124 protein-coding genes, 1 pseudogene and 1 other annotated feature (1 of these 126 running past the window's edge) are annotated in these 113,593 nt (G+C 43.3%); of the genes and pseudogenes, 90 read left to right on the forward strand and 35 right to left on the reverse strand.

What is annotated here, in order from left to right; translation table 11 throughout:
- The first annotated feature begins 225 nt into the window (after nt 1-225).
- The 3 genes from H7968_RS09775 to H7968_RS09785 are packed head-to-tail and all read left to right on the forward strand — an operon-like array spanning nt 226 to nt 3,231.
- Nucleotides 226-990 (forward strand): hypothetical protein, encoded by a 765-nt coding sequence (locus H7968_RS09775; RefSeq protein WP_227395971.1) that lies wholly within the window; start codon nt 226-228, stop codon nt 988-990.
- Nucleotides 991-1,026: 36 nt separating this feature from the next.
- The gene (locus H7968_RS09780) at nt 1,027-2,553 is read left to right on the forward strand and encodes a hypothetical protein (protein WP_227395972.1); all 1,527 of its coding nucleotides are present in this window, start codon (nt 1,027-1,029) and stop codon (nt 2,551-2,553) included.
- Nucleotides 2,554-2,565: 12 nt separating this feature from the next.
- Nucleotides 2,566-3,231 carry an ABC transporter ATP-binding protein gene (locus H7968_RS09785; RefSeq protein ID WP_227395973.1) on the forward strand — a complete coding sequence of 222 codons (666 nt, stop codon included), beginning with the start codon at nt 2,566-2,568 and terminating at the stop codon, nt 3,229-3,231.
- A 79-nt stretch (nt 3,232-3,310) separates the two neighbouring features.
- Here the strand turns inward: H7968_RS09785 and abc-f are convergent, their stop codons facing one another.
- Complete coding sequence (abc-f, locus tag H7968_RS09790) at nt 3,311-4,762, reverse strand: ribosomal protection-like ABC-F family protein (RefSeq protein ID WP_227395974.1); 1,452 nt, start codon at nt 4,760-4,762, stop codon at nt 3,311-3,313.
- A gap of 374 nt (nt 4,763-5,136) precedes the next feature.
- Between abc-f and H7968_RS09795 the strand changes: the two genes are divergently transcribed.
- Nucleotides 5,137-5,793 (forward strand): pyridoxine/pyridoxamine 5'-phosphate oxidase, encoded by a 657-nt coding sequence (locus H7968_RS09795; RefSeq protein WP_227395975.1) that lies wholly within the window; start codon nt 5,137-5,139, stop codon nt 5,791-5,793.
- Nucleotides 5,794-5,860: 67 nt separating this feature from the next.
- Here H7968_RS09795 and H7968_RS09800 read toward each other — a convergent pair whose 3' ends face one another.
- The gene (locus tag H7968_RS09800) at nt 5,861-6,061 is read right to left on the reverse strand and encodes a hypothetical protein (protein ID WP_227395976.1); all 201 of its coding nucleotides are present in this window, start codon (nt 6,059-6,061) and stop codon (nt 5,861-5,863) included.
- An 87-nt stretch (nt 6,062-6,148) separates the two neighbouring features.
- Nucleotides 6,149-7,093 (reverse strand): Ltp family lipoprotein, encoded by a 945-nt coding sequence (locus H7968_RS09805; protein WP_227395977.1) that lies wholly within the window; start codon nt 7,091-7,093, stop codon nt 6,149-6,151.
- 374 nt (nt 7,094-7,467) lie between these two features.
- On the opposite strand from H7968_RS09805, the gene H7968_RS09810 reads away from it, so the two are divergent.
- The 8 genes from H7968_RS09810 (at nt 7,468) to H7968_RS09845 (ending at nt 13,625) form a co-directional block, all read left to right on the forward strand.
- On the forward strand, nt 7,468-7,974 hold the full coding sequence (locus H7968_RS09810; protein WP_319799500.1) for an RNA polymerase sigma factor: 507 nt from the start codon (nt 7,468-7,470) through the stop codon (nt 7,972-7,974).
- Complete coding sequence (locus tag H7968_RS09815; protein WP_227395978.1) at nt 7,967-8,704, forward strand: hypothetical protein; 738 nt, start codon at nt 7,967-7,969, stop codon at nt 8,702-8,704. Before H7968_RS09810 ends, H7968_RS09815 begins: the two co-directional genes overlap by 8 nt.
- Before the next feature lie 180 nt (nt 8,705-8,884).
- Entirely contained in the window at nt 8,885-9,418 is a 534-nt protein-coding gene (locus H7968_RS09820) for a sigma-70 family RNA polymerase sigma factor (RefSeq protein WP_227395979.1), read from the forward strand.
- Between the two features lie 4 nt (nt 9,419-9,422).
- A complete protein-coding gene (locus H7968_RS09825) occupies nt 9,423-9,830 on the forward strand; it encodes a PadR family transcriptional regulator (RefSeq protein ID WP_227395980.1) in 408 nt (135 codons plus the stop codon).
- A gap of 7 nt (nt 9,831-9,837) precedes the next feature.
- Nucleotides 9,838-11,166, forward strand: coding sequence for an FtsW/RodA/SpoVE family cell cycle protein (locus H7968_RS09830; protein WP_227395981.1), 1,329 nt, complete (start codon nt 9,838-9,840; stop codon nt 11,164-11,166).
- A gap of 428 nt (nt 11,167-11,594) precedes the next feature.
- Nucleotides 11,595-12,143 (forward strand): sigma-70 family RNA polymerase sigma factor, encoded by a 549-nt coding sequence (locus H7968_RS09835; RefSeq protein WP_227395982.1) that lies wholly within the window; start codon nt 11,595-11,597, stop codon nt 12,141-12,143.
- Nucleotides 12,118-12,837: a DUF5643 domain-containing protein gene (locus H7968_RS09840; protein WP_227395983.1), complete on the forward strand. Its 720-nt coding sequence runs from the start codon at nt 12,118-12,120 to the stop codon at nt 12,835-12,837. Before H7968_RS09835 ends, H7968_RS09840 begins: the two co-directional genes overlap by 26 nt.
- Nucleotides 12,838-13,169: 332 nt before the next feature.
- On the forward strand, nt 13,170-13,625 hold the full coding sequence (locus H7968_RS09845) for an NUDIX domain-containing protein (protein ID WP_227395984.1): 456 nt from the start codon (nt 13,170-13,172) through the stop codon (nt 13,623-13,625).
- 61 nt (nt 13,626-13,686) lie between these two features.
- Here H7968_RS09845 and H7968_RS09850 read toward each other — a convergent pair whose 3' ends face one another.
- Nucleotides 13,687-14,469, reverse strand: a complete 783-nt coding sequence (locus H7968_RS09850) for an SDR family NAD(P)-dependent oxidoreductase (protein WP_227395985.1) — start codon at nt 14,467-14,469, stop codon at nt 13,687-13,689.
- A gap of 130 nt (nt 14,470-14,599) precedes the next feature.
- Here H7968_RS09850 and H7968_RS09855 point away from each other — a divergent pair, with 130 nt between their 5' ends.
- Nucleotides 14,600-15,187, forward strand: a complete 588-nt coding sequence (locus H7968_RS09855; RefSeq protein ID WP_227395986.1) for a TetR/AcrR family transcriptional regulator — start codon at nt 14,600-14,602, stop codon at nt 15,185-15,187.
- A 290-nt stretch (nt 15,188-15,477) separates the two neighbouring features.
- Here the strand turns inward: H7968_RS09855 and H7968_RS09860 are convergent, their stop codons facing one another.
- Nucleotides 15,478-16,167, reverse strand: a complete 690-nt coding sequence (locus H7968_RS09860; RefSeq protein WP_227395987.1) for a FadR/GntR family transcriptional regulator — start codon at nt 16,165-16,167, stop codon at nt 15,478-15,480.
- Nucleotides 16,168-16,273: 106 nt separating this feature from the next.
- On the opposite strand from H7968_RS09860, the gene H7968_RS09865 reads away from it, so the two are divergent.
- From H7968_RS09865 to H7968_RS09885, 6 genes are all read left to right on the forward strand, one after another.
- Complete coding sequence (locus H7968_RS09865) at nt 16,274-17,686, forward strand: FAD-binding oxidoreductase (RefSeq protein ID WP_227395988.1); 1,413 nt, start codon at nt 16,274-16,276, stop codon at nt 17,684-17,686.
- A complete protein-coding gene (locus tag H7968_RS09870; protein ID WP_227395989.1) occupies nt 17,661-18,641 on the forward strand; it encodes a bile acid:sodium symporter family protein in 981 nt (326 codons plus the stop codon). Before H7968_RS09865 ends, H7968_RS09870 begins: the two co-directional genes overlap by 26 nt.
- 388 nt (nt 18,642-19,029) lie before the next feature.
- Nucleotides 19,030-19,575 (forward strand): sigma-70 family RNA polymerase sigma factor, encoded by a 546-nt coding sequence (locus H7968_RS09875; RefSeq protein ID WP_227395990.1) that lies wholly within the window; start codon nt 19,030-19,032, stop codon nt 19,573-19,575.
- Nucleotides 19,568-20,362, forward strand: coding sequence for a S26 family signal peptidase (locus H7968_RS09880; RefSeq protein ID WP_227395991.1), 795 nt, complete (start codon nt 19,568-19,570; stop codon nt 20,360-20,362). Before H7968_RS09875 ends, H7968_RS09880 begins: the two co-directional genes overlap by 8 nt.
- Nucleotides 20,363-20,503: 141 nt before the next feature.
- Nucleotides 20,504-20,635: a hypothetical protein gene (locus H7968_RS18015; RefSeq protein ID WP_264476693.1), complete on the forward strand. Its 132-nt coding sequence runs from the start codon at nt 20,504-20,506 to the stop codon at nt 20,633-20,635.
- A 161-nt stretch (nt 20,636-20,796) separates the two neighbouring features.
- Nucleotides 20,797-21,681, forward strand: coding sequence for a PhzF family phenazine biosynthesis protein (locus H7968_RS09885; RefSeq protein ID WP_227395992.1), 885 nt, complete (start codon nt 20,797-20,799; stop codon nt 21,679-21,681).
- A gap of 32 nt (nt 21,682-21,713) precedes the next feature.
- Here H7968_RS09885 and H7968_RS09890 read toward each other — a convergent pair whose 3' ends face one another.
- Nucleotides 21,714-22,289: a LysE/ArgO family amino acid transporter gene (locus H7968_RS09890; protein ID WP_264476694.1), complete on the reverse strand. Its 576-nt coding sequence runs from the start codon at nt 22,287-22,289 to the stop codon at nt 21,714-21,716.
- Between the two features lie 143 nt (nt 22,290-22,432).
- Between H7968_RS09890 and H7968_RS09895 the strand changes: the two genes are divergently transcribed.
- The 5 genes from H7968_RS09895 to H7968_RS09915 all read left to right on the forward strand — a co-directional run bounded on the left by H7968_RS09895 (nt 22,433) and on the right by H7968_RS09915 (nt 27,880).
- Nucleotides 22,433-23,833, forward strand: coding sequence for an aminotransferase-like domain-containing protein (locus H7968_RS09895; RefSeq protein ID WP_227395993.1), 1,401 nt, complete (start codon nt 22,433-22,435; stop codon nt 23,831-23,833).
- A gap of 215 nt (nt 23,834-24,048) precedes the next feature.
- Complete coding sequence (locus H7968_RS09900) at nt 24,049-26,082, forward strand: hypothetical protein (RefSeq protein WP_227395994.1); 2,034 nt, start codon at nt 24,049-24,051, stop codon at nt 26,080-26,082.
- Between the two features lie 2 nt (nt 26,083-26,084).
- Nucleotides 26,085-26,732 (forward strand): putative bacteriocin export ABC transporter, encoded by a 648-nt coding sequence (locus tag H7968_RS09905; RefSeq protein ID WP_227395995.1) that lies wholly within the window; start codon nt 26,085-26,087, stop codon nt 26,730-26,732.
- A gap of 133 nt (nt 26,733-26,865) precedes the next feature.
- Nucleotides 26,866-27,333 (forward strand): DinB family protein, encoded by a 468-nt coding sequence (locus H7968_RS09910; RefSeq protein ID WP_227395996.1) that lies wholly within the window; start codon nt 26,866-26,868, stop codon nt 27,331-27,333.
- Nucleotide 27,334: 1 nt separating this feature from the next.
- Nucleotides 27,335-27,880, forward strand: coding sequence for a DinB family protein (locus H7968_RS09915; RefSeq protein WP_227395997.1), 546 nt, complete (start codon nt 27,335-27,337; stop codon nt 27,878-27,880).
- A gap of 73 nt (nt 27,881-27,953) precedes the next feature.
- On the opposite strand, the gene H7968_RS09920 is transcribed toward H7968_RS09915, so the two are convergent.
- Entirely contained in the window at nt 27,954-28,169 is a 216-nt protein-coding gene (locus tag H7968_RS09920; RefSeq protein WP_227395998.1) for a hypothetical protein, read from the reverse strand.
- Nucleotides 28,170-28,258: 89 nt separating this feature from the next.
- Entirely contained in the window at nt 28,259-30,301 is a 2,043-nt protein-coding gene (locus H7968_RS09925) for a S9 family peptidase (RefSeq protein WP_227395999.1), read from the reverse strand.
- 149 nt (nt 30,302-30,450) lie between these two features.
- Between H7968_RS09925 and H7968_RS09930 the strand changes: the two genes are divergently transcribed.
- The 4 genes from H7968_RS09930 to H7968_RS09945 all read left to right on the forward strand — a co-directional run bounded on the left by H7968_RS09930 (nt 30,451) and on the right by H7968_RS09945 (nt 34,145).
- A complete protein-coding gene (locus H7968_RS09930) occupies nt 30,451-31,365 on the forward strand; it encodes a DoxX-like family protein (protein ID WP_227396000.1) in 915 nt (304 codons plus the stop codon).
- Nucleotides 31,362-31,973 (forward strand): DUF4166 domain-containing protein, encoded by a 612-nt coding sequence (locus H7968_RS09935; RefSeq protein WP_227396001.1) that lies wholly within the window; start codon nt 31,362-31,364, stop codon nt 31,971-31,973. Before H7968_RS09930 ends, H7968_RS09935 begins: the two co-directional genes overlap by 4 nt.
- Nucleotides 31,942-33,504 carry a YndJ family protein gene (locus H7968_RS09940; protein WP_227396002.1) on the forward strand — a complete coding sequence of 521 codons (1,563 nt, stop codon included), beginning with the start codon at nt 31,942-31,944 and terminating at the stop codon, nt 33,502-33,504. Before H7968_RS09935 ends, H7968_RS09940 begins: the two co-directional genes overlap by 32 nt.
- Before the next feature lie 236 nt (nt 33,505-33,740).
- Nucleotides 33,741-34,145 carry a GNAT family N-acetyltransferase gene (locus tag H7968_RS09945; protein WP_227396003.1) on the forward strand — a complete coding sequence of 135 codons (405 nt, stop codon included), beginning with the start codon at nt 33,741-33,743 and terminating at the stop codon, nt 34,143-34,145.
- Nucleotides 34,146-34,237: 92 nt separating this feature from the next.
- Here H7968_RS09945 and H7968_RS09950 read toward each other — a convergent pair whose 3' ends face one another.
- Nucleotides 34,238-35,119 carry a helix-turn-helix domain-containing protein gene (locus H7968_RS09950; RefSeq protein ID WP_227396004.1) on the reverse strand — a complete coding sequence of 294 codons (882 nt, stop codon included), beginning with the start codon at nt 35,117-35,119 and terminating at the stop codon, nt 34,238-34,240.
- A gap of 290 nt (nt 35,120-35,409) precedes the next feature.
- Here H7968_RS09950 and H7968_RS09955 point away from each other — a divergent pair, with 290 nt between their 5' ends.
- From H7968_RS09955 to H7968_RS09995, 9 genes are all read left to right on the forward strand, one after another.
- The gene (locus H7968_RS09955) at nt 35,410-35,775 is read left to right on the forward strand and encodes a DUF805 domain-containing protein (RefSeq protein WP_227396005.1); all 366 of its coding nucleotides are present in this window, start codon (nt 35,410-35,412) and stop codon (nt 35,773-35,775) included.
- Nucleotides 35,776-35,929: 154 nt separating this feature from the next.
- Nucleotides 35,930-36,970 (forward strand): NAD(P)-dependent alcohol dehydrogenase, encoded by a 1,041-nt coding sequence (locus tag H7968_RS09960; RefSeq protein WP_227396006.1) that lies wholly within the window; start codon nt 35,930-35,932, stop codon nt 36,968-36,970.
- 607 nt (nt 36,971-37,577) lie between these two features.
- Nucleotides 37,578-38,261 (forward strand): response regulator transcription factor, encoded by a 684-nt coding sequence (locus H7968_RS09965; protein WP_227396007.1) that lies wholly within the window; start codon nt 37,578-37,580, stop codon nt 38,259-38,261.
- Entirely contained in the window at nt 38,258-39,280 is a 1,023-nt protein-coding gene (locus H7968_RS09970; protein WP_227396008.1) for a sensor histidine kinase, read from the forward strand. The genes H7968_RS09965 and H7968_RS09970 overlap by 4 nt, the downstream gene beginning before the upstream one ends.
- A gap of 91 nt (nt 39,281-39,371) precedes the next feature.
- Nucleotides 39,372-40,148, forward strand: coding sequence for an ABC transporter ATP-binding protein (locus H7968_RS09975; protein WP_227396009.1), 777 nt, complete (start codon nt 39,372-39,374; stop codon nt 40,146-40,148).
- Nucleotides 40,135-42,033 (forward strand): ABC transporter permease, encoded by a 1,899-nt coding sequence (locus tag H7968_RS09980; RefSeq protein ID WP_227396010.1) that lies wholly within the window; start codon nt 40,135-40,137, stop codon nt 42,031-42,033. The genes H7968_RS09975 and H7968_RS09980 overlap by 14 nt, the downstream gene beginning before the upstream one ends.
- A gap of 328 nt (nt 42,034-42,361) precedes the next feature.
- The gene (locus H7968_RS09985; RefSeq protein ID WP_227396011.1) at nt 42,362-42,649 is read left to right on the forward strand and encodes a hypothetical protein; all 288 of its coding nucleotides are present in this window, start codon (nt 42,362-42,364) and stop codon (nt 42,647-42,649) included.
- Nucleotides 42,650-42,859: 210 nt separating this feature from the next.
- The gene (locus H7968_RS09990; protein WP_227396012.1) at nt 42,860-43,081 is read left to right on the forward strand and encodes a hypothetical protein; all 222 of its coding nucleotides are present in this window, start codon (nt 42,860-42,862) and stop codon (nt 43,079-43,081) included.
- Between the two features lie 58 nt (nt 43,082-43,139).
- On the forward strand, nt 43,140-43,892 hold the full coding sequence (locus H7968_RS09995) for a class I SAM-dependent methyltransferase (RefSeq protein ID WP_227396518.1): 753 nt from the start codon (nt 43,140-43,142) through the stop codon (nt 43,890-43,892).
- Nucleotides 43,893-43,941: 49 nt separating this feature from the next.
- On the opposite strand, the gene H7968_RS10000 is transcribed toward H7968_RS09995, so the two are convergent.
- Together H7968_RS10000 and H7968_RS10005 are read right to left on the reverse strand one after the other, a co-directional pair.
- On the reverse strand, nt 43,942-44,394 hold the full coding sequence (locus tag H7968_RS10000) for an ASCH domain-containing protein (protein WP_227396013.1): 453 nt from the start codon (nt 44,392-44,394) through the stop codon (nt 43,942-43,944).
- Between the two features lie 108 nt (nt 44,395-44,502).
- Nucleotides 44,503-45,009: a GNAT family N-acetyltransferase gene (locus H7968_RS10005; protein WP_227396014.1), complete on the reverse strand. Its 507-nt coding sequence runs from the start codon at nt 45,007-45,009 to the stop codon at nt 44,503-44,505.
- A gap of 129 nt (nt 45,010-45,138) precedes the next feature.
- Between H7968_RS10005 and H7968_RS10010 the strand changes: the two genes are divergently transcribed.
- From H7968_RS10010 to H7968_RS10030, 6 genes are all read left to right on the forward strand, one after another.
- Entirely contained in the window at nt 45,139-45,492 is a 354-nt protein-coding gene (locus tag H7968_RS10010) for a DUF2200 domain-containing protein (protein WP_227396015.1), read from the forward strand.
- 90 nt (nt 45,493-45,582) lie between these two features.
- Nucleotides 45,583-46,302 carry a hypothetical protein gene (locus H7968_RS10015; RefSeq protein ID WP_227396016.1) on the forward strand — a complete coding sequence of 240 codons (720 nt, stop codon included), beginning with the start codon at nt 45,583-45,585 and terminating at the stop codon, nt 46,300-46,302.
- 120 nt (nt 46,303-46,422) lie between these two features.
- Nucleotides 46,423-47,295: an AraC family transcriptional regulator gene (locus H7968_RS10020; protein WP_227396017.1), complete on the forward strand. Its 873-nt coding sequence runs from the start codon at nt 46,423-46,425 to the stop codon at nt 47,293-47,295.
- 176 nt (nt 47,296-47,471) lie between these two features.
- A complete protein-coding gene (locus H7968_RS10025; protein WP_227396018.1) occupies nt 47,472-48,122 on the forward strand; it encodes a PepSY domain-containing protein in 651 nt (216 codons plus the stop codon).
- Between the two features lie 135 nt (nt 48,123-48,257).
- The gene (locus tag H7968_RS18020) at nt 48,258-48,383 is read left to right on the forward strand and encodes a hypothetical protein (protein ID WP_264476697.1); all 126 of its coding nucleotides are present in this window, start codon (nt 48,258-48,260) and stop codon (nt 48,381-48,383) included.
- 103 nt (nt 48,384-48,486) lie between these two features.
- On the forward strand, nt 48,487-49,098 hold the full coding sequence (locus H7968_RS10030) for a hydrolase (RefSeq protein WP_227396019.1): 612 nt from the start codon (nt 48,487-48,489) through the stop codon (nt 49,096-49,098).
- Nucleotides 49,099-49,126: 28 nt separating this feature from the next.
- On the opposite strand, the gene H7968_RS10035 is transcribed toward H7968_RS10030, so the two are convergent.
- Both H7968_RS10035 and H7968_RS10040 read right to left on the reverse strand, forming a co-directional pair.
- Entirely contained in the window at nt 49,127-49,555 is a 429-nt protein-coding gene (locus tag H7968_RS10035) for a disulfide oxidoreductase (protein WP_227396020.1), read from the reverse strand.
- Nucleotides 49,555-50,223: a thioredoxin domain-containing protein gene (locus tag H7968_RS10040; RefSeq protein ID WP_227396021.1), complete on the reverse strand. Its 669-nt coding sequence runs from the start codon at nt 50,221-50,223 to the stop codon at nt 49,555-49,557. Before H7968_RS10040 ends, H7968_RS10035 begins: the two co-directional genes overlap by 1 nt.
- A 433-nt stretch (nt 50,224-50,656) precedes the next feature.
- On the opposite strand from H7968_RS10040, the gene H7968_RS10045 reads away from it, so the two are divergent.
- The 6 genes from H7968_RS10045 (at nt 50,657) to H7968_RS10065 (ending at nt 55,240) form a co-directional block, all read left to right on the forward strand.
- Nucleotides 50,657-51,439, forward strand: a complete 783-nt coding sequence (locus tag H7968_RS10045) for an aminoglycoside phosphotransferase family protein (RefSeq protein ID WP_227396022.1) — start codon at nt 50,657-50,659, stop codon at nt 51,437-51,439.
- Between the two features lie 77 nt (nt 51,440-51,516).
- Nucleotides 51,517-51,757, forward strand: a binding site (T-box leader).
- 45 nt (nt 51,758-51,802) lie between these two features.
- Nucleotides 51,803-53,425 carry a methionine--tRNA ligase gene (metG, locus tag H7968_RS10050; RefSeq protein ID WP_227396023.1) on the forward strand — a complete coding sequence of 541 codons (1,623 nt, stop codon included), beginning with the start codon at nt 51,803-51,805 and terminating at the stop codon, nt 53,423-53,425.
- A 115-nt stretch (nt 53,426-53,540) separates the two neighbouring features.
- Nucleotides 53,541-53,726 carry a DUF5412 domain-containing protein gene (locus tag H7968_RS18025; protein WP_264476698.1) on the forward strand — a complete coding sequence of 62 codons (186 nt, stop codon included), beginning with the start codon at nt 53,541-53,543 and terminating at the stop codon, nt 53,724-53,726.
- 25 nt (nt 53,727-53,751) lie between these two features.
- On the forward strand, nt 53,752-53,916 hold the full coding sequence (locus H7968_RS18030) for a DUF5412 family protein (protein WP_319799492.1): 165 nt from the start codon (nt 53,752-53,754) through the stop codon (nt 53,914-53,916).
- 46 nt (nt 53,917-53,962) lie between these two features.
- Nucleotides 53,963-54,658, forward strand: coding sequence for a hypothetical protein (locus H7968_RS10060; RefSeq protein WP_227396024.1), 696 nt, complete (start codon nt 53,963-53,965; stop codon nt 54,656-54,658).
- 15 nt (nt 54,659-54,673) lie between these two features.
- Nucleotides 54,674-55,240, forward strand: coding sequence for a DUF4256 domain-containing protein (locus H7968_RS10065; protein WP_227396025.1), 567 nt, complete (start codon nt 54,674-54,676; stop codon nt 55,238-55,240).
- A gap of 283 nt (nt 55,241-55,523) precedes the next feature.
- Here the strand turns inward: H7968_RS10065 and H7968_RS10070 are convergent, their stop codons facing one another.
- Genes H7968_RS10070 through H7968_RS10080 form a run of 3 tightly spaced genes read right to left on the reverse strand, consistent with a single transcriptional unit; the run spans nt 55,524 to nt 57,539 of the window.
- Nucleotides 55,524-56,018, reverse strand: a complete 495-nt coding sequence (locus tag H7968_RS10070) for a GNAT family N-acetyltransferase (RefSeq protein WP_227396026.1) — start codon at nt 56,016-56,018, stop codon at nt 55,524-55,526.
- Nucleotides 56,019-56,024: 6 nt separating this feature from the next.
- Nucleotides 56,025-56,342, reverse strand: coding sequence for a hypothetical protein (locus H7968_RS10075; protein ID WP_227396027.1), 318 nt, complete (start codon nt 56,340-56,342; stop codon nt 56,025-56,027).
- Between the two features lie 18 nt (nt 56,343-56,360).
- On the reverse strand, nt 56,361-57,539 hold the full coding sequence (locus H7968_RS10080) for an MFS transporter (protein WP_227396028.1): 1,179 nt from the start codon (nt 57,537-57,539) through the stop codon (nt 56,361-56,363).
- A 109-nt stretch (nt 57,540-57,648) separates the two neighbouring features.
- Here H7968_RS10080 and H7968_RS10085 point away from each other — a divergent pair, with 109 nt between their 5' ends.
- The gene (locus tag H7968_RS10085) at nt 57,649-58,158 is read left to right on the forward strand and encodes a CGNR zinc finger domain-containing protein (protein ID WP_227396029.1); all 510 of its coding nucleotides are present in this window, start codon (nt 57,649-57,651) and stop codon (nt 58,156-58,158) included.
- Between the two features lie 58 nt (nt 58,159-58,216).
- On the opposite strand, the gene H7968_RS10090 is transcribed toward H7968_RS10085, so the two are convergent.
- Nucleotides 58,217-59,449, reverse strand: a complete 1,233-nt coding sequence (locus tag H7968_RS10090) for an MFS transporter (protein WP_227396030.1) — start codon at nt 59,447-59,449, stop codon at nt 58,217-58,219.
- Nucleotides 59,450-59,626: 177 nt separating this feature from the next.
- Here H7968_RS10090 and H7968_RS10095 point away from each other — a divergent pair, with 177 nt between their 5' ends.
- Nucleotides 59,627-59,830 (forward strand): DUF6440 family protein, encoded by a 204-nt coding sequence (locus tag H7968_RS10095; RefSeq protein ID WP_227396031.1) that lies wholly within the window; start codon nt 59,627-59,629, stop codon nt 59,828-59,830.
- A gap of 21 nt (nt 59,831-59,851) precedes the next feature.
- On the opposite strand, the gene H7968_RS10100 is transcribed toward H7968_RS10095, so the two are convergent.
- Together H7968_RS10100 and H7968_RS10105 are read right to left on the reverse strand one after the other, a co-directional pair.
- Nucleotides 59,852-60,073, reverse strand: a complete 222-nt coding sequence (locus tag H7968_RS10100) for a hypothetical protein (RefSeq protein WP_227396032.1) — start codon at nt 60,071-60,073, stop codon at nt 59,852-59,854.
- Nucleotides 60,074-60,436: 363 nt separating this feature from the next.
- The gene (locus H7968_RS10105; RefSeq protein ID WP_227396033.1) at nt 60,437-60,736 is read right to left on the reverse strand and encodes a hypothetical protein; all 300 of its coding nucleotides are present in this window, start codon (nt 60,734-60,736) and stop codon (nt 60,437-60,439) included.
- A 341-nt stretch (nt 60,737-61,077) separates the two neighbouring features.
- On the opposite strand from H7968_RS10105, the gene H7968_RS10110 reads away from it, so the two are divergent.
- The 4 genes and pseudogenes from H7968_RS10110 to H7968_RS18170 all read left to right on the forward strand — a co-directional run bounded on the left by H7968_RS10110 (nt 61,078) and on the right by H7968_RS18170 (nt 64,194).
- Entirely contained in the window at nt 61,078-61,962 is an 885-nt protein-coding gene (locus H7968_RS10110) for a hypothetical protein (protein ID WP_227396034.1), read from the forward strand.
- A 331-nt stretch (nt 61,963-62,293) separates the two neighbouring features.
- Nucleotides 62,294-63,169, forward strand: a complete 876-nt coding sequence (locus H7968_RS10115) for a phosphotransferase family protein (RefSeq protein WP_227396035.1) — start codon at nt 62,294-62,296, stop codon at nt 63,167-63,169.
- A gap of 119 nt (nt 63,170-63,288) precedes the next feature.
- Nucleotides 63,289-63,669, forward strand: a pseudogene (locus tag H7968_RS18165) (PAS domain-containing protein); the annotation flags it as partial.
- 33 nt (nt 63,670-63,702) lie between these two features.
- The gene (locus tag H7968_RS18170; protein WP_406566410.1) at nt 63,703-64,194 is read left to right on the forward strand and encodes a methyl-accepting chemotaxis protein; all 492 of its coding nucleotides are present in this window, start codon (nt 63,703-63,705) and stop codon (nt 64,192-64,194) included.
- A 143-nt stretch (nt 64,195-64,337) separates the two neighbouring features.
- Here H7968_RS18170 and H7968_RS10125 read toward each other — a convergent pair whose 3' ends face one another.
- The 3 genes from H7968_RS10125 to katG form a co-directional block, all read right to left on the reverse strand.
- The gene (locus H7968_RS10125; RefSeq protein WP_227396037.1) at nt 64,338-67,127 is read right to left on the reverse strand and encodes a bifunctional diguanylate cyclase/phosphodiesterase; all 2,790 of its coding nucleotides are present in this window, start codon (nt 67,125-67,127) and stop codon (nt 64,338-64,340) included.
- 351 nt (nt 67,128-67,478) lie between these two features.
- Nucleotides 67,479-67,670 carry a hypothetical protein gene (locus tag H7968_RS10130; RefSeq protein ID WP_227396038.1) on the reverse strand — a complete coding sequence of 64 codons (192 nt, stop codon included), beginning with the start codon at nt 67,668-67,670 and terminating at the stop codon, nt 67,479-67,481.
- Nucleotides 67,671-67,715: 45 nt separating this feature from the next.
- Nucleotides 67,716-69,911, reverse strand: a complete 2,196-nt coding sequence (gene katG, locus H7968_RS10135; RefSeq protein ID WP_227396039.1) for a catalase/peroxidase HPI — start codon at nt 69,909-69,911, stop codon at nt 67,716-67,718.
- A 343-nt stretch (nt 69,912-70,254) separates the two neighbouring features.
- Between katG and H7968_RS10140 the strand changes: the two genes are divergently transcribed.
- The gene (locus H7968_RS10140) at nt 70,255-71,586 is read left to right on the forward strand and encodes an MATE family efflux transporter (RefSeq protein WP_227396040.1); all 1,332 of its coding nucleotides are present in this window, start codon (nt 70,255-70,257) and stop codon (nt 71,584-71,586) included.
- Between the two features lie 405 nt (nt 71,587-71,991).
- On the opposite strand, the gene trhO is transcribed toward H7968_RS10140, so the two are convergent.
- Both trhO and H7968_RS10150 read right to left on the reverse strand, forming a co-directional pair.
- Nucleotides 71,992-72,948, reverse strand: coding sequence for an oxygen-dependent tRNA uridine(34) hydroxylase TrhO (trhO, locus tag H7968_RS10145; protein ID WP_227396041.1), 957 nt, complete (start codon nt 72,946-72,948; stop codon nt 71,992-71,994).
- Between the two features lie 129 nt (nt 72,949-73,077).
- Nucleotides 73,078-73,956 (reverse strand): LysR family transcriptional regulator, encoded by an 879-nt coding sequence (locus H7968_RS10150; protein WP_227396042.1) that lies wholly within the window; start codon nt 73,954-73,956, stop codon nt 73,078-73,080.
- Between the two features lie 112 nt (nt 73,957-74,068).
- Between H7968_RS10150 and H7968_RS10155 the strand changes: the two genes are divergently transcribed.
- The 3 genes from H7968_RS10155 to H7968_RS10165 all read left to right on the forward strand — a co-directional run bounded on the left by H7968_RS10155 (nt 74,069) and on the right by H7968_RS10165 (nt 76,439).
- Nucleotides 74,069-75,154: a citrate synthase/methylcitrate synthase gene (locus H7968_RS10155; protein ID WP_227396043.1), complete on the forward strand. Its 1,086-nt coding sequence runs from the start codon at nt 74,069-74,071 to the stop codon at nt 75,152-75,154.
- Between the two features lie 276 nt (nt 75,155-75,430).
- Nucleotides 75,431-76,096: a type 1 glutamine amidotransferase domain-containing protein gene (locus H7968_RS10160; RefSeq protein WP_227396044.1), complete on the forward strand. Its 666-nt coding sequence runs from the start codon at nt 75,431-75,433 to the stop codon at nt 76,094-76,096.
- Between the two features lie 61 nt (nt 76,097-76,157).
- Nucleotides 76,158-76,439, forward strand: a complete 282-nt coding sequence (locus H7968_RS10165; protein WP_227396045.1) for a putative quinol monooxygenase — start codon at nt 76,158-76,160, stop codon at nt 76,437-76,439.
- Between the two features lie 283 nt (nt 76,440-76,722).
- On the opposite strand, the gene H7968_RS10170 is transcribed toward H7968_RS10165, so the two are convergent.
- Nucleotides 76,723-77,586, reverse strand: a complete 864-nt coding sequence (locus tag H7968_RS10170) for a LysR family transcriptional regulator (RefSeq protein WP_227396046.1) — start codon at nt 77,584-77,586, stop codon at nt 76,723-76,725.
- A gap of 168 nt (nt 77,587-77,754) precedes the next feature.
- On the opposite strand from H7968_RS10170, the gene H7968_RS10175 reads away from it, so the two are divergent.
- A complete protein-coding gene (locus H7968_RS10175; RefSeq protein WP_227396047.1) occupies nt 77,755-78,225 on the forward strand; it encodes a GNAT family N-acetyltransferase in 471 nt (156 codons plus the stop codon).
- A gap of 32 nt (nt 78,226-78,257) precedes the next feature.
- On the opposite strand, the gene H7968_RS10180 is transcribed toward H7968_RS10175, so the two are convergent.
- A complete protein-coding gene (locus H7968_RS10180) occupies nt 78,258-78,599 on the reverse strand; it encodes an NIPSNAP family protein (protein WP_227396048.1) in 342 nt (113 codons plus the stop codon).
- 145 nt (nt 78,600-78,744) lie between these two features.
- Between H7968_RS10180 and H7968_RS10185 the strand changes: the two genes are divergently transcribed.
- Entirely contained in the window at nt 78,745-79,233 is a 489-nt protein-coding gene (locus H7968_RS10185) for an STAS domain-containing protein (protein WP_227396049.1), read from the forward strand.
- A gap of 23 nt (nt 79,234-79,256) precedes the next feature.
- Here H7968_RS10185 and H7968_RS10190 read toward each other — a convergent pair whose 3' ends face one another.
- Complete coding sequence (locus H7968_RS10190) at nt 79,257-80,114, reverse strand: MBL fold metallo-hydrolase (RefSeq protein WP_227396050.1); 858 nt, start codon at nt 80,112-80,114, stop codon at nt 79,257-79,259.
- Nucleotides 80,115-80,261: 147 nt separating this feature from the next.
- Between H7968_RS10190 and H7968_RS10195 the strand changes: the two genes are divergently transcribed.
- Both H7968_RS10195 and H7968_RS10200 read left to right on the forward strand, forming a co-directional pair.
- Nucleotides 80,262-80,900, forward strand: coding sequence for a nitroreductase family protein (locus H7968_RS10195; protein WP_227396519.1), 639 nt, complete (start codon nt 80,262-80,264; stop codon nt 80,898-80,900).
- Nucleotides 80,901-80,921: 21 nt separating this feature from the next.
- Nucleotides 80,922-81,215, forward strand: a complete 294-nt coding sequence (locus H7968_RS10200) for a putative quinol monooxygenase (protein ID WP_227396051.1) — start codon at nt 80,922-80,924, stop codon at nt 81,213-81,215.
- A gap of 916 nt (nt 81,216-82,131) precedes the next feature.
- Here the strand turns inward: H7968_RS10200 and H7968_RS10205 are convergent.
- Nucleotides 82,132-82,743: a hypothetical protein gene (locus H7968_RS10205; RefSeq protein ID WP_227396052.1), complete on the reverse strand. Its 612-nt coding sequence runs from the start codon at nt 82,741-82,743 to the stop codon at nt 82,132-82,134.
- A gap of 214 nt (nt 82,744-82,957) precedes the next feature.
- Between H7968_RS10205 and H7968_RS10210 the strand changes: the two genes are divergently transcribed.
- The 3 genes from H7968_RS10210 to H7968_RS10220 all read left to right on the forward strand — a co-directional run bounded on the left by H7968_RS10210 (nt 82,958) and on the right by H7968_RS10220 (nt 85,262).
- Nucleotides 82,958-83,596 (forward strand): GNAT family N-acetyltransferase, encoded by a 639-nt coding sequence (locus tag H7968_RS10210; protein ID WP_227396053.1) that lies wholly within the window; start codon nt 82,958-82,960, stop codon nt 83,594-83,596.
- A 384-nt stretch (nt 83,597-83,980) separates the two neighbouring features.
- A complete protein-coding gene (locus H7968_RS10215; RefSeq protein ID WP_227396054.1) occupies nt 83,981-84,634 on the forward strand; it encodes an SDR family oxidoreductase in 654 nt (217 codons plus the stop codon).
- A 109-nt stretch (nt 84,635-84,743) separates the two neighbouring features.
- A complete protein-coding gene (locus H7968_RS10220; RefSeq protein ID WP_227396055.1) occupies nt 84,744-85,262 on the forward strand; it encodes a hypothetical protein in 519 nt (172 codons plus the stop codon).
- A 311-nt stretch (nt 85,263-85,573) separates the two neighbouring features.
- Here the strand turns inward: H7968_RS10220 and H7968_RS10225 are convergent, their stop codons facing one another.
- Complete coding sequence (locus H7968_RS10225; RefSeq protein WP_227396056.1) at nt 85,574-87,154, reverse strand: glutathione ABC transporter substrate-binding protein; 1,581 nt, start codon at nt 87,152-87,154, stop codon at nt 85,574-85,576.
- Between the two features lie 504 nt (nt 87,155-87,658).
- Entirely contained in the window at nt 87,659-88,978 is a 1,320-nt protein-coding gene (locus H7968_RS10230) for a hypothetical protein (protein WP_227396057.1), read from the reverse strand.
- A gap of 450 nt (nt 88,979-89,428) precedes the next feature.
- Here H7968_RS10230 and H7968_RS10235 point away from each other — a divergent pair, with 450 nt between their 5' ends.
- The 10 genes from H7968_RS10235 to H7968_RS10280 all read left to right on the forward strand — a co-directional run bounded on the left by H7968_RS10235 (nt 89,429) and on the right by H7968_RS10280 (nt 98,955).
- Nucleotides 89,429-90,277 (forward strand): hypothetical protein, encoded by an 849-nt coding sequence (locus H7968_RS10235; RefSeq protein ID WP_227396058.1) that lies wholly within the window; start codon nt 89,429-89,431, stop codon nt 90,275-90,277.
- A gap of 14 nt (nt 90,278-90,291) precedes the next feature.
- Nucleotides 90,292-91,074, forward strand: a complete 783-nt coding sequence (locus tag H7968_RS10240) for a putative hydro-lyase (protein ID WP_227396059.1) — start codon at nt 90,292-90,294, stop codon at nt 91,072-91,074.
- 322 nt (nt 91,075-91,396) lie between these two features.
- Entirely contained in the window at nt 91,397-91,843 is a 447-nt protein-coding gene (locus tag H7968_RS10245; protein ID WP_227396060.1) for an AC76 family protein, read from the forward strand.
- 139 nt (nt 91,844-91,982) lie between these two features.
- Nucleotides 91,983-92,987, forward strand: a complete 1,005-nt coding sequence (locus tag H7968_RS10250; protein ID WP_227396061.1) for a LacI family DNA-binding transcriptional regulator — start codon at nt 91,983-91,985, stop codon at nt 92,985-92,987.
- 78 nt (nt 92,988-93,065) lie between these two features.
- Nucleotides 93,066-95,174 (forward strand): amylo-alpha-1,6-glucosidase, encoded by a 2,109-nt coding sequence (locus H7968_RS10255; protein ID WP_227396062.1) that lies wholly within the window; start codon nt 93,066-93,068, stop codon nt 95,172-95,174.
- Nucleotides 95,175-95,197: 23 nt separating this feature from the next.
- Entirely contained in the window at nt 95,198-96,451 is a 1,254-nt protein-coding gene (locus H7968_RS10260) for an ABC transporter substrate-binding protein (RefSeq protein ID WP_227396063.1), read from the forward strand.
- A 75-nt stretch (nt 96,452-96,526) separates the two neighbouring features.
- Nucleotides 96,527-97,426: a carbohydrate ABC transporter permease gene (locus H7968_RS10265; protein ID WP_227396064.1), complete on the forward strand. Its 900-nt coding sequence runs from the start codon at nt 96,527-96,529 to the stop codon at nt 97,424-97,426.
- Nucleotides 97,427-97,441: 15 nt separating this feature from the next.
- Nucleotides 97,442-98,269, forward strand: a complete 828-nt coding sequence (locus H7968_RS10270; protein WP_134376162.1) for a carbohydrate ABC transporter permease — start codon at nt 97,442-97,444, stop codon at nt 98,267-98,269.
- Between the two features lie 79 nt (nt 98,270-98,348).
- Nucleotides 98,349-98,777 (forward strand): NUDIX domain-containing protein, encoded by a 429-nt coding sequence (locus tag H7968_RS10275; protein ID WP_227396065.1) that lies wholly within the window; start codon nt 98,349-98,351, stop codon nt 98,775-98,777.
- Between the two features lie 10 nt (nt 98,778-98,787).
- Nucleotides 98,788-98,955 carry a hypothetical protein gene (locus tag H7968_RS10280; protein ID WP_227396066.1) on the forward strand — a complete coding sequence of 56 codons (168 nt, stop codon included), beginning with the start codon at nt 98,788-98,790 and terminating at the stop codon, nt 98,953-98,955.
- A gap of 123 nt (nt 98,956-99,078) precedes the next feature.
- On the opposite strand, the gene H7968_RS10285 is transcribed toward H7968_RS10280, so the two are convergent.
- The gene (locus H7968_RS10285; RefSeq protein ID WP_227396067.1) at nt 99,079-99,396 is read right to left on the reverse strand and encodes a hypothetical protein; all 318 of its coding nucleotides are present in this window, start codon (nt 99,394-99,396) and stop codon (nt 99,079-99,081) included.
- Nucleotides 99,397-99,534: 138 nt separating this feature from the next.
- On the opposite strand from H7968_RS10285, the gene H7968_RS10290 reads away from it, so the two are divergent.
- From H7968_RS10290 to H7968_RS10330, 9 genes are all read left to right on the forward strand, one after another.
- Complete coding sequence (locus tag H7968_RS10290) at nt 99,535-100,128, forward strand: hypothetical protein (protein ID WP_227396068.1); 594 nt, start codon at nt 99,535-99,537, stop codon at nt 100,126-100,128.
- 128 nt (nt 100,129-100,256) lie between these two features.
- Nucleotides 100,257-101,498, forward strand: coding sequence for an MFS transporter (locus tag H7968_RS10295; protein WP_227396069.1), 1,242 nt, complete (start codon nt 100,257-100,259; stop codon nt 101,496-101,498).
- A 60-nt stretch (nt 101,499-101,558) separates the two neighbouring features.
- Nucleotides 101,559-102,308, forward strand: coding sequence for a class I SAM-dependent methyltransferase (locus H7968_RS10300; protein ID WP_227396070.1), 750 nt, complete (start codon nt 101,559-101,561; stop codon nt 102,306-102,308).
- A gap of 33 nt (nt 102,309-102,341) precedes the next feature.
- On the forward strand, nt 102,342-103,115 hold the full coding sequence (locus H7968_RS10305; RefSeq protein WP_227396071.1) for an alpha/beta hydrolase: 774 nt from the start codon (nt 102,342-102,344) through the stop codon (nt 103,113-103,115).
- Nucleotides 103,116-103,179: 64 nt separating this feature from the next.
- Nucleotides 103,180-103,515, forward strand: coding sequence for a winged helix-turn-helix transcriptional regulator (locus H7968_RS10310; protein ID WP_227396072.1), 336 nt, complete (start codon nt 103,180-103,182; stop codon nt 103,513-103,515).
- A gap of 96 nt (nt 103,516-103,611) precedes the next feature.
- On the forward strand, nt 103,612-104,331 hold the full coding sequence (locus H7968_RS10315; protein WP_227396073.1) for a type 1 glutamine amidotransferase domain-containing protein: 720 nt from the start codon (nt 103,612-103,614) through the stop codon (nt 104,329-104,331).
- The gene (locus tag H7968_RS10320) at nt 104,328-104,906 is read left to right on the forward strand and encodes an NADPH-dependent F420 reductase (RefSeq protein WP_227396074.1); all 579 of its coding nucleotides are present in this window, start codon (nt 104,328-104,330) and stop codon (nt 104,904-104,906) included. The genes H7968_RS10315 and H7968_RS10320 overlap by 4 nt, the downstream gene beginning before the upstream one ends.
- Nucleotides 104,903-106,039, forward strand: coding sequence for a low temperature requirement protein A (locus H7968_RS10325; protein WP_227396075.1), 1,137 nt, complete (start codon nt 104,903-104,905; stop codon nt 106,037-106,039). The genes H7968_RS10320 and H7968_RS10325 overlap by 4 nt, the downstream gene beginning before the upstream one ends.
- Nucleotides 106,040-106,154: 115 nt before the next feature.
- Nucleotides 106,155-106,499 (forward strand): carboxymuconolactone decarboxylase family protein, encoded by a 345-nt coding sequence (locus H7968_RS10330; RefSeq protein WP_166805891.1) that lies wholly within the window; start codon nt 106,155-106,157, stop codon nt 106,497-106,499.
- Here the strand turns inward: H7968_RS10330 and H7968_RS10335 are convergent.
- The 4 genes from H7968_RS10335 to H7968_RS10350 form a co-directional block, all read right to left on the reverse strand.
- A complete protein-coding gene (locus H7968_RS10335) occupies nt 106,444-106,830 on the reverse strand; it encodes a hypothetical protein (protein WP_227396076.1) in 387 nt (128 codons plus the stop codon). The two genes, H7968_RS10330 and H7968_RS10335, sit on opposite strands and share 56 nt — an antisense overlap.
- Nucleotides 106,831-106,968: 138 nt before the next feature.
- On the reverse strand, nt 106,969-108,471 hold the full coding sequence (locus H7968_RS10340) for a HAMP domain-containing sensor histidine kinase (protein WP_227396077.1): 1,503 nt from the start codon (nt 108,469-108,471) through the stop codon (nt 106,969-106,971).
- The gene (locus H7968_RS10345; protein ID WP_227396078.1) at nt 108,449-109,141 is read right to left on the reverse strand and encodes a response regulator transcription factor; all 693 of its coding nucleotides are present in this window, start codon (nt 109,139-109,141) and stop codon (nt 108,449-108,451) included. Before H7968_RS10345 ends, H7968_RS10340 begins: the two co-directional genes overlap by 23 nt.
- A 208-nt stretch (nt 109,142-109,349) precedes the next feature.
- Complete coding sequence (locus H7968_RS10350) at nt 109,350-109,610, reverse strand: DUF4190 domain-containing protein (RefSeq protein ID WP_227396079.1); 261 nt, start codon at nt 109,608-109,610, stop codon at nt 109,350-109,352.
- Between the two features lie 138 nt (nt 109,611-109,748).
- Between H7968_RS10350 and H7968_RS10355 the strand changes: the two genes are divergently transcribed.
- The 5 genes from H7968_RS10355 to H7968_RS10375 all read left to right on the forward strand — a co-directional run.
- A complete protein-coding gene (locus H7968_RS10355; RefSeq protein WP_227396080.1) occupies nt 109,749-111,203 on the forward strand; it encodes a protein adenylyltransferase SelO in 1,455 nt (484 codons plus the stop codon).
- Nucleotides 111,204-111,701: 498 nt separating this feature from the next.
- Entirely contained in the window at nt 111,702-112,226 is a 525-nt protein-coding gene (locus H7968_RS10360) for a DinB family protein (protein ID WP_227396081.1), read from the forward strand.
- 348 nt (nt 112,227-112,574) lie between these two features.
- The gene (locus H7968_RS10365) at nt 112,575-112,952 is read left to right on the forward strand and encodes an NUDIX hydrolase (protein WP_227396082.1); all 378 of its coding nucleotides are present in this window, start codon (nt 112,575-112,577) and stop codon (nt 112,950-112,952) included.
- Between the two features lie 118 nt (nt 112,953-113,070).
- Nucleotides 113,071-113,439: a YybH family protein gene (locus tag H7968_RS10370; RefSeq protein WP_227396083.1), complete on the forward strand. Its 369-nt coding sequence runs from the start codon at nt 113,071-113,073 to the stop codon at nt 113,437-113,439.
- Between the two features lie 18 nt (nt 113,440-113,457).
- Nucleotides 113,458-113,593 carry the 5' end (the start) of an HAD family hydrolase gene (locus tag H7968_RS10375; protein ID WP_227396084.1) on the forward strand. It continues 485 nt past the right edge of the window, so only the first 136 of its 621 coding nucleotides appear in the window; its start codon is at nt 113,458-113,460; the stop codon falls past the right edge of the window.

Genomic DNA, 113,593 nt, shown 5'->3' on the forward strand with positions numbered 1-113,593 from the left:
TCTACGTTCCCGTTTCGCTTAATTGAAAATAATGGTTTAGACTCTATCAATTAGTATTTTTATTTGGTATATTTTAGGTGTGTTATAAAAGGAGGGCACACTATTTAAATTTATAATAAGTCATTTTACCAGTGTAAAATGACGTTTTACTATTATAAAAACCACCTGAAAATACTTGTTTTAATAGTAACAAAAGGTACATTAAACATTTAAGGAGAAGATAAAATGTATAATGTTGTTTCTGCAGAAGTGAAAAAATTGAAATTGCCATACATCATCAGCATATTGATTGCGATTCTATATGCTGGTTTAATGATTATTCCTTACACATCTGGATATAGTTATAATCATAACATTGAAATTTGGGAAGAATCTACAGGGTTATTTGTTGTTATTTTTCCGTTGTTTGCAGTTCTGCCAACGATTTGGCTTATGTACTTTGAAAGAAAAGATGGGTTTATTCATTATACTCAAATTAGAATATCCAGAAGTAAATATATTTTGACCAAGTGGCTGGTTGCTTCGACGGGTGGCGCATTGATTGTCTTTTTGGCTTCTATCACCGGTTTAATGATCGCCTTGTTTTTTGTTCCTGCAGTTGAACCATTTGGTGATGATTACGCACTTCAGAATTTCGGTGGATCTTATTATGTCAATCACCCACTGTTGTACGGCTTAGTTTTAAGTTTGTGGCGTATGACACTTGGGTTCCTGGTGGCTACATTTGGTTTCGTTCTTGCTTTATTTGTGAATAACATATTCGTTATTTTAACAGGACCTTTTGTATATGCAGTACTTGAAAATTTTATTTTATCCATTTTGGGCGTTCCTTTTTATCGCTTATCCACTTCTTTTGGTCCACACACGTTATCGCAGGATGCTATTACTGTTCCTCGTCTACTGACGGGTCCCATCATACTCATTGTCATGATCATAGTCGTTTACCTTTATTTTAAATACATAAAGAAAGTATCGATTTATGAGAAATAAGGTCAAAAGGGGTAATAAGGTCTGATGATAATAAGCTTGATTAAAAGAAATCTTGATGAGTTTTTTTATAGTAAAATATGGATGTTGGTTATTGTTTGTATCGTCTACACTTTTTATTCTGTACAAATAAAAAGTGTAGCGATCAGCTTCAATATTGATTACTGGGAATACTTTCTTTTATCTATGTCAGACCAGTATTATACTATCTATTTTATGATGCTCAGCTTTTTATTAATGATTTTTTATGTGTTTAAAAAGAGCGAAGAAATAGTGTGGATTAGAGCGGGTACTTATTTCAGGTTTTTTGTATCGAATATTTTATCTGTGGCAAGTATATCAGCTGCTTTTGTAGCCGTTCATGTTTTGATTACATTAGTTATGGGCCTTGGCTTAAGTGTAAATAATACTTACACTGTTCTTCCTGATGACAGCAGATTTACATTCAGTTTATTTGCTTCCTATTTTGATACGCCTTTCCTGGCTGCGATGGGGACAGTTATTTACTTGATATTCGGTCTGACATTTCTAGGGGTGCTGTTTCTCTTTTTAAAACAGTACTTTAAAGATATTCAAGTTATATTAATATTGATAGTCGTTTTTATTAGTGTGTTATTAAGTCTGAGATCGGATTTGGATCAAACTTTTCCTTATTTATTCTTTAATAATTTTCTTATCCTGCACCATGCAACGAGTTTATTAGATCATCAATATTACAGATTTTTTATTGTTGGTTCTTTATCTTCGATGATTGGTATGTGGATCATAAAGAATTACTGGAATAAAACAATAGATGGACGTTTGAGCAAGTTTCGACTTAGATTCATGGATAAGTGGAATCTGAGTATGCTTCTTTCCAGAAAAAACGTGACGTTTATTATTCTTTTATTGGTTTTCACCCCAATTGCAACTCTTTTAAAAGGGAATGACATAACGACATTTTATGGGCTGCTGTATTCTCAGTTTGCTGGGCATGGAACTGGTTACTTTTTTTATTTGAATTTCCTCCAGATGATTATATTTAACGGTATACCTTTGTACATTCTATGCTATTTTATCGAAAGTGAAGGTATCAAAAGAAGCTATTTACTACTCATCAGAATGAAATATAAAAAGTCTTGGGTGGAATCTTTAGTAAGATCCGGTTCACTATTTATTGCACTATATGTAACTTTTACGATTGGGATTATTTTGATCACGTCTTTGATCTTTGGTTTATCATTTGCGGTTGATGATGGTGTCAGTATTTTAGGATCTTCTTTAATGATCGTGACTTTAAAAATAGCAGAACTGATTTTTTGCTTTCTCTGTATTTTTCTTCTGTACTGTTATACAAAAAGTGTCATATTTAGTTTTCTGTCGGTGATCTTTTCCTACCTGTTATGTGTTTTCACCGGAGCAATCATCCGGTATCTCCCGTTTGGCATGTCTTCTTTAGAGAGGATACGGGAATTCTCCGGCAGTGGTGATCTTTCTTTTTTTACTTCATTCATCATCCTCAGTTTGGGGTGTCTAATACTATATCAGGTCATCAAGAAAAATGCTTTATACAGAATCTATCAATAAAGGGTGTTTTAATTGGAAAATATAATTGAATTAGAAAATGTCAATAAATCGTTTAAGGGTAAACATTTACTGCAAAACGTCAATTTACATGTTAAAAAGGGTCAGACAATTGGTGTTGTAGGGTCGAATGGCAGCGGAAAGTCAGTTTTATTTAAGATTATTTCCGGCTTTGTGGATGCCGATAACGGTGAAGTGTTCGTTAGAGGGAAAAAGATTGGTGAAGAAATTGATTTCCCAAGCAATACTGGGGTTTTGATCAATGAACCAGGGTATATCGGGTTTTATAGTGCATTTAAAAACCTGAAGTTTTTAGCAGAAATCAACAAGTTTATTGATGACGCAAAAATAAAAGAGACGATGAAGCTGGTAGGGCTTGATCCGGATGACAAAACCAAAGTAAAGAATTTTTCAATGGGCATGAAAAAAAAGCTGGGGATTGCTCAGGCGATTATGGAGAACCAGGATATTATTATTTTGGATGAGCCATTTAATGCATTAGATATCAAAACTTATAAAGAAATTAAAAACATTATCGGGTCCTTAAAGCAAAGAGGGCATACGATCTTACTGACGAGTCATAATCAAAACGACATAGAAGAGCTTTGTGACGAAGTGTTCATTATTGTTGATCATGAGTTGAAAAAAATGACGAATGAGTTAAAAGCAGAGTATTTTTGACAACAAATACAGGAACGCAAAATATGAATCGATTCATTAGCTAATGATTGAACATTTGCGTTCCTGTATATTTGAACCTCTACTTCAACTCTACAACCTTACAAGCAACTCTCTCCACAAAAACATGATCATGCTCAACAAACAATAATGTTGGCTGATGTTCCTTGATCATTTTCTCGAGCTGCTGCTGGTTATAAACGTCTAAATAGTTGAGCGGTTCATCCCATAGATACCATTCTGCTTCAATACCGAGAGATTTGGAAAGCTCTACTTTTTTCTTTTGTCCCTCGCTCATTTCCTCAATGGGTACCTGAAAAACGTCTCTGGTAAACCCGAGGATGCGTAGATGGTTAAGAAAAAGAGAGTAATCGATTGCGTGTTTTTCGGCAAAGTCCTTTAATAGCCCGTGATGAGTAGCTGTTTGTGAGACGGTGCTTTTGGTGATGCCCTGAGGAATCAGGATTTCCCCGCTTGCTTTTACGCCGTCACGCTTCCCTTGAAGATAATGGAGCAACGTTGTTTTTCCGGAACCGTTTGGACCCGTGATGGCCACTTGTTCACCTTGAAACAGCTCAAACGAAATCGGTTCAAATAGCGGCTCATCACCATACCTTAAGGTGAAATTCTTTACGCGCAGGACGGGATTTCGGTGAGTTCGCACACAGTGAATGGTCAGGTCACTGATCTTTTCAATATTTTTAAGCAGCTTCTTCTTTTCTTCAATTTTAGCGGCAGCACGTTGTTCAATGGCTTTCCCTCGTTTCATCATCCTTTTTGCAATCGCATTTCCGAATGGATCATTACCGGACGGTTTCTCACGCTCGAGTCCCCAGTTTGATTTTTCTTTTGCAGATTGTTCAATACGTGCAATCTCGGATTTCAAAGACTTGTTTTGATCGAGCTCAAATTGATCCTGAAACTGCTTTTGTTCCTCATACGTTGAAAAATCCCCGTGATACAGAGCGATTTGGCTACGTTCAATCACAAGCGTGTGATCAATGACAGTATCTAAAAAATGGCGATCGTGACTGACCACAATATAGCCACGCTTCTTTTGTAAATAATCGGCCAACTGACGTCGACCCTGCAGATCCAGATGGTTGGTGGGTTCATCGAGCAGAGCGAACCGGTCATTGTCACAGAAAAGAGCGGCCAGCATAACGCGTGTCTGCTCACCACCTGAAAGCTTAGAAAACGGCTCCCAGATAATCGCCTTATTCATCCCGAGCAGCTGACACTCCCGTTCGAGCTTCCACAGTTCAAGAGGCATCACCTCATCAATCGCTGTATACACTGGAAGCTCTGGACTCATGATCGGTAGCGGGAAGTATACAAAGTCAAGATTCGTTACAATTTCCCCTTCATAGTCCAGCTGACCCATCAAAAGCTTAAGCAGCGTCGTCTTTCCGCGTCCATTCCGTCCAATCAGACCAAGCCTCCACGACTCATCCAATGTGAGCGAAACATCATCAAATAGTGGCTGATCAAGTAAATCATAGTTAAATCGTACATTTTTTAATTCAATCGGCATACATAAAACCTCCAGTTAAAGTGAATGGGAGGTACACGCATTTTCAAAAAAATCCTCCCGCGCGAAAGCGGAAGGATAAGTGTATACATAAATAAGCCTTTATCGTTCGTAAAGGAATACATATGGACAGACTGATCCTATTTTTTCTCGTAAAAATGCGTATACATTTTGACGTTTAAAATAGAATTAGTTGCTCATCTGCCATCCATCATCCCTTCTTGTGAGTTAGGTTTAGTATAAGGGAATCGGGTGGTGGAAGGCAACGGATTTATAGTCCCAGCTTGACTACGCGCTCTGCATAAATTTTAATGTGAATGTAAGGCTTTCTTTTTGTGAAATGGTTCATTTACATAGAGCAGGGAGCTGAATGTTGAGTGGGTAAAGATGTGAGGGAGCAGATTAGAAATAGCAAAACGCTTTTGGGGCCGTTTCCTGAATTTAAAGTGGAGCAAAGTCCGGCGTCACCAATGGATCTGTTTTTGGAATGGTTTCAGGTAGCGCTTGATTATCATGTTCATGAGCCTCATGCGATGACGCTTTCCACTGTGGATGCGGATGGAAGGCCGGATGCGAGAGTACTGAGCCTGAAGGACACGGATGAAGAAAGCTGGTATTTTGCCACCGGTACCGGAAGTGAAAAAGGGAGGCAGCTGGACGGGAATCCGGCAGTCTGCTTAAGTTTTTACTGGTCGGAGGTTGGCCGGCAAATCAGAATCCGCGGACAGGCCGTAAAGATGAATGAAGAATTCAATGCGCGGGACTTTTTAAAAAGAGGAAAAATGGCGCGTGCCATTGCTCTGACGGGGAATCAAAGTAAGTTGATTGATAGTCAAAGTGCCTTTGAGGGAGAATTGAATCGTCAATTATTAAACCTTGAAAAAGATCCTGCTATTATCGCTAAGGATTGGACCGTCTACCGGGTGCAAGTCAGTGAAGTGGAATTCTGGCAGGCAGACGAAGAAAGGCTGCACATCAGATTGAAATATTTTTTACAGAATGGCCAGTGGGTGAAGAAGCGGCTGGCACCTTGACTGAATCATGGGGACGTATATCCTGAATCATTTGATTAACGAATGATTCAGGATATACGTCCTTCTTTTACCTTCCAAAAAAATGCGCCAGCACTGGCAATACGAGTAAAACAATCAGACTTTGAAAAAAGGTCACAATGATATCCTTTTTCCAGCTGTTTTTACCCGGGTACCAATAAACAATTCGCTGAAATGCAAAAAATACTCCCCACCAAATAACCAATGTTAAAAGTGCTGAACCAATGCTTCCGTACATTTCGCTATACAATAAAAACCCTCCTGATCTACTGAACATACTTGTTAAAATATATTAAAAGAGGGGACACAGCATTACTGATCCAGTGTCCCCAGGTTGTTAAAACAACCCTACCGTATCCACAGCGTATGTGGCATCTTTCAGACTGAATCCTTCAAAGACCAGTTGATCAATTAATCCGGCTCTTGAGAAAGCGGTGTAGTCCAGATAGTTTTGCGCCATGGCGACTGCCTGTTCTCTCCAATCCACGCTAATGCTTTCTACACCATATGTGGCGTCAGCCTGATCGAATCCTTCAAAAATGAGCTGGTCAATTAGCCCGATTTTAGAGAAAGCAGTGTAATCGAGGTAACTTTGTGCCATTAAAATTGCCTGTCCAGGCCAGTCGACACTGATGTTTTCTACAGCGTATGTAGCATCAGCGTTATCTAAGCCTTCAAATTCCAACTGTTCAATTAATCCGGTTTTTGAAAAAGCGGTGTAAGCGAGATAGCTTTCCGCCATGCTTACAGCCTGTTGCTGAGAAGCTGTTGCAGCATTTTCAGCTGCCAGTTTTTCAGCTTCTTCAGCTGCCAGGCGTTCGGCTTCCTCAGCAGCTAGTCTCTCGGCTTCCTCTTCCGCCTCACGTTCCGCTTCTTCGGCGGCTAATCTCTCTGCTTCTTCCTGAGCCAGACGTTCAGCCTCTTCTTCAGCTAACCTCTCAGCCTCTTCCATTGATGCTTTTTCAGCTTCCTCTTCTGCTATACGTTCGGCTTCTTCAGCCTCAGCCTGTTTTTCCGCTTCCTGATCTTCTTCATCAGCTAATCGTTGTGCTTCTTCTTCAGCGGCAGCTTCTTCAATTCCAGCAACATCTTCTTCAGCAGGTTCAACGGTTACTCCAAACAAAACAAAAAATATGAGCATAGAAGATCCAAAATAAAAAAGGACTTTTTTTCTGCTCCTCTCACCACTTGGCACCCATTTCAAAACAAGTCCAGGCTTCACCAGACCAACTATTAACGCCAGCATAGACACAAGCAGCAACAATGCAAATAAATCATCCATGTCAGTTCCTCCTTTTGATGTATTTCATAGAAACCAGGAAAGGTTTCTATTATTCCTAACATCAAAAACTGAACGGTCGCAACGCTTCTATGTTTATTAATCATTCTCTGCAAGGTGTCTATTGGCTATTATGTAAAATTAAATACTGAATATTTTGACTTATTTATATTGTAAAGGTTACCTATTTTAAACACAAATGGTTTTAGGAATATTTTCAAAAAAATAAAGAGGTGCTACAGTAGATCAGTGTAGACTTGAGGTCTGTACCTGAGATCTTAAAATATTTCCAATAATTAAAGCTAAAATAAAGATTAAATTGTCTAATAAGCGTAAGGCAAATTAAAAAGGGGTGATTTCAGATTATAAAGCTGGTTATAAAGGCTAAAAAGGGTGACGATAAAGCCTTCTTAAAGTTATTTCAGGAATATGAGAAAGAGATTTACCGGATCGCTTATATTTATGTGAAAAATGAAAATGATGCGTTGGATGTTGTTCAGGAAGTAGCTTATCGTTCTTTTAAAAAGATTGATACTTTGAAGAATCCGGAGTTTTTTAAGACCTGGTTATTAAAGATTGCGATTACCTGTTCAATTGATCTCGTTAGAAAAAATAAAAGGGTAGTTCAACTTAATCCACAGTATGAAGAGACGTTACAAGATACTGGTGTAAACGACATTAGTCTTTCCATTACATTGCAGTACATGATTGATCAATTAAATGAAGATGAAAAAAGCATGGTGATTTTAAGATATTACGAAGGTTATTCGTTTAAAGAAATAGCTGACTTGCTGGATATACCCTTAGGAACGGCAAAAACGATCTTTTATCGTGCGATCAGAAAACTTCGACATGATTTCAAAGAGGGGGATTTGTGTGAATAACATAAAAGAAGAAATAGAAAAAATTAAGATTCCTGATCATCTGCATGAAAGATCAAAAATGGGTGTGAGAAAGGCCAGATCAGAGAAGCGGAAATTAAAATTTAGAAATCCATGGGTTGCCGCTATGACCCTATCTATATTGGGATTGGGGTTCATTTTCTCTCCTTCTGGGCAGGCAACGTTTCAAGGGTTATTTCAAGTTTCAACTTTTGAAGAGCGGGCGAATGTAAAGGAAATGTCATTCGGATACGAAGTTAGTAATGTTTCAATCTATGATGAAGCTGTGTTTACCTCGTTATCTGAAGTAGAAAAGGCATTCGATGTTTCAGTGCCATTTCCAGAAAAATTTATAGAAGTTGAAGCAATAAGCAATACTGAACTTTTTAAATATAATGCTTTTGTAGACCAAGCTAATCATTTTTCCGGGCTTTCATACAACCTGTCTACTCAAGATAGAAATTATGATTTGTTTGTTACTAATAACCCTGAATCACAGGTAAACTTCTCCGCAGAAACAGCTGATGGGACAGCAATTGATAGAGATGTTGATATCAATGGTATAAAAGGTAAAATCTTAGGTACTAGTGAACCAGATAGCTTTGCGTTATATATTGAAAAAGACAGCTGGACATTAGTCGTAATGAGTACAGGTCGAGGAGAAAGTGCAGAGAATGAACCTGATATAATTGAAGCCGAGATGATTCAAATAGCTGAGAGTATCAAATGGTAACTGACATAGAAAAATACGAATTATTTAAAAGGTAGAGTTTTGGGGTCTGTTCCTGAGATCTAACGTGGGCCAGTGTAGACTTGAGGTCTGTTCCTAAAGTCTACACTGGTCTACTTTTTTATAATCACAAAAACTTTCCAGCCCCTGGCGTCGTCTATTATGTGGAAGGGGGGTTCTGAGGTGGATGAGTTGATGGTTGAGGTGTTTGAGATAGAGGATAAGGAAATTTTGATGGATGAGCTGATGCAGCGGTATGGGCAGGATATTTTGCAGCTTGTGTATTCGTACGTTGGTAACACAGAGCTTGCGGAGGATTTAACTCAGGATATTTTTGTGAAATGCTATCAGTCACTTCATACATATAAAGGGAAAGCGCAGCTGAGAACGTGGCTGTGGCGCATTGCGATTAATCATTGTAAGGATTATCTAAAAAGCTGGTACAACAATAAGGTGATTGTATCAGAGAGCGAACCTGCATTTACGGGTGAGCGGCAAGAAGGTATCGAACAGGCTGTGATTCAACATGAAGAGGATCAACGGCTGGCATCCGCTGTCATGGAGCTGCCGGTTAAATATCGGGAAGTGATTTATCTCTTTTATTTTGAAGAGCGGCCCATAAAGGAGATCGCGACCGTCATTGATGTAAAGGAAAACACGGTTAAAACAAGACTCAGAAGAGCCAAGGAACTTCTGAAGGAAGAATTGGAGGAATGATCAAATGGAGGATCGGTTAAAAAAACTGCGCCACTCAATGAACCAAACGACCTTTAAGCATTTGAATTTTTCTGACCAGCACCGAAAACAGGTTCATCAAAAAATCAGTCAGTCCAGTGAAAGGGAGGAGGATCTTCTGCTGGCCGTCCTTCAGCTGCTCAGCTCAGAGAAAACAGGCTTTGAACTGTCACAGCTCCTGCGTGGAAGAGGGGTCCAGCGTTTTGATGGAAATGAAGGCTCGTTATACACGATGCTTCATCGTCTCGAACAAAAGCAGCTGATTCAATCAGGCTGGGATCAAGAAGGCGCGAAATATTATCAGCTAAATGATAGAGGAAGAAAAATCTTACGTAAGGCTGAAAAACCTTCTGCGAAGACATCTTTCGATTTAAAAGAACTCATACAGGAGTGAGACGAATTTGAAAAACAAAGGGGATCATTTTTTAAAAGAAGTGACGCATCATATAAAATCCAGGGAAGCCAGAGAATTCGTCACAGCGGAACTGACCTACCATTTAAAAAATGCAAAAAGCATGTGGGTGCAAAAGGGAATGAGTGAGGAAGCGGCAGAAGGTAAGGCGGTTGACGAAATGGGTAGTCCGGTCAAACTGGGACAGGAGCTGAACAGGCTGCATAAGCCGAAGGTGGATTGGGTTCTGATTGGTTTGTTGGTGGTTGCGATGGGAATTGGTTTTGTGCCGGTCGTTTCTTTAGGGTATACAGAAGCATTTTTGGTTGATAAGTTCATTATTGTTATGCTTGGGATTGCAGCAGCGGTTGGCATGATGCTGTTTGATTACCGGAAACTTGAGAAGTTTGGCTGGGTGTTTTATTTTTTTGGGATAGGGCTTTTGTTGATATTTCTGCTGCTGAGTTACATTCCAATGGAAGCGATCAATGGACAGGCGACTGTATTTTTGGGTGAGATGACAATTGAAGGTGCGATGGCTGTCCCGTTCTTTTATCTCAGCTGGGTCTTTTTTGAAGGTTTGCTGGCTCTGCCATTTTTCTTTATTGCATGGGCATCATTCCTGAATAACAAAAGAATGAAGGTTTGGCAAATCTGCGTATTATTTTTATTCTCATCGTGCTTGTTTTTTTTCATTTCCAGCCTATCAGTGTCATTTATTTATACCGCAATGGTGTTTGTCATGCTCTGGTGGAGTCAGTTTAGAAAGAAGACAGTGTTGGCAATGACTGTTGTACCTTTAGGTTTATTGTTTATTGGAGGAGTATTCTTCTGGTTTTCAGCTGAAGAATACCAGCGGACCAGACTCTCGGGCTTTCTGAACCCGGAGGCAAATGCAGAAGGATCGGGTTATTTATATTTGAAATTAGAAGAGTTATTGTTGTCAGCTAAATGGTTTGGCGGCGTGGAGAATTATCAATTTATCCCCGCAGCACATACAGATTATGTGTTTGTGAGCATGACGTATCATTTCGGCTATGTGTTTGCGTTCTTCATCGTACTCGTGCTGGCACTTTTTGCAGCTAGAATACTGATGGTTTCGCGCGGCATTAAACAATCATTCGGCACCCTGCTTCTCGCAGGCGGACTGGCGCTTTTTATCGTACCGTTCATCTATAACATCGCCATGATCCTGGGGCTGTTGCCGCTCACATCCATCTCCCTTCCATTCATTAGTTATGGTGTAATGCCAACCGTTCTAAATGCTTTTGTAATGGGGGTTGTGTTGAGTGTGTATCGGAGGAAGAGTTTGGTTGGAGCAGGGCTGAGAGCAACGTAGAGTTGATGTCTGTCCATGAAGTCTGCATTGAGTTTACAATCCAAAGATCCCGATGAGTAATTGCTACTCATCGGGATCTTATTCGTTTGTAGTGTCGGGGTCTGTTCTTAAAGTCTACGCTTCATTTTGTATTCACGTTTAATTGATTCGGTGCCATCACAGATATATAGTTGATAAATAGTTTGACTGTTTTTCTTCATTTACTAAAGCCTGCACAGGTCATTTCCTCTACAAATATATCTCCATATATATTGTAATTTTTGATATATAATTATTTTTATATCTGCATTTTACTATTTTTTGAAAATAATGACACGCAGAGTAGTAGACTTATTTTCAATGAGAAAACGAATAGATTTGTCCATATTTTAATTTTATGAAACGTTTTCCTGCTGACGTTACTCTAATAGTCAAAGGAGTTGAGCCTATTGGAGCATGATCTTGATAGAGTGAAACGCGCGATCGGTGGTGACCGGTATGCGCTGCAGGAGTTGTTGCATGCTGAGAAATCAAAGCTTTACCGGATGGCTTTTGCTTATGTGAGAAATGAAGATGAAGCGGTGGAGATTTTTCAGCAGACGGTTCTGAAATGCATTGAATCGATCCATCAGTTAAAGAAACCTGAATACTTTTCAACCTGGCTTACGAGGATTTGTATTAATGAATCCTTGTCGGTAAAAAGAAAGGGTAAGCGGTTGAATTTGATGATTGAACTTTTAAAGCAACCTGGACATCAGGACTTTTCAGGTACGCTTGCGCATGGAATGGACGTAAAGGGTGCGCTTGAAGCACTTCCTGATAAATATAAGACGGCACTAATGCTTCGTTTTTATCAGGATTTGTCGATCCAGGATATCGCAAATGTATTAGATTGCCCCATTGGAACGGTTAAAACCAATATTCACAGAGGGTTGTCGAGTTTGAAAAGTAAATTGAAGGGAGTGTATGAGGATGAATCTGGAAAGAGATTCAATTAAATGTGCCATTAATTCTACTCCATTGCCGGAGGATCGGCTAAATCAGATCATTAATCATTCTGTATTTAATCATAATGTAAGAAAAACGAAGAGAACAAGGTATGGAAAACATACATCAGCAGCGCTGCTATTTATTGGACTAAGCGGAACATTAATATATACGACACCAACAGGTCAGCAGATATTGTCTTACTTGCCATTTGTAAATGTGGAATATTTGAATGGTGCTGGATCAGGAGTCACTGAAGTACCTGAAGAAGCCGTTTATCCATTAGATGAAACGCTGACTGAACAATATGTTGATATTCATTTTACAGAAGTTTCGTTGTCGGGTGATCAGGTTGATATTGCCTATCAGCAGCTGGTGGATCCTGATGTTTATTCAGAGACCTTTTCTGTAGAAGCAGAATTATTTGCGATAGACGATAGAGGGAACCGATACGACGTTCCTTATAATGGAGGAAATTCTTACTATTATGATATAACAAGGGAAGATCTCAGGTGGACCGCAACTCTGAGTGATTTGAATCCTTTAGCTGAAAAAATAACCTTTATCCCTATGGCTACCATCAGCTACATCACAGATAAGCCTTTTGAAATATTCGAGTATGAAGGCCTTGAAGTGGATCTGAGGGATGGAAGTGTCAAAATCGTAAAAAGTCCGGGATTGCCTGGTAAGGTTTATGAGAGGTAGGTATAGTCAGACAAGGAAAGGATCTGTCTATGATTCTACACTCTGGCTGAAAATGGTCCGAAAAGAAATTGTCATGTTTGCCCGAGTTTTTGCATCGATTCAGCTTTTTATTGTACTGTTTGAAAAAATATATGTACTGATTCAACTTTTTATTGTATTGTTGCACCTTCAAAGCCGTTTTTTTGTTATGTTCCATCCCGGGAATGTACTGTTTCAACAAATAATTGTCCTGTTTGAAAACAGAATTGTAACGATATCCCGCATCTCTCTTAGAACTCAGGGAGACATAAAATCTACATTTTGAATCTTAAAATTGTTCCTGGAGGATCAACATGGCAACAGAGAAAGTACTGAGTTATATCTTGAGAAATAAAAACAACGACTGGCAATTACTCGTTTTTAGTCAGACGGGTGCTCCGGAAGCGGGTATACAAATCCCCGGCGGAACGGTTGAGTCTTCTGATGAAAACTTAACGTCTACCATGATGAGAGAAATTGAAGAAGAAACTGGTTTAAATCAAAACCTTCATCTTCTCGAAAAAATATTATTTGAATATTATGATCATCCGATCAAACATGAGTTTCAAAAGAGGCATTTCTTTTTAGTCCTTCTTGAAGATGAAGGACTGGATCGCTGGCGACATATCGTGAAATCAACCGGTCAGGATCAAGGGATGGAATTCAACTATTTTTGGCTGGACCTTGAAAGTGACATTGTGTTAGCTGGAGATCAGCACGTTGGTGTTGGACATGTGAGGGATTACGTGAAGTACCAGTTAAAGAAATGAGAAGAGTGTAGAGTCTGAGGTCTGTCTCCAAACTCTTTAGGGACAGACCTTTTTTCTACTCTCACATGGCTTTCTTCTGCATCCATTTCATCAGGTTGCTGGTGACGTTTCGTGGGAGAAATCTTTCACCGAATACGAGTGATTTGTTGGGTAGGCCGTAGATGGCGACGATTTTGCCTTTTTTCCATGCCTGATAACCGAATTCGGCAACTTTTGATGCAGGGACTGGTTGAAAGCGTTGGAACAGGACGGATTTTTCAAGTCCCGTTACCTCTGAAAAACCGGTTTCGGTCGGGCCGGGGCATAGGGCGGTTACTTTGACGCCGCTGTTCTTCAGTTCGGTTGCGAGCGCTTCTGTAAATGAAAGAACATATGCTTTTGAAGCGTAATAGACGGCCATTAATGGTCCAGGCTGAAATGAAACGATCGAGGCGAGGTTGATAATGCCGCCTTGTTTTCTCGCGACCATAGCCGGGCTGAAAAGGCGAGTTAAAGCAGTTAACGCCATAATGTTGACCTGAATCATATCGTGATTTTTTTGCGGGTCCGTTTCGATAAAATCCCCGTAATCTCCAAAGCCGGCGTTATTAACGAGAACATCAATATGTGTACCGCTTGAAGCAACCGTATCATAAAGCTTTTCAGCATTTTTGTGCACCGATAAATCCATCACAATAACTGTCGCTTTAATCGGGTGGGCTGCCTCGAGTTCACGCTTAAGGTTTTCCAGTAAATCCTGCCGTCTGGCTACCAGTACAAGATCGAATCCTTCTCTCGCCATGATCTTTGAAAATTCAAGTCCAATTCCGCTTGATGCGCCTGTAATAAGTGCCGTCCTGTTCATATTCAATCACTCCTTTTTAAAATGTTGACAGTGTAAACTTTTCTGTAAATTCAGTATACTGCCGAATGTTTACATCGTCAACATTTAACTTTATAATGAGTGAGAGATTCAGGGGAAAGAGGGATCCAATATGACGAGCAACACGTATCATCATGGAGATTTAAGAAAAGATCTTATTGAAAATGGACTGGTCCTGCTGAATAAAGAGGGAATTGACGGTTTTTCTCTCCGAAAAGTAGCCGCCTTGTGCGGGGTCAGTCATACTGCACCGTATCGACATTTTAAAAATAAGGAAGAACTGATACATGAAATTGCACAAGAGGTATGGAGGTCATTTTCTTCAGCGCTTGCTGACGCCGTAAATGCCTATCCGGAGAACCCGAAGCTTCAAATCATTGAAATGGGTAAGAGATACGTGCAATTTTTAGTGGAGAAGCCTGAATACCTTTCGTTTATCTTTATGTCTGACAGTGCCATCCCGATACAGGTGAGTAAAACAGGAATCCATAGCCAGGTCGATGCCTTTAACGTTTTTAGCGAAAGTGCCAAAAACTACTTCGATGAAGCTTCCATTGATCCTGCCGCTCATAAAGAAAAAACACTCCTCATGTGGAGCATGGTCCACGGCATGGCCCTGCTCGTTGCTAAGAAAAACCTCATCTATCAAGGGGACTATATGGAGCTCGTTGAAAATATGCTTGTGCAGTATCTTGACTGAAATAGAGCGTGGATTTGTCATAGAAGTTTGTGCTCTGGCTGAAAATGGCGTGGAAAGGAATTGTACGGTTTGCCCGAGTTATTGTATCGTTTCAGCTTTTTATTGTACTGTTTGAAAAAATATATGTATTGATTCAACTTATTATTGTATTGTTGCACCCGCGAAGGTGATTTTTTGTAATGTTCCATCTCGGAAATGTATCGTTTCAACAAATAATTGTCCTGTTCCAAAACAGAATTGTATCGATCACACCTCTCATCGACCGTAGACCTAAGGGACAGACCCAAAGTCTACGGTTCTTGAATTTCCTCATAAGCCCGGTTCAAATGCTCAAGCATCAGCTGTTTGGCATCATCTGCGCGTTTTTCCCGGATGGCTTTGAAGATGTCTTCGTGTTCTGCGTGGGTGGTTTGATAGCGGGAGGCGTCTGAGCTGAAGCGTTGGCGGCGTGTGTTTTCAATGTTGTTTTCCATCTGGGACACGATTTCATCTGCAGCCTTAAGCAATAAACGATTTTTTGCGCTGCGCAGGACGGTCAGGTGAAAGCCTGTGTCTGCTTTGGCTCCTTGTTCTTCTGTTTTTGCGTGCTTCATCTGCTCCAAGTATTCGTTAAGTTCTTCAAGGTCCTCGGGTGTGGCGCGCAGCGAAGCAAGGTATGCCGCTTCGCATTCAAGTGCTCTTCGAACCTCAAGCATTTCTGCTGTTAGAGTCGGATCTGCTTTCGCATTCAGCATCGCCTGATTCCCTGCAGCATCCTCAAGTCGTGCCACTCGCAAATAATGGCCTCCGCCCTGCCTCGAATGAATAACACCAATTTCCCTCAAATAATGCAAAGCTTCCCGGACACCTGTGCGGCTGACCCTAAGATGCCTGGCAAGCTCACGTTCCGGTGGCAGCTTATATCCGATGGCTTTTTCCCCGTTTAGATATTCATGTGACAGGCGTTCAACGACTTGTTTATATTTTGGTGTAGTTTCCATGGCGATGTCATAAGCTCCCTCTAAAAATGTTCTTGAAAAATTCAGATAATTACGTATAATGGGACTAAATTGGTTGGACCAATTCGAGTGAGGAGGTACTCATTGTATGTCAGTTTCGGCATTTGTAGAGAGTTTACATCAGTTTTTAGAAAAAGACCAGATCTCTGAAAATGAGACTGTGCGCGAGCAGCATTCTACCGGTGAGTCCTATCATAAAGGTCAGCTCACTCAGGTGGTCGTTTTTCCACGTTCGACGGATGACACATCACGCATTTTAGCATCGGCGTCCAAATATGACATTCCGGTTGTACCGTTTGGTCTCGGAACAAGCCTTGAAGGTCATGTGGTGCCGGTCCGGGAGTGTGTCACGATTGATTTTAGCGAAATGAATGCTGTGCTCGACGTGTCACCGGACGATCTTTTAGTGACAGTCCAGCCTGGAGTGACGCGCAGTCAGCTGAACCGGGAGCTGAAGAAGCACGGATTATTCTTCTCCGTAGATCCGGGAGCGGACGCCACGCTTGGCGGCATGGCTGCCACAAACGCCAGTGGAACGACTTCTGTGCGTTACGGCATTATGCGGGATCAGGTTCGCGACCTTGAAGTCGTACTGGCGAGTGGTGAGGTCATTCACACTGGTTCGAAGGCAGCTAAATCCTCAGCCGGTCTTCATTTAAACGGACTTTTTGTTGGATCAGAAGGGATACTTGGATGTATCACGGAGCTTACGCTAAAGGTGTACGGCATTCCTGAGTATGAAATGGCTGGACGGGCGACCTTCCCGTCCGTTGAAAATGCAGTACAGGCAGTGGTCAGCTTACTTCAGTCGGGTATTCCGATTGCCAGAGTGGAGCTGCTGGATGAAATCTCGCTCAAGCAGCTCAATCATCATCAGAAAACGAGCTATCCTGAGATCCCTATATTGTTTATGGAGTTTCACGGCAATGAAGCGGGACTTGCTCAGGATGTTGAGTTTATGAAGGAAATCGTTGATATGTACAACTGCGATGCCATTGAATTCGTATCAAGTCAGGCTGAGCGCAACCGTTTATGGGAAGAGCGTCATAACCTTGCGTACTCTTTTATCCACGGCTTTCCTGGCCGCAAAATGATGGTCACAGACGTATGCGTGCCGATTTCTGCACTCGCAGGAGCCGTGCGTTATGCGCAGGAAAAGCTTCAGGAATTTGACCTGATCGGGGGCGTCACGGGTCACGTGGGAGACGGGAACTTTCACGTTATCCTGATGATTGATATGGAAGATCAGGACGAAGTGTCACGCGCTAATACATTCAATGAAAGTCTTGTTACATATGGCCTTGCGCGAAATGGGACCTCAACTGGGGAGCATGGCGTCGGTTACGGCAAGCAAAAATATATGGAGCAGGAGTTCGGTGCAGCGCTTGGTGTGATGCAGCAAATCAAATCGGCGCTTGATCCGAAAGGCATTTTAAATCCGGGTAAGCTGTTGCCGTCAAAAGGAGAGGTTGTTCATGAATCTATTATCAAAAGTAAGTGAATTCGCAGCTAAGTACTTTGCTGTGCTGGTCGTATCCGTTGCGCTCATCGCCTTTTTTGTACCGGAGCTTTTCACTGGATTTGGCGGTTACATCACGATTCTTCTCGGGATCGTCATGTTTGGGATGGGGCTCACGTTAAAGCCGGTCGATTTTAAAATTGTGGCAAAGCGTCCGATTCCAGTTGTCATAGGCGTGCTGGCGCAGTTTGTTGTTATGCCACTTGTTGCCTTTGCGATTGCATTTGCGCTGAATTTGCCTCCTGAACTGGCAGCCGGACTCGTTCTTTTAGGATCCGTGCCAGGCGGAACAGCTTCCAATGTTATGGTGTATCTCGCGAAAGGAAACCTGGCACTATCCGTTGCGATGACGAGTTTATCAACACTGCTTGCACCTATCGCGACACCGCTACTGCTGCTTCTGCTAGTCGGACAGTGGATGCCGGTTGATGCAGCTGCAATGTTTATGTCCATTTTCCAAGTGATCATTATCCCAATTGTGCTCGGCTTCATCATCCAGCGGGTCGCGCCAAAAGCAGTGGATGCCAGTCTTTCTGTCATTCCGCTGATCTCTGTGGCGGCCATCCTGATCATCGTTGGTGCCGTGACAGGCGCTAACGGAGCAAATGTAGTGACAGCCGGCTGGATCGTCTTTGTCGCAGTCCTTCTCCATAACGGCTTTGGCCTGCTGCTCGGCTACCTCGTTGCACTGGGCCTTGGTCTAAAAGAGGACGACCGACGCGCCATCTCACTTGAAGTCGGCATGCAAAACTCCGGCCTCGGCGTCGCACTCGCCGCAGCCCACTTCAGCCCGCTAGCCGCACTTCCAAGCGCCTGGGCCGCCATCTGGCACAACATCACAGGCCCACTCCTTGCCAGCATCTGGTCTAAAAAGCCGGTGGTGGAAAAGGAAGAGGAGAAGGGGAAGGGAATGGAGAGCGCTGTTGTGAATCGGTAGTTGTTGAGTTGGTGGACGTGCGTATGTGCGAAAAGAAATTGTACTGATCGCCTGAGTTTTTGCATCGATTCAGTTTTTTATTGTACTGTTTGAAAAAATATATGTATTGATTCAACTTATAATTGTATCGTTGTACCTTCAAAGCCGTTTTTTTGTAATGTTCCATCCCGGAAATGTATCGTTTCAACAAATAATTGTCCTGTTCCAGAGGAGAATTGTATTGGTTCCGAAACCCGAATAAGGACTGGCCCCATCTCTACAAAAAAGACGATCGCTTCTCTCAAGCGATCGTCTTTTTTCGTGTATTGTAAAATATAGAAATAAGTTGAAACTATTTTACGAAAACTTGCGTCTGTAGGGTACGAAGGTTGGGATGGGGGTTGTGTTTATGAATTTGGCCGAAAAAGGGTGCGTGAGTGATTCGCATATGGAAGAGGTGATGGATGGCTACGGCGAGTATTTGATCCGCTTGGCTTTTCTGTATGTGAAGGATTGGTCTGCAGCTGAGGATATGGTGCAGGAAGTGTTTATTACTTATTATCAAAAATCCAGTCAGTTTGAAAACCGTTCTTCTCTGAAAACGTATCTGGCCAAAATCACCGTCAATAAATGTCACGACCATTTACGTAGCTGGAAAAATAAGCGCTCGATGCTGTCTGTTTCGATGAAGCATCTCTTGTCTGCTGAAAAGTCTCCGGAGAAATCATTTGAACATCGTGAGAAGGAAAATGAACTCGCGCTAAGTGTGCTGGCGCTTCCGGTTAAATACAGAGAAGTCATCATTCTTTATTATTATCAGGAGTTATCCGTTACCGAAATGAGTGGTGTGCTGAGTTGTTCTGACAATACGATTAAAACCAGGCTGAGGCGAGCGAAAAAGATCCTTAGAACGAAATTAGATGTGGAGACATGGGAGGGACTGCTGGATGAATAGACTGAAGCGCGAGATCGACCACCATATTGGCAAGCGTCCCCGGTTTACAAATGAATTGAAGCAACAGATCCTGATTGACATGAAGAAGTCTGATCCATCGCCTGCTTTCTTTAAAAGAAACCTTGCGACTTTTAAATATGCGGCTATTTTATCGATACTTTTAGTGTTCACCGCCACTTTCCTGTACACGGTTGTAACGGAAAATCATCAGGAGCTAACCTCTTCATCTGAGGAAGCTTCGGTCATAAAGGATGAGGACACTTCACCTGAAATTGAAACGTATTCAACGTACGAAGAGCCCCTGGAGTTACTGGATTATGGGAGTGATTCCATGGATAGAGGGAACCATGATTATACAGTCTATCCGCTCGTTATTGACCCTTCGGCTATTGAAGCAGGAGATATTTCAAGAGGTGACGTTGTGGCTTATGAATATGACTTTTTTGACGGCAAGCAGATAACCGTTTCAAGAGTGATCGGTCTACCAGGCGAAACAGTAGAAATAAAAGAAGGCCAAATCTACATCAATGACCAAAAACTCGACACCTTCTACGGGAAAGTTCATAGATTGGGATTCGGTTCGATTGAGGAATACAACGAGGCTTTAAAAGAAAGTGGAGCCGTTGTAAACCTGGACGCAATGAAGGATATCTATACTCAATCAATCGATAAAATCCAGCTCGGAGAAAACGAATTATTCCTCGCAGGAGACGACTGGTTCAGAGGCGTGCAGCACACGCAAGAAGTTTCTGAGCTGTATGGGAAAGTGTTGGGGTATTACAAATAGAAAAAAGCGTAGAGTAAGAGTCTGTGATCACTAAAGGAAATTTAATTCCATTTGTCGAAACATATGATAAGTTTAGGTTGTCCAAGTTCAAGAAATCATCGAATTTTCATTTCTAGCATAGACATTTGGAGGTGTTTTATATTGGATTGGCTATGGGCGTGGCTTGCATTTTCTCTTGCTGCCGGGGCTTTCTATGAAGCTCATCAGGTTAAAAAAGAAAATAAAATACTAAAAGACAGAATTGAGAATTTAGAGAACAAGGTATTTGAGTAGTTCTATTTCAAAATACTTTAATAAAATTATGATGAATGAGATTTTCATATTATTTGAATTCTTATTTATCAATACATCGACATTAAACCTTAACATAGCCCTGAAGTTCATAATCAAATATGAAAGGAACGTGTGAGGTCATGGGAGGGTGAGGGTTACGATTGATAAAAGTGAAAGTGGAACACATTGAGGCCTTCAGTTCGATTCCGGAAAAAGGGAATCCAGCGGGTGTTGTGCTGAATGGGGAGGATTATACATCAGAACAGATGCTTGAAATCGCGAAAAAAGCAGGGTTTAATGAAACTGCGTTTATACTTCCGTCACAAAGAGCTGATATCAGACTTCGTTATTTTACGCCTGGGGTTGAGATGAATTTATGCGGACATGCGACACTTGGTGCTGTTTACTGCTTACATATGAAGGGGCTGCTAGAGCAACCGACGATAACAATAGAAACCAATGCAGGGATTTTGCCCATAAGCCTTCGTGAAGAAAACGGTCAGATATTCATCACAATGCAACAGGCACAGTCGAAATTTCATCCCTTTGGTGGATCAAAAGCTGACGTAGCAAAGGCAATCGGCCTGAAGGAAGAAGAACTGGACGATGATCTGCCGATTATATACGGAAATACAGGAAACTGGACATTAATCGTTCCGATCAAAAGATTAGAAAGCTTTAAGCGAATGGAGCCCGATACAGAGCGCTTTCCGGATGTGTTGAATGAAATACCAAGTGCTTCAGTGCATCCCATTTGTCTTGAGGTGAGAGATGCTGACAATCACATGCACGCACGCCACTTTTCTGCACCGGCTTCAGGAACCATTGAAGACGCCGTAACAGGGACTGCATCTGCAGTCATGGGCGCATACTATCACCAATTTATTCATCCATCGTTACCTTTGCCGGCTACATTAAAAGTGGAACAAGGGCATGAAATCAACAAAGACGGACAAGTTTTTGTGCATTTGAAACAATTTAATGATGGTATTGAAGTATCAATATCCGGAACAGCTGTTTATGTTAAGACGATTGAAATAGCGTAGACTTGGGGTCTGACCCCAAGTCTACGCTTTTCTCATAGCATTCGAAAAACCTCAATCAATATAAACCCGGCAATGCCCCACATAGAGACAGCTGAAATTTTGTTGATGATTTTCAGCCCTTTTCCTTCTTTATCAATCGTTTTGACGATTCGGCCTATAATGGCGAGTAGTGTGAAGGCGATCCACGAAACGAGAATGCATGCGAGAGCGAATGCAATGAGTTCTGTTCGTTCTGTGTATTGAACGGCGTTAATGCCGATTACCCCGACCGTGTCTAAAATGGCGTGTGGATTGAGCAGGGAAATGGATAAAGCAAACAGGATTTGCTTTTGTACCGGAACGGCTTGTTTCTGATCGGAATCCCCTGCATCTGAATGCCAGATCGTCCATCCTATATACATAAGAAAAATGAAGCCAAGACTATACAAAATGATTTGAAGCTGGGGGATAGCGATTACAACGAGTGAAACCCCTGACACGGAAATAAGAATCAGCAACGTGTCACACAGTGCGGCCGTCACGACAACAGGAAGTGCCATCACAAATTTCCTGTGGGCTGCACCCTGATTGAAAATAAAAATGTTCTGTGGACCGAGCGGCAAAATCAAAGCCGCTGATAAAATAAACCCGTGAATAAATGCACTTAAAATGATTGATCACTCCTTACTTGTTTCATCTTAAACGGTCATGTAAAGTAAATGAACAACCAATTGGTTGATTTTAGAACCAACCAATTTAAAGGAGTATAGGTATGGGATGGACACCGGATCGTGCATCAGGCACACCGCTATTTAAGCAAATACAAGACTGGATCATAGGCCAGATCAGGCAGGGTGTTTGGCCTTCGGGAACCAGACTACCCACTCAGAGAAAGTTAGCTGAACAATTAAGGGTGAATAGGAGCACAATTGTACAGGTGCTGGATGAGCTGAAAGCAGAAGGGTTATTAACTTCAAAAGCTGGAAGTGGGGTGTATGTAAGTTCAACCGGGTGGGAGGATTTTTTGCAAAATACGTCACCAGACTGGCGTTCCCGAATCAGTCAAAGTGATTATCAATCGAACATTCAAACGATCCAGTTGATCAATGAACATGAAAAAAATCCTGACCTTATTCGGTTAGGAACAGGGGAGTTGTCTCCGGAACTTATACCGTCTGATCAAATACAGCATTTGATGAGTGAAATCAAACTCGTAAGCAGGGACCTTGGTTATTCCGAACCTAAGGGATCTTTAAAGTTGAGGCATGTTTTAGTAAAGCATTTGAAGAAGCTTGGCATTGTGTCCTCGGAGGAAAACATTCTCATCGTATCAGGTGGCTTGCAGGCTTTACAACTCGTTTCGATTGGTTTGATTGGTGCGCAGGCTAATATCTATGTTGGTGGTTCATCGTACTTACATTCACTGCCTTCGATCCCGACTGAGAATATCCATTGGCAATCAGAAAATAGTGCTCCGGATGCGAAAAACCATTCGTTTTTTTACACAATTCCAACGTTAAATAATCCAACTGGGACGATTTTGTCCGTTGAGGAACGACAGCGTATTTTAGATCAGTGTAAATCACTTCGACTTCCGATTATTGAAGATGGCGTCTATCAGGAACTGACCTTTGAAGAAGCGCCACAATCTCTGAAGTCGCTGGATCCCGACGGACAAGTGCTGCATATTGGCAGCCTATCTAAAATGTTAAGCCCTGGGCTGCGTGTTGGTTGGATCACGGGTCCTCAAGTTGTCATTGATCATTTAGCGGATCTGAAAATGCAGCTTGATTACGGTAGTAGTGCGATCTCTCAGGAAATCGCTGCTCAGTGGCTGGAATCTAATCAATATCATCAGCATCTCGTTCAGCTTCGCCGGTCTTTGAAAGAAAGAGCAGCATATGCAGAGGAAATTCTGACTCAGCACTTCATGGACATCGCTGAGTGGAACTCACCAAAGGGTGGATTCTACATCTGGTTGAAATTGAACAAACCTGTCGTCACAAAAACGCTCTTTCAAAGAATGATCAAACGCAACGTCCTGATCAATCCAGGGTATATTTACGATCCGGGCAATTACTACCACCTGAGAATTTCATATGCGTATAGTGGTTACGAACAAATTGAAAAGGGGCTGCTAGTGTTGGAGGAGGAGATTAGAAAATTAATGTAGAGTAGAGTCTACGCTACTTCCTATACAAGCCCTTCGTATAAGCCAGCTGCATAACCATGTTTGTTTGCTCCATGATACTCCCGCTTTCCTTATTGATTTCCTAAAATACCTTTATAAAACAAATTATACCACTTTCAATCCTTATATTGTAAAATTGTAGAGGTGGGATCTGTTCCTGCAGTCTACAGTGGCTAGCTTTGAAATAAGGAGGAATCATGAAAAAGTTATTGTTTTTGTTTTTAATAGGGCAATTGTTTTTGCTGTCATATATTTTTAACAAATCTGTTTATGACATATATGAGTTAAATAATCTGGGGGATCAGTCTCTTGATGCATATATCATTGAGGGGTTTTCTGGCAACGAGTTGAATGCTCTTTATAGTGATTTTGAAAGTCAGTGTCTGGCAGAGGATGGCTGTGCATTGCAGTTGATTAAAACGCCTGTGTCTTCAAATCAGACGTTTATTTATGAGGTGTATCACAGTCAGGTTCAAGATATACATAAACCTAAATCGATTTCAGCCGATACGACATTTACTTATCATCCATTAGAAAAAGAGGATTTTATTGATAGTAATGGCGTATTTTATACGGATCTTTCTTTTCAGGATGTGACTCGTTCTGCAGAAGCCGTTGGCGTGACAATCGAACCTTATGAAAATAATATTGCCTACAATCAGATCGTGAAGAACAATGCGCTAAACTTCGCTATTTTACTGATTCTGACTCAGTTGGTTCTATTTATTTATACATTTACACGGATCAAGATCAATGCGATCAAAAAGATGCTGGGTTTTTCAAAAAGCAGGATGGTCGCTGCCTCACTGACTGAGTTTATCAAAATGGAAATCATTATTTTCTTCGTTATTGTAACGCTTCACGCCATTTTTTATCTGGTCAGCTCTACTTTTGTTCTTAGATATTTTATCTTACTGAGCCTGTTTCTCCTTTTCATTATTTTTATCAATATCATTCTTTTGCTCATCACTCAAATAAGCCTGAGATATATAGATATACACTTAATGGTGAAAAATAAGGTGTATTCAAACAGATCAAATATCGCTTTATATACAACTAAAATTGTATTGATGATCTCGATTACATTATCTGTATCCGCTTTTATTGAGACCTATCAGGATTATCAACAGAAGTCCCAAGATCTTGAGCAATATAGACAATTGGAAGGTTTCTTTACTTCAAATGGATACAATTACGCTGAAGATACGAAGGCCCGGATGGATCTTCAGTTGATAGAGGAATATGGAGCGTCCATTAAAAACATGTATGATCAGTTTGATCAACAGGAAGAGCTTTATGTCAATGATGCTTATGTTTTAGAGTTATTATCACCAGGTTATTTAGAGATGCAGGGACTGAGAAAAGAAGATATCTTAGGGTCCATCACTGAAAATTTTATTGTGGCTAATGAGCGGTACGTTAACCGCTTTATGTCTCTCAAAGATGCGGACGGCAATCAAATAGAAAACCTTCAGTCAGAGAACCCAACAATTCTTGTTCCGGAAAAATATCAACCCCAGGAGTCCGAGGTGAAGGAATTTTACATAGAGCACTACAATCTTCTCCTGAACTATAATGAATTTTTCGGACTTGATCAAAATGAGCAACAGACGATTACAAATCTGGATATCATCTATCTGGCGAATGATCAAGAATATGAATTGTTAGGTCAGACGGTGCCGGGAAGCGAAGAGAGTCAAAGTATGTTAAAGGATACCATTATCCTGATTGATCATGGAAACTTTGACAGCCTTTATTATTATGATTTATTAAACCGGGGAGATCTTTATTTCCAGCTCGACAGCAGGGAAGTGTTCAATCAGTCTCTGGCTCAAAATGGTCTAAGCAGCCTTGTTAACGCTGGAACGTTACTGACACCTTATATGGATAGATTACACTTCACTGAATTCATTATGGATCACCTGCTCGTTTTTTCTGTCCTGTTTTTACTCACTTTATTATTCATTATTTATATTTCAAACTACGTGGATATTGTTTCAAACAGCAGAAAGTATGCAATGCAATACATTCATGGCTTCAGCTTTATTAAAATATTCAAGTCGCATTTTACGATTTGGATTATCTTAACACTTGCGGTCATGTTGAAGCTTTTTGTGGCGTTCAATGTCCTGTTTTATGTTGGTGTATTATTCCTCGATTTTGTCGTGTTACTTTATCTGTATAGAAAAATCATCAGCAAAAATGTTGATCAGGTGATTAAAGGAGGTTAACCATGTCAGCTGTAATAGAATTAAGTGGTGTCACGAAACGCTATGGTAAAGAAGAGGCTCTTTCGAATATCAGTCTTTCGATCAATCAGGGAGAAATGGTTGCCATTGTCGGAAAAAGCGGAAGGGGAAAGACCACTTTACTGAATATCATGGGTTTGATTACAAAACATTCAGCAGGTGATATTTTATTATGGAGCCAGAAGAATCCTTCTCTGCATTCTAAAACAACCATGCTGCTGAGAAGAGAAAAGATTGGTTATTTGTTTCAAAACTACGGGCTCGTTGAAGAGGAAAGTGTGCAATGGAACCTGAACCTGGCTTTGGAATATAAAAAACTTAATAAAAAGCAGCGCGGGGAAAAAATCAGTGCACTTTTGGAGGAGTTTAATCTTTCACATTTAAAAGATAAAAAAGTTTATCAGCTGAGTGGAGGAGAACAACAGCGTATCGCAATCATCCGCCTGATCTTACAGGAAAGCGACCTTATTTTGGCAGATGAACCGACGGCCAGTCTAGATGTTGAAAATGAAAAAGTCATTATGGACTACTTAAAACGCCTGAACGATCAGGGGAAAACCATTGTTGTCGTCACGCATAATCAGGATATTCTATCCTATTTTACGCGTGTTATTGATTTGAGTAAGACATAGAAATAAGGGACACATTTCTTGACTCGTTTAAGGAATGCGTCTCTTTTTGGTAGGTAGACTTTAGTGACACAGACCCAAGTTTACGAAACTAGCGTAAAATAGAACTAATCATATAGATGAAGGGGATATTAAGTTGATCGATTTGTTTTTGTACAATTGGCAGGTGCGTGAGGATTGGTTTGTGTGGTGTGAGTCTTTGGCGGAGGAAGAGTTGTTTGTGAAACGAACGGGTGGAATGGAAAGTTTGTTTCAGAATCTGGTGCATGTCGTGGATTGTGAGTTGCTCTGGATCAATCATTTGATTCAGGAGCCTGTGGTTTATGCAGGGCGCGAGGAGATTCGCACGCTGGAGGATATAAGGGCTTATTCAGAATTCACGAAGACGGTGACAAAGCCGGTGATTGATGGCTGGAACGGCGAGCTTGAAGATCAGATTGTTCACATCACGGGCAGAAATGGATATGTGCGTTCCTTTACATATGGAAAAATCATCAGACACCTGATTTCACATGAAATTCATCATATTGGACAGCTATCGATTTGGGCGCGGGAGATTGGCAGGAAGCCGGTTTCGTCGGATTTGATTATCAGAGACTACTAAAGTGAAAAAAATCTTTTCAAAGGGAGCGGTTGTTTTGAACAGACAACACGTAATTGAAAGATACAAGAGCGCTTTGGAAACATACTCAATGCTTCAGCTGCGATATCAACCAGCTGAGGATGTGTGGTCGATCAGCCAGGTGTATGATCATGTCATTGTTGTGGCGCATGAATATCTAGATGAAGTGGAAGCTTGTGCAACGTTAAAACAGGAGCAACAACAGGGGAAAACAGCTTTTGGCGCCCAGTTGTTTGAGGTAGGTGGTTTTCCTCCCATCAAGATCAAATTACCAAAAGAGTTGAATGCACCACCTAAAAATGACGAGAGTAAAGACTCGCTTATGAGAAGGTTAAATGAGGTTTTGATCAGGGTGAATCAGTTGGAAAACGAAGTAGATGAAATGAATCCTAAATTTAAAATTGAACATGGAGGCTTCGGTTGGCTCAATGCAAGAGAGTGGTTAGATCTGGTTGACATGCATTTCAGGCACCATGTTCGTCAAATTGATGAGATGGAGCAGGAAATGGGTAGAAGAAATCTTTTGTGAAATGTGAGTAACGCGGGATGTATATGTTGAATCTTTCTTAATCTGAAATATTCAACATGTACGTCCCCGTGCATCACACAAACTTATTGCACTTCGTACAATAAGGAGTTGTACTACCTCTTCTGATCACACTGCTGCAATGAGAACAGCGGATGTGAATAGACTCTTCCTGATTAACACCTTTCCATCCTTTTGCCATCAGATTGCTGAATAGGGACATTGTCTGAACTTGATACTTCATATACAGCCAAATGAAAATGCCGCAGATGATGAGTACGAGATAGATCATGTTTATGCCTCCTTATTGTCATGAGAGAAAAAGGACGCAATCCCAAATCCTTCATAAACCGAATGATTCAGAATATACGTCCCCACGCTTCACTCCACGCCTAATTTATCGAACACAAATGCGTAGTATTCGGCCAGTTCTTTGAGTTGGTCGAAGCGGCCGGATGCGCCGAAGTGGCCGGCGCCCATGTTGGTTTTCAGGACGAGGGTGTTGTTGTCTGTTTTCATGGTGCGCAGTCTGGCGACCCATTTGGCGGGTTCCCAGTAGGCGACGCGCGGGTCGTTCAGGCCTGTTGTGATGTACAGGTGTGGATAGTCTTTTTCTTCAACATTGTCGTATGGGCTGTAGGATTTCATATAGTTGTAATCCTCTTCATTTTTCGGATTGCCCCACTCATCCCACTCCAGCGTGGTTAATGGAATCGTTTCATCAAGCATCGTTGTTAGAACGTCAACGAAAGGCACTTCCGGCACGATTACTTTGAAAAGTGAGCCTTCCATATTCGACACGGCTCCAACAAGCAAGCCGCCTGCACTGCCACCGCGTGCAGCGATTTGATTAGTTGTGGTGTAGCCTTCTTCGATTAAAAAGCGCGCTACATCGATAAAGTCGTAGAACGAATTGAGTTTTTGATGTGTTTTTCCGTCTTCGTACCAGTGGCGGCCCATTTCACTTCCGCCGCGCACCTGTGCCGTAACGAAGATCACGCCTTTATCTAAAATCGGCAGACGGTAGGCGTTGAAGTAAGGGTTACTGCTGGCACCGTACGATCCGTAGCCTGTCAGAATCAGAGGAGCAGGTCCGTTATCAAGTGCAGCTTTTTTATAAACAGCCATCAATGGCACCTTCACGCCGTCACGTGCAGTAGCCCACAGCTGCTCCTGATGATAATCTTCAGGATGATACGCTCCATTTACCGTTGCGGTGTGAATCGTCTCTTTTTCACCTGTAGCGATCTGTAAACTGTAAATCGTATCCGGTGTCAGCAGGGATTCGTATTCGACTAAAAGCTCAGGCGAATCATAGCTTTGCCCGCCGGTAATTGAAAGGGTGTACAGTGATTCATCCCAGATAAGCTGCTGGAGACTGTTGTCCTCAATTGTCCAGATCTGTGTCAGCCCATTTGCCCGCCCGTAAATGAAGAGCTTACTTAGCGTTGGATACACAAACTGAAGGTAGCGGTTTTCATCGTATGGGATTACTTCCTCACGCTTTGAAAAATCCTTTACAGAACAGCGGACAAGCTTGAAATTAAGCGCGTCTTCATTTGTCAGAATGAGCAGATCCTCACCCCAATGCTCCACATCATACTTGATCCCTCTGCGTCGCTCATCGACAAGCTGAACTGGTGCCAGCGGATTTTCAGCATCAACCAGGCGCACCTCATCTGTCATCGTTGACCCTGAATTCACCGTGATATACTTGCCGTTTTGCGTTTTTGAAATGATTAATGCAAACGTTGAATCCTTTTCTTCATATAAAAGCGTATCAGGTTCCGTGCTGCCAACCTCGTGGCGCCACAAATAGCAAGGGCGCTGCACCTCATCAACCGTTACATAAAAAAGGTATGTACCGCACTGACTCCACTCCACACTGCTGTAAATATAAACGTCACTGATTTTATCAGACAGCAGCTTACCTGTTTGAAGATCTTTCACGTAAATCGTATAACGGTCTGAGCCGTCGCGGTTCTCGAGGTAAGCAAGCTTCGTCTGCTCCTCATTCAACCGCTGCAAAGATACGCTCAAATAATCGTCCTCTCCGGCAAGCTCATTTAAATCAAGAATGATCTCTTCAGACGCTTCAGCTAAAAGTGATCGGTTCGCCGCCTTTTTACGCGCATAAACCGGATACTGCTGCTCTTTATCATAACGGGAATAATAAAAATACGCCCCGTTTTGAACCGGCACCTTCACCTCAGCCTCAGGCACACGGGCCACCATACCCTCATAAATCTCATTCGTCTGCTTTTCAAGAGGCGTCATCACCTCACGATAATACGCATTCTCCTCCTCCAAATACTCAACCACATCCGGATTCGAACGATCCCTCATCCAATAATAATCATCCTCCCGCACATCACCATGAATCTCGTGCACAAAAGGCTCGCGTTTTGCTATAGGTACCTTCATCAAAAAACTCCCTTCTATATCTCTGTATAAATTCGGAATACATTGGGTGAAATCCTGCCTTACTCTACCAATCACCCATTTTTCTCCTGCTGTATGAATGTTAAGATTGATATAGATGATTGAAATACATAATAAGTGATGTGAGTTTGATGAAGAGTAGGCCGATTTATGTGGAGATTGAGATTGAGGATGAGGTTGAGAAGGTGTGGACGTATAGCCAGGATCCCGGGCTGCATGAGCAGTGGGATATGCGTTTTTCTTCCATTACGTATAATGAAAAGCCGCCTGGTGATGAGGTTCAGACATTTACTTATTCGACGAAGGTAATGCCGGGGCTTGAGGTTTCAGGCTGGGGTGAGAGTAAGGGGACGCATGAGAAGGAGAGTGGTGAAAAGACGTCTGCGCTGCATTTTGGGACGGAGCAGGTGATCTCACCGATTGCGGAAGGAAAGGGATATTGGAAGTACATTCCTCACGAAAAGGGAACGACTTTTCTGACGCAGTATGATTATGACGTCCGGTTTGGTTCGGCGGGAAGGCTGTTCGACCGACTATTTCGTCCCCTGATGGGATGGGGAACGGCGTTGAGTTTTGATGTGCTTAAAAGATGGATTGAGACAGGCGAACGTCCTGGCACGCAATATCGCCGTTTCTTTTCGTTTTATGCGATCTGCCTGCTGTTTTCATTTGTGTGGGTGTACCAGGGACTTGTGCCAAAGGTGCTCACGCAGCATCCATTAGAGGTGAGCATGCTGATGCAGCTTTCGCCATTTACACAAGCGCAGGCTGAGACTGCTGTGCTCTGGGTTGGCCTGGCGGAGATACTGTTTGCCTGCTTCTGGCTGGTGCCAGGTCTGCAGAAGTGGCTTTTGAGACTGCAGGTCGTCGTTTTTCCATTGTTGACGATAAGCGCCGTCTTATCAGCACCATCCGTTGCAACAGCGCCATTCAATGTTATTACGCTCAATGTGACGCTGTGGGTGCTCTCAATCATAGGGCTCCTGCTCACTCAACAGCTGCCGACTGCGAAAAGCTGTAAAAGAAAGCGGGGGAAGAAGGCGTGACCATTTATTCAACCTTGTTGGGCGATGATTTTCAAAAGCTGCACCCGAAGCTTCAGCATCGCTACGCACTTCCTTTAGATGACATGTTTTTTGCGGAAGGCGTGATGAGCCGGATTCAAAATGGAGGCTGGCTGCTTTCTCCGTTTTTTCGCGTGGCATCCAGGATCAATTTTTTATTTTCGGAAAGCGGAGAAAAGATCCCATTTTCAATCGCAAATTGCTGCACTATCAATCAAAACGGGGAAGCGGAGGTGGCATGGGAAAGAACCTTTCATTTTCCAAAAGCGGTCCGCAAATTTAACGCGAAAATGACGGTGGATTTAGAAAGAAAGCTCGTGAAGGATTATCTTGGTGACGTGCCGTTTTTCTATTCAGACCTGAACTTTAACGTGACAAAGGACGGCTTCTTACTGATCACATCAGGGGTGCAAAAAATTGTGCTTGGCAGGAAAGAGCTCATACTTCCTGGTCCGCTAAATGGTCGTGTGACGGTGCTTGAAGGTTACGATGATGAGAAAGACGTGTACACCATTCACGTATCTATTTACAACGATTTGCTGGGGAGGGTGATGATGTATGCCGGGAAATTTAAAGAAAGCACTTATTAATCCCCTGATTTTATGTGGGATTTTCTTACTGGGTATCAGTGTGCTCGTTCAAAATCATGAAGGCCATAGCTATTATCTCACGGCTGCTCAGCTGGTTTTTGTGCCGGCGCTGATTCATTTGATCGTGCCGTTACGTTCATTTGAAAAAGTGATCATCGCAATCGGCATGGTGAGTGTGACGCTCATCAGTCTTGGCATGCCTTTTAGTGTGGCAGTCGCATGTTCCGCGGTCTATCTTTTTTATACTTTTTGGGTAGCCTGGAAGGGACTCGAGCGGTTTTTAAAACGTGGTTTTACGAATGTGCCTGAAATCCTGATTGACCTTGGTTTTATGTATCTGGCCATCGGGGGAATGTGGTTTTTCGCCCATGTGAGCGGAATCGATACCGGATTTAGCGAAATGCTGACCTGGCTGACAGGCATTCACTTTCATTATTCTGCGTTTATGCTTTGTGTGTCTGTTGGTCTGCTTGGCCGTTTGAACATGAAGAGGGTGTACAAGATATGTGCACTGATTATCGGGACCGGGCCGATTACGGTGGCGCTTGGGATTACGTTTTCAACCACAATAGAAATTATTTCAGTATCACTTTATGTGCTTGCGATTTATATCCTGACATTTTACAGCTTCCGGATCACCTTTCCGCGTGGTCAGGCTTTACTCGTCCGGATTCCTTACGTGACGCTGTGTTTCACGATTGCCTGGTCCTTTTTGTATGCCTATGGAAATTTCGCCGGTCAGGCTGTGGTGACGATTCCAACGATGCTTGTCGTACACGGGCTTCTGAATTGCGTGCTGTTTGGCTCGTTTACTGTGATTGGCTGGGCGCTAAATGTGCCTGACTCAACACACCAATCACCTCATTTTCCGGTGAGCCGGATTCGCGGGAAGCTAAAAGAGACCGGTGATCCGCATCGCGGGCTTGTGGATGAGATGGGAAACTATGTTGATAAAGAGAAACTGCCTGCTGAAGTTGTTCGGTTTTATGAACAGACAGAGCAGTTCAAGCTCTCCGCCTCTGTGAAATGGGCACCGTGGTTTAAGCCGTTTGCGTTTATTTATAAAGGGATCAGCGGGAAAATCGGACAGATCAATCTGCCTTATTCATCTCAAAAAGTGGAGATGACTGGGGATATTTTGCTGGTTGATGAACAGCTTGATAGCAGAAGCAGACCACGCGTCTGGCATAGAAGGATTGGTGAAGAGACGGTATTTACCGCGATTTACTCAAGCCACCAAACTGCTGGACAAACCTACATGAACATCGCGCTGCCACTGCCGTTCTCAACCATGCACGGAATCCTGAAGCTAACGGCAAAAAACGGGAAACTCCATCTCACAAGCGCTGCAGAAGGCGACGCAGGCACCTACCTCGCCATCGGCCCATACCTGCCAAAGCTGCCCCTGCACGAACGCTTCGTCCTGCAAGAAACCTGCGGAAAACTCACCGCCACACACGACATGACCATCTTCGGCCTGCATTTTTTGCATATCGATTATGAGATTGAGCGCAGGGAAGAAGCAGTGTAGAGGAAGGGTCTGACCCCTGAACTCTATCCAGATCTAAACATATGGAGGTTCGCAGGATTTTGATCGTTGTTCGTAAAAAACCGGCGATGATTCGTAGAATGCTGGGGATGGTTCACAAAATAAGAGGATCGGTTCGCAAAATTTCAGGTTACGTTCCAAGAATTGTGTCATTTGACCTATGAGTTTAGAGGTGGGGTCTGTCCCAAAGTCTGCGCTCGACGAAAGGAGATATCTGAATGGAATGGTCAAAAAGCATGTACAGAGTTAGTGATGACGTAGCACTCTTGGATATTCATAGAGTCCATGAGCTTCTTTCAAGTACTTATTGGGCTAAAGACAGGTCATTAGAAATGATTGAAAAAACCGTTGCGCATTCTATGGCTTTTGGTGTCTATAAAAATGAGAAACTGATCGGTTTCGCAAGGGTGATTACAGATCAAGCCGTTTTCTCCTGGGTGATGGATGTAGTCATAGATGCCGACTACAGAGGTGATGGGCTCGGACAATGGTTAATGGAATGCATACTCGCCCACCCGTCCATCAAGCACACCGCCTTTGCCCTGGCCACTTCTGATGCACAAGGGTTTTACAATAAATTCAATTTCAAAAATAATGAATGTATGACGAGACCATTAGGGTAGAGAAAGAGTCTGACCCCAAGTCTACGGTAGATTTGGGGACAGACTCTGATACTACAGACATTTACACCAATCATTCATAGATCATTCGTGCATCAAGATTCTTCAAAAGCCAGATTCACCGGTTCATCAAGTATCACAATCTCAGTCTGCAAATTAGTAGTCGGGGTTTTTTCGTCCACTTCTTCAAATGTCACGCTGTCAGCCCAGATGCAGCCGGGCCCGGAGAGGATCATGCCAAAAGAGATAACCGCGCTGTTTTCCGGGATGTCCAGCACGATGGTGTAATGGTTCCAGTTTGAAGTGCTCTGGATCGGACGATCACTCATATTATCAAACTGCAGCACTTCCTCAGAGGCACTATCCACCCGCATCCACAATGAAGCCATATGCTTCACGTCTTCTGTCTTCAAGAAAGCAGACAGCTTCATTCTTTTCCCGCGGTAGCGATCAGCCTTGAATTGTTGCATCATCGTGGCGAATTCACCCTCTGCAGGCGTAACGGTCTTCGACTTCAGATATCCGGATTGCTTCCCCTGGTGAACCGTCTCTACATCAGCACCCATTTCATAATTAAATGGATGACTGCCACTCAAAAACCAGCCTTTTAACGTTTCTTCCATTTGCTCTTCCTCCTTCATCTTCATTAAACTCATCATTTGCCTGCGATATTGCCCGGGCGGAAACCCGTACACCTTCTTAAAAGCCCGCGTAAATACTTCCTGAGAATCAAAACAGAAGTGCATGGCGATATCAATGATCCGCTCATCCGTATGTATCAGCGCCATAGCAGCATTCGTCAGCCGCCTCAGTCGCAAATACTCCGTAAAAGACATCCCCACCGCACCCTGAAATAGTCGATGAAAATGAAACTTCGAAAATCCTGACTGTGCAGCAATATCCTCAGCCGTCACCTCCTCATGCAAATGTCCCTCAATCCACTCAATCGTCCTTCGAATCATCACATCATTCGTCATCTTGTCACCTGCCTTAATCAAATCATAGCAAAACGAATCCAAGGGTTTTTGACTTTTTTTGCTAAAGACGTTATTCCGATGAAAAAGAGAATTTAGGCGTTGTTTACACAAATGGTTTTAAATAGAAAATAAAAGGGTAAGTGTTTTAAATGTTAGCGGAATAGATAACATTTTTTCACAATAAAATTTTTCCGAGATAATATAAATGATGTCGAATATGTGCTAAACTAAGTCGACATTATTTTATTTATCTAATTATGTCTAAAAATTCAAAAGAGAGGAGTGTTTTTATGCAGTGGTATTTAAAAGTATTAAAAAACTATGTAACTTTTAGCGGGAGAGCGAGAAGAAAAGAGTTTTGGATGTTTAATTTAATTAATTTTCTTATTGTGTTAGCTCTTTCAGTTGTTGAACTAGTTCTGGAAATTCCGGCTTTCTTATCTGGTATCTACTCGTTGGCCATTATTTTACCATCTTTGGCTGTAACGGTTCGTCGTTTGCATGATATCGGAAAAAGCGGATGGTGGATTTTGATTTCTCTGGTACCTCTTGTAGGTGCAATTATTCTATTAGTTTTCGAATGTTTAGATAGTGTACCAGACAATCAATACGGACCAAATCCAAAATCCGGTGCTGCAAGTGATATCGCAATATAATAAAAGAGTGGTTGTTCCTGATTGCGGGAGCAGCCGTTTTTTTAATTTGGTAGAATTCCCAATGCGCTCTCTCATGATTAACCTCCTGCACAAAGGGAAAACACTTTTCGACGTGTTTTTTCACGTTACATAAAAGTGAGCAGGAGGTTTTATGATGGTAACAGCGAAAGCGAGAGCGGTGGATGGTCCGAAGGATTCTTTTCGTGCTGCTGAGATTGAACGCCGGGCGTTAGATGCAACGGATGTATTGATTGAGATTAAGTTTGCGGGCATTTGCCACTCGGACATTCATACAGCGCATGGTGAATGGGGCGAGGTTCAGTATCCGCTCGTTCCCGGACATGAAATCGCCGGGATTGTCACTGAGGTAGGTAAAGATGTGAAGAAGTACAAGGTTGGCGATCGTGTAGGGGTCGGCTGTATGGTCGATTCGTGCGGTAAATGTAAGAACTGCCAGGAAGGTGAGGAGCAGTATTGCTTAGAGGGCAATATCCCAACCTACGCCGGCGTTGATAAATACGGTGATTATACCCAGGGCGGTTACTCTACGCACATCGTTGTCACAGAGGATTTTGTTCTGAAGATTCCGGATAATATTCCGCTTGATAAAGCTGCGCCACTGCTATGCGCAGGTATTACAACGTACTCACCTTTAAACCACTGGAACGCCGGTCCTGATAAAAAAGTGGCTGTCATCGGAATGGGCGGACTTGGCCATATGGCGGTTAAAATTGCACACGCCATGGGATCTGAAGTGACCGTTCTGTCTCAGACGCTCAATAAACAGGAAGACGGCATGAAATTCGGTGCAAGTGAGTACTATGCAACGAGTGAAAAAGAAACATTCGAAAAGCTTGCCGGTAAATTTGATCTGATCATCAATACGGTCAGCGCAAAGATTGATATGAATCAGTATTTGTCACTGCTTGACCTGAACGGTACACTTGTAAACGTAGGTGCACCGGCAGAACCGCTTGATATCAACGTGTTCTCACTTATTCCGCACCGACGCTCATTCGCAGGCTCACTAATCGGAGGTATTCGTGAAACACAGGAAATGCTCGACTTCTGTGCCGAACACGACATCGCTCCGCAAATCGAAGTCATCTCAGCAGACGACATCGATAAAGCCTACGACCGCGTACTCAAATCAGACGTCAAATACCGTTTTGTGATTGATACAAGCACGATCTAATAAACACTGTCAGGGATGAAGCGCCATGGGTGCTTCATCTTTTTTAGTGTGGGGCAGGCGATTTTGGAACAATACAATTAAATGTTGAAATAGTACAATTCTATTTTGAAACATAACAATTCCGGGGTGAAGCGATACAAAAACGTTGGTTTGAAAGGCTAACGATACAATAAAAATCTGAAACGATACATATATTTTCCGGAACGCGATAAATAAAAATCGAAACGATTGAATAACCCGAGCGAACGTTACAATTCCACTCAGCACGCCCACACGGAAAGGCCTCTTGCTCTTCTGTGGTGGTAGGCTTTAGAACAATACAATTAAATGTTGAAACAGTACAATTCTATTTTGAAACATAACAATTCCACGGTGAATCAATACAAAAACGTTGGCCCAAAAGGCTAACGATACAATAAAAATCTGAAACGATACATATATTTCCTGGAACGCGACAAATAAAAATTGAAACGATTGAATAACCCGAGCGAACGTTACAATTCCACTCAGCACGCCCACACGGAACCGACCCCAACTCGCCGGACCCCACCCCTCAAAATATGGTATTCTATCCCTATAACATAACAAAATCAGGTGGTTTTAGAAGATGAATATTTTTCTGGTGGAGGATGACAGACAGATTGTAGAACAGATGGAGCGGCACCTTGCGCAGTGGGGATTCGAGGTGTCGGTGCCAACAGATTTTCAGAATGTGATGAGCACCTTTCGGGAAGAGGAACCTCATCTTGTGCTAATGGATATCCAGCTGCCGGCGTTTGACGGGTTTTACTGGTGCCGTGAGATCCGGAGTGAATCGAGGGTGCCGATTATTTTCCTCTCATCGCGTGATCACCCGATGGATCAGGTGATGGCGATGCAGCTTGGCGCAGATGATTACGTGCAGAAGCCTTACAACATGGAGGTGCTTGTCGCTAAAATTCAGGCGATTGCCCGTCGCACCTATGAGTATCAGGATGCTCAAGCTGAAAGTCCAGTCCAGACCTGGAACGGAGCCGAGCTCGATCTGAAAAAAGGCACGCTCTCGTTACATAACCAGACCATGGATTTAACAAAAAATGAGCTTTATATTTTGTCGATTTTACTTGAGCATCCGAATGAAATTGTGCCGCGTGACACGCTGATCAGGAAGCTTTGGGATGACGAGCGTTTTGTCAATGACAACACGCTGACGGTCAACATTGGCCGGCTGCGTCAGAAGGTGGCTGACCTTGGGATGGAGGATGTCATCATCACGAAAAAAGGGATTGGTTATATGGCGGTGAGCCGATGATCCATTATCTTGCTGATAAGAAAAGCTGGATCGCGGGCTTTGTATTGATACTCGTTTTCGCTAATATCCTTTTTTGGCTGGATCCGGGTCTCGCGCTCAGTGACACCAGCGTCCTTTACTTTAATGGCGTGTTGATCATCTGCTTTATTCCGTTTCTCGTTTGGAGGGCTAAACGGGAAACGAGATATTTAAAAGAAGTGGAAGACATGACATTAGACAATGACCTCAAAGATTGGGAAACGCTCCTGCCGGAAGCGGGCAATCACGAAGAGCAACGTTTGCAAACCGTGATTTCAGAAGCATCGCGTCTTGCGCGAAGTCAGGCGGAGGGAAGTGAGGAAACGCAATCGCTGAAAGCTGCTGATATTGAAGCGTGGGTGCATGAAATGAAAGCGCCACTTACTTCGTTAAAGCTGCAGATTGATGCTGAGAAGGATCATCCTGCGATACAAAAGGTGGAGCTTGAATGGAGCCGCCTGCACTTTCTTTTAGAGCAGCAGCTTTATCAGGCAAGGCTTTCGTCAATCGAGCATGACACGGTGATGGAGCATGCGGAAGCCGGACACATCATCTTTCCTGAAATTAAGGCACTTTCTGCGATCTGCCGGGCGAGAGGAATCGGATTTGATATTGAGGGAGAAGATTTCACGGTCCTGACTGATTTAAAATGGAGCCGGTTTGTCTTTCGACAGGTGCTCTCCAATGCAGTGAAATACAGTCCGGATCAGAGTGAAATCACCATTTTAGCTGAAAAAAATGACCGCTTCACGGAAATTGTGATTCAGGATCAGGGACCTGGCATTAAACCTGAGCATCTGCCCCGTATTTTCGAAAAAGGATTTACAGGGGAAGCGGGCAGACGACAGAGCAATGCAACGGGTCTCGGCCTGTATTTAGCGAAGCGGGCTGCAGATTCGTTTGGCATCAAAATAGATATACGATCAGATCAAACGGGAACATGCGCACGGCTGATTTTCCCGTCACCTGATACGTTTCAAAAACCCTATCACGCAACGTGACAAAAATGTCACCTGCATTGTCATGTAAATCGAACGATTGTCAGCTGCGGTTTGCTTATGATGGAGACAGAACAGGGAAGGAGTATGAATGATGTCTCAATCAAAACCACTTTTAACGGCACGAAATATACGAAAAACCTTTGGAACGAAAAAACAGCCCATTGAAGTATTAAAAGGGCTTGATCTAAATGTAGAAGCGGGAGAATTCGTCGGGATTATGGGTCCATCCGGAGCGGGGAAAACGACTTTTATGAATGTCCTTGCCAGCATTGATACGGCGACATCCGGAAGTATCGTCATTGATGGGTCGGATGTGACAGCAATGCGTGATAAACGTTTGTCTGAATTCCGGCGAAAAGAGCTCGGCTTTATTTTTCAGGACTACAATCTACTTGAAACGCTGACGGCTAAAGAAAACATTCTGCTGCCGATGTCATTGGGCGGTCATGCGAAAAAAGATGTGGAAGCCACTTATGCACGTCTGGCCAATACTTTTGACATTGCCCATGTCGCGAATCAGTATCCACACGAGCTGTCGGGTGGTCAGAAACAGCGGACGTCTGCAGCACGTGCGTTAATTCATGAGCCGAAAATTCTGTTTGCAGACGAGCCGACCGGGGCACTCGATTCCAAATCAGCAGCTGTCCTGCTCGGTAAAATGGAAGAGCTGAATCGTCAAAATGGCGTAACAATCATGATGGTGTCGCACGATCCGCTGGCATCAAGCTACTGCAGCCGCGTCCTGTTTTTGCAGGATGGCCGGCTTTATACGGAACTTCATCGCGGCGGTCGCAGCCGTCAGGCCTTTTTTAACGATATTTTAAATGTTCAGGGTGTGCTTGGAGGGACGATTCATGAAGTTAAGTGAGCTCGTCCGGCGCAATATGCTGGCTAACATCCGCCAATACTATTTGTATTTTTTCTCACTGATTTTCAGTGTAATGCTTTATTTTATTTTCAGCACAATGCAATATAGTGAGCTGATCACGCAGGCGGTTTCATTCTCGCAAGGCATTGGTGCGTCGTTCCGGTCTGGTGTCTTTTTCCTGGCAGCGATCATGCTTGTCTTCGTCACCTATGCGAAAAATCTGTTCTTTAAAAGGCGGGGCAGAGAGATCGGACTGTATCAGCTGATTGGTCTTTCGCGGGGAGCGGTTATCCGGATGCTGCTGATCGAAAATCTCATTATGATGACATTAGCAGCACTTGTGGGTACGCTATTAGGGCTTCTTTTCTCAAGGCTGTTCCTGCTATTATTTTTCGAAATCATGCGTTTTGATATGAACGTCGGCTTTCAAATTTCTACTGCAGCACTATTGCAAACGGGTGCACTGCTCATATTGTTGCTTGTGGTGACCTCCTGGCAGACGATCAGATTTGTGCGGAAGCACACGCTGGTCCAGCTGTTTCAGTCTAAAGCTGAAACGGAACAGATTCGTGAAATCAAACCGGTCCGTCAGCTGCTGATGGGGCTTGCCGGAATTTTGCTTGTTGGATTCGGTTACTGGCTATCGGGGAGAATGCTGAATGCTTTTCTGTTAGTGAATATGCTCCTCGTGTTGTTCTCCACGGTCTTCGGGACCTATCTTGTGTTCCGTGTATCGATCGGCTGGCTGCTGACCCTTTACCGTAAACAGATGAACGGACATTTACAGTTCAAGCATGCACTGTCGCTGGCACCATTGATTCACCGCCTGAAGAGCAACGCGAGAATGCTGACCTTAATCGCTACGCTTTCTGCGATTACACTTACGCTGGTAACGGGCGCGTATTCTCTCTATTACTCTGCTGAAGAAGAAGCCGATATTTTATATCCGCATGATTTTATTTTTCTTGAAGCTGATGATGCTGAATACGCTACGGAATTTGAGGGCCGTATGCAAGAGGCGGATCTTTCATATAAAGCTCATGAGATTGAAACGTTCTCTCATGATGTAACCTATGAGAACTTTGATCAGGGGTTAGGTATCCCTATTGACTCCAATCATCCGACTTTTGTTTCGGCGAGCGATTTGAGTGAAGCCGGGGTTGAGGTATCAGTCAAACCGGGAGAAGCCGTATATTTTGGCGGCATGGTCGTACCATCAATGCCTGAGGACACCACTGTAAATTTAGCAGGAAAATCATTAGAACTAGTGGAAATTAAAAATAAAGCAGCGCTGAATTATGGCGTCCAGTTCAATGTATTTGCGTTAAATGAAGAGGATTACCGTGCAGTAAAACCTGATTACGAATCTAACTATCTTACGTTTAATTTGGAGAATCAGGCTGAACGGGAACAAGCCAATGAAATGTATCATGCCATCTCACCTGATCCTGAAGAAGGCATGCTGTATAGCACCAATGTTGATGAAACGCTGATACGCATGGAGATGTCAGGCGTACTTATTTTCATCGCAGGATTTTTAGGCATTGTATTCTTAAGTGCAACGGGCAGCATTCTATACTTTAAGCAGATGACAGAGGTCGAGGAAGAGAAAGGAAGCTACCGCACACTTCGTCAGCTCGGCTTTACCGTTGGCAACATGATGAGCGGCGTCGGACGAAAGCAGCTTCTGTTCTTCGCGATTCCGCTCGTCATCGGACTTGGCCACACCTACTTTGCCCTGAAATCCGTCGCCTTTCTATTCAGGACAAACATCACAGTTCCCGTCATTATCTCAATCAGCATCTTTACTCTGATCTATCTGGCATTTTATCTCCTAAGCATCACCAACTCCCGCAGCGAAATCACACGCGCGATCAGAGGGTAGTATTGGGGTCTGTCCCTTGGTCTACGGTAGACCTGAGGGACAGACCTTTTTTCTACCTTTGGTGTGTGGCTCTGGAACGATACAATTAAAAGTTGGAACAGTACATTTCTATTTTGAAACATAACAATTCCGTGGTGAATCGATACAAAAACGTTAGTTTCAAAGGGTAACGATACGATAAAAATCTGAAACGATACATATATTTTCCGGAACGCGACAAATAATATTTGAATCGATTTAAAAACTACCATAAATGATACAATTCCATTTACTTCTATAAATGGGTCATTTACGATAGTAGTATCGTTATCTATTAGGAGGAACGAATTTGTCTAAAAGGTATTCCTGGAGAAGTTACACTTACCTGATTTTTGCGTTGCTCGCATCTTTGTCTATGGTTCTTCTGGATCCGATCGCTATTGCAACAAACGAGCAAGTTGGTTTTTTAGTGATTATTGTAGTCATTGTGTCAGCCTTAGCTTCTATCCTACTTACCTTTATCACCTTCTCCACTAAAAATGAAAAGAAATGGATCGCTGTGATCGCTTTGGTGTTAACGATTATAAACACTGGGATTCTTGCTTTTTTCATCTGGTTTGGAGCGAATCTTTCCTGATCAGGCAGATGTAGGGGGACAGATTTCTCTTTATATAATGGGATTTTATGTTAAAGTAAACGTGAACATATTGTTTGCAGTTTTCACCTCAAATGAAGTCCTCAATCGTCCATCAGCGTAAATCCATCTATTTAGTATCGTGTGCCTCTCAGTGATTATCAGGCAAAAACTGAAAGCCCGCCTGACTTATAAAGAAACGGAGTGATGAAAGTGAATGCACTAATCTTGTTAAACATCACGATTATTTCAGCCGGTTTTGTTTTTCTGTTTTCGATGAAAAGAAAGATGGAATGGAAGGTTGCATTTATTAAGCAAAATGAAGATCATCCTGAGGCCAAAATGCATGCACGATACGTCATTCAGTGGATCGCTGCAGCTGCATTGTGGGGGATGATCAGCATGGGACTGGTTGTGTGGAGTTTTTCATTGTAGACCCCAGAGGCAGACCCCACCTCTACGCTGATCCTTGTCTACATAAAAGGAGGCCAACATTTTGAGTTATTACGGCAAATTATCTTCAGCGTTTTATGATCTTGATAAATACATTGGGAAGTCGTTTGGGGATGTGGAGTATTATGAGAACAGGCTGAAGGATGTTAGAGGAAAAGTGCTGGAGCCTGCGGTTGGGAATGGGCGTGTGCTGATTCCTTTGCTTGAGAAAGGAATCAATATCAGTGGATTTGATCTGTCTGATGACATGCTTGCATTTTGTAAGGCGCATTTAGAAGACAGGAAATTGAAGGCAGACGTGTATAAGCTGGATATGTCTTCATTTGACCTGAATGACAAGTATGAGGCAATCATCCTCCCGGCAGGCTCGTTCCTGCTTTTGCATGACCGGGAACAATCCATCTCTGCCTTGAAATGCTTCTATCATCATTTGGAGGCTGGGGGCAGATTGATTCTAGATATGGATCTGCCTGGCGATTTTAATACTGGCAGCATTTCCAAAAGACTTATTAAAAGTGAGGAAAATGAATCCATCACCATAGAAGGGACATTGGTGGATGTGGATTTTGTGAATCAGGTAAAATACATCCATCATAAATATGAAAAATGGAAAAATGACAAATTAGTTGATACTGAACTCGAAGTTTTTCCTTTGAGATGGTACGGAGTAGAGGAAATGGTGCTGATTCTGAAGCAGATTGGATTTAAAGAGGTGGTCATTTCAGCTGATTATGAATATGGCAGCTATCCGGTCAGTGCGAATCAGGTGATCACCTATGAGGCTACCAAATAATCGAACGAAAAACGCAGCGGAGACGGCATGCCATCTTCACTGCGTTTTTTCACCGTATCACATCCACGACTTCAAATCTCTCACACACTACCATCATGTCCTCTGACCAGGAAAGTCCGACTTTGTCCAAATCTTCTTTAAAGAACCTGACGTGCGTGTCCCACCAGTATTGATAGGTCCGATCGCCTTCACCTTCAGCTACCGCAAATGCCTCCGGAACCTCGTTCATTGGCATTACTTGAACCTCAACCGTTCTGGTCATCACAACCGGTTCGTCTGCTCCATTTAGGATAATGTTGTAATCATTTACGGCAGGGAGTGGCTCATTCTCGAGTTCATAAAAGACGTGGCCTGAACATGTGGCCGTCTTGATCCCATCAATCACCAGCTGAGCCAAATAATCCGGCGTTTCACCAAATTGCCATGCGCTTACTTTTTGCGGCTTCTCAGTCGTGCGGAACGCCCAATACTTATTCCAATATAATTGCGCTGCTTTGTTCATGTTGACCTCCTGAAGAACTACCTCTGTTTCCGGGTATAAATTTTAAGTCCCATTTATTCTGACATAGCGAATAATTCTGGTTAGTATGATCATAGACCAATGTTTTCCTTAAGTTAATATCTTGTAGTAAAAAACCGTCGCGTGCAGGTCTCCATTAGCCGATTTTGCATAGGCAGGGATTTTACCTGCCGGCTGGTAGTTCATTGAATGATAGAGCAGGTTTGAGGGATCTCCTTCACGTGTATCAAGGACAATCAGTGATTTGTTTAAAGCTTTAGCGTGCTCCTCTGCTTTTTCCATTAAGCGCCTTGCAATTCCCCGGCGACGGAAGTCCGGATGTGTCATGAGCTTTGCGATTTCAACACGATGTAAACCGTTGGGCTTTGAACAAGCGTGGAGTTGAATGCTTCCGGCTAACTGATGATCGACCTTTGCTATAAAAAGATAAATGTCAGGGTTCAACACACTCTTCCAATAATCGTCGGCCTCATTCAACGATATTCCAGGCAAAAAACCAATAGAAGCCCCATCCTCTACAACTTTTATTAAAAGGCTGGAGAGTGGTTGTAACTCTTTTTCAATTGCATGACATTGTTCAATGATCATGCTTATCACCTCGACTATATTTTTCAGATTGAATAAATGATAACATTATTTAGAAATAAAAAGGATTATCCGATTAAAATGATGTATATGAAAGATATAAGTATAAGGATGTTATTTTTAATGAAAGGAGCGATACTCATGACTAAACACAAAATCTACACGATGAGCTTTTCCAGTGTCTACCCTCACTACGTTGCGAAGGCCGAAAGAAAAGGGCGGACGAAAGCAGAGGTTGATGAAATCATCCGTTGGCAGACAGGGTACAGCCAGGCACAGCTGGATGAGCAGCTTGAAGCAAAAACCGATTTTGAAACCTTTTTAGCAGAAGCACCTGAGCTGAATCCTGCGCGAAAGCTGATCAAGGGCGTCGTCTGTGGAGTAAGGGTTGAACATATCGAAGAGCCCGTCATGCAGGAAATCAGGTACATGGATAAAATGATTGATGAACTCGCCAAAGGAAAGGCGATGGAGAAGATATTGAGGAAGCCTTAAATAATAAAGTTTCAATGATAAAAGTTGAAATGAGAACCATGCCAAAGTATATACACGTGTAGATAAAAGAGATATTTTAGGGGGAGTAGTATGAATAAAACGAAATGGCTTGCTTCCGGTGCTTTGCTCATGTTGATTGCTGTGGGATGGTTTGTCTATCAACAATTAAAGGAAGACCCTTATCAGGGGATGTCTATTATTCCAGAGGAGCACGACGACATCCCATTGTTTAATGGATTAGAACTGGATGACCATCAATACGTTTTAGAAGGTGATCGCTGGATAGATATCCATCAGTTCTATTTGAATAAATTACCTGAACTTGGATGGGATATACAGTATCAAGAATCAGCACTTGATGATCATGAGGCAGAAAATGATTGGGGCGGCTTCTATTCCCGATGGAGGAAAGAAGGGTTTGATGGGGAGTTAACGATTTCGGCTAATTTTAATTCTTTTGAGGAACAAACTGAAGTGATTTATGATAAAAATCCTATTCATTACTCAACGACCTGGGTTAGCAAAATGCCGGAGAACATATGTATTTATAAACGTTTACATGATAATTATTGTTCGGAGATAAAAGATAAAGCTACGATCAGGCACATTATTGGATTTGTAAATGAAGCGATCGATTGGGAAGAAGAGGAGATGCTTCAAAGGAAAAAAACAAGTAGGCTCAGTTTTGGAGATACCAATATAACAGTACTTTATGGGGACGAAGAAGAGATTTATTTTCAGTCGGATAAAGGCACTAAAGTAATGAAACCAGAACCGGATTTCTTTGAATATACAGACCTTTCTCAATAGCAGTATTCAAAGTGAAATGAGATTAAAATCAGAGACAGATCCAAACTCTACATTAACGGGCACAGATTGTCGGACCCGTTCAGTTTCTCCCTGTTATGCTGTTTGCAAGGAGGTTATGAGATGGAGATGCTGAGACGTTTTAATGAGGCTGTAAGCTATATTGAGGATCATTTAACAGACGAGATTGAGATGGTTGAGGTGGCGAGGCGTGCGTGCTGTTCGGAATATCATTTCAGGCGGATGTTTGCTTTCCTGGCGGGTATCCCGCTGTCAGAGTACATCCGGCTCAGAAGGCTGACGCTGGCTGCGTTTGATCTGAAGGATCAGCGTATTATTGATGTTGCGGTCAAGTACGGTTATCAGTCTGCAGATTCATTCACTCGGGCCTTTCAGAGCTTTCATGGCATGTCGCCTGCAGAAGCGAGAGATACAGGCAAAACGTTAAAGGCATTTCCTCCGATGACCTTTCAGTTAACAGTTAAAGGAGGAACAGAAATGAACTATCGTATTGTGGAAAAAGATGCTTTTCGTGTGATCGGGTTTAAAAAGAGGGTGCCCATCGTGTTTGAAGGGGTAAATCCTGAGATTGAAAAGATGTGGAAGGGATTAACGGAGGATCATATCGGACGGCTGAAGGCGCAGTCGAATACAGAGCCTGCCGGAATGATCAGTGCTTCTGTCAACTTTTCAGAAGGACGCATGGAGGAAAAGGGAGAGCTTGATCATGTGATCGGCGTTGCGACTACGAATGAATGTCCAGAGGGCTTTGATGAACTTGAGGTAGCCCCTTCCATCTGGGCAGTGTTCGAAGCAGTCGGTCCATTTCCTCAAACGCTGCAAAATATCTGGGGCAGAATATACGCTGAATGGTTCCCAACCAGCCAGTACGAACAAACAGAAGGACCTGAAATCCTCTGGAACGAACACAACGATACAACCTCACCCTCATTTAAAAGTGAAATCTGGATTCCCGTCAAACGGATGAACGCATAAAAAACAGGCCTGCTACCGGGCCTGTTTTTTTGCGTTTTGTAGTGTCCGGTTCAGCCCACAAACTCTACACAAAACATTCTCATCAAATTCTAATCTTCCTCATCTTTTCTTCTCATCTTGGCTGGGTAAGATGTAATCAGAACAACAAACAAAACAAATTTCAGGAGGCGTTAAATATGAATAAGAAAGTGATTATTGGAACAGTGGCGAGTACAGTGATTTTAGGTGGAGCGTTAGGTGCAGGTGCGATGACGGATCAGTTCAGAACTGTGGGGATTGTGAATCCGGAGCCGGCTAATGAGTCTGATTTGATCAGTGTGGATGAGGCGAAGGAAAAAGCGCTGGCAGAGTATGAGGGTGTCGTGGAAAGTGTGGAGCTTGAGAAGCAGTTCAGAGGGTATCTTTACGAAATTGATATTGATAATGGAGAAATCGACTATGATCTGGATATGGATGCGTCAACAGGAGAAATTCTAAAGGCGAAGGAAGAGCGTGACGATGACGACGATGATCGCGATGACGACAATAGTCAGAACACCGATCAGGCTGACGACAATTCTTCAGACGATGACAATAGAACAGCTTCAGCAACTGCTTCAAATGGAACATCTGCCAATACAAATGAAGAATATATCACTCAGGAAGAAGCAGTCAGCATCGCAATGGCAGAAGTATCAGGCACACTTGAAAGCGTTGAATTCGATGACGATGACGGCCGCATGATCTACGAAATTGAAATCAACACAGGTAACGGCGATGACGACGATGCAGACTTTGAAATTGATGCAGTAACAGGTGAAATCCTTGAAATGAATCTGGAAGACTAATCATAGAATAAAATCCGGTCAGCAAGCGCTGGCCGGATTTTTTGCGTAGGCTTTGGAGAGTGTCCCTAAACGCTACACAATGATACAATTAATGGTAAAATAAAAGCAGAACTGATCATGAAAAGGAGTGTTTTCATGAATGAGGAGAAGAAGAGTAAGATTGAGACAGACGATGGCTGGAACCGGGCGTTGTATGGGACACCTACGATTGGCGGATTTGTTGTCATTGCGGTAATGATTGCTTATTTGATCTTTAAATAAAATGAGACGTATATCTGCGCTATTCCTGGTTTGAATAACGCTGGATGTACGTTTTCATTGTGTGACGACTGAAAGACGATACATAATGAAAGCAGGTAAAGGCATGGGATCACGGATTATGCACGCCATTATTGCGGGCAGAGTTGCAGATGAAATGAACATTGATGATCGTTCTTCATTTATCGCAGGAGGGATTGCAGCGGATGCAGTCTCACCAAAAGACTCGTCGCACTTTTATCGGGGGGATGAACAGGATGGGTCGAGGCGGATTGCTCACGACGAGTTTTTTGAAAAGTACATGTCTCATCAGGCGTCCCCTTTTATCCAGGGGTACTTCACACATTTAATCGCTGATGACCTTTGGTTAAAAGGTTTTTATTTACCATGGTTAAGAAACCGGATGGAGGCTGACAGCGAAGTCTTTGTGCGATATCACAGGGATTTTCAATTGCTGAACGGTAAACTGCTGCATCACTATAAGGTGACGGACCATTTGAAAGATGCACTTAAACAGAACGCTGACATCGTCGAAATAGATGAAGTGAAAAGAACAGATATAGAAAACTTTTTGCCAAGCATTTTAGACGACATGAATTTTGATCAAAAAGATCTTGAACAGCCTTTGTCCGTATTTACACTCGAGCAAATCATTGGATACGTGGAAACGTCTGTGGAGAGAGGGATCGCATTGATGAAGGACATGAAAAAAGCGTAGACTTCAGGGACAGACCCTTAGTCTACGCTTACTTTTTTGATAAAACAGTCACGAACACCATCAGCACCGTAATCAACACAAAGGCCGTTAAAGCCAGAAACGGAATGGTGATGAATCCAAGCCAGTTGATGTATTCAGCGTTACACGGAACTCCGCTCACGCATGGTTTAATGCCGCCAAAGCCGGGGATTTTCTGCTCCATGTAATGCATGGCAGAGATGGATCCACCAATTATGGAAAGAGGAAACACAAACCGATTTACCCTGAAGTCCGACTGGAAAACGCCAATGCCTAAAATAATCGTTAACGGGTACATGAAAATGCGTTGAAACCAGCATAAGTCACACGGAATAAATCCCGCTATTTCACTGAAATACAGGCTGCCAAAAGTGGCAATCATCGAGACCAGCCAGGCTGCAAATAAAAACAGGCCGGCCTTTTGATTAGATGCTGCCATCACTCATTTTCCTCTAATCCTTCATCAATCAGCGCTTTAATCGCCTCATAATCAAAAGGATCCTCAAGCATGGTGCCATTCACTATAATACTCGGCGTAAAAGCCACATCGAATTGTTCAACCAATTCAGTATCAATCGCCACTTCATCTGCCATCGTCGCGTTATTCAGCTCTTCTTCCAGCTGCGCTAAATCCACATCTGTGGTCTCAGCTGCAACCTCCAGCAGTTTTTCATTTGTCACCCATACTGCATCATGATTTTGAGCAGGCTGTTCCTCGTAAAGCTTTTTTTGAAAATCCCAGTAGGAATCAGGATCCATTTTGTAAATAGACTCAGCGGCAAGAGAAGCAAGCTCAGATTCCTGACCGTGAAAAAGTACATTCACATACGAAAATGAGATTTTATCTGTATCCACATAATCGCTCACGAGCTGTGGATAGATCATTTCTCCCCAGGCCTTACACGAAGGACACTTAAAATCGCCAAACTCGACTACCTGAACAGGAGAATCCGTATTCCCCATCGTCGGCTGTCCTTCAATCGAAGGCTGATCACTGCTCTGCGATCCAGCCGTCTGGCTGCCGCTATTCATATAAACAAAAGCGCCAACAACCGCAAAAACCAGCAGCGTCACCACAACCGCAATCTTATAGGCATTATTCTTCATGACCATAACCCCTCACCTAAAATTAAAAGCACTCAAACTTCCATTTGATCACCATTCTATTACTAAATCACCACCAATACAAACGTTCTTTTGGATATTTCAGAGAATGTTCATGAATGGAGAGTATGGGTCTGTCTCTCATTTAAACTATTGTTCTATATGGATGTAAATGGTAAAGTTGATGTAGAGATGTAGTGGAAGGAGAATTTGTGCCCATGTGGATTTCTGTGAATTGATGTAATTGGATAAAGACAGTAAAGGCCATCAAGAAAGATGACCTTTTATTTGTCGTTCTTAAATCATTCAAGGGATCCGTCGTGTGGATAAATTAACTTCCATTTCTGAGCAGATGCTTTTGTCATCTGTTTTTATTTTTGGGAAAAATACATCTCATTTTGTTCACTAAGGAAATCCCTAACCAGGGGGAATTTACATGAATCATGAAGAAAAATTATCAGGCGGCAATGTTTCAAGCGTATACCGTGCTGGCAATACGGTCAGACGTACGTTGAAGCCGGAGAGTTCAAAGGTCCATCAATTATTAAGGCATCTTGAGAAAAAGGGATTTACGCAGGCTCCGCGGTTTCTTGGTATGGATGAAAAAGGAAGAGAAATATTGACTTTTATAGAGGGTGAGGCGGGAAATTACCCTTTGAAATCGTATATGTGGTCAGACGAGACACTTGCTGGGATTGCACGAATGCTCCGGGGATATCATGATGCGGTCAGTGATTTTCCAATTGATGATTCCTGGCAGCCGATTGATTGTACGCCGGAGCCTCACGAAATCATCTGTCATAACGATTTTGCGATCTATAATCTGATTTTTGATCAGGAAAAACCGGTTGGGGTGATCGATTTTGACAATGCTGGACCGGGTCCGCGGCAATGGGATGTGGCCTATGCACTTTACACATGTGTACCATTGAGCCGCCTTTATCACACAGAAGCAGGAGAGGCCATTCACTACTCGCCAGAAGACGCAGATGGGATCAAAAAACGAGTCAAATTGTTTTATGAGGCATACGGCAATGACAAACCTGAGCAGGACATCATCAACATGGTCATTCTCAGACTCGAAGGCTTATGCAGGACCATGCATCGAAAAGCAGCAGAAGGTAATCCGGCTTTTCAAAAAATGATCGACGAAGGCCATGACAAACACTATCAGGCAGACATCCAGTTCCTTCGCGAGCATGGAGTGGAGTGGGTGTAAAGTTTGGAGACAGATACCAAGTCTGCAAAAAAATGATTGCCTATATTTATCCAAAGTGGTAAACTCCTTCTAACCAGATAACAGCGTTGATAAGGAAAGTAGACAAGAGGTAGTTTGATAGAGAGCTTCTGATGGTGGAAATGAAGCAGATGATCCTTGTTGAAAATGGCCTTTGAGCTTCGTACCGAACATTTAAAGTAGGCTACGACGAGATGAGCACTCGTTACAACGGCGGCAGTATGAATACGTACTGACAGAGGCACATGGTGTGAGCTGTGTGTAAATTTAGGTGGTAACACGAGCATACTCGTCCTAATCGATACTTCGATTAGGACGTTTTTTTTATTTTAAGGAGGAGATGGGATGAGTATTTTTATTGGGGGAGCCTGGCCTTATGCAAATGGTTCTTTACATGTCGGGCACATAGCAGCTTTACTTCCGGGGGATATTTTAGCGAGATATTACAGACAGAAGGGCAAGCCTGTGCTATATGTTTCAGGAAGCGATTGTAACGGTACGCCGATTTCTATACGTGCGAGCAATGAAGGAACGACGGTTGAGGCGATTGCAGATCAGTTTCATAAAGAGTTTGAGGAAACGTTCCGGCAGCTGGGCTTTACATACGATCTTTATACGCGAACGGATGGTGAACATCATCATGAGGTTGTGCAACACATTTTTCTGAAGTTGCTGGAGCAGGGACATTTGTACAAAAAGAAGGTTGAGCAGGCTTATTGTGCACATGATGCACGCTTTTTGCCGGATCGTTTTGTTGAAGGGACGTGTCCGAACTGTGGAGCGAAAGCGCGCGGGGACCAATGTGATCACTGCTCACAAATTCTTGACCCGCTTGACTTAAATGAAAAGCGCTGTAAGCTTTGCGGAAAGGAGCCTGAGATCAGGGAAACGGTGCACTTTTATTTTTCCTTCAATTCATTTCAGCAGAAGCTTGAGCAGTACGCAGCTAAATCTGGCGTTGAGAGCAGTTGGCGTGACAATGCGATTCAGCTGACCAAACGGTATTTAGCGGAGGGGGTCCCGGACAGAGCTGTGACACGTGATTTGCCAAATGGAATTGATGTGCCGATTCCGGGATTTGAGGGCAAAAAGATCTATGTCTGGATTGAAGCGGTAGCCGGTTACTATACGGCGAGTCTTGAGTGGGCAAAGATCAACAAAGAGGATGCCTCAAAATTTTGGTCTGAGCAGACGACGTCGTATTATGTTCATGGAAAAGATAACATTCCATTTCACTCGATCATCTGGCCTGCGATTTTGATGGGGATTAACCTTCCTGCATTACCGACGCACATCATCTCCAATGAATACATGACACTTGAAAAAAGGAAGATTTCCACGAGTGGGAACTGGGCTGTCTGGCTGCCGGATCTGTTGAAATCCTATGATCCGGATTCTATTCGCTACTTTATAACAATCAATGCCCCTGAACAGCGTGATACCGATTTTTCATGGCGTGAATTTATTTACAGCCATAACAGCGAGCTGCTCGGAGCCTTTGCCAATTTCGTCAACAGAACGTTAAAGTTCATTGATCAATCCTTTGATGGAAAAGTGGAACGGCATCCGATCGATTCAGCACTACATCACCAGATAAAAGCTCTTTATGATCAAGCCGGTGTCCTGATTGAGAGAGGTGAGATCAAACAGGCGTTGGAGACGATCTTTGCCTTCATTCGGGAAGCAAACCGCTACTTTGATCAACAGCAGCCCTGGATACATGTGAAAGAAGATCAAAGCCGCGCGAAATCGACTTTGACAAACTGTGTCTTCATCATTCAAAACCTGGCGCAGCTGTTACGCCCATTTCTGCCATTCGCATCAGAAAAAATTGAAAAAATGCTGCAGCAACCTTTAAAAGGCTGGTCTGTTGTAGAATCGCTGCCTGATTATGTTCACGATGTTCAACCTATTTATAAGCGAATTGATACGAAACAAATTGAAGAGGAGAGTGCGAAGCTGGGGTAGAGGTGTGTTCTGTTTTTGTGGAAAGGGAATGTACTATTTGAAAAAATGAATCGGACATTGAATGTAACATTTTCTGGATGATACAATGATGTAAAAGAATAGGAAAAGTTGCAGCATGACATTTATTAAAAAACACCCCTACATAACCGGTTCATTAGTTGCTTTTATGACACTGCTGATTTTAATCGCATACTTCATTTACTGGGCTTTTTTCAGTATTGCACGGTTAGAGCCGGGTGAGCTGATTGCTGAAGAAACGTCACCAAACGGCGAATATACTGTAAAAAACCTATCTGAATAACGGCGGAGCAATCGTTGACTTCGCAGTGCTTGGCATTCTTGAATTTGAGAATTCGTCTAAAGGGTCTAAAAACATTTACTGGCAGTATGAAACAACCGAGGGAAATATCGAATGGCAGGATGAAGATACAGTAAAGATCAACAACATTGAGCTTGATGTGCCGGATGAGAAGTATGATTACCGTAGATGAGGGGTCTGACCCCGATTCTACGCTCAGGGTAATGAAAGGAGTAAAAATGAGAAAAGGAATTCATTTGTGTTTTGTGGTGATGATTTGTTTTATCGCTTTACCAACTGCATCATCTGCAAATGATGTGCCGGGTAATGATGAGATAAACGAAAGGTTAATAGAGCTTGGTTTTAAAGAAGAGTATATCAGTGTGTTAAACGAAGAAACGAAATTATCTATTGCGAATGAGGATGCAGCTGAAAAATTGTTGTTTTTTAAACGGAACGGACAGGTCATTTATGATGAAGGAAACCTGGATGATCCTATGCCTGATCGTGAGCCGGGAGATATAGCCATTAATGTCGTAGCGATTGACCTTGGCATGGAGGGTGGGAGCCGGCATATTAAGCTGCTGGGCGATTATCAGTGGTCAGACATGCCATTTTTCAGATTTGAGGATCGGTTTTCGTTATCCTGGGACAGCAGATGGTACGGTCAATCATGGGGCATGACTGATATACAGGATTTCAGCGGGTACTTCAGCAAAGAAAATGATCTGACCAACCCTGCCCATGAAAATAGAGGCTCCGGAGTTAAATTTGCTTACGATCTGAAAGCAGGTGCCTCAGCTGCTTCCGGCACAGCCATTGCCTATCTGATCGATAACCAGCCGGGCTTGGATGAGCCGGTTTCCTTTGCAACGTTTGATGCGTCTTATGAGCATTTTTTACCGTTTAATTCAGAGGAATTGGGTCGTTATTAAAAGGGGGAAACCAACATGAGCGGAATTCGAAAACGACTTTCCACAGAACAGCGTCAGGAATTACTGAATACGCTGAAAAACCGTTTTGATGAAAATATGAATCGTCACCCTGATCTGAATTGGGCAGATGTTCAGGAAAGAATTGAAGCTGATGAAGGCAAGCTCTGGTCGCTGAGTGAGATGGAACAGACGGGAGGGGAGCCTGATGTAGTTGGGATGGACGAATCGACTGGTGAGTTCATCTTTTTTGATTGCTCTTCTGAAAGTCCGGCTGGCCGCAGAAGCGTATGTTTTGATCGAAAAGCGCTGGACGCGCGCAAGAAAAATAAGCCGGAGACGAGTGCGATGGATCTTGCGGCTGAAATCGGGATTGAGATGCTGACGGAGGGACAATACCATCATTTGCAGGAGCTGGGAAGCTTTGATCTGAAAACATCAAGCTGGGTTCAGACACCTGAGTCGATTCGTAAGCTTGGCGGAGCACTCTTTTGCGATCGCCGCTACGATACGGTATTCGTTTATCATAATGGTGCGGATTCTTATTATGCCGCGAGAGGATTTCGTGGTGTGTTGAAGGTTTGATGAAAGCACGGGAACTTCTTGTTCTCGTGCTTTTTTAGGTAGGTGTTGAAGTGATGGAATCATGTTTTGAAATGAAGGAATCACGCAGCTGGAAAGATGGAATCCGTTCGTGGAATGAAGGGAAAAAAGGGCAGCGTAGCCCTTGTGATTGAATTAATTTCCAGAAAGAAGGAATAAAATTTTCAAACGAAGGAAATAAAATCTAAAAAGATGGAATGACTTTCGAAAGTGAAGGAATCCCGTCTTACGGCCTCCGCCACGCAAACTATCTCAAGCCAGCACCTCACTGCAAATTCAACCTGTACTCAATCATCCCCCCACGTTTACCAGCCCATTCCTCAGCGCCTAGCCGGCTAACTTCTTCAAAGCCCAGCCGCTCAAGCATCCCTCTCGAACGAACATTATGCTCATGCGTTTCAGCACTTAACTGCTCTATCCCAAGCACTTCAAAGGCATGGTCCATCAATCGCTTAGCAGCGCGAAATCCGATTCCCTGACCCCAAAGCGTGCTGTCCCCAATCGCAATCCCAAATTCCGCGGAGCGCTCTGTGATACAGGCCAGATCAGCATAACCAATCAGCCTGTCATCAAGGGTGATACCTATCCGCATAAAATCCTCGGACTTATTATTTACACAGGTTTCCCACCACTTCAACAACTCATCCCGGTCACGGTAAGCCGGCCATTCATTTGCTGAGCAAAACGCCTCATCCCTGCTCCAGAGCAGGACTTCGTTGAAATCTGTAAGTTTAAGAGGACGTAATTCGATTGTCTGCATTGATATTCACCTCGCTTTTAGAAGACGTTTTAAAACAACGATCAGTACGATTAATACAATAAATGTAACTAAAATAGATCCAACAAAGTTTGACCAAGATGTGATAAAAATGGAGCAACAATCTCCTCCATACCGATGAGGCAAAGGGAGATCAATCACCGGATTACGGAGCTCTCCAAAATGAAATGGAAGGCCTGTCTTCATTGGGAATGCTGTCGCCAACTCTTCCTCAGTCTCAATCATTTGTCCAGTCATACCTGTCCATATCACAAAAAGAATAGAGAGGATCAGACTGCCGAAGCCTAATAAGAGTTTTGATTTCATGAGATGCCCCCTTTTCTTCTAATCATACCTCAATTCGCTCTCACTCAGATTCTCAGATTCATTCGTGCATTTAAAACTAAGAACAAATCCGATCAATCCGACACTCATTAATAAAAGCCAGGGAATGATTGAACCCGGCAACTGCTGAAGTAACACTGTTCCTGCAAAGCTTCCGAGAGACGCACCGATCGCAAAAGAAAAATCGCTGAATCCATAATAGGCTGCCTCATTTTCACCCTTTGAGAACAACGAAATCACGAAATCTGATGAAGGAAGTATCATCGTTTCACCGATTGTGAAAATGATTACGCAGAATAACAGCCAATAAGGGGTTCCGTTTGCCATAATCAGAAAAAAAGAGAGTGAGGTAAGAAGAAAACCAAACCTAATTAATATAAATGGAGACAAGTACTCGAACGCTTTCTTAGCGAAAAGCATTAGTGAAATACCTGTTATTGCATTCACTGTAATGACATAGCTGACCCATTGCTCACTTTGCGTCATGTTGTACATATGCACAGGAAATACAACAGTCAGCTGGACAAATAAAAACCAGTAAAAGATCATCGTAAAACAAAAGAGGAGGTATGGTTTGTTATGTAAGATCTTTTTAAAACTAATCGCTATTGAACCTGAATATAACGTTCGTTTTGACGGGGGTACTAATTTGACTTGAACAAAGGCAAGTAGTAAAAAAATGATACTGCTGATGACAAATGGGATTGTGGGGCTGATCGAAAACAACATTCCTCCTAACAATGGCCCAACCGCAGCGCCTGCATTCAATCCCATATTTAGATAGAAAAAAGAACGTCTTTTATTTTCTGCATGCTGTTGAGCAGAAAAGAAAGCGAGAGCGGAGGGTTCGTAACACGCTGCACCAAAGCCAATGAGAAAAGAAGAAAGGGCAATGAATTCAAAATTTCCGGACAGAGCTAATCCTAAAAAACCTGCAGAGCGAAGAAGTAAGCCTGAGGTCATCATTGTTTTGTAGCCTATACGGTCTCCTAACAGTCCAGTGAAGAATGGGAAAGCACGTGATGATAAAGTCAAAATTGAGAGTATGATTCCAGTCTCGAAGCCGTTAATTCCTATTTTAAAAGTCAAATAGACAGCTAGAAATGAGAAGACAGCAAAACCTGCCAGATTTAATAGGAAAGCTGAAAAGATCACGACCCTCTGTCCAGTTGCCCGCATGTTTTATACCTCCTGCACAAGTTGTAACCATCTATTATTTTAAATGGTTACATTGATTGTATGGTATACTCTTCCATAAGGCAACCTCTAAAAGGAATAGGTGGTTACGATGAATACAGAAACAGAGAATTTAGTATCTTTTTTGAATACCTGGTCTATATCAAATGCTACAAGGCAGGCAGAAGAAGCGCTTCATGATCAGTCAGCATTGGTCAATTTTGCAAAGAAGCATTTTCAATCTGACCCAGGGGAATCCTTGAATGATACCCTCTCTTTTAGGAATCTAGTAAGGGAAATGCTGAAAGAGCATGATTTCACTGTGTTAAATACTTTGATCGATGAGCAGATAAAGTTCGAGGTTCATGCCACAGAAAACAAGTATGTACTAAAACCCGTTGCTCTTAAAAATAGCATGACTGCAAACCTGCTAATCATTATCGTTCAGCTTGCACAAGAACAGCAGTTCCACAGATTGAAAATGTGCCCTGATTGTCAATATGTCTTTTTTGATGAGTCGAAAAGCGGGACGAAAAAGTGGTGCAGTATGACGAAGCGAAGTGAGAGTGGACGAGCTTGCGGGACGATTGCGAAGGTGCGGACTTTTAGAAATAAAGAATAGGCCTGATCAAGATAACCTTGAGCAATTTTTTATCCATTTATTAAAAAAAATACACAAGCTAGACTGCTTGTGTATTTTCTTCTGAATTTATTGATTGAACGACATGGAGCCCTCTCCTCCAAGCAACCACAACCCCCAAAACACTCGTGATCATCACTAAACTCAGTATCATAAAACACACCGCAATCAGCTCCGCAGACACAAGTCCTGTAAACAATCCGAGCAGAATCATTCGCAGCATGAGCCCGATCGTTCGAAAAAGGCCGTCGATTCTCCCGATCAACTGGTTTGGAATCTGGTCCATCATAAAGGAATTTCGTGCGACACGGGTACCGCTGTTTCCGATGGCAATAAAAAACATGAGTGCGAGGAATGCTGGGATATTGGCCAATAAAACGAGTGAAATCGCTAAGGTGTAAATGATCATGCCGTAAACCATCGCCCGGCCCGGTCCCAACTTTACCATTACAAGAGGCACGATCAGCCCTGCTGTGACAGCACCTATCGCATACATCATTTCCTTAATACCATAAATGCTACCTGAGGCTTCCAGCACCTCAGCCAGATAGACCGGGAACATGTAATTCGTGACCATAACGCCGATGAACGGCATGGTTGTCAGCAACAGAACGTAAAATAGCGCCGGCTGGTTTTTGATATACGTATAGGCATTTTCAGTTGAACGATTCGCTTCGTTCGGATCCTTTTTCGAACGCTTTATGTAAGGAATTCTGATGAATAAAATGATGGCTGCCATATACGCTGCTACATTTAGCAGTAGAATCTGGTGGATGCCCCAATTGACCAGCAACACACTGGCGACTCCACCAGCGATGACGCTCGACAGCTGACCCTGAACCTCCATGGTGCCATTGAGTGACTTGTACTGACTGCTCGTAAACAGCTCCTGGTTCAGCGCAAACATCGTCGGATAGAAAATGGTGTAATACAGACTTCCGGTGAAATAAATAATGATATAATGCCACGTTTCAAATGATAGTCCCAAAAAGCCGCTGAATGAAAAAGTGCCGATGACAATCAAACTCACAATCTTACTGATTAAAAGCAGATTTTTACGTGACATCCGGTCAATAAGTTGCCCGATGAGTGGCGTAATAATGAAACTGATCGCCGTCATCGTGAGCGTAATATAACCAAAAACCTCACTGCCATTTTCGCTCGTCACAAGCAGCCAGGGTATCGCGATCATAGTAATGCCAGAGCCGATTGATGAGGCGAGATTTGCCAGTAAAATCAGCCGAAATCTGCTATCTCCAAATAAATTCTTCATGTTAAAAACTTCCTCTCTTTATTATAAATTTAACTATATAGGAAGAGGTGGAGTGTGTATTCAGCCTGATTGATGAATGTGAACTCATCCAAAAGTCTTGGTATGATTTGTGTTGCAGAAATCCAATCGTTACTATGAGGGTATAACTATTTCTATTACATAGAGAGGGGTTAAAAGATGTTCTATCGTGGCAACCATAACGAGGAGGAAAATCGTTTTATCGTGAAATCTTTTCAAAGAATACCTGATTACGGAAGAATCACCGTGTTTGTCGATACGGAGACAGGTGTGCATTACATGCATACGTGGATGGGGCAGAGCGGAGGCTTAACACCGCTGCTCGATGAAAACGGTGAAGTGGTTGTAGAGAAGCCGGAGTGATCCGGCTTTTCATATTAAGTTTTATCTTTCCTGCTGTTTCTCCATTTCTTCCAACACTTCACTAATCACATACGTAAACAGTAAAATCAGTCCACCGGCTGTCATAAATGCGTATTTTCTTATTTCATAAGTGACGGGCTCGACATTTTCAGAATGCCACCAGCCCTGCATCCATCCGAAAATGATCATAAAAATTCCGAAAACAAACAAACCATTACAAAGCTTTTTTGACTTTCTAAACATGCTGCCTCCTATAAATAAACAAATTCTTATTAAAGGGTAACATACTAATTATCATGGAGAAATGATTCTTTGAATGGTTAGAAGCTTGTTTGTATTCCTGTAAAAACCTCAATCATGATTTTTTTGGAAATCTTCTAATATTATATTGAGTTTTTTCAGATAGTCGCTCACATACGAGTCTTGATGGGCCAGTTGTTTATAGGTGGTGGAGATTACGGAGTAGGAATGAGATGAAAAGTACAGCATTATACGATGTTGTGGGTTCGCATAAGTATATTTCTTTCTGATTTTAAATGCTGTTTAACAAGAATAAAAAATAGGAAAGCCACTGAAAAAAGATGTCTGTTTCAGTGGCAATAACAATTAAAGTATTGGGTATGGAAGGTCTGATCTATATAGGGTACCGGAGTAAATATATCTACTTTGTGAATATCCCTGATATGTTAAGTATCCTCTGTAAAGAACTCCGTTTCTATTCAAAGTATAGAATTTTGTGGCACCCTGATATGAAGAAAAATAAGCGTTTGTTGTAATTGTAGCTGACGCGCTCTGAATTTCTACATTTTTTGTTTCTACTATGGGTGCTGCATTAGCCTGCGGAGTACCAAACACAAATCCAAGAGAGATAATTAGTGTAAAGACAGTTGCCAAATATTTTTTCATTATAGAACCTCCTGATTTTAATAGTTTACGCTTATTTGAATCGTGTTCGTCTTTCAGTTTGTATGTACCAGCTTCAGGCTGAATTTAAAACGTAAATCTGGTATTAATGAAAAGTCCCGTTCTCTTTAGACCTCCTTTCAATTTGGATGAATAGAAAATAATTGTTTTTAATTATCTAACTATTCTAATTATTAATATAGAAATAAAAAACATAAATGTCAATAAATAAATTTAGCTTATAAAAATATTTGTTAACCTAAATAAAAACTCCATTTTTTTGATATGATAATTTTAATAAACCACTTATATTTGTTTAAAGAATTTCTTTGAGGAAGAAAAACATGAATATCACGATAGAAAAAATAAATCAAAGTCATATAGAAGATTGCAGCAAGAGTTTACATTTGAATTTGATTGAATTTGATTGGCTTTTAAAAAGGACATATCATCGGGTTTTTGGGGTGAAAAAAGGATCGGAATTTACAGCCATTGCCTTCACTTGGCGAAACGAATTCCATCCACACGCAGAGAAAATAAATATATTTGCAGATGAAACCATTGGATCGGAAACCATCAACGAATTGATTGGAAAGTTGATTCATTACACTCCGGACATAACAGCAGACCACTTCGTATGTTCTGTGATGAGTGATGAAACGATGATCATAGATACATTGAAGAAAAATCAATTCCAGCTGATGCGAAAAACATATATGCCTACTTGGAAAGTGAGCGTTCTTTTAGAGAAGCTCGAAGCACTAGACACGGTCACCCGTGGTCTGTATTCTCTTGATGAAATTTTGCAGAACGATGATCGAAAACCGTCTTTTATTCAATTGCTTAAATCTGATTACACGCATAGTCATTTAGTTAGTCCTGTGGCGGAAAGATCGCTTATCGAGTGGGAAGAGCTATTGCTGGATGGGGAACCGGATTTACAGAACAGTCTGGTTTACATGGAGGACGATGTGATAAGAGGCTACATTTCGCTGTATCCTGCAGGTAACAAACATTATGAATTTGGATGGATTGGATCGCTCCAAAAGGAAATACCTATTGAAGTACTCAGAGGTATTTTAAAGGAACAATTGATCAGGCTGAAGAATAAGGGTGTTCAGACAGTAGAAGTAGAGGTTGATTCTACAGATTTGCTGGCTTTCAGTTTATTTAGCTTTGCTCATTTTGAAGGGGAGCATTCATGGGACAGTTATAAACTTGTCTTTTAACTCGGGGATGGTGCAATCGTAGTGATACAATCCACTTCTGAATCAGTACATATCCATTTTGAAACGTTACAATTATTGATCGTAACAGTACAAAAAACCATGGCTGGAAGGCTAACGATACAATTAAATCCTGAAACGATGAAATAAAAAATTCATACAGTACAATAAAAATCCGGAACGATTGAATAACTCGAGATAACGATACAAAAGCACCGGACCCTTCGATCCCCCCCCGCCCCCCGATCACACCAATTTGACGCGGACAAACCAACCTGAAACCAGCCATCCAGCTCCGCGTCACAAAATCATACTAAGAAAGGACTCACCAGACATGACACTAAACAAGATCATTAAACACTTCGGTCTCCAGACGCAATCAATCAGTGATGTGGCCGATTCGCATAGTTCAACTGTTTATAAAGTGCTCCTTACCAATGGAGAAACGGTATACATAAAGATTCCGTTCAATATATTGAAGTTTCACCGGGAGATTAAGGCTTACAGCATTCTTGAAGGGCGGATTGCGGTTCCGCGTCTGCTTGATGTGTGGGAGGGGGACGATGAGACAACCGGAGCGCTGCTGCTTTCGGAGCTTGAAGGACAGCCTCTCATGCCAACCATTTCTACATCCCTTGCCTATGAAACAGGTGTCTATCATGCTTCGATGCACGCGATTCAGCCGCCTGCCGGATTGGATTTGGCGAACATAGATAATGAGTTTCCGAACTGGTCAGCATTTTTGGATCGGATGTTTTACGGTTTTGCAGAGGATACAAAAAAGGTGATTGATCCGGCTTTATATGAAAAGTCGATCGACAAGTACGTTGAGATGAAACGTAACCTGCCTGCCCCGGATGGTCCGAGCTTTATTCATATGGATTTCCGGCCGGCAAACATATTAGTAAAGAACAATCAGATCACAGGAGTCATTGATTTTGAAAGTGTGCGCTTCGGTGCAACGGAAATGGACTTTTCGAAAATTCATCGCGATTTTTTAAGTTTGGATCCGTCTCTCTATCAGGCGTATCAGGATGGATACCGGAGTATCCGTCCATTAGTTGACCTGGATCGTGTACTGATTTTCTACCGTTTTACAGACGCGTTTAACAGTATTGGCTGGTGTCAGAGACGCGGAATTGATCAGAATAGAGACTTTTATGAACGCAACCTTGAGATATTAAAAGAAGAATTGAAGGTATACAAATAAGCCTCAATAGACATATTTTTCAGTTAAATCATAATTTTTAGCGAAAAAGAAGGATAAAAGTCCTTTTTTGTCTAATTAGTTTGTTGTAACTATCCAATTTATGCCTGGGAGGGTTAACCATGGATGTGCAGCAGAAGGTAACAGACGATTTAGTTGTCAATGCCATAGAGGATAATTTAGCGATTATCAGGTTTGATGAGGATCGCCGGGTAGCCTATGTGAATAAACTTTTTGCCAAAACGGTCGGCTATGAGGTCAGTCAGCTGGAAGGGATGTATCATCGGGATCTCTGTTTCAGTGAATTTGCAAATAGCCGGGAATATGAGCAGTTCTGGCGGGATTTGTTCAACGGGAAAACTTTTCAAGATAAAATCGAGCGGAAAAATGCTGCAGGAGAATCGATCTGGCTTGAGGCTACGTATATGCCTGTATTTGATGAGCATAAACGTAAAGTCGTTGGTGTGACGAAGATTGCATCAGATATTACTGCCAGATATCGTAATTCAAAAGAGCTGGCGGATGATCTCCGGGATATGTCTGATCAGTTGAATCAGCGATCTGCCCAGGGTGTTATCCGAAGTCGTGAGCTTCTGCAGAAAATTGATCATATCACGACGGTTTCATCAGACAATTCAACGACTCTCACATCGTTAAACGAAAAGACCGATGAGATTAGCGGAATTGTCAAAACGATCAGTGAGATTGCCAGTCAGACGAACCTGCTTGCTTTAAACGCTGCGATCGAAGCTGCACGCGCTGGTGAGCATGGCCGCGGTTTTGATATTGTGGCAAAAGAAGTCCGGAAGCTGTCAGCAAGAGTGGAGCAATCGATTGGTGAGGTTAGAGAAACGGTGAATGCCATTACGAGTGAGGTTGAAAAGATCACAACAGGCACTCACACGGTCATGACAAGCGTGACAGAAAGCCAGGATCAGATTAAAACAACAGTGGAAGACTTTGAAATGATCGGATCATCAGCCAAACAGCTGGATGCAAAATCAAAGCAGTTTGTGCAATTGATCTAAATCGTCTTTCTGACAATGAATAAACAGGTCATTTTGCTAACGTCCGCTTTAAAAACGGTGGAGGGTGAAATGGTCTTTTTCGCGTGCAGTTAACTGCATCATCTTTTACATGAAAATGCGCAGGGCGTTATCCCTGCGCTTTGTTAACTCAGCTCTTTTGCAAACATCTCCTGCATCTCACCGGCAGGCACAGGTCTACTGAAATAAAAGCCCTGCATGCAATGGCAGCCTTCCTGCATCAGGCGATCGATCTGCTCCTTCGTCTCAACACCCTCAGCAATGACCCTGTAATCAAGGCGTTTTGCCATATGGATAATCGTTGAGTTTAAAGCGGCAATGTGTGGAATCTGAATCATATTTTCAACAAACGAACGGTCAATTTTAATGCAGTCGATAGGGAAATCTTTAATATAGCGTAACGACGAGTAGCCGGTGCCAAAGTCATCAAGCGACAGGCTGATCCCTAGAGCTTTTAGTTCGTGCAGCTTCTCAATATCATGGGCCTGAATCAAAGTGTGCTCTGTGAGTTCGATCTCCAGATATTTGGGCTCCAGATGTTCCTCTTCCAACATGGATTTCACCATTTGAACCACGCGCGGGTGCTGAATCTGGCGGATAGAGAAATTCACTGCCATGGTGATGTTGTGTCCCAGATCATGCCATTTCCTCAGCTGCCTCAGTGACTCGCGAAGTACCCATTCACCAATTTTTAATATCATGCCGGTTTCCTCAGCTAGTGGAATAAATTTATCAGGCGGGACTTTACCAAGCTCGGGATGGGTCCAGCGAAGAAGCGCTTCTACGCCGGTAATCTGCTTATTCTCATAGTCGACTTTCGGCTGATAATAAACCTTCATCTCATTTCGCTCAACAGCCTGATAAAGGGCATTCAGTAAATTAGACCGCTCGATATTTTTCTCCATGAGCATTCTGGTGAAGTAGTGATAGGTGCCACCTTGTTCTTTAGCCACATACATGGCGGTGTCTGCATTGCGGATCAGATCATCTTCATTTTGAGCATCATCCGGATACATACTGATACCAAGGCTTGCGCCGGTAAATAACTCATGTTTACCAATGTGTATAGGGTCTTTCAGAACATGAAGAAACTGTGCCGCGATTTCATCCAGTTCTTCCGGACGTTCTACCTCCTCCACTAAAACAATAAATTCATCACCACCAAGTCTTCCGACCGTAATCCTGTCAGTGACAAGCGTTTGGAAACGCTCTGCCACCTCGCAAAGAACCCGGTCTCCAATCGTATGACCATAGGAATCGTTGATCAGCTTGAATCGGTCAAGATCCAGAAACATCACGGCTAGTCGATGCTTCACAGGATCGATGTATTTTAATGCATTTTTGATTTTCTGAACAAGATAAGTCCGGTTTGGCAACCTTGTAATCAGGTCATAGTAGGCCTGATTATGAATGCGTTTTTCCATTTGTTTGCGTTCTGTCACATCACGAAAAGTGACGACAACACCATTATGATGATCCCCATTTTGAATCGGCGTAGAGACGTATTCAACATCAAAAACCGCGCCGTCTTTTTTAGCGAATTTTTCATTTACAGAGTACGCTTTTTGACCTGTTAATAAGGACTGGTGGATTGGAGAGCTCATCTTTTCGTAAAGTTCCTGCTCGTTTTTATAATGAGCGATCACGTCATCCTGTGTTTTGCCGACAAGCTCTTCAACATCATAGGCAAGCATGGAAGCAGCGGTCGGATTACAAAATGTAATCACGCCATCTTTGTTCAGTCCGTAAATACCTTCCCCGGCAGAATTTAAAATGGATTCGTTCTTTTTGCTGAGCAATCTCAGATCGTTATTCATAGTTTCCAGAATTTCATTTTTTTCCTGAAGCTCACGTGTTCGATGTCTGATAATCCGCTCCAGCTGCTCAAGATGAATCAGATTATCGAGTACCCCGGCTGTTGCCCCGGCAATCGAGATGGCGAGCTGCTGTTCGGCATCTGTATAATGGCGGGGCCCATCGAAGCTGACGACACCAAGTGTTCCGAGCACCTCTCCACGTGAAATAAGTGGCAGTGTATACATGGACCTGATTCCAAAACGCTCAATGGCTGTTTTGTTGGGCCGTGGATCATTGATGGCATCTTCAATTAATAAGGGTCGTTTTGTTGCGACCACTTCTTTGAAAACAGGATCCTCCTGAAAATTCACTTTTACCTCGCGATGAACCTGAATCCAGTCTTCTTCCTTCCACTCGCTGTCAGCTGACAGTCGGTGAGGAGAGGGGGTCTGCGTCTCAATATCCTTCAGGTGCGCGCCGACGTTCGGATTGTTCAGCGCCTGTCCGACATATCGAAAGCTTGTTTCAAGTGCTTCCTGTAGGGTAAGACAGCGCGACAGGTCATTCGTTGCATCAAGCAGCAGCTGCTTATCTTTCAGCAGTTTTTTTGAGGCAGTAAACAATTCAGTGTTACGAATCGCCACAGCTGCCATCATCACGTAGGATTCGATTGCCTCAAGTTCCTCTTTGTTTAAATGGAGCGGCGAGCTGTAGTCAAACAGAAAAACAAGACCGTAAAATGAGTTCTCAAAATAAATAGGCATCCCAAAAACTGATTTGATTTTAAATAATTCAATTGGAATCGGGTCTGGACGGGAATCTTTACTTGTATCCGGTATATAAATGCTCTTTTTCGTCTGAACAATCTCGGCTGCAAACCGGTCATTTTTCAAATCAATCACCATTTTATCGAGCGTGATTCCATTAAAATTATCCGGTTTTCCGACAAAACCCTGAAACTGATCCTTTGCAATCGGCAAATAAATGCCCACTGCATCACACCTGACAATTTCTTCAGAAATGGCCATGACAACCTGTTCAAGCACAGACTTCTTATCCAGCTTCAAATGAATCATCTTTGTAATTTCGGCTAACCTTGAGTAACGATCATGGTGCATTTGTTTCACCTCTCTCAATCTTTATGTGTTGAGACATTACCGTTTCGCGTAGTTGACCGTAAACATTTCGACATGATATACAAATTTTTATTCATATTCGTCATTCTTCAATATATACCCTTCTTTTTATAGTATAAAAGTATGTGTTTTAAAATTTTTCCTACTTATCAGGGGTGGTCCGACGTGTCAGTTATTTAAAGGGTGATTAAATGAAGAAGAGAGTTGGAGTGGGTGAAACTTTATCTGGAGATGTCTTTTGAAAGAATTCCTTCATTCGTTGAAGTTATTCAGTCTTTTTAAAAAATGTATTCGCTCGTTTGAGATTTTAATTCCTTCTTTCTGGGATTTAATTCATTCAGTAGCGCTGTGACCTGCCTTTATTCCTTCATTCAAATTCTGGATTCTTTCATTACCCCGATCGGATTCCTTCACTCCAGATAACGATTCCTTCACTTCATCCGCAACCACTGTTTGACGCGATACAGGACTGTGAATGTTCATTTTGTCACTTTCCGCGACAAACCAGATCCACACTAACTCCATACAAAAACCCCTTCCACAAAGGGAAGGGGTTCGAAGTCATCGATATTATTTCTCTACGTCAAAGCGGTCTGCATCCATGATCTTCACCCATGCAGCAACAAAGTCTTTTACGAACTTTTCTTTGTTGTCGTCTTGTGCGTAGACTTCTGCAAGGGCACGAAGAATGGAGTTAGAACCGAATACAAGATCAAAGCGTGTTGCCGTGCGAACAACTTCGCCTGTCTTGCGATCGCGGCCTTCATACTGGTTAAAGCCGTTTGGCTTCCACTCAACACCCATGTCAAGCAGGTTGACGAAGAAGTCGTTTGTCAGTGTACCGACGCGGTCTGTGAAGACACCGTGCTTTGTATCGCCATGGTTGTTTCCAAGAACGCGAAGTCCACCAACAAGTACTGTCAGTTCAGGTGCAGTCAGACCTAGAAGGTGAGCTTTATCTACAAGCATTTCTTCAGGGCTGAGGCTGTATTCCTTCTTCTGATAGTTGCGGAATCCGTCAGATACCGGCTCAAGAACGTCAAAGCTGTCAACGTCTGTTTGCTCCTGCGTTGCATCGCCGCGGCCAGGTGTAAATGGAACCGTTACGTCCACACCTGCATCCTTCGCAGCTTTTTCAACAGCAGCTGTTCCGCCAAGTACGATCAGATCAGCGAGGCTGACTTTCTTTTCAAACTCACCCTGGATTTTTTCGTAAACAGCAAGCACTTTTTGAAGCTGTTCAGGCTCGTTTGCTTCCCAGTCTTTTTGCGGAGCAAGACGGATGCGGGCACCATTTGCACCACCGCGCATATCTGTTCCGCGGAATGTGCTTGCAGAAGCCCATGCTGTTTTCACAAGCTCACTTACTGTTAAACCTGAATCAAGGATTTTCGCCTTTAAGTCAGCGATTTCAGCATCAGAAAGTGTGTAATCTACTTTCGGTACCGGATCCATCCATACTAGTTCTTCCTCAGGTACTTCTGGTCCGAGGTAGCGGTCTTTTGGTCCCATATCACGGTGAAGAAGCTTGAACCATGCGCGTGCAAAGGCATCAGCAAATTCATCCGGATTCTGGTGGAAACGGCGTGAAATCTTTTCATATTCAGGATCCATTCTCATCGCCATATCAGCAGTTGTCATCATTGTTGGAACTTTTACAGATGAATCTTCTGCATCAGGTGCCATATGTTCTTCCGTTTGGCCAACAGCTTTCCACTGGTATGCGCCTGCAGGACTCTTAGTCAGCTCCCACTCGTAACCGAATAACAGATCATAGTAACCGTTATCCCATTTCGTCGGGTTCGCTGTCCATGCACCTTCGATACCACTTGAAATCGTATCGCGGCCTTTTCCGCTCTTATACGTGCTCTTCCAGCCAAAGCCTTGATCTTCGATTTCTGCCGCTTCAGGAAGTGCGCCTACGTGCTCATCAGCATCGCCTGCACCGTGAGATTTACCGAATGTGTGTCCACCTGCAGTCAGTGCTACAGTTTCTTCATCATTCATTCCCATACGGGCAAATGTCTCGCGGATGTCACGTGCACTTGCCAGTGGATCCGGCTTTCCGTTAGGACCTTCAGGGTTAACATAGATCAGACCCATCTGAACAGCGGCTAATGGATGCTCAAGATCGCGGTCTCCGGAGTAACGGTTGTCCCCAAGCCACTCTGTTTCTTTACCCCAATATACATCTTCTTCCGGATGCCAAACGTCTGCACGTCCTGCTCCGAAACCGAATGTTTTTAATCCCATTGATTCAAGTGCCACGTTACCCGTTAATACAAGTAAGTCAGCCCATGAAATCTTATTTCCGTATTTTTGTTTAATTGGCCATAGCAGACGGCGTGCTTTATCAAGGTTTGCGTTATCCGGCCAACTGTTCAGTGGAGCGAAACGCTGCTGTCCAGTGCTGCTTCCTCCGCGTCCGTCACCTGTACGATACGTACCGGCTGCGTGCCATGACATACGAATAAATAATGGACCATAATGACCGTAATCAGCTGGCCACCAGTCCTGGCTATCTGTCATTAAATCATGAAGATCTTTCTTTAATGCATCATAATCAAGCTTTTTGAATTCCTCCGCATAATTAAAATCTTCACCCATTGGATTAGATTTCTTATCATGCTGACGAAGAATGCTCAAGTCTAACTGGTTTGGCCACCAGTCTTTGTTCGTTGTACCGACTTTTTGTGTTGTGATTGCACTGTCCTCAGAAGACTGTCCAGTGATTGGGCAAGTGCCGCCATTGTTTTCGTGATCCATGTTTTATTCTCCCTTCTAAAGTAAAAATATTAATGGATCCTTGATCTGACTGCGTTTTGCAGCAAGAGAAAGGATTATAATCGTTCTCAGATTATAATTATAATAAACTAGCTTTCGAATTGAAAGAAAAATGCATCACTTAAAATGATTATTATTTAAGATGGAAAATAATCTGTGACACACAATTTAAGAATAATAGAATAGATGACTTAAAACAAATTTTAAGCGACCTGAATTTGCTGGTGATGTTATCCAGATGACGTATCGAATTAGGGAATCATTTCCCGTCACGGCTATTACGCGATATACTTTCTGTGAAAGATACATAGCGGGAGGCAGGCAGATGAGCAGTACACACAGTCGTTTATTACAACAGCCGGTTCATAAAGTTTTTTATCAATATTTCTTTCCATCACTGCTCGGCATGATGCTCATGTCTGTCAATATTCTCATTGACGGCATTTTTGTTGGTAATGGGGTAGGGGAAATTGGTCTTGCCGGGGTAAATCTGGCGATGCCTGTTTTCTCATTGATTTTTTCTATTTCTCTCTGGATCGGAATTGGAGGGGGCACTGTCTACTCTATTAATATGGGAGAAGGCAATGTTGAAAAGGCAAGAGGAGTCTTTTCTCAGGCGCTTGCCAGTACGATTTTGATTTTGACTGCGATTGGCCTCATTGGTTATTTCAATGTTGAAACCATTGCAGGTCTCCTTGGTGCCAATGCTGAAACACTAGCGCCAACGGTTGATTATTTAAGCGTATTATTCAGCCTTGGCTGGTTAATTGCCCTCCAGCAGCTGGTCAGTATTTTCGTGCGAAACGATGGGGGACCGACGTTATCCATGGTAGCGCTTGGTGTGACGGCACTTGTTAATATCGCACTGAATTATTATATGATTTTCGTTCTCGGACTTGGCGTGTTTGGGGCGGCCCTTGCGACGGTGCTCGCGAGCGTCGTTGGATTGTTCGTCCTACTCGTTCATTTCTTACGCAAGGATTCCAACCTCAGAAGGTTTTCGTTTAAATGGTCATGGGGCGCACTCGGTCTGATTTTCGCGATTGGGTTTCCGAGCTTTTTAGCAGAAGCGGGCGTGCTTGTGTTTGTGACAGGTTATAATCTGGCCATCGTGAACCTGCTTGGGACAGCAGGGGTTGCGGCGTTTTCGGTCGTCAACTATTTACACGGATTTATGTTCCTTGCGTTTTTTGGTATTGAATCCGCACTGCAGCCGATGATCAGCTTTTATCACGGAGCCAAAGAAAAGTTGCGGATAATCGACAGTGTCAAAATTGGTGAAAAGGCATCGTTCATTCTTGGAGCGCTGCTGCTAACGATTGGCCTTATTGCGGCACCGTTACTCGTTTCTTTGTTCGGGCTTCAGTCAGAGGAGGTCAAGGACCTTGCTGAAACCGGTGTACGCTTGTTCTTTATCGGATATGTGTTCCTCGGATTCAATTTTGTTTATATGACCTATTTCCAGTCGATCGGAAAAATCAGGACATCCACGCTGATTATTGTTTTGCGTAGTTATGTGTTTCTGCCGATTCTCCTGTTTGTACTGCCGACGTTTTTTGGTGCAACAGGCATCTGGCTATCCGTGCCGATTGCTGAAATGCTGGTAACAGCACTGATTTTGATGTTTGCAAGGCGGGATGTTGTAGGACAGAGTTGAGTGCTTGTTTGCCGCGGAGTGGGGTTTAATTTGAGTCAGGTGTGTTTCGCGGGAAAATGGACGTCCGTTGGTGTGATGAAATTCATTTCGCTAGTGAGGGAATCTATTCTGGTTATGAAGGGATCCACTTGGCTAAATGAAGGAAAAAGGAAGGCAGGAGGGTGTAGTGAAGGGATTAATTTCTGAAACGAGGGAATCCGTTTTTCAAAAGCCTGAATCCATTTCCAGAAAGATGGAATCATTCGATGGAGTGAAGGAATTCCGCAACGGAGCCAACTTGCGCAACCCACGCCCGCGAAACCACCCGTCTAAAATGTCGAGTACCTCCGCGTCCAACCTTCCTTCCAAACAAAAAACCGGCACCGCTCAAGTGAGCAGTGCCGGTTTTATCGTTCATAAGTTACATTATTTCACCGCAAGCTCTTTTTCAAGGGCTTCGATGCGCTCTGCGACGACGTCTTCGCTTAGTCCGTGACGCACGCTGTAGCGGTTGCGTTCGTGCTTCGTACACTCGATTGTGCATCCGCCTAAGTGCTTCGCTTCATTCTCTTCTGATGCGAGAATCTGCTTGTTGCACTCCGGGTTCGCACAATTAATGTAGCGTTCACATGGTGTGCCGTCGAAGTGGTCTTTGCCGACTACAACGTGCTCCACCTGGTTAATCGGAACCGTCAGACGCTCGTCAAAAACGTACATCTGGCCATCCCATAGCTGACCTTTTACTTCCGGATCCTTACCGTAAGTCGCGATTCCGCCGTGAAGTTGTGCTGCGTCCTCAAAGCCTTCGCGCACAAGCCAGCCGGAGAATTTCTCACAGCGGATTCCGCCTGTGCAATATGTCAGTACGCGTTTACCCTCAAGCATATAGCGGTTTTCGCGTACCCAGTTTGGCAGGTCACGGAATGTTTCCACATCCGGACGAATTGCGCCGCGGAAGTGACCGACATCATATTCATATGTGTTACGCGCATCCAGAACAATTGTGTCCTCGCGCTGCATTTCTTCGTAAAATTCCTTAGGTGACAAATAGCGGCCTGTTAATTCATTTGGATTAACATCATCCTCAAGACTTAGGTTAACAAGCTCCGGACGAGGACGTACGTGCATCTTTTTAAAAGTATGCCCTTCAGCCTCATCAATTTTAAAGACGATTCCTTCAAACATAGGGTTGTTTCTCATGGCTTCCATGTAAGCATCTGTCTGCTCGATTGTGCCTGAGCAAGTACCATTGATGCCTTCATGCGCAACTAAAATACGGCCTTTAAGTCCAAGCTCTTTACAGAAAGCAAGGTGCTCTTCCGAAAAAGCAGCCGGATCTTCAATCGGCGTGTAGTGATAATACAATAAAACTCGATAATCCACGTTTTTTTCCACCTATCATTTTATTTTGCAGGAATAACCTGATGGGTTTGAACCGTCTATTACTTTACTCCATTTCAGGCCCGTTCGTAAAGAGGAAAACCTGAACTTTCCATGAATTCTTTTCCTGGTTTACAGCCTGAAGCGCAATAAAAAGGCGATGAATTCCTTTTGAATGGTGAATTGATCTTTTGTCACAGCGTAAATGTAGGCTTTTGGCAGTTTAAATGTATCCGTCTGCACTTCAAGCAGTCTTCCCTCCAGCAGCTCCCGTCGGACAGAGGAAGAAGGGAGGTAGGAGACACCAAGCCCCTCCTCAATAAACCGCTTTGTAATATGAGTTTGAGACACCTTCATCATTTTGGCAGCCGGATAAAAGACTTTAATCGTCTGCGCCAGCTCGTCCCAGTACCCGGGATGATTATGCGTGAGTAAATAATGAGAGGACAAAAGCTCCTCTTCCTCTAAAGGATAAGCCGATTCCGCATCGCGTCCATCATGTGGTGCTACCATGATGACCTGATCTGTAAACAGCAGCTCACTTTTTAAATCGGACTGGTGACTTGGCAGGCAGGACAATCCGAGATCGACATCCCCATTTAAAACAGCTGCTTCAATCTCTTCAGACTCAATGATTTTGACTGAGATCTCAAGCTCAGGATGAACCTTTAAAAATTGCTTCAGCACATACGGCATCAGATGATCAGCGATGAGGGGTGAAATCGCCAGGCTCATTTTCGAAGAATAGCCTTGTGTAAAAGACTGAAGCTCAGCTACTCCTGCCTCATAACGATCGAGTAATTCTCTGGCATGTCTGAGATATTTATGGCCAGCCTCTGTTAATTTCACTTTTTTACTGGACCGGTCAAAAAGCGTCGTGCCGAGTTCCTTTTCGAGCAGTTTAATATGAACGGTCACAGTGGGTTGCGAAATATAAAGCTGATCGGCCGCCCGTCTGAAATTGTGATAGTGAGCCGCTGTTACAAAAGTGCGCAGCCAGACTAACTCCATTGATTTCACCTCTGATTAATTAATTTAATTGATATTATTAATTATATTTAATTTTATTAAATGTTATGTCCCTTTACAATAAAGTTATCAAAACAAAAAGGGGATGGATCTAATGTTTTCTCCAGGTTTAAAAGGTGTAACGGCTGCCCGCACAGCCATCAGTCATATAGATGGTGAGGCAGGAAAACTATTTTACAGAGGGTATGAAATCCGGGATGTTGCCAGTCAATATTCGTTTGAGGAAGTCGCCTATTTGATTTGGAACGGAAGATTACCGGATAAGAAAGAGCTGAATGATTTAAAGAAAGCCCTTGTTCAGCAACGGACTTTGTCTGAGTCATCAATGAGCGTTTTAACCGCGCTTCCTGACCAAATGGATTTGATGAGTGTGATCAGAACCGTGCTTTCTGCTCAGGGAACTTCAGATTACGCGTGGAAACCAACGATCAGCCAGGCAATCAGACTGACGGCACTCGTGCCAACCATTATTTCAAACCGGTTGCGGCTTCTAAATGGAGAGTCGCTGATTGAACCTGACAGCTCACTGGATCATGTTGAAAATTACTTATATATGCTCACGGGCAAACAGCCTTCAACAGCAGTAAAAGCTGCGCTCGAAACGTATATGATTCTGACGATGGAGCACAGCATGAACGCATCCACTTTTTCAGCAAGAGTCACAGCATCCACGGAATCGGACCTTGTGTCAGCGATAACAGCTGCCATCGGTACGATGAAGGGACCGCTTCACGGGGGAGCGCCGTCCGGAGTGATTGATCTACTCAATGAAATCAGTACGAAAGATCGCGCGGAAAAAGTGATTCGCCAAAAAATAACGATTGGAGAAAAACTGATGGGATTCGGCCATCGCGTTTACAAAACACATGACCCGAGATCAGTGGCACTGCGTGATAAACTCACTGAATCCAATGGCGCAGATGAGTGGCTGGATTTGGCTCTGCACGTAGAGGAAACTGCGATCGCCGTACTGGCAGACCTGAAGCCAGGACGCGCGCTGTATACGAACGTAGAGTTTTATGCCGCAGCCATTATGAAATCCATCGATCTTCCGGCAGAACTATTCACTCCTACTTTCACCGCCAGCCGCATCGTTGGCTGGACCGCGCACGTGCTGGAGCAGGCGGAGGATAACGTGATCTTCAGACCTCAGGCCGAGTATGTTGGGGAGTTGAAGTGATGTAGCCTGGATGAGGTTCGCAAGATTTTGTCTGAGTTTCGCAGGATTTTGGTATTGTTTCGCAAAATGATGAGTGAGGTTCGCGGAATAATGGAGCGGTTTCACAGGATTTTGCCGCTGGTTCACAAGATTGTGATATTTGACCTGCATGTGGAATGTTCAGTCGCCCCTCTTATCTATAAAAATATTTATCATTTAAGTCATTTTTTCTAATTTGTATTATCGATTATTCCGCCTTAAGATAAAGCTGTAATCAATCACAGGGAGGAATTAATCATGACGAAAAAAGTATTAATGGTTTTAACAAACGCATCTGAAATGAAGGATGGACATAAAACGGGTCTCTGGCTTTCTGAATTTGGTGAAGCCTATGTGGAATTTGATCGTGAAGGTTACGACATCACAGTGGCGAGTCCGGCAGGCGGTCAAACACCAGTCGATGCACGCAGTCTTGAAGGAGAAGTGTCAGAGGACATTCTTGAAACAAAGCGCCATCTTGAAAACACTATTGACTTAAGAACAATTGAGGATTTCAGCGCTTATGATGCGATCTTTCTTCCAGGTGGACACGGTACGATGTTTGATCTGCCAGGCAGTGAGGTACTTGGCCGCGCCCTTCGTGAGTTATATGAAGCAGATAAAACGGTTGCCGCAGTGTGCCACGGTCCTGCCGGTTTAGTTGGGGCGACGCTATCAGACGGGTCACCTCTTGTAAAAGGCAAAACAATTGCCACATTTACTGACGAAGAAGAGCGTGCAACAGGGCTGGATATTTATATGCCATTTATGCTTGAAACACGTCTTCGCGAGCTTGGTGCTAACGTTGTTTTAGCCGATAACTTCACGGCAAACGTTCAAGTGGACGGTAAGCTGATCACAGGTCAGAATCCACAATCAACCGTTGGCGTGGCAAAAGCTGTTATTGATTCGCTAAACGGGTAAATAAGATGAAGGCCGGTTCTTATTGGAGCCGGCTTTATTTTAAATAGAGAGGAGAAGTAAGATGATCATTATTCAGGCGATTTTAACTGCAAAAGAAGGACATGAAGCAGCATTGCGTGAGGTTGTGCAAGATGTTGTTGCCCCTTCGCGTTTGGAGTCAGGGTGTGTACTATATACACTTCATGAATCAACAGAAAATGAAGGTACGTTCGTGTTTTACGAAAAATGGGCGGATCAGGAGGCCTTCGAGGCACATATGAATTCGGAGCATTATCTTGCCTATCGTGAGAAGAGTGCGGCGCACACAGAGTCGAGGGTGGTTCACCGGTTAAAGGAATTATAAAAAGAGCAGGGCTGCCTGCTCTTTTTGTGTGGATGTTTTGAGTTTGACGCGGAAGAGAGTTGTGCGCTTGGAGCATGCAGACTCGGCCGCGTTCACGGAATTCCCTCATACACTCTGGTTATTCAGGCTTTTGAAATTTCGATTCCTTCTTTCTGGAAAATGATTCACTCGTTTCAAAAATTAATTCCCTCACAACGTGTTGAAGCACTCATTTTCCCTTCAACATCCCGTCTGATTGCTTCACAACAACCCACGGATTCCTTCTTTTCAAAAAAGGATTCCATCACTCACTTTTCAAAGCATCAACCAGCTTTTGGATCATCGGGTCATGCCTGCTTTCAGTGCGATAGGCCAGATAGATGACATTGGTTGCGCTTCGCTCCGGCGCAACGACCCGCACTTGACCAAGTTTCACCGCTTCTTCTATAAAATAGGACGGCAGGACACTGATACCGTGGCCTGCTTTAATACCGGACAAAATGGCTTCCATATTTGGCAGGATCAGATCTGGGCGGAACGTGGGCCGCTGACCGAAATGAGTCTGATAATAGCGGCGGATAATGGGCAGTTCAAGACCGAAGCTCAGCCAGCTTTGCTGATCCAGCCATTCATTTAGATCACCAACTGGTTCATCTACGGATGCAGGTGCAACAATCACAAAATGTTCTGTTTCAATCGGAATATATTGAACGCCTGATTCCCTGCTCCGTTTTGTAGAAATAATAAAGTCCAGCTCTCGATTGACAAGTCGCTCTGTCAGAGAATCCGCCAGCCCAAATGTTGCGATGAATTGTGCAGCCTCCATAGGTAAATTGGGGATCACGCGTTTTGATACATATTCAACCGGACCGCCAAATTTTAAAAGAGGTCGTGTCAGATCGGCGCCAGCCTGATGCTTCGCCTCCAATGAAATTTCCTCCAAACGGTCAATCAGTCCAATCACCTGCGTATAAATCTCCTTACCCTTATCAGTCGGAATCATTTCCCTTGGCGCACGAATGAAAAGAGATTCCCCAACTTCCGCCTCCAGTGCCGCAATATGCTGACTGATGGCCGGCTGCGTCAAAAAGCGTACGCGGGCTGCTGCGGAAACCGATCGCTGCTGATAAACATGTATAAAACTCCTGTACCATTCAAAATCAATCATCGTCCTCGTCCTTTACAAAAGAATGTTATGTTCAGTTTAAATCGAGGTCTGGTATAAGACAAATAAGATTTGATGTGATTTTGGATAAAAATATTTATTGGTGTGTGGATGAATCTTTTTCGCATTTATTTATGTAAAATAACTGGATACATAAAAAGGAGTGTTTACATGAACATCAGACCCGCACAACCACAAGACATCCCGCAACTGATTAAAATGAGGTGGGATTTTACGATTGAGCATGATGAGACAGGGAAGGTGAAGGATACCTCCTATCAGGTTTTTGAAGAGGAATGCAGGGCTTTTTTAGAGAGCGCGATTGAAGGTCAGAAGTGGTGGATCTGGGTGGCAGAAGAGGAAGGTAAGGTGCTTTCACACATTTACACGGAGCTGGTTGAGAAGGTGCCGCGTCCTGGCCGGGTAACGTATCCGATTGTGTTTATGACAAATGTATATACGCTGCCTGATTACAGAGGTAAAGGGATTGGCAGTAAGCTGCTGACAGCTATTCATGAGTGGGTTGAGGAGCATCGATATGAGTTTGTGATTGTCTGGCCGAGTGAAGACAGTGTAGACTATTACGAACGGAATGGCTATAACCGCGCCACGGAACCGATGGAATATTTCCCGGAGTCATAAATAAAAAAGTCAGGCTTGCGCCTGATCTTTTTCTACAGTGAGACCGTGCTCTCTAAAGCCTCATTTTTCACTTCGACAATAAGTTCTTTGTAAATATAGTCTCTCCCGCCGTGCTTTTCATACCAGTCCCGGATCCTTTGGACGTGTGCCTCATTCTGCTTGATCCGCGTTTCGATTTCTACATACTGGTCATAATGATCGTATTCCCAAATGGCAAAGATTTCGGTCAGATTCTCATCCTGTTTTCTCATCCAGCGTCCAACCAGGCGAGAGCCATTTTTAAGCTGGTTGGGCAGGTTTGTATCATTAAAATGCTGGTTGAAAGCATCAACAAATTCATTTTTTACGAGATAGTATTTTCTGCGATAGAACATAAGTGACCTCCGCTTAAGATTTTACCTTATAATCTCAAATATAATTATTTGTGTAAATAGAGATCTTTTTCATTGGATTGCCCTCGAAATAAATGGGGTATAGTAAACGTAACTTTTAGTTTACATGCTAAGGCGGTTGATGATCATGGACGAGTTTGAGAGATTAAGAATTGAAAATGAGGCATTAAAAAGTGAAATTGAAGATTATAAAAAGATGGTGAAGGAACTGTCTGCGCCGATCATTCCATCCATAGTGCCGAATACGATTCTCGTCCCGCTGAATGGCACGCTGAGTGGGGAGCGTTTTCTGCAGATTCAGCAGAAAGTGGCTGAAAAAATTCATCATGAGGATACGTCTGCTGTACTGATCGATTTTACAGGAATAGACGAGCTGGATTTTGACAGCAGCGGAGAGTATCAGCTGTTGAGTAATCGGATGAATGATCTGGTAAATGTACTGAAAATGATGGGAGCGGAGACGATCTTTGTGGGCTTTTCACCGAAGCTTGCTCAATATCTTATTCAGATGAATCCAGTAGCCTTTAAGGAAACGCAGGTGTTTTCCTCGTTTAAAGCAGGACTTCAATACCTGTTACAAAAGAAAAAATTAAAGCTTACTTTACAGGCAGAGTAAAAGCACAGAGCGGATCTGTGCTTTTATTTATGCCATCCATTGACAAAATAATCGAGTACTTCAAGCTCATCTTCCTCGGGTGATTTCTCAAGACGCACCTCAAGCGCTCTGACCATGTCCTCACGATTTCCCTCGTGCTTTGTAACGAGTTCAGCCAGCGTCCGTAAAAGTGTGGCCTCTTTCTGAAACTCCTCTTTTGAAGCCGGCTTCCAATGGGAGTAAACGTACGTTTCGGCATCAAATTGATCGAGCGTATCCAGGAGCTTCACTGTGTTTTCAGCGTCATAATACCACTTTGGCGCGTACATTTTCTGGGCCGTGCAGTCGGCCAGAAAGAGAAGTTTTTCTTCTTTTACATAGACGACCACACTATCCTCTGCATGATCCCCGCCAACCTGTCTCAGTATGCATGTGATGCCGCCTAAATCAAGTGTCAGTTCATCTTCAAAAAGAATATCCGGCAGTACAATACGAATATCCCGCTCCTCTTGAAACTCCTCCTTGATCGCTTTGGCGCAAAATTCAATTTCCACACCTGAAGCCACCCGTTCGTCAATTGCCTGATCATCCCATGTGAAATCAACGAGCTCTTCCATCGCTTTTTTCGTATCACCGGAGGAAATGATCGGGGTGGAGAGGGCAGCGAGTCCGAAAATGTGATCCCAGTGCCAGTGCGTCACGACGGTTAAGGTCGGTGCAGGAAACCCCGCTTCTTTTAAATGCTGTAAAAACAGCTGCGCATGTGCTACGGAATTTCCTCCATCAATCAAAAGCGTATGGCGATCCCCTCTGACAGCCATTAAAATCGGCCGGTCTGTTTCACTGACAGGCGTCATGTAGGCGGTGTTATCTGATAAATGAATCAATTGCTGTGTCATCATATCATCCTCTCTTCTCACAATATTGTACCTGATTTTAAAAGCAGTAGTCAGGCAGATTAATTGATTGTCCTGCCCGACCTGTTTTATACTCCTCAACAGTATTTTCTAAAAAGACGTTTTGTGACAAACGCCAAAAAAGGAGTTTTCATCATGAATAAAACTAAAATTAACGACTACCAGGAAATTATCACAGGACGCCGTTCCATTCGTCATTATGATCTGAACGTCAAAATCAGCAAGGAAGAAATGACAGAGATTCTCCAGGAGGCAACACTTGCCCCGTCTTCTGTGAACCTGCAGCCGTGGCGATTCGTCGTGATCGACAGTGAGGAAGGAAAGGAAACGTTAAAGCCACTGGCTAAGTTTAACCAGTCACAGGTCGAAACGTCTTCTGCTGTGATCGCTGTATTTGTGGATATGAACAGCCTTGATTACACAGACGACATTTACAATACAGCCGTTGAAAAAGGATATATGCCTGCCGAGGTCAGAGACAGACAGGTTCCGGCGATCAAAGAAATGCTTGGTGCAGTACCTGAAGAAACGCTGCGTGAAATGAACCTGATCGACGCAGGCCTGGTGTCCATGCAGCTGATGCTGTCCGCCCGCGCATTCGGATATGACACAAACCCGATTGGCGGTTACGAAAAGGATAAAATTGCAGAAGCATACGGTATGGACAAAGACCGCTACTATCCGGTCATGCTCATTTCAATCGGTAAAGCAGCAGACAAGGGCTACCCATCTGTCCGACTGCCAATCGAAGAAATTACGAGTTGGAAATAATTATAGAAAGCAGGCGGAAACATGATTATCATATTAGCCGATTTAACCATTAACCCTGAAAAGGAACAGGCTTTTCGCGAAGCGGTCAAGCCGCTCGTTGCAGCGTCTCAAAAAGAGGAAGGCAATATCTCTTATTCTTTGAAGCAGGACGTTGAAAACCCTGCGCACTTTACCATGGTCGAAATGTGGGAAAGTGCTGAGGCGATTCAAAAGCACAACGAAGCGGAACACTTTAAAGCTTTTTCAGCTCAAGCAGCCGGATTTTTAGCTGGACCTGTGACCGTGAGAAGCTTTGATGCGAATGAACTGAAGTAAACAAACAAGCCGGCATCACCCGTTTGGTGATGCCGGCTTGTTTTTTGAACTCCGGTTCCAGATGAAGTTCGTTCAATCAACAGTTTCTAGGGTGCTATCAACAAAAGTTGATGTGTGATCGATGGCCTATCAACATCAAGTGGCTTGCTATCGACAGAAAAGGTTGTGAGATCGCCCACCATGGCTCTTTCCATTAAAAAGGTAATGCGAAAGGCTAATGCATGCTGGAGTATCGACAATCTGGTGGGCGTCAAGCACAAAAAAGAAGTTGCTTACAACGTTAATAAGTCCGCTAACGACAGAAAAAGCCCGGCTAACGACGTTTTGCATCTGGTTTGAGATGCTAACGACAAAAATCGGTCTGCTTACGACAGAAAAGGTTGTGAGATCGACAGAAAACTGGTGAGATCGCCCACCATGACTCTTTCCATTAAAAAGGTAATGCGAAAGGCTAATGCATGCTGGAGTATCGACAATCTGGTGGGCGCTAAGCACAAAAAAGAAGTTGCTTATAACGTTAATCAGTCCGCTAACGACAAAAAAAGGCTGGCTAACGACGTTTTGCATCTGGTTTGAGATGCTAACAACAAAAATCGGTCTGCTTACGACAGAAAAGGTTGTGAGATCGACAGAAAACTGGTGAGATCGCCCACCATGACTCTTTCCATTAAAAAGGTAATGCGAAAGGCTAATGCATGCTAGAGTATCGACAATCTGGTGGGCGCTAAGCACAAAAAAGAAGTTGCTTACAACGTTAATAAGTCCGCTAACGACAGAAAAAGCCTGGCTAACGACGTTTTGCATCTGGTTTGAGATGCTAACAACAAAAATCGGCCGGCTTACGACAGAAAAGGTTGTGAGATCGACAATAAGATTTCCTCTATCGACATTAATATACTAATCGTCCTCTGTCGTGCTAATGACCTAACTCCTTCTGAACTTCTTCATCGAACTGTTCAATGATTTGCCGGGGATCGCTCGTTTCATATTCTTCCTGCAAAATCGGCTCGAGCTCAAGCCACATCAGGTTTTTTTCGTATAAATCCCGTTCATAGTCATGGTTCAGCTCTTCAAGCGTAAGTCCCAATGCATCAGCTAAAGCCAGGTGCTCCGGCAGCTCACTCGTGTCTGGTCCCTGTGAAATAAATTCATCCAGCTCCTCATTTGATACTGTCACACCATATTTTTCACTGGCTAAACGAATCCAGGTGGCCAATTCATCCTGTTGCTGTTCGGCAAGTTGAATCACCTGAGCCTCATTCAGATCCGTTTCATAGTACAGCGCTTCCTGCACCAGGGTATATATGATCCATCGTCCAAGAGATGTTTCGGCGTCATAGGATTCCGCTTCGGCAATCGCCGTATCATATACTTCTTTATAATCATCATAAGTAAAGGTATTAGCAATTTGCTGTTGTTCTTCAGAGGTTTTATAGTCTATATCGACTTGTCCGTTGGCAACAGGCTGACAACCTGCAATCATTAATACCCCGGTAATCATCATTGGCCAGAATCTCATCTTTTTCAACATCATCCCCCCATAGTTCATTAAATGTAAATCAGTACACTATCTATTTTAACATTTGATCAGGGTGGAGATGTTAAAAAGAGAAAAATATGTCATTTTAAATTTTGATTTTTAAAAGCATGGTTTGATTATGTACCTTTGAAATTACAAGATCCTTCAAGCTGGTTTGAATGTGATAAAGTTGATTGAAAAAGTGTATTGGAGGGGAAATGTCATGGAAAGCATGCCGGAAAAAAATCTGTTTATGATGTGCAGAGAGATTAAGCGGACTGCATTCAGCTCTATGCCTGAAGGCTTTACTATAAGGTCGATGAAAAAGGAGGATATGGAGGCATGGCTGGCAATGCCTTTTGATGATGAGGCTACGGCGAAAGAATACCGGTCATTTATGGTGGATTATTTCAACCGCGTGTATCTTCAGGATGAAGAACAGTTTTATAACAAAACTTTATTTGTTTTTAATGAGCAAAACCAGCCAGTCGCAACCTGTGCAACATGGAAAGCTTATGGGGAATTTACAACCATTCACTGGTTTAAGGTGATAAAGGAATACGAGGGACAAGGCATAGGCAGAGCGTTGTTGACGATTAATATGGATGGGTTGAATAGTTGTGACTATCCTGTTTATCTGCACACTCAGCCTGAAAGCTTCAGAGCGATAAAGCTTTATTCAGACTTTGGTTTTCAACTGCTCACAGATAAACGTTTTGGAACAAGGGACAATCATCTCGAAGAATGCTTGTCCTATTTAGAAAAAGTTATGCCTTCGCAGGACTTTCATCAGCTGACTTTGACAGAAGCGCCGGCGGATTTCAAGAAAGCATTGAAGGATGTAGTGACGGAGGAGTTTTGAAACTAGAATACGTTGTGTTTTGTCTAAAGAGGTAGGGAAGGGGGCAACTGAATCGGGGTGAAAAAGGCCTAGATTACTTCTTTTACAAGCCCTTTTTTCGACTTTGAACAATGTAACCACCTAAGCACATGATCAGACCAGCGAAAACGTTGAGCAATAAATTACCGGCTGTGCCAAACTGGTCTATTGTTAAAGATATTAAAAAACAACCAATGAAAAGAATGAAAAAGCCAATGAATATTCTCATACAGTATCACCTCTTGATATGATAATTTTACCAATAATGAAATAGAAACACATCCCCAACCCGAATCTTTAGACACAGCTTTCTTTGGGCGTTATCATACACCTAACACTGACTTAAAAACAGAAAGGGTGACGAACATGAAAGTATTAGTGATTGGAGCAAATGGTCAGGTAGGGAAACATCTGGTGGCGAAAATTCAGGACACAGGTGACATTAAGGCAAAAGCGATGATCCGCAAAGAGGAGCAGGTTCCGTATTTTGAGGATCTGGGCGCTGAAACGGTGTTAACGGATCTTGAAAAAGCTGATATTGATGAGATTGCAAAAGCAGTTGAGGGAACGGATGCGATCGTCTTTACAGCAGGATCCGGTCCTAAGACAGGTGCTGATAAAACGATGCTGATTGACCTCGATGCTGCGGTGAAGACAATTGAAGCGGCTAAGAAAGCCGGCGTAAAGCGTTATATCATGGTCAGCTCGTTTGATACGACGCGTGAAGCGATTCAGTCTGCACCGTCCTCATTTGCACCGTATGTTGTCGCGAAGCATTACGCGGACGTCTGGTTACGTGCAACAGATCTCGATTACACGATTGTTCACCCTGGCGGACTGACAAATGACGCCGCAACCGGTAAAGTACAGGCAGCTGAAAATGTGGGACGCGGTGAAATCCCGCGTGAGGATGTCGCAAGCGTGCTGCTCGCAACGCTGCAAAACGACTCGACGATCGGAAAAGAATTTCAGGTAGTCAGCGGGGAAACCGCTGTTGACGATGCCGTGAAGGTTTTATAACTGAACATCATAACACCCATCCTGAAAGCTTACAGGGTGGGTGTTTTTATTGTATAAATGTTTAGATCTTGATGGTAAAATCAAGAAAAAGAGTACGGGGGTTTGGCTGATGAAGAAGCTTTCAATGGTGGTGATATTAATAGTTGTGCTGTCCCTTAGCGGATGGTTTGCGTTTGACTATGTGAGTCAGGCGGGAAGCTTCAATAAAACAAGTCACTCTTCCATACATGACCTTTCTGCGTTTGAGCAGGGTAAAGAGATATATCTGTCCTATGGTGTGACGTGGGAAGGCATTGGGACACCTGAATTGAAGGGAATTGAAGTGAGACAAAAAGGTCTGACACTGGAAAGGGAAGCTGCAGATTTTCACGTGGAGACATTGATCAATCCAGACATGACGATAGGTACATTTTCCACTGATTCTGTTCACGAGCTAAACATGGATGAATCTTTACTTGAGGTCGAAGGCTTTCAGGTGGAAGGGCCGTTTCAGATTATCCTTCGTGTGTCTGGCAAGGATATGCGAGAAGATTTTGATGTGACGGAGCTTGCCGTGACGTATGAGAAATTTGGTGTAGAGCTGACGGAGTATATTGAAATGGATGAGGGCGTGCTGGAGCTGGAGTAGATGGATACGCTGTCTCATTTTGTGAAGTAATCCTGGGAGAGACGGTTTGAAGGAATCGGGCTTGGGAGTGAAGGAATCATGCGGGTGAATGAGGGGATTCGGCTACCTGAATGAAGGAATGATGGTGGCCCCAAACGCTAATGAAGGAATGATTTTTTCAAACGAGGGAATAAAATTTTGAAAAGAAGGAATAAAAATCTGGAAAGAATGAATAAGTCGGACGAGTGAAGGAATCCCACCGATCGCACCCACCTAGCCACCACCCCAACCAAAAAACAGACCCCCTCAAAAGGGAGCCTGCTCTATCATCCTTACGACTCGTTAATCACTACATCCTTCAACTGGTAAAGGCCGCTTGGGTTCATCCAGAAGCCTTCCACATTGTCAGCGTGGCCAGCCAGATAAGTCTGGTGCTGCAGGTAAATCATCGGTGCGAGCTCAATCAGACGTTCCTGTGCATCGCGGTATAGTTGAGCCTGCACAGCTTCATCATTCGTTTGTCTGGCTTCTTCAAGGTTGGCATCAATCTCTTCATCGCGCAGCATAAAACGGTTTCCTGCTGAACCAATTTGTGATGAGTGGAACAGTGAATACAGTCCGTTATCTGCGTTCGCATTCTGGTTGGACCATCCGAGAATGAACATGTCGTGATTACCCTGTGCTGTCTGATCGAGGTAAGCACCCCACTCCAGCACTTCAACCTCAACATTTACGCCGATTTGTGAAAGAGCGTCCTGTACTGCAACTGCGATATTTTCGCGCTCCGGATTGTCATTGGTCCAGATTGTTGTGTCAAATCCGTTTTCATAGCCGGCTTCTGCAAGCAATGCCTTCGCCTGCTCCACATCATATTCGAGACCCGGCAGATCATTGGCTGCGTTTGGTACCGGCGGCGCAAGTGGACCTGTCGCGACCGTTCCGTAACCGTCATAAATTCCGTTGATGATTTCCTCTTTGTTGATGGCCATTGAAATCGCCTGTCTTACGCGAACATCATTAAAAGGCTCTTTTTCTAAATTAAAACCGATATAATTTAATCCGACGCTGTCCTGAGTGGTCAGAGAAGCATTTTCAAGCTGTTCGACACGTGCTGCTTCATTTGGCGCGAGTGGATCAATGATATGGGCATAACCTGTTTCAAGGTTGGCGACGCGCGTTGAGCCTTCCGGTACGATCTGAAATTTTACAGAATCGTAGTCAACCGGACCATCCCAATAATCCTCGTTTTTTGCTAAAATCATTTCCTCACCCGGCGTCCAGCTATCAAATTTTAAGAAGCCGGTACCTGCAGGGTTGTTATTCACATACGTTCCTGGCTGCTCGCCGTTTGCCATCGCTTCATAGTCTGCTTCAATGGAAGCCGGACTCACAATCGAGCCACCTACGTTTGACAGGTTTGCTAAAAGTGGAGCAAATGGGTAACTCAAGTTAAAGCGAACCGTGTAATCATCCACAACCTCGACGCTTTCGACCATTTCAAACTGAACAGCCCGGGGAGAACCGATTTCCTCATCTAAAATGCGATCAAAGTTTACTTTTACAGCCTCCGCGTTAAAAGGGGTTCTGTCATGAAACTCCACACCTTCCCGAAGCTTAAATTCCCACGTTACATCATCAATTGTTTCCCAGGATTCTGCAAGAGCCGGCTGAATTTCAGCATTTTCATCCTGCGTCACGAGGCGTTCATACACCTGAATCTGCATATTGGCAGACGGGATATCGTTTGTTAAATGAACATCCATGGACACCGCATCTGACAGAGTGGCAATGACAAGCTCGCCACCGCCATTTGAAGAGGATCCTTCAGATGAGGACGATTCACTGCCGCCCGCACATGCTGATAAGATAAGCGTTAATACAATCATTGCCGTTAACATCCAAGTTTTTCTCATGTTGCACTCCTCCTGATGTGAAATTTATTTAGTGTTACGAAAATTCTAATAATTGAAATTATAATCAGGGTCTTGCTGTGAAATCAACCTTAATTTGAGAATGATTCTTTTTAACCGTTTAAAGTGAAAGAGTAAGGTGATGTGATGGTCACTTCTTTTATGTAGGAACAGGAAAATTTAGTTTAGCGAAATAAATAGGCTGTGAAGATGACTTGTGATGGAATTGATTGCTGAAGTGAAGGGATTAAGTCCGGTAGTGAAGGAATTCGGAGACTGTAATGAAGGGATTATGCGGTCAGGAGACCTTAGTGAAGGAATACATTTTTCAAACGATCGAATAAAATTCTGATAAGAAAGGATAAAAATCTGGAAGGACTGAATCACTTCCACGAGTAAAGGAATCCAGCCATCCATCTCCAGCTTATCCTCATCCTGCAATCCTCCATATAAAAACGGACCCTTTTTCAGGATCCGTTTTTTATATAAATTTAGGGGGGAACAGGATTAATGGTCGTGCGCTTCGCCTTTTTTCAGTGCGATGACCGCAGTTGGCGGAGTTTCAAATGTTTTTACTACCTCAACTTCCTGATGAGCAAGATCAACAAGTGTCAGGTTCATCTCAGCCGGGTCTGTAATATAAAGGTTTCCTTCAACGAGTGACATAGATGGACTTGGTGCGCCGTGTCCATGCCCTTCAGATGGTGCGATTGGTTCAATGGAAGAAATGCTTCCTTCGATTTCCACGGTCGATAAATGAACGGTATAAACCTCACCATCCTTACCAAGGACATAAGCGTGTTCTTCGTCCATCGCCATGCTGCCAACGTATTCCGTACCTAAGTCAACTGTACTTACGGAACGTTCGTTTAAATCAAGAATGGAGATATGTGTATTTAATTCGGGATTCTCCTCGCTGCTGTAATTACCGACGATGTAGTCAGCGTTATCTAATCCTTTTAGTGTTCCGACGCGTGCGTTTTGATCAGGTAAAGGAATTTCAATCGCTTCCTGTTCAGTTACGCTGTAAATCAGCAGCTGTCCCTCGCAGCCGAAGGCAATCGTTTCAGTGTCGCCGGAACCGCCGGATGCTTCACCGTGAAGGCCTGGACATCCCGCAAAACGTTCTACTTCTTCGCCGGCTGCATCAAATAGTGCTACGCCTTCCGGAAGTGGCTGAGGGTTATCTTCAGGTGTGTAAGACGCTAAAACATGTCCATCCGGCAGCGGCACTGCCACACCATGATGAGGTGCAACCTGAATGGTCGTGACCGGTGTCAGTTCGTTTTCAGTTGTAAAGGCAGTCTCATCGAATACTTGAACCTCACCACTGCCATCATAAAAAATTGCAGAATAGCCTCCGTGATTAACGAAATGAGTAGGTTCATCTCCGATTAATTCAAAAGTAGAAAGGGATGGAGCTTCCACGTAATCATGGGCATGATCACCGTGTGCCTCAGACCAGACACCAGAATCTAAAAGCTTTACGCTGCCACTTTCACGATCACTCACAAAAAGGTGGCGATCGTCCGCTGCGAGACGAATCGCAGATGTTTTTGTATCAAAGGATTCTGTTGCTTCATAACCTTCGCTGTCAATAATCCATACACCATTTTCGTGAGAGACAGCAAGCCGTGCATGACTTGAGGCGTGCTCATGATCGTGGTGCTCGTCTTCCTCATGTTCTTCTTTGTTTGACTGCGTTGCTTCCTCTGCTTGTGACGCGCTTGTCTCCGGACTTTCTTCCTGCGCGGTGTCACTCGTGTTACAGGCAGCAAGAATGAGTGTGCCCAGGACAGACCACAGCACGATTAAAAAACGATTCATTCGTATTAGCACTCCTTCTATGTAAATAATAACGATTACGATTTACATCATAAACGCTAGAGAAAGTTTATGCAAGCAGGAATCAAAAAATGCATGGAATTGGTCAGAAGAATAAAAGATAAGTGATGCAGTTTGAGTGATCAAAGTAAGAAGGCGAACTGCCAATGAGAAAGGATTTCTAAGAGTGAAGGAATCCTGAAAACCGGCTCCAGCCACACTCACACTCCCCGTTAACCAACGTCATTTAGCGACAAGAGCCCTGCAAACCTAAGGTCTATTTCGTACATGTATGAACGAAAATCAATACAATCTCGTTCAACCTCAGGACTATTTATCCTGAAATTGGGTATTAGTTCATTATGTAATGCGATGCGACCAAAGCACTCATTTATGGAATGAGTGAAACATTCCCATATAAGAGTCGTAATGAATAACCGAGGTGAACTTATTATGTATTATCAGGAACCGAAAACAGATACGTTTTATTCTGTGGCATATGTGATTATGTTTGGAGTTGCGATTTTATTTTTAAGTGCGGTCACGTTGTTGCCTATTGTGTTGTTTTTTATCTATCAGGCCTCATGGATCTGGTTTATCGCGTGGATGACACCGTTGTTTGGCTGGCTGAACTGGTTGACGATCCGGCATGCGGAAAAGGTGTTTTGGAAAGAGAAGCATCATGCTCATTATGAAGTAAGAGACGGTCACTTTTACGGAACCACCTATCGAATTGAAGAAAAGCAGCGGAAAAGAGAACATTCTTTTCCAATCTCGGATATTAATAGAGTCGTGATGCTGCCTTACATTATCAGGATCGTGACGAGGCCGAGCAGGGAGTTTTATGACTATGGCAATGCTCCAAGAACGATTAAAGTGACTGCTCCAATGATTGCTGTTGTAACGGACAATGATCTGGTTGAAATGCTGATGGCTGAAAATGATATGACGACAGTCGACCAGTGGGTGAAGTTTTTTGAAGAACAGGAAGTCCCCATTTCTTATTCATCAAAACTGTTATACTTTTATGCGAATAAAAAATGGTATAGTCGTACACAAAGGCACCAGCATCTCCTGAATGATGAGAACGTAGTGTTATTTAAGCCGTCAGCATACAGTAATATCGTTGAGGCGAGTGAAATCCTTCACAGAGAATGGACTAGAAAGGTCAATGATGATTTATCGATTGATGAATTGAATGAATTACATGAGAAAAAGTTGAAGAAGCGTAAAAGAGGCAGATTGATCAGCGCCTTTGTTTTGGGGTTCTTTATACTCCTAGCCTTTTTATCTGTCATTTAAACGGAGGGAGCATCATGAAGCAATTATCACCGTCGCAAATCAGAGAAATGATTCGTGTAAATGAATGGACAAAGCCGACTGCCGGACTGGCAAACGGCTATATCCAGACAAACCTTGCCGTACTGCCAAAGGATCTGGCGTTTGAGTTTCTATTGTTTTGTCAGCGTAATCCGAAGCCGTGTCCGATTATTGATGTAGTAGAAGCAGGCGAAATCTCGGCCCGGTTCGCAGCACCCGATGCCAATTTGAAAACAGATATTCCGAAATACCGCATTTATCGAAATGGTGAGATGACGGAAGAGTGCGAGAACGTTTCTGACATTTGGGATGAGAATATGGTTGGTTTTTTAATTGGATGCAGCTTTACGTTTGAGGAGGCTCTTCTGCAAAACGGGATTCCGATTCGTCATCATGAAGAGCAGTGTAATGTACCGATGTATAAAACGAATATTGCATGTACGAAAGCCGGGCGCTTTCAAGGGCCGATGGTGGTCAGCATGCGCCCAATGAGCGAGCAGGAAGCGATACGTGCCGTTCAAGTAACGAGCCGTTTTCCGTCTGTGCATGGTGCACCGGTCCATATCGGAAATCCTGAAAAAATCGGAATACAGGACATCCATCAGCCCAATTTTGGTGATGCCGTCACGATCAAAGAAGGCGAAGTTCCGGTATTTTGGGCGTGTGGTGTTACACCGCAGGCCATCGCCATGCACGTAAAACCTGAGCTTATGATCACACATTCGCCTGGGCATATGTTTATCACAGATTTGAAGAACGAAGAGTTTTCAGTTTTGTAGAGATACAGTTATGGAATTACCTCCTTGTTGAGAACAAGGGGGTTCTTCTGTTTTAAAACACCACCAAAAAATCCATACATATTTTAGAATGAATGGTATCCTTAAGTTAACAGTTAATGACAAAAGGGGGGATGCCATTTGTTTTGGGATGAAAGTTCATTCACTGTGTTGATCATATTCGTAATTATGTTTGCGGTTGGATCGTTTTTAAATATTATGTTTAAAACGACTAAAAGACGTGACTGGCTGACCATGTTTCTATTTTGTTTTGTATTTTCGGCTTTTTTTGTTGGTGTGCTGAATTAGGGATAGGGGGAGTGAAATGCACAGATACGGGCCAGGTATTTTAATTTCGATCATCATATTTCTCGTGCTTGTTGTCATCAATGATTGGTACTATGCCAATACAGGGCCGTTAAATGCGATTGTGATGGTGCTGTCCAGCTACTGTATCTTATTTCCTTATCTCATTGAGAAGAAAAAATGGAAAACCCATCTATTATTTTTCCTGATGTTGATCGTAGTCATTTCATTTTCCATTCCACAGGTTACATATGTCGAGGCGGAGTCAACGGCTGCGGAGGAATATGGATTGGTTGACATCACAGACAGAGGGAATATGCCGTTAATGATAGAACGATGGGAAGACCGGATTAACCCTTTTCATCCTCACACTGCTTATTATTTTTCAGGAGTGAATGAAGATGGGAAAAATGTTTCTGTGATGGTGACAGCTGACGGGAAGAGAATAGTGGAAATAAATCCATAACGAAGAGCGATCCTTCTCATAACTGGGGTCGCTTTTTCATTGGCAATGAATATCCCTTTTAAAAAACCTGTTGCAATCGCTTACAAGATGTTCTATAATTCAAATCAATTAATCCGAAACGTTTCGGGAGCGTGATGAAATGACGACTATAAAAGATATTGCAAAGACAGCCGGCGTTTCCGTAACAACTGTTTCGCGTGCCCTAAATGGGTATTCGGATGTAAACGAAGCGACCCGTAAAAAGATTGTAGAAACAGCAAGACAATTAAATTATGCCCCTAACACGATTGCCCGGAGTCTGGTCATGAAGAAGTCGAAAACGATTGGGCTACTCGTATCAGGATTTATCAGGGAAAGTCTGAAGGATAATTTTATGCTGAATGTACTGGCAGGGGTCAATGACTTTGCCTCTACAACAGAGTATGACATCGTCCTGTTCAATACGAATTCCTCAAAACAGCGTGAAAAGACTTATCATCAGCTGTGCCGTGAACGTCAGGTAGACGGTGTTGTCATCCAGGGGATTAAAACGGATGATCCTTACCTTGAAGAAATCATCGATGCAGATATCCCATGTGTGCTGGTCGATATCCCGAAAATCGGACCAAAAACCGGATATGTTTCGACAGATAATATTGCCGGAGCTTACGAAGCAGGGAAGCATCTGATTGAGCTTGGTCATCAAAAGATCGCCATGATTAATGGGCATGATCAGGCATTTGTCAGTAAAGAGCGTCTTGTTGGCTTTGAAAAAGCATTAAAGGAATCTGGACTGAAGCTGCTTCAGGTAGAAGATGGAGGATTTTCTGAAGAAGGCGGGAGAGCAAGCTTGCTGAATATAATGAGTCAGAACCCTGATGTAACTGCAATTTTCTGTGCAAGTGATTTAATGGCCATCGGAGCTTTGTCAGCATTAAAGGAACTCGGCAAAAGTGCACCTGAAGACTTGTCGATCGTCGGATATGACGATATTTTACTTGCTAAATATGTAACACCTGCTCTAACCACGGTTTCACAGGATACGCACGGACTAGGTTATGAAGCGGCTAAAATGCTGATCGGCATGCTCGAGGGACAGCAGCCTGGAAAGACAATTGTAAAACACGAACTAATGATTCGCGACTCAAGCCAACAGTGTCTATAATTTATCGGCGCAAGATAAGCTTGGGTTCTTTTTTTGACTAAATCCGAAACGTTTCGGATCTTGATAGGAGAGGCTTTTATGAACTATAGAGTAATCAAAGAAAACGATTTGTTTTTACTGACTGATGAAAAGGGAGATATTGTTCCTAATCATACATATGAGCTTGGGCTCTACACAAAGGACACGAGGTTTTTAAGTAAATTCAAACTATTGATCAACGGCGAGTCACCGATTCCGTTGCATTCAGATGGCGGTGAAAATTATCGATCAACGATTTTGCTAACGAACCCTCATCAGGAAAGAGATGGCGAGCTGATTCTTTGGCGCGAGTCGATTCAGCTTGAGCGGACAAGATTCATTCATGATGATGTTCTATATGAAACGGTAAAGGCAACCAGCTATTTTCCGAAGGAAGTTACTTTTAATCTTGGCCTTCAAGCAGATGCTGATTTTGCGGATATGTTCATTGTACGAGGTTTTCAAAATGGAAAGGTTGGAAAAAAGGGCTCCACGATTTCAGAGCCTGGAAGTATTACTTTTACCTATGAGGGAACTGATCAGATCAACCGCAGAACTGTGATCAGCTGGAACGAGCCGGAACGCAATGCGCACGGAGGGACGGTCGATTTTACCTGGACATTAAAGCATGGGGAATCGAAGGAGCTGACGTTCACTGTGGAAGCGCTTCAACAGGATGAGGCAAGTAAGGTGACGGATCAGGAAAGCGCATTGAAAGCACTGCAGCATTCCTACCAGCAGTGGAATGATTCATTACCGCGAATCAGAACAGACCACCATCAGCTGGAGAAACTGATTCAACGTGGTACAGACGATCTGAGAGTGCTGCTGACAGACGTTGGACATGGCTCATTTCCAGTCGCAGGTCTTCCATGGTTTGGCGTTCCATTTGGACGTGACAGTCTGATCGCTGCCCTTCAGCTTTTGCCTTTCAATGCAGAGGTGGCAAAAGGAACGCTGCGCACGATGGCGCATTACCAGGGAACGAAGGTGGATGCATGGAGAGATGAGCAGCCCGGGAAAATCATGCATGAAATTCGTTACGGAGAGCTTGCGAACACAAATCAAATTCCTTTCGCTCCTTACTATGGAAGTGTTGATTCCACACCGCTGTTTCTGATGCTTCTCGTGGAAACGGTGAACTGGACGGGGGATTTGAAGCTGGCAGAGGAGCTGCGTTCCAATATTGATCGTGCTCTTGAATGGATTGATCAATATGGAGACCGTGATGGTGATTTGTTTGTTGAATATCATCAGGAAGCATCAAAGGGGATTGCCAACCAGGGCTGGAAGGATTCCGGTGACTCGGTTGTTCACCGAAATGGTGATTATGCAAAATCTCCAATTGCATTAAGTGAAGTTCAGGGATATGTGTATCAGGCGAAAACGGGTATTGCCACACTTCTTGAGAGGCTGGGTGAATCCGAGCGTGCAGAAGCATTGAGAGATCAGTCAGAACAGTTGAAAGAAAAGTTCAATCAGGATTTCTGGATGGAAGATGTACAATTTTACGCCATCGCATTAGATGAACATAAAAAACAGGTGGGAACGATCACATCAAATCCCGGTCACCTTTTACAGTCAGGCATTCTGACAGAAGAAAGAGCTAATAGAGTCTCTGAACAGCTGACAAATGACAACATGTTCTCAGGATATGGGATCCGGACAATGGCTGTGGGAGAAGCCGGTTATAATCCGATGAGTTATCACGATGGCAGTGTGTGGCCGCATGATAACAGCATGATTCTGCTCGGCATGGGAAAGCTTGGTCATCAAAGACAAATGAACCAGGTGATTGATGGGCTGATCGAGGCCTCCAGACATTTTGAGTATGATCGTCTGCCGGAGCTTTTCTGCGGCTATGATGCATCACTGAATAAAGTGGTTCCATATCCGGTTGCGTGCTCGCCACAGGCGTGGGCTGCCGGAACACCTCTGACATTTATTCAATCCTTGTTAGGGATTTTCCCTGACAGCTTAAATAATAGGATTTTCATTAACCCTGTATTACTTGATTCCATGGATGAGTTACAAATCGATCAACTGAAGGTGGGTGAAGGGGTTCTTTCGCTGAATGTGAAACGAGTTGGAAACAAAGTGAATGTCGACATTGTGAAGAATACAACAGGCTTTGACATCGAAAATCGTTTAACGGCACAAACACATTAAAAGGGGAAAAGGAGCGAATAAGCATGAACAAGAAATGGATGGTTTCAATGAGTGTAACAGCACTTTTAGCAGGAGGCGTATTAGCGGGGTGCAGCTCTGATAATGGTGGGGAAGGCTCTTCTGATGAGGGTGGTAAAACAACAATTACGCTTGCAGGCTGGGGAGGGAATCCGACTGAGCAGGATCTGCTGCAACAGACATTGGATGATTTTGAAGCGCAAAATCCGGATATTGATGTCAAGCTTGAGGTCATTGCAGATCAGTATATGGACGTGATGAAAACGCGGCTGATCGGCGGGGAAGGCCCTGATGTTTTTTATCTGGACGCTTTTGAAGCACCGGCAATGATTGAAACAGGCGTACTTGAACCTTTAGATGACTATGTAACGGAAGAATTTGATGTGGAGGACTTTGAAGCCCCGCTATTGGAGGCTTTCCAGAAAGATGGTGTCACTTACGGATTTCCAAAGGATTACTCTACACTCGCTCTTTTCTACAACAAAACGATGTTTGAAGAGGCTGGCGTAGAGGTGCCGACAACGTGGGAAGAAATGATGGAAGTGTCTAAAGCGCTTACAAAGGATGGCGTTTACGGATATGGTGTAGCACCTGAGCTTGCACGTCAGTATTTTGTAGCCGAATCACTTGGTGGAAGTGTCGTAGAGGATAATATGGCGAACTTCGGCAGTGATGAGGTCATTGAAGCCCTTCAGCCAGTTATTGATCAGCACAACGTAGACAAAACATCTGCGCAACCATCAGAAGTCGGTGCCTCATCAGGTGGAGATATGTTCGGTCAACAGCGTGCGGCAATGGTGATCGAAGGGAACTGGAATATCCCTTACTTAGAAGAAACATTCCCAGAGCTGGAATACGGAACAGCGGAAGTACCAACGATTAACGGTGAAAAAGGCACGATGGCGTTTACGGTTTCTTATGTGATGAATGCTGCCTCTGAGAAGAAGGAAGCATCATGGAAGCTGATTGAGTACCTGACTGGTAAAGAAGGAATGGAAACATGGACAAGTAAAGGGTTCGCTCTTCCGACACGTAAATCAGTTGCTGAAGAGCTCGGTTATGCCAATGATGAGTTGCGCGGTCCGCTTGTAGCAGGTGCAGAGTATGCAACAGTCTGGGCAAATGGAACAAATCTTCCAACGATCACAAACAACTTCAATAACCAGTTTGTCAGTGCGTTTCTGGGTGAGCGTCCACTTGATGAAGCATTAAAAGAAGCAGAGGAACAGGCAAACAGCGAAATTGAGGCCAATAATTAATCAGCCGTAACTTTTAAAAGGAGGAAGCTGACGAAGTAATCGTCAGCTTCTTACTTGAAATGGGAGTGACATAAGATGAACCGTAAATACAGCCGAAAGAGATTGCAGGAAGCGGGACAGGGATATTTCTTTATGTCTCCAACCCTTTTCGTATTAGCCTGTTTTATTCTTGGACCGATTTTTTATGCTGTTTTCCTGTCGTTTCATAACGTTCGTTTACTTGGAGAAACAGCCTTTAACTTCGTGGGATTTGCTAACTATGAGCGGGTTTTCGATGATCGCAGAGCATTGATTGCTTTGTGGAATACATTTAAATACGTGATTATTGTTGTGCCATGTCAAACGGTTCTTGCAATTATTCTTGCAGCAACGTTAAATGCAGGAATGAAGGGTGAAAAGTTTTTCAGGATTGTCTACTTCCTGCCGACGCTGACATCCTCAGCCGTTTTAACATTAATTTTTATGTGGATGTACAATCGGGAAGGATTAATTAACTTTGGTTTAGAAACGCTCGGCCTGCCCACCTATGATTTTATTGGAGACCCTAATATTGCGTTGACGGCAATTATGATAATGAATATTTGGGCAACGGCACCATTCTTTATGGTGATTTATCTGGCAGCCCTTCAGGATATACCGGATTCATTGTATGAAGCAGCAGAATTGGATGGGGCAGGGCCGATTCGTAAATTCTGGTCCATTACGGTTCCGCACTTAAAGCCGATTACCTCGTTTGTTGTGATTATGGGGATCATCGGCACGTTCCAGCTTTTTGACCAGTCTTATATTTTCTCAGGGGGTTCAGGTGGACCGGATAACTCAACCCTAACTGTTGTTCTGTTAATTTACCAGTATGCTTTTAAGACGCTTGATACGATGGGATACGCAACAGCGATTGCCTTTATGCTGGCGATTGTCATCCTCATTGCGACGCTACTTCAGCGCAAGTTTTCAAAAGAGGAAAATCTTTATTAGAAGGGCGGGATTGATGTGAAGAAAAAAACGAGCATTGGACGAATCATTTTGTACGGAATCCTTAGCCTTTATGCGCTTATTACACTGATTCCATTTCTATGGGCGCTGTCATCTTCCTTTAAGCCTTTATCTGAAATTGTCAGTGGTGCGATTACCTTTATTCCCGAAAATTTCACGCTCGATAATTATCGCCAAATTTTTATAGAGGAGGAGCTGTTTCCACGCTGGATGTTTAACAGTGTGTTTATTGCTACCGTCGGAACAGGATTAAATCTGATTTTTAATTCGATGGCGGGTTATGCACTGGCGAGACTATCTTTCCCAGGGAAAAAAGGGCTCTTCATCATTATCCTTGCTGTTCTGATGATTCCGGCACAGGTGACGATGATTCCAAACTATCTGATTCTCCGTGAATTTGGCTGGCTGAACAGCTATCAGGGCATGATTGTACCGTCTATGATCAACGCAACCTTCATCTTTATGATGCGTCAGTTCTTCGTGAATTTCCCGAAGGAGCTTGAAGAGGCAGCTGCGATTGACGGACTGAGTCGGATCGGGACCTTCTTCAAAGTCGTGCTCCCACTTGCAAAGCCTGCGCTTGCTGCCCAGGCGATATTCGTTTTCATGGGCTTCTGGAACGACTTCATGCGACCGCTAATCATCATGACAGACTCAAGCATGTACACCCTGCCACTCGGTCTTAACACGTTCAAGGGTCAGTTCGTCAGCTACTGGAATTACATCATGGCGGCATCAATGGTCTTTACGCTTCCAGTCCTTGTGATTTACGCGTTCTTCAATAAGTACTTTATTAAAGGACTGTCATTAACAGGAGGCAAATAAACGTTTGTTTGATATATGGTAACATGGAGAAAATGGCTCTTTTTAGGAGTCATTTTTTCTTTTTAAAGGAGGAATTTATTTGTACCCGAGAGCAAAGGTGTTTGGACTGATGATTCAGGATGGGAAGCTGCTGCTTGAAGAATACGAGGAAGAGCATGCAAAAGGCAGTGAATATTTTTATCGGCCTCTGGGTGGTTCTATTGAGTTTGGCGAAAGGTCTGATGAAGCGCTTGTGAGGGAGTTTCGGGAAGAGCTTGGATATGTGATTTTGATCGATGAATATGTGACTTGTCTGGAGAATATATTTTTGGTTGATGGAGAGATGGGACATGAAATTATTCAGGTTTACCTTGTGTCATTTCAGGATGATGAAGCTGCTGGGAAATCTGAGTATAGCATTATAGATAAAACTGGTGGCAGAGCGGTGTGGATTTCGATTGAGGAATGCGTTTCAGGGGATCGAGTGCTGTATCCGGAGGGATTGGCTGGAGTTTTGAAAGGCATGTGAATTTTTCGAAGTGATGGAAATAATTTTTGAAACGATTGAATTCGGAGTTGAAGTGATTGAATCGGGGAAGTTAATGAAGGGAAAAACCAGGGTTGAACAGGTTATGATGGAAATAATTTCTGAAACGATTGAAATATTTTTTGAAACGATGGATAAAAATTTTCAAACGATTGAATAAGTGTCACGAGTGATGGAATCCGGATGAGTGCCACTTTTGTCAGGAAATTTAGAGGGAACTGTTCAGGAATCCGCAACATAGCTTACTGATCGAGCCGGATCGTGAGGACCCGACCCGATCATGTTAAATATCTATACGTGCAGTTGAACGTCCACGCTTCTTCAGTCCAATAAAGAGTGCGAAGTTCACTGGAATGAACAACATGACGAAAAAAGACAGGATCATTAAGTAAGGATCTCCGCCAGAAGCAATTTCATCCGATACATATCCGGCAATAATCAGGTTAAAGACTGTGATGAAAAAGGTCACGAAAGAAGTCAGAATCAGCGTGAATGTACTGACCGCTTGTTTTTCTTTTGTCACGATCAGCCTGACACAAACGGCTACCATCCCCATCAGCAAGGTGAACAAGATCATATATTGAAAATCATATATTTCCATAAAGCAGTCCTCCTTTTATAGCAGAGTAGACGTGTTTCACCTGAGGGAAGTTTCAATGAAAAATCAAAAAAAGTTTTCAGAAAACGGTATTTTATGTGGTAATATAGAGGTAATAAATAACAAATATGGAGGAATGCAATGTTCAAAATTAAGAGTGTTTTATTTGTAGGGGTATTAATTGCGGGGTTGGTCATTATGGCTAATTTCCTGACTGCTTACAGGCTGACGCCACTTGGTGCTGCAGAGCTGAATGAGCATATCAGTGAGGACTATGAGTTAATGGATGAGTACGAGATGGATGGCGTGACCGTTTTTCTATTCAAAAGTGACCTGAGAGAGGCTTATCGTGCCGTCATATCTGAAAAACAGGAATTTTTCTATTCAAGTATTTCCTCCACTTATGTCCCGTATGATGATCGGGAGTCCCCTATTTATACCATTGGTGGCATTAACTACAGAGGTGAGACCAAAGAATTTACCTATTTCACCTTCCAGTCCAGCGATGACCAGATTTCATACATAGAAGTCACTGAAGGGGAAGAAGTGAAAAAAGAAGAAGTGAAGCAGGGAGAACTGACTACGATTGTGCTCGATCAGGACATTCCTTTAAAAAGGCTGAATGCTGTGGCCTATGATGAGGACGGGAATGCGCTGTATAAGTATGGTTATTTAGATGGTCAGGCGCAGACAGCACGATCTTTAAAATGGCATCCGGCTGATCAGCTGGATTAAGTAAAATCACGTCCGGTTTACCTCAAAAGGGTAGCCGGTTTTTTGCTGTTAAAGGGTGGTTCAATATACTTCAACATGATTTAGTGCTACCATTAATTTGTAAATTTATTTTAAAGGTGGTACGCATCATGAGTTTGATTCGTCATGGAACACCGCTTTTTAGAAAAACGAGCTTTGCCTTTTTTGCAGCGGGATTTAATACGTTTGCGATTTTATATAGTACGCAGCCTTTGCTTCCTGTTTTTTCAGAGGAGTTTCAAGTATCACCGGCAGTTTCGAGTCTTTCTTTATCGATTACCACGATTACACTTGCGATCAGTCTGATTATTTTCGGGTCGTTGTCAGAGGTTTGGGGTAGGAAGCCGGTTATGAGCATCAGCATGGTGGCTTCTTCAATTCTGTGTATTCTTACAGCCTTCAGTCCGGATTTCACGACTTTGCTTGTTTTCCGTACGCTGCTTGGGATCACGCTTGCAGGGCTTCCCGCGATTGCGATGGCTTATCTCGGAGAAGAGATGGATGCCCGCAGCCTTGGTGTGGCCATGGGGCTATACATAAGTGGAAATGCAATTGGTGGCGTATTTGGACGGGTTTTTTCAGGCGTTGTGGCAGATTGGCTGAATTGGCAATTTGCCATGGCTGCCATCGGCGTTTTAGGTCTGATATCAGCTGTTATCTTTACTCTAAACCTTAGATCATCTGAACAGTTTGAGTCTGAAGCGATGCATGTTGGCACCCTGGTATCATCTATCATGAACCATCTGAAGGATCCGGGTCTGCGGTATTTATTTGGCATCGGCTTTATCATCATGGCAGGCAATGTAGCGATTTTTAATTATATGGGGTATGCCTTGACTGAGCCGCCATACGATCTGAGTCAGGCGCTGGTCAGCTGGCTGTTTATCGTTATGATCATCGGGATGTACAGCTCGATCTGGGCGGGCAGAAGAGTAGAGAAGTTTGGCCGGCAGAAAATGCTGTTGATCAGCCTGCTCATTTCATTTACAGGTCTGCTGATTTCTCTTGAAGGCTCCCTTTTGAGCAAGGTGCTGGCACTGACGCTTTATGCATTCGGATTTTTTGCCAGTCAAACAGTTGCGACAAGCTGGGTGAGTGCACGTGCGCTTCAACATAAATCACAGGCATCCTCTCTGTACCTGTTTCTTTACTATGTGGGTTCAAGCATAGGTGGGACACTGGGCGGCTTTTTCTGGTCAGGATTTGGCTGGATCGGCGTTGCCGGAATGATCGCTGTCTTTTTGATAATTGGATTTTGGTGTGTGAGAGGGCTTGTAAAGGTGGAGAGGGTTCGTGTTGTGGAGGTTGAGGCAGCATCGGCAAAAGAAAACAACCATTTCGGCAAATTATAAAAGGAGATCATGACAATCTTCTTGAAAAGTATAGAATCAGACAATTTAAGGTGGGACCATATGAATAGATCAGACACATTATCAATGAATAAATCAAGCTGGGAAAGAGAAGCGCCACGCTTTTTCGGCCGCGCAGCGTTGCCGGACTTTGGTCCGCTTGCGCCATCTGAAGATCGGCTTCAATTGTTTGGAGAAATAAGTGGTAAGAGGGTTTTAGATATTGGCTGCGGCAGTGGTCATTCTCTTAAGTATATGGCTGAAATGGGTGCAGAAGAATTATGGGGACTGGATTTGACATCTGCTCAGATAGAAGCGGCGAGACAAGTGCTTGAAAATCAACAGGTTCGTGTGTCATTGTTTGAATCCCCAATGGAGAAGAACCCCGGACTGCCGGCAGATTATTTCGATATTGTTTATTCCATTTACGCGCTTGGCTGGACGGTTGATTTAAAACAGACGCTTGACCACATTCACAGCTATTTAAAGCCTGGTGGGACTTTTATTTTCAGCTGGGAGCATCCGATGCACGATCGGATTTCTTATGAGAACGGGGCATTTCAAGTGAAAAAGTCGTATCAAGCTGAAGGACCTGAGCTCAATGAAGCGTGGAAAAATACGGTCGTGATTCACCATAGAAAACTAAGTACATATGTGAATACACTGATTGACGCGGGATTTATCGTTGAGAAAATCATTGATGATCCACTTCTGCCGGAGGAGTATCCAGATGATCATGAAAAGTGGTATTCCGTACAAAAGGCTGTGCTTGTACCGGCGACTTTTATTGTGAAAGTAACAAAGCCTGTTTAACATAAGTTGAGTTTGCCAAAAGGAGGAGCAATCATGATCAAATCATTTACCTGCGAGATGACGCAGCTGAAGCGTCAACGCAGAATCAGTGTTTATTTACCAGAGGATTATCAGGGGGGAGACCGTCACTATCCTGTTTTGTATATGCATGATGCACAGAACCTGTTCAGTGATGAAGAGTCGTTTTTCGGAACAAGCTGGGATGTGCAGGGGGCGCTCAAGAAGACGGGGCTTTCGCTGATTGTAGTAGGAATTGACTGTAATCCTGAAGGACATAAAAGAAGTGACGAGTATTCTCCGTGGGAAATGAAGGATGACATTAAGAAGGGGCTGGATATTGAGCTATCTTTAGAGGTCGGCGGTGAAGGCGCGGCGTATGCGGACTTCATTGTTCATGAACTGAAGCCGCTGATCGATGAAAAATACCGGACGATTCCGGACGAGACTGCCATGGCTGGAAGCTCGGCTGGCGGATTGATTTCTACCTATGCGATGTCCCGTTATCCGACCGTTTTTAGACGGGTGGCTGCGCTGTCGAATGCATATTGGTTTTGTCAGGCGAACATTGAAGCATTAGTAAGAGAAAGTGATCTATCTGCTGTAGAACGTTTTTACTTTGACACGGGCACAGATGAATGGACAGGTCAGTTTGGTCCTGACGTTTATGTAAAAGTGAATGAAAGCATGAGGAAGATCATTGAAGAAAAAGGCGTCCCGCATCAGTTTCAGCTGGTGGAGGGAGCGATTCATAACGAGGGTGCCTGGAAGAAGAGGTTGCCGGGGATTTTGGGGTATTTATATACCTGATGTTTCCGTAATGATTTTTACTTTATAATTAAGGTACATAAAGATCGTGCGAGGAGGCTCCAAAATGGCTGAATTTCATTATCGTGAGGAAGTGTTTTCCTGCCCTGTTCAGTTAAGCATGAATGTCATTATGGGAAAGTGGAAGGTGCTGGTGCTGTGGCATCTTATGGGGAAAAACCGCCGTTATGGTGAACTGAAAAGACTGATTGATGGCATTAGTCACAAGGTTCTGTCTGAAACACTGAAGTCGCTTGAGGAGGAAGCGTTTATTCTTCGAATTGACCATCATGAAAACCCGCCTCATGTTGAGTATGAGATGACTGAAAAAGGGAGAGAGCTTCAGGAAATTCTGGTTGCCCTCCAGCAGTGGGGGCTGAAGTATAAAACTGAAACTGTGTGAGGCTACTTACCTGAAAGTGCGTACTTGTCCTTCTTTTAAAAGGTGATACGATCGAGTTAACAGGATCCTGTCACTTTTTATGAGGAGGTTTTTTTAATGAAAACGATTTTGCTGGTTGTGTCTAATCCGGCTGTTTCAACGACAACGGGATGGCCGGTTGGATTTTGGCTGTCAGAGCTGACCCACCCTTATCATACGTTAAAAGAATCCGGATATGAGGTGACAATCGCAAGTCCGGAAGGTGGAAAAGTGGAGTGGGATGCACTCAGTAATCCAAGAGATGAGAGCGGGTATTCGAAGCATGATGAGCTGTCATTAAAGTATCTGGATGATCCGGCTTTTCTGGCCATGCTTGAACAAACACCTGCGATTAATGACCTTGATCTGTCAGGCTTTGACGGCATTATTGTAGCTGGTGGTCAGGCGCCGATGTTTACATTCAAAGAGGCTAAAAATCTTCAGGATGCATTTCTTTCCTTTTATACGGCTGGAAAGCCAAGTGCAGCATTGTGTCACGGCACTGCGCTGCTGCTTTATCTCAATGAGGATGGACGTCCTTTTGTACAGGACAAAAAAATGACCGGTTTTACAAATGAAGAGGAAGCTCTCGCAGATCAGGCTGCCGGCTTAAAAGTGATGCCGTTTAAAATAGAAGAAGAGGCCGTTATGCTTGGTGCAGACTTTCATAAAAAAGAACCATGGACTTCATTTGCAGTGAGGGATGGAAACCTGATTACAGGACAACAGCAGGAATCGGGCAAAGAAGTGGCGGAGCTTCTTGTTTCGTTCTTTCGTGAGGAGGGTGTGGCGTCATGAAGATCGGTATACTCGGAAAAGGGAATGTAGGAAAATCATTGTCAGAGCGGTTTCAAGCGGCTGGTCATGAAGTAGTATTCGGATCTAGAAACCCTGAAGAGGGAGATCTTTCGCAGCAGGATGCAGTGGATGTTTCAGAGGTTATCGTGCTCGCAGTTCCTTTTCAGGCTGCTCTTGGATTGATGGAAAAGCTTGAACGGCTTGAGGGGAAAATTGTGGTGGATGTCACGAATCCGATTAAACCTGACTTTTCAGGCGTAGACCATGCGGACGGGTTATCAGGAGCTGAACGACTTCAGCAAAAACAGCCTAAAGCACATGTAGTAAAAGCCTTTAATCAGACAGGGGCAGAAAATCTGCGAAACCCTGATGGCTCGATGATGTTTGTAGCCGGGAATCACACAGAAAGTCTTGAAGTGATCCATCAGCTTTCTGAGGATGCGGGATTTGATACACATACCCTGCATGGACTGTCACTCGCAAAAGAGCTAGAATCATTGGCCTGGTTATGGATTCATTATGCTGTCAAGGAACGCAAAAAGCGTGATTTTGTGTTCCAGTTCAAACGGTTATGAGCGAGTGGAGCCGTCCCAGGGTCAGTGAGACAACCGGTCACCGGCAGGCATCGTGGATTGAGCTTTTCTTTGATCTGGTTTTTATTGCGTCATTGGCTGAATCCATTCATTACGTGGAAGCCCATTTGCAGGATGGACTGATCGGAACGATTCACTGGTTTCTGATTATGTTTACAGCTCCGTGGATCGTCTGGAGAAGTGTCACTTTTTATTCGGATCGCTACGAGGAAAATACGTCCCGTCATCGCGTGCTCATTATTGTCTTAATGATTCCGATTGGCTTGTTTGCTTATTCGGTTCATGGTTTGACAGAAGGACACTTTGGCTGGTTCTGGATTGCCTTTCTTGCCTCAAGAATCTGGCTTTTAGTCATGTGGGGTACGGTCAATATGGAGCATGAAGCGCAACGGCAAACGTTGAAAATCCTGATATTCGGGCATGGTGCAGCGATGCTTTTGGTAAGCATAGGCTTCCTTACTGACTTTTTTATTTGGTTTGTCACGGCAGCTTTACTGATTGAGCTGTTTCAAACGCTGCTTACATTAAGATCCCATACAAAGCTGCCTGCCCTGACCCAAAATCATCTCCCTGAACGGTTCGGACTGTTTACGATGCTGATTCTAGGAGAAGGTGTGCTGGGTGTGATGTATGTGTTAAGTGGCAGCTCAGGGTTCTTTCTTCCGATTGCGTTGTTTCTGCTCATTGTTTTCTGTTACTGGATCTACTATGACCAGGTCATTTACCGCCTGTTTCAGCCAACTGCCTGGCACATTTACTGGTGGGGAATGTGGAATTGGGGGATTGCGATTTCCCTGCTGTTACTGCGTTCGTCTTTCGTCGGGTTAAAAGATGGCCAGCAGGATGCCCAGCTTTTATTCTTATGCGCGGTGCTGCTGTTTTTACTGACAACGGGAGGCACAGGGCTCGTTGGGAGAAAGGATGCGCTTGCCCGAAGGATGACGGTGCGGTTTATTCAGGCAAGAGTCATTCTTGGCCTTGGCTTAATCAGCGCTTTTTTATGGATCGACTCGGTATACGCACTGATCACGATCACACTTCTTGTCCTGCTCACAGTGCTTTTACAGGGGATGTATTATTGGGTGAAGCACTTAAAACGAGTGCAGGAAGTTTGAAAGTCCGGAATGATTTTCGGGCTTTTTTATTTGTCATGCCCGATCGTTTGTTATTACATAATCCGCACGCTATCAGGAAAAACTAACCTCATTCATTGACGAAAGGGGTATGAACATGCAAATCAACGCACAGGAAATACTTGAACGCTACAGACGGGGGATTAGTCTCGTGCATGAGGAGATGCCGTCTGCGATTCATGAGTACAACCAATTTACCGGAAAAGCTTTTGAGGACGGTGAGATCGACCGCGCTCACAAGCATTTAATCGCGCTTGCCATTGCCGTCACAGACGGAGACGAATCCAGCATGGTGTATCATATGGATCAATGTATTGAACACGACTGCTCAGATAAACAGATTCATGAAGCGATGATGGTGGCAGCTGCATATGGCGGCGGTTCATCTATGAGCCATGGTGTGACGATGGGGCTGGAGATGCTGAAGCAGCTTCGGCATTAATGATTACCTCTGACAATGGATGATGAGGTGTGTGGAATACTTGGGCGATTGTCAGTAGCTTTGCTTCAGCCCAGCGAATCCATGGAATACAAACCAGGTGATCACTACTGTCAGTCGGCAAAGCCAGTATGTCATCAGTAGCTTTATCTTTTAGCGGGTAAAGAATGATTTTAGTTGAGGCCGAAGTATTCTCTGTATAGTCAATTTGATCTTTCGATATGTATTTGTCTGTTATCACATACAGCTGCTTCTCAGTATAAAGAAATGGCGGGTGAATCAGGCAAAGTAACAGAAAACCGGATAAGATGATCATAACAGGTGCTTTAGACATTCAAATCGTTCCTTTCATTTTTTCTCAGTGTAACGAAAGAAAATGAATGAAAAGGAACGATTTTTCTTAATAATTTCTTAAATCAAGAAAAATAAACAAAACATCCGGACAAACGCTTCATTGCGCTTGTCCGGATGTTCATTTCTTTAGCAGTATGGTGACTTTGAATAAATCGCCGTCTACTGTAAGATCCATTCTTCCTTCATGCAGATCAATGATGGATTTTGAGATAGCAAGGCCGAGTCCGGAGCCTTCTGTATGTCTGGATTCATCCCCACGTTTAAAACGTTCAAACAATTCATCCAGATTATCACTCAGTTCAAACTTGGAAATGTTCTTAAATGTGAGCTTTATCTGATGATGATCTTCCTCTAATTGAATATAAGCACGTGTGTGATCCATAGAATATTTCAGGATGTTTCCAATCAGATTGTCAAAAACCCGCCACAGCTTCTGTCCGTCTACAAATGCCATCACTGGCGTATTTGGTTTCGACACGCGGATTTGGATTGAGGACTGCTGGACGGCATCATCATGCTCACCAAGTGCCTGTTCAAGCAGCTGATTTATATCTATCCTTGATTTAATGAGTTCGACACTGCCTGACGCCATTTTAGATACTTCAAACAAATCTTCTATCAGCATTTTAAGGCGCTTCGATTTCTGATCAATAATGTCTACATATTTACGCTGCTCTTCCTGGGGTAACTGTTGATCCTTCAGTAACTGAGTATACGTCATGATAGATGTCAAAGGTGTCCTGAGATCGTGACTGACGTTTGTAATGAGCTCTGTTTTTAAACGCTCACTTTTTGCCTGCTCCTGTCTGGAAACATGGACACCATCCTTCATTGTGTTGATATTTTGAGCGAGCTCGGCAAAAATGGATTTTCCTTTTACAGGAAGGTTCTGCTGAAGATTGCCCTGAGCGGCCTGTTCGGAAGCCGTCACGATCTGATTTAAGTAACCGATTCTTTTAAACATGAAAAGCATCAATAAGCAGGAGAGTATAAACAAAGGCAATAAAAAGATAAAAAATTGCGCTTCAATTAATACGCCAACAACAAATACACCTGAAGCCCCTACGGATAGGGCGAGAAACAAAAGTTGCCAAGCCAGGTGACGTCGAACGAAGGCTTCGCTTACAATCTTCCACAAGCGATAAGAAAGTGATGCTTTTACATCATGTTGCCAATTTGAAAAAGCCTTCAACCTCCGATATAGAAAAACAGATTGAAACAAGCTGAAGGAAAACGCAATAGTTCCATGCACAAAGTAATAGATAAAGCTTGAAGAATAAGTATTCACGTAGTTTATGTCCAATATGTTTGAAGACCGGAAATGGTCAAGACAAACACCCCATGAAATAAGAACAATGATCAATGCAGCATCCAGCGGGATCCGGTCATAAAAAGGCTGCCATTTTTCAGGTGACAATTGCCTTGTTAGCTTTGCATTGTTGAACCAAATGAAAACAATAGCCAGAGCCATCGCCGCACCGCCGGTAAAGATCCAGGAAAATGCAGAGAAGTATGGAATGGACCACAGTGATGACCATGCGTTGAACAGACCACCCGTGCCGTATGACAATAGTAACAGCCAAAAAATCATCGCTAATTTATCTCTCAATTTTGTATCCAATTCCCCACACCACCTTTAAATATCTTGGATTTTTCGGATCAATCTCAATCTTCTCCCGGATTTTTCTTATATGGACTGCCACTGTATTTTCAGCGTTATAGGACGGTTCCTTCCAGACACGTTCATAAATATCATTAATGGAGAAAACCCGTCCCGGATGCCTCATCATCAATTCGACAATCCGAAACTCGGTTGGCGTCAATTTGACAGTCTCACCATCTACGCTGACTTCTTTGGCTTCAGGGTCAAGTGCAAGACCATTCAGTTTAATCACATGTGTCTGGTCTTCAAAATGACCGAGGGTGACAAACCGTCTTAACTGAGATTTCACCCTTGCAATCAGTTCAAGCGGATTAAAAGGTTTTGTCACATAGTCGTCAGCCCCAATTTGCAGACCAAGTATTTTATCTGTATCCTCACTCTTCGCACTCAGCATAATGATCGGGATATTTTGTTCTTCCCTGATTTTAAACGTAGCTGTTATGCCATCCATATTAGGCATCATGACATCCAGTAAAATAAGATGTATTTTTTGTTTTTTTAACTGCTCCAGCGCTTCTAACCCATCCTGGGCTTTTATCACCTGTAATCCTTCGTTTTTTAAATATATTTCAATTCCGTCCCGTATTTCTTTATCATCATCAACAATTAATACTGTGTGTTTATTCATTCAAGATTCCCCCCTCACGAAGTATAGCATGTCATTTTCAGGTGTTGTTTGTAAGTATAAATACAATTTCTTAAATAATGGGAAGGGGAAATATGAAGAATTTCTTAAGAAGTTCAGGGTTTAGATTTTTTTAGTCCAACCATTACCGTAGTGACCGCCATGAACGCAAAAAAACCGACAACCTAAACGGGTATCGGATTTTTTGAATTCATGCACTGCCAACCATAAAAAAGGCAACAAAACTAAGCACGAGCACAAGGTTTCCCACTAGCCCTAATCCGCTGCAGATAATCCCCGATATCGCCAGTCCTTTACCTAGTCCGTTATGTTCAACAATTTGAGATAATGCCCTCACACCTAAGATTGCGCCGGCGATACCAAGGATCAGTCCGATGAGGGGGATCAGTAGAGAAAGAATCCCGAGTGTCAGCGAGACAATCGAGTTACTGTTCGTTTGTTTTACATCCATCTTTAATCAGCTCCTTACTTTACCCTACGATTTAAGCATCGATTTGTTTCAATCATTTAGTAATTGCGGACAATCCGTTTATAATAAAGCAAACAGGACACATTAATCCTGTATGTCAAACCGGAACGGGGAGAGACTATGACACAGCATTTTACGCATCAGGCAGGCTGGTCGCTTCAACACACTTACACAGCGCTGCCCGAGATTTTTTATTCGCACATTCAACCAAATAAGGTCAGCAGCCCTGACTATGTTTTAGTAAATGACAGGCTGGCAGAGGAGCTTGGGTTAAACCCTGAAGGCTTACGTTCGGACGAAAACTTGAATAGGCTGGCTGGCAATGTGGCTTCAGAACAGGCGATTGCACAGGCTTACGCCGGGCATCAGTTCGGCTATTTCAATATGCTTGGAGACGGCCGTGCTTTATTACTTGGAGAACAAAAGAAGCCGAATGGTCAAATCGTTGACATTCAATTAAAGGGTTCAGGACGTACCCCTTATTCCAGAGGTGGAGACGGCCGCGCTGCACTTGGTCCGATGCTTCGGGAATATATCATCAGCGAAGCCATGCATGGCCTTGGGATTTTAACGACGAGAAGTCTTGCCGTTGTGGCAACAGGAGAGCCCGTTTACCGTGAAACCGTGAAGCAGGGGGCGGTCCTGACACGCGTTGCAGCCAGCCATTTACGGGTAGGAACCTTCCAATTCGCCGCTAAATGGGGAGGCAAAGAAGCGCTTCAGTCATTATCTGATTATGCAATCGAAAGGCACTACGCTGAACTGAAATCAGAAGAAAACCCTTATTTTGCTTTTCTGATGGCCGTCATCAAACGTCAGGCGGCTCTGATCGCTAAATGGCAGCACGTAGGGTTTATTCATGGCGTCATGAATACAGATAATATGACCATCAGTGGTGAGACGATTGATTATGGACCATGCGCCTTTATGGATACGTACAATCCGGCAACGGTCTTCAGCTCCATTGACCGTGACGGCCGCTACGCCTATTATAATCAGCCGCATATCGGTGGCTGGAATCTGGCTCGCTTTGCTGAAAGCCTGATTCCACTTCTGCATGAAGATCAGGATGAGGCCATCAAACTAGCCCAGCAGGCCATCGAACAATATTCCGGCTTTTATCAGGAAAACTGGCTGAGCGGGATGCGGAGCAAGCTTGGATTGTTTAATGAAGAGCAAGAAGACCTTGCACTCGCAAACCGCTTACTGGAGCTCATGGAACAGCACAGAGCGGACTATACAAATACATTCCGCGCATTGACGCTGGAGGAGAACACAGGACTTGAATCAGATGAAGGTTTTAATGAATGGCTGCAGCAGTGGAATGCAAGACTCGATCGTCAGGAACAGTCACTTTCAGACGTCCAGAACTTAATGAAGTCCGCTAATCCATCCGTGATTCCACGTAATCACCTTGTGGAAGAAGCATTGGAAGCGGCCGAGTCAGGAGATCTATCTAAAGTGGAGAAGCTGCTTGAAGTAGTTACGAATCCTTATGAATACCGCGTTGAAGAACCTGCTTTTTGTCGTCCGGGTGATCCGGATCGCGGGTATCAGACTTATTGCGGGACATAAAGTGAATATGATTTTGAAGGCCGGAACCGGGTATGGTGCCGGCCTTGCTTTTTTTTTTGAAGAGATGAGGGAATGTGAGGTACTGCGGCGGATTCGTGAGTTTGTGGTGGTAGTTTGTGAGGTTCGGGGATGAGTTCGTGAGTTCAGCCACCACTTTCGTGAGTTCCAAAAAAAGTTCGTCAGTTTAGTGAAATTAGACCTATGCTCAAAACCTCTCCATTTGCCGCGAATCTGAATCGCAGAATCCACGAAGCCTGTTCCGCGTCAATCTTCCACTCGCATCCAGTTGTCGCATGTTATAATGGGAATAAAAGGAGATCAGATCTTATGCTGAACAAAACTTCATCAAAAAAGAAAAGAAATGATTCAGAAAGCTTGTCGGGGGATTTTAGAGCCTGGGCCATTGGTGAAGCCGTCATTCAGGTCATTCTTTTTGTTCCGCGACTTATTATTACATTTATAAGATTTCTACTGCCATAAAGAATAAGGGGGGTTCAGATGCATTATCAGGTCAAAAATAATGGTGACTATTCAGAAAAAATCGGGGAACTCGTATCAATGCTTGACATCACACGAGATGGAACATTAAAGGATCTTGAGGGTCTATCTGTGGAAGATCTGGACTTTCTTACAGATGAATCAGCAAATTCAATTGGTATGTTATTAGCTCACATGGCAGCGATAGAGTTTGTCCATCAGCTGATTACATTTGAAAACCGTGATTTTTCTGAGGAAGAATGGAAAGTGTGGGGAGCCGCGATAAGTTTGGGTGAGAAAGGCCGCTCAGAAATCAAGGGATTTCCGCTCTCTTATTATCTGCAAAAACTCAAAGAAGTCCGCGAATACACACTGTCACAATTGAAAACGAAAACAGATGAGTGGCTATACACAGAAGGTCTGTGGCCAAACGGAGTGAAAGTGAACCATTATTATTTCTGGTACCACGTCATGGAGGACGAAATCGGCCACCGCGGACAAATCCGTCTGATTAAGAAGCAGTTGAGATCTAAAAGTAAAATTTAATTACACAAGTACATAAACAGATGAAAAGGTTTCAGAGAATGTCAGTTCCGGTCACACATTCGTGAGGTTAGCGCGAGAGTTCGTAAGCTTCCAGCATGAGTTTGTGAGTTGTCCATCCACTTTTGTGAGTTCCTGAAGAAGTTCGTGAGTTCAGTGATATTTGACCTATCCCGCAACTTCTTGATTTGCCGCGAATCAGCTTTTTCATGTTAACGAGTCTGATTCCGCGTCACTTCATTCTTATTTTATACATAATCAAACAGGTCTTCTCCACGATAAAAAAATTAATCCCACTACTCACATATTACCATGCAAGACCTGAAACTCAGTCTAAGAAGGAGTCTTCCAATGCACCCAAAATCCAGAGGCTGTTTTACCATTGTTCAAAATGAAAAAGAGGAAGTATTGCTGGTTAAAAGAAAGGACTACCCTCTCTGGGACCTTCCAGGAGGTGTGCTGGATGATGCAGAAACGCTGAGCCGGTGTGCTGAAAGAGAGATCCGGGAAGAAAGCGGATATATTGTTTCCATTCAAAAGCAAATCGCCCAATATGAGATTGATGGAAGAGATGTTCAATACATATTTTCGGGTGTCCTTGAAGGGGGCACACCGATACAGGATGGCCCTGAAACTGCGGAGGTCAGGTGGTTTCCTTTGAATAGACTGCCATACTTCATGATCCCCCATAGAAAAAAACAGATCAAATCCTATCTGAAAGTCCCCTGAAGCATTTATCCAACATTCGCTACAGGATCCATGGTATATCAAAATAGCGAAATCTAATAGAAAAAAGGGTTAACGCTACCTTAACGAGAAAAGAGTATAGAGGAGTTGAGGGTCATCTATGGGTTATGAACAAGCATTTCAGGAATATATAAACGCGACAAATACGCACGACTTTAACAATGTAAGGAAGCACCTGCACGACGATGCTTTATACTGGTTCACCAATAAAACCTGCGTTACCCCGTCTGAAATTCAGGCTTACTTTGAAACGACTTGGGAAGTCATCCGTGATGAAGAATATTGGGCAACGGACATCCGATGGCTGCATGCTGATGAGCAATCTGCGACTTGTGTGTATGCCTATCACTACCGGGGTATTTATGATGGAAAACCGGTCTCGGGGAGCGGACGCGCAACGAATGTGTTTAAAGTAGATGATGACGGAGATTGGAAGCTGATTCATGAGCATTTGAGCAGTATAAAATAATAAGGTTGGGGTGATCAAATGGACAGCATTATTTTTGATCTGGATGGAACGCTATGGGATCCGAGAAAAACGGTGTTAACCTCCTGGAATCAGGCGATCAGTCAAAGTTCGCTGACTGATAAGACCTTGACTGAGGAAGATTTAACGAAAACAA

It is taken from the genome of Jeotgalibacillus aurantiacus (assembly GCF_020595125.1).
Classification (GTDB): Bacteria; Bacillota; Bacilli; order Bacillales; family Jeotgalibacillaceae; genus Jeotgalibacillus; species Jeotgalibacillus aurantiacus.

Excerpts from the sequence above, each read along its gene's own strand:
- H7968_RS09775 (WP_227395971.1), top strand. The coding sequence starts at position 226 with ATGTATAATGTTGTTTCTGCAGAAGTGAAAAAATTGAAATTGCCATAC.
- abc-f (WP_227395974.1), bottom strand. The coding sequence starts at position 4,762 with ATGCCGATTGAATTAAAAAATGTACGATTTAACTATGATTTACTTGAT.
- H7968_RS09805 (WP_227395977.1), bottom strand. The coding sequence starts at position 7,093 with ATGGATGATTTATTTGCATTGTTGCTGCTTGTGTCTATGCTGGCGTTA.
- H7968_RS09825 (WP_227395980.1), top strand. The coding sequence starts at position 9,423 with ATGGAGGATCGGTTAAAAAAACTGCGCCACTCAATGAACCAAACGACC.
- H7968_RS09840 (WP_227395983.1), top strand. The coding sequence starts at position 12,118 with ATGAATCTGGAAAGAGATTCAATTAAATGTGCCATTAATTCTACTCCA.
- H7968_RS09845 (WP_227395984.1), top strand. The coding sequence starts at position 13,170 with ATGGCAACAGAGAAAGTACTGAGTTATATCTTGAGAAATAAAAACAAC.
- H7968_RS09850 (WP_227395985.1), bottom strand. The coding sequence starts at position 14,469 with ATGAACAGGACGGCACTTATTACAGGCGCATCAAGCGGAATTGGACTT.
- H7968_RS09855 (WP_227395986.1), top strand. The coding sequence starts at position 14,600 with ATGACGAGCAACACGTATCATCATGGAGATTTAAGAAAAGATCTTATT.
- H7968_RS09860 (WP_227395987.1), bottom strand. The coding sequence starts at position 16,167 with ATGGAAACTACACCAAAATATAAACAAGTCGTTGAACGCCTGTCACAT.
- H7968_RS09865 (WP_227395988.1), top strand. The coding sequence starts at position 16,274 with ATGTCAGTTTCGGCATTTGTAGAGAGTTTACATCAGTTTTTAGAAAAA.
- H7968_RS09870 (WP_227395989.1), top strand. The coding sequence starts at position 17,661 with ATGAATCTATTATCAAAAGTAAGTGAATTCGCAGCTAAGTACTTTGCT.
- H7968_RS09875 (WP_227395990.1), top strand. The coding sequence starts at position 19,030 with ATGAATTTGGCCGAAAAAGGGTGCGTGAGTGATTCGCATATGGAAGAG.
- H7968_RS09880 (WP_227395991.1), top strand. The coding sequence starts at position 19,568 with ATGAATAGACTGAAGCGCGAGATCGACCACCATATTGGCAAGCGTCCC.
- H7968_RS09895 (WP_227395993.1), top strand. The coding sequence starts at position 22,433 with ATGGGATGGACACCGGATCGTGCATCAGGCACACCGCTATTTAAGCAA.
- H7968_RS09900 (WP_227395994.1), top strand. The coding sequence starts at position 24,049 with ATGAAAAAGTTATTGTTTTTGTTTTTAATAGGGCAATTGTTTTTGCTG.
- H7968_RS09905 (WP_227395995.1), top strand. The coding sequence starts at position 26,085 with ATGTCAGCTGTAATAGAATTAAGTGGTGTCACGAAACGCTATGGTAAA.
- H7968_RS09920 (WP_227395998.1), bottom strand. The coding sequence starts at position 28,169 with ATGATCTATCTCGTACTCATCATCTGCGGCATTTTCATTTGGCTGTAT.
- H7968_RS09925 (WP_227395999.1), bottom strand. The coding sequence starts at position 30,301 with ATGAAGGTACCTATAGCAAAACGCGAGCCTTTTGTGCACGAGATTCAT.
- H7968_RS09930 (WP_227396000.1), top strand. The coding sequence starts at position 30,451 with ATGAAGAGTAGGCCGATTTATGTGGAGATTGAGATTGAGGATGAGGTT.
- H7968_RS09940 (WP_227396002.1), top strand. The coding sequence starts at position 31,942 with ATGCCGGGAAATTTAAAGAAAGCACTTATTAATCCCCTGATTTTATGT.
- H7968_RS09945 (WP_227396003.1), top strand. The coding sequence starts at position 33,741 with ATGGAATGGTCAAAAAGCATGTACAGAGTTAGTGATGACGTAGCACTC.
- H7968_RS09950 (WP_227396004.1), bottom strand. The coding sequence starts at position 35,119 with ATGACGAATGATGTGATGATTCGAAGGACGATTGAGTGGATTGAGGGA.
- H7968_RS09955 (WP_227396005.1), top strand. The coding sequence starts at position 35,410 with ATGCAGTGGTATTTAAAAGTATTAAAAAACTATGTAACTTTTAGCGGG.
- H7968_RS09960 (WP_227396006.1), top strand. The coding sequence starts at position 35,930 with ATGGTAACAGCGAAAGCGAGAGCGGTGGATGGTCCGAAGGATTCTTTT.
- H7968_RS09965 (WP_227396007.1), top strand. The coding sequence starts at position 37,578 with ATGAATATTTTTCTGGTGGAGGATGACAGACAGATTGTAGAACAGATG.
- H7968_RS09970 (WP_227396008.1), top strand. The coding sequence starts at position 38,258 with ATGATCCATTATCTTGCTGATAAGAAAAGCTGGATCGCGGGCTTTGTA.
- H7968_RS09975 (WP_227396009.1), top strand. The coding sequence starts at position 39,372 with ATGTCTCAATCAAAACCACTTTTAACGGCACGAAATATACGAAAAACC.
- H7968_RS09980 (WP_227396010.1), top strand. The coding sequence starts at position 40,135 with ATGAAGTTAAGTGAGCTCGTCCGGCGCAATATGCTGGCTAACATCCGC.
- H7968_RS10000 (WP_227396013.1), bottom strand. The coding sequence starts at position 44,394 with ATGAACAAAGCAGCGCAATTATATTGGAATAAGTATTGGGCGTTCCGC.
- H7968_RS10010 (WP_227396015.1), top strand. The coding sequence starts at position 45,139 with ATGACTAAACACAAAATCTACACGATGAGCTTTTCCAGTGTCTACCCT.
- H7968_RS10015 (WP_227396016.1), top strand. The coding sequence starts at position 45,583 with ATGAATAAAACGAAATGGCTTGCTTCCGGTGCTTTGCTCATGTTGATT.
- H7968_RS10020 (WP_227396017.1), top strand. The coding sequence starts at position 46,423 with ATGGAGATGCTGAGACGTTTTAATGAGGCTGTAAGCTATATTGAGGAT.
- H7968_RS10025 (WP_227396018.1), top strand. The coding sequence starts at position 47,472 with ATGAATAAGAAAGTGATTATTGGAACAGTGGCGAGTACAGTGATTTTA.
- H7968_RS18020 (WP_264476697.1), top strand. The coding sequence starts at position 48,258 with ATGAATGAGGAGAAGAAGAGTAAGATTGAGACAGACGATGGCTGGAAC.
- H7968_RS10030 (WP_227396019.1), top strand. The coding sequence starts at position 48,487 with ATGGGATCACGGATTATGCACGCCATTATTGCGGGCAGAGTTGCAGAT.
- H7968_RS10035 (WP_227396020.1), bottom strand. The coding sequence starts at position 49,555 with ATGGCAGCATCTAATCAAAAGGCCGGCCTGTTTTTATTTGCAGCCTGG.
- H7968_RS10040 (WP_227396021.1), bottom strand. The coding sequence starts at position 50,223 with ATGAAGAATAATGCCTATAAGATTGCGGTTGTGGTGACGCTGCTGGTT.
- H7968_RS10045 (WP_227396022.1), top strand. The coding sequence starts at position 50,657 with ATGAATCATGAAGAAAAATTATCAGGCGGCAATGTTTCAAGCGTATAC.
- metG (WP_227396023.1), top strand. The coding sequence starts at position 51,803 with ATGAGTATTTTTATTGGGGGAGCCTGGCCTTATGCAAATGGTTCTTTA.
- H7968_RS18025 (WP_264476698.1), top strand. The coding sequence starts at position 53,541 with ATGACATTTATTAAAAAACACCCCTACATAACCGGTTCATTAGTTGCT.
- H7968_RS10060 (WP_227396024.1), top strand. The coding sequence starts at position 53,963 with ATGAGAAAAGGAATTCATTTGTGTTTTGTGGTGATGATTTGTTTTATC.
- H7968_RS10065 (WP_227396025.1), top strand. The coding sequence starts at position 54,674 with ATGAGCGGAATTCGAAAACGACTTTCCACAGAACAGCGTCAGGAATTA.
- H7968_RS10070 (WP_227396026.1), bottom strand. The coding sequence starts at position 56,018 with ATGCAGACAATCGAATTACGTCCTCTTAAACTTACAGATTTCAACGAA.
- H7968_RS10075 (WP_227396027.1), bottom strand. The coding sequence starts at position 56,342 with ATGAAATCAAAACTCTTATTAGGCTTCGGCAGTCTGATCCTCTCTATT.
- H7968_RS10080 (WP_227396028.1), bottom strand. The coding sequence starts at position 57,539 with ATGCGGGCAACTGGACAGAGGGTCGTGATCTTTTCAGCTTTCCTATTA.
- H7968_RS10085 (WP_227396029.1), top strand. The coding sequence starts at position 57,649 with ATGAATACAGAAACAGAGAATTTAGTATCTTTTTTGAATACCTGGTCT.
- H7968_RS10090 (WP_227396030.1), bottom strand. The coding sequence starts at position 59,449 with ATGAAGAATTTATTTGGAGATAGCAGATTTCGGCTGATTTTACTGGCA.
- H7968_RS10095 (WP_227396031.1), top strand. The coding sequence starts at position 59,627 with ATGTTCTATCGTGGCAACCATAACGAGGAGGAAAATCGTTTTATCGTG.
- H7968_RS10100 (WP_227396032.1), bottom strand. The coding sequence starts at position 60,073 with ATGTTTAGAAAGTCAAAAAAGCTTTGTAATGGTTTGTTTGTTTTCGGA.
- H7968_RS10105 (WP_227396033.1), bottom strand. The coding sequence starts at position 60,736 with ATGAAAAAATATTTGGCAACTGTCTTTACACTAATTATCTCTCTTGGA.
- H7968_RS10110 (WP_227396034.1), top strand. The coding sequence starts at position 61,078 with ATGAATATCACGATAGAAAAAATAAATCAAAGTCATATAGAAGATTGC.
- H7968_RS10115 (WP_227396035.1), top strand. The coding sequence starts at position 62,294 with ATGACACTAAACAAGATCATTAAACACTTCGGTCTCCAGACGCAATCA.
- H7968_RS18170 (WP_406566410.1), top strand. The coding sequence starts at position 63,703 with ATGTCTGATCAGTTGAATCAGCGATCTGCCCAGGGTGTTATCCGAAGT.
- H7968_RS10125 (WP_227396037.1), bottom strand. The coding sequence starts at position 67,127 with ATGCACCATGATCGTTACTCAAGGTTAGCCGAAATTACAAAGATGATT.
- H7968_RS10130 (WP_227396038.1), bottom strand. The coding sequence starts at position 67,670 with ATGGAGTTAGTGTGGATCTGGTTTGTCGCGGAAAGTGACAAAATGAAC.
- katG (WP_227396039.1), bottom strand. The coding sequence starts at position 69,911 with ATGGATCACGAAAACAATGGCGGCACTTGCCCAATCACTGGACAGTCT.
- H7968_RS10140 (WP_227396040.1), top strand. The coding sequence starts at position 70,255 with ATGAGCAGTACACACAGTCGTTTATTACAACAGCCGGTTCATAAAGTT.
- H7968_RS10150 (WP_227396042.1), bottom strand. The coding sequence starts at position 73,956 with ATGGAGTTAGTCTGGCTGCGCACTTTTGTAACAGCGGCTCACTATCAC.
- H7968_RS10155 (WP_227396043.1), top strand. The coding sequence starts at position 74,069 with ATGTTTTCTCCAGGTTTAAAAGGTGTAACGGCTGCCCGCACAGCCATC.
- H7968_RS10160 (WP_227396044.1), top strand. The coding sequence starts at position 75,431 with ATGACGAAAAAAGTATTAATGGTTTTAACAAACGCATCTGAAATGAAG.
- H7968_RS10165 (WP_227396045.1), top strand. The coding sequence starts at position 76,158 with ATGATCATTATTCAGGCGATTTTAACTGCAAAAGAAGGACATGAAGCA.
- H7968_RS10170 (WP_227396046.1), bottom strand. The coding sequence starts at position 77,586 with ATGATTGATTTTGAATGGTACAGGAGTTTTATACATGTTTATCAGCAG.
- H7968_RS10175 (WP_227396047.1), top strand. The coding sequence starts at position 77,755 with ATGAACATCAGACCCGCACAACCACAAGACATCCCGCAACTGATTAAA.
- H7968_RS10180 (WP_227396048.1), bottom strand. The coding sequence starts at position 78,599 with ATGTTCTATCGCAGAAAATACTATCTCGTAAAAAATGAATTTGTTGAT.
- H7968_RS10185 (WP_227396049.1), top strand. The coding sequence starts at position 78,745 with ATGGACGAGTTTGAGAGATTAAGAATTGAAAATGAGGCATTAAAAAGT.
- H7968_RS10190 (WP_227396050.1), bottom strand. The coding sequence starts at position 80,114 with ATGATGACACAGCAATTGATTCATTTATCAGATAACACCGCCTACATG.
- H7968_RS10200 (WP_227396051.1), top strand. The coding sequence starts at position 80,922 with ATGATTATCATATTAGCCGATTTAACCATTAACCCTGAAAAGGAACAG.
- H7968_RS10210 (WP_227396053.1), top strand. The coding sequence starts at position 82,958 with ATGGAAAGCATGCCGGAAAAAAATCTGTTTATGATGTGCAGAGAGATT.
- H7968_RS10215 (WP_227396054.1), top strand. The coding sequence starts at position 83,981 with ATGAAAGTATTAGTGATTGGAGCAAATGGTCAGGTAGGGAAACATCTG.
- H7968_RS10220 (WP_227396055.1), top strand. The coding sequence starts at position 84,744 with ATGAAGAAGCTTTCAATGGTGGTGATATTAATAGTTGTGCTGTCCCTT.
- H7968_RS10225 (WP_227396056.1), bottom strand. The coding sequence starts at position 87,154 with ATGAGAAAAACTTGGATGTTAACGGCAATGATTGTATTAACGCTTATC.
- H7968_RS10230 (WP_227396057.1), bottom strand. The coding sequence starts at position 88,978 with ATGAATCGTTTTTTAATCGTGCTGTGGTCTGTCCTGGGCACACTCATT.
- H7968_RS10235 (WP_227396058.1), top strand. The coding sequence starts at position 89,429 with ATGTATTATCAGGAACCGAAAACAGATACGTTTTATTCTGTGGCATAT.
- H7968_RS10240 (WP_227396059.1), top strand. The coding sequence starts at position 90,292 with ATGAAGCAATTATCACCGTCGCAAATCAGAGAAATGATTCGTGTAAAT.
- H7968_RS10245 (WP_227396060.1), top strand. The coding sequence starts at position 91,397 with ATGCACAGATACGGGCCAGGTATTTTAATTTCGATCATCATATTTCTC.
- H7968_RS10250 (WP_227396061.1), top strand. The coding sequence starts at position 91,983 with ATGACGACTATAAAAGATATTGCAAAGACAGCCGGCGTTTCCGTAACA.
- H7968_RS10255 (WP_227396062.1), top strand. The coding sequence starts at position 93,066 with ATGAACTATAGAGTAATCAAAGAAAACGATTTGTTTTTACTGACTGAT.
- H7968_RS10260 (WP_227396063.1), top strand. The coding sequence starts at position 95,198 with ATGAACAAGAAATGGATGGTTTCAATGAGTGTAACAGCACTTTTAGCA.
- H7968_RS10265 (WP_227396064.1), top strand. The coding sequence starts at position 96,527 with ATGAACCGTAAATACAGCCGAAAGAGATTGCAGGAAGCGGGACAGGGA.
- H7968_RS10285 (WP_227396067.1), bottom strand. The coding sequence starts at position 99,396 with ATGGAAATATATGATTTTCAATATATGATCTTGTTCACCTTGCTGATG.
- H7968_RS10290 (WP_227396068.1), top strand. The coding sequence starts at position 99,535 with ATGTTCAAAATTAAGAGTGTTTTATTTGTAGGGGTATTAATTGCGGGG.
- H7968_RS10295 (WP_227396069.1), top strand. The coding sequence starts at position 100,257 with ATGAGTTTGATTCGTCATGGAACACCGCTTTTTAGAAAAACGAGCTTT.
- H7968_RS10300 (WP_227396070.1), top strand. The coding sequence starts at position 101,559 with ATGAATAGATCAGACACATTATCAATGAATAAATCAAGCTGGGAAAGA.
- H7968_RS10305 (WP_227396071.1), top strand. The coding sequence starts at position 102,342 with ATGATCAAATCATTTACCTGCGAGATGACGCAGCTGAAGCGTCAACGC.
- H7968_RS10310 (WP_227396072.1), top strand. The coding sequence starts at position 103,180 with ATGGCTGAATTTCATTATCGTGAGGAAGTGTTTTCCTGCCCTGTTCAG.
- H7968_RS10315 (WP_227396073.1), top strand. The coding sequence starts at position 103,612 with ATGAAAACGATTTTGCTGGTTGTGTCTAATCCGGCTGTTTCAACGACA.
- H7968_RS10320 (WP_227396074.1), top strand. The coding sequence starts at position 104,328 with ATGAAGATCGGTATACTCGGAAAAGGGAATGTAGGAAAATCATTGTCA.
- H7968_RS10325 (WP_227396075.1), top strand. The coding sequence starts at position 104,903 with ATGAGCGAGTGGAGCCGTCCCAGGGTCAGTGAGACAACCGGTCACCGG.
- H7968_RS10330 (WP_166805891.1), top strand. The coding sequence starts at position 106,155 with ATGCAAATCAACGCACAGGAAATACTTGAACGCTACAGACGGGGGATT.
- H7968_RS10335 (WP_227396076.1), bottom strand. The coding sequence starts at position 106,830 with ATGTCTAAAGCACCTGTTATGATCATCTTATCCGGTTTTCTGTTACTT.
- H7968_RS10345 (WP_227396078.1), bottom strand. The coding sequence starts at position 109,141 with ATGAATAAACACACAGTATTAATTGTTGATGATGATAAAGAAATACGG.
- H7968_RS10350 (WP_227396079.1), bottom strand. The coding sequence starts at position 109,610 with ATGGATGTAAAACAAACGAACAGTAACTCGATTGTCTCGCTGACACTC.
- H7968_RS10355 (WP_227396080.1), top strand. The coding sequence starts at position 109,749 with ATGACACAGCATTTTACGCATCAGGCAGGCTGGTCGCTTCAACACACT.
- H7968_RS10360 (WP_227396081.1), top strand. The coding sequence starts at position 111,702 with ATGCATTATCAGGTCAAAAATAATGGTGACTATTCAGAAAAAATCGGG.
- H7968_RS10365 (WP_227396082.1), top strand. The coding sequence starts at position 112,575 with ATGCACCCAAAATCCAGAGGCTGTTTTACCATTGTTCAAAATGAAAAA.
- H7968_RS10370 (WP_227396083.1), top strand. The coding sequence starts at position 113,071 with ATGGGTTATGAACAAGCATTTCAGGAATATATAAACGCGACAAATACG.